We start from the raw sequence: 84681 nt of genomic DNA, 5'->3' as shown, positions 1-84681 counted from the left end.
TCGACATCGGCGCCAAGTCGGAGATCTACCAGATCATCCATAACCTGGCGGCCAGCGGCATTGCGGTGATTGTGGTGTCCAGCGACCTGATGGAGGTGATGGGCATCTCTGACCGCATCCTGGTGATGAGTGAAGGCGCCTTGACCGGTGAGTTACCCCGCGCCCAAGCGGATGAAGCGCGCCTGCTGCAACTGGCGCTGCCACAGTCGCGGGCTTGAACAAGAATAAGAGGGTTTGGCTATGTCTGAGGTAAAAACAGCAAAGGGCTTCTGGCCAGGTTTCAATCAGCGCAAATTTCTCGATGATTGGGGGATGCTGTTGGCGGCGCTGGGCATTTTTGTGCTCAGCGCGGTGTTCATCGATAACTTCCTGTCTCCGTTGAACATGCGCGGCCTCGGTCTGGCGATTTCCACCGTGGGCATCGCCGCCTGCACCATGCTGTTCTGCCTGGCGTCGGGGCACTTCGACTTGTCGGTGGGTTCGGTGATCGCCTGTGCCGGGGTGGTGGCGGGCATCGTGATGCGCGACACCGACAGCGTGGCACTCGGCGTGTCGGCAGCCTTGGCCATGGGCCTGGTGGTAGGGCTGATCAACGGCATTGTGATCGCCAAGCTGCGCATCAACGCGTTGATTGCCACCTTGGCGACCATGCAGATCGTGCGCGGACTGGCCTACATCTTCTCCAACGGCAAGGCGGTGGGGGTGATGAATGAAGGGTTCTTCGTGTTCGGCAACGGCCAGCTGCTGGGCGTGCCGGTGCCGATCATCATCACCGTGCTGTGCTTTGTGTTCTTTGGCTGGTTGCTCAATTACACCACTTACGGGCGCAACACTATGGCCATTGGCGGCAACCAGGAAGCCGCGTTACTCGCGGGGGTGAATGTCGATCGCACCAAGATCATCATCTTTGCCGTGCACGGTTTGATCGGCGCCTTGGCCGGGGTGATCCTCGCGTCACGCATGACCTCGGGCCAGCCGATGATTGGCCAGGGGTTCGAGCTGACCGTGATTTCGGCCTGTGTGCTGGGCGGTGTGTCGTTGAGCGGCGGCATTGGCATGATCCGCCATGTGATTGCCGGGGTGTTGATTCTGGCGATCATCGAGAATGCGATGAACCTGAAGAACATCGATACCTTTTACCAATATGTGATTCGTGGCTCGATCCTCTTGCTGGCCGTCATCATCGACCGCATGAAGCAACGCTGATGTTCGCCCTGTGAAGATCAAACTGTGGGAGCTGGCTTGCTGTGGCGAGCAAGCTTGCTTGCGCTGGGGTGCGAAGCGCCCCCAAAAGCCGGCTCCAGCTGCGCTGTCGAACGGGAGCAAGCTCCCTCGCCACAGCAAGCCAGCTCCCACCTTGGATCTTCTGTGTTCAGGAGGGCGGTATTTGCCATAATGCCCCCGCTTTCATACTTATAGGCCCGATATGCAGGAAAACGCCCACACCCCCGTCAAAGACGCCACCCCCACCGGCACCCAGACCCTGTTGCGCGGCCTGGGCGTGGTGCAAGCGGTGGCGGCTGGTGCGCGGGATCTCAAGGAGATCGCCCGGCGCATCGGCACCACGCGCAGCACGACGCACCGCCTGGCCAGTTGCCTGGTGGACGAGCGTTACCTGCGTGTGGTGCCCCAGGTCGGTTATCTGCTGGGGCCCAAGCTGATCGAGTTGGGGTTCCAGGCCCGTGAAGAGTTGCCCTTGGTGAACCTGGCGGTGCCCTACCTGGATGAATTGTCGGCGCTGACCGGCGATACCATTCACCTGGCGATTCGTGAGTACGACGAGGTGCTTTACCTGCACAAGAACCCCGGCCGCAATGGGCCGGAAATGCGCTCGCGGGTCGGCCATCGCATGCCGTTGGCGCGCACCGGTATCGGCAAGGCGTTGATGCTGGATGACTCGCCGCAGGAGTGGCAGCGCTTGTACGAGGCGAGCTTGCCGACGGCGGGCAAAAGCCTGCAATGGCCGCAGCACCCGGAGCAATCCTGGGCGCAGTTCGAACAGCGCATGCATGAGTATGTCGAGGGTGGCTACGCGTTTGACCTCGAAGACAACGAGCCTTCGATCCGCTGCGTGGCCGCACCGGTGCGCGATGCCAGCGGGCGCATCGTCGCCGGCATCAGCATCGCCAGTACGGTGCCCTATATGCCGCTGGAGAAAATGGCCGAGCTGATTCCTGTGATCAAACAGGTCGCAGCCCGGCTGTCAGCGGAGTTGGGCGCCAAGGCCTGATCAGGCTTTGAGGCTTGCCATGTCGATGACAAAGCGGTACTTCACATCACCGGCAATCATGCGTGCGTAAGCTTCGTTGATCTGCCGGATGTCGAGCATCTCGATGTCGCAGGTGATGTTGTGCTCGGCGCAGAAATCCAGGACTTCCTGGGTTTCGGCAATGCCGCCGATCAGCGAGCCGGCCAAGACTTTACGGCCCAGCACCAGCTTGGCGGCGTTGACGGGCGGGTCCACCGGCTCGATCAGGCCGACCAGGATATGCACGCCGTCAAAGCGCAGCACATCGAGGTAGGGGTTCAGGTCGTGCTGCACCGGGATGGTGTCGAGCAGGAAATCGAAGTGCCCGGCAGCAGCTTTCATCTGCTCGGCATCAGTGGACACGATCACATGGTCGGCGCCCTGGCGACGGCCTTCCTCGGCCTTGCTCGCCGAACGCGTGAACAGCGTCACTTCGGCACCCATGGCCTTGGCGAACTTGATGCCCATGTGGCCCAGACCGCCCATGCCGAGAATCCCGACTTTATCGCCGGCTTTCACGCCGTAGTGCTTGAGCGGCGAGTAAGTGGTGATACCTGCACACAGGATCGGCGCAGCGCTGGCCAGGTCGAGCTTGGCCGGGATCTTCACCACGAAATGTTCGCTGACCACGATGCTGTCGGAGTAACCGCCCATGGTGTTGCTGCCATCCACGCGGTCCGGCGTGGCATAGGTCATGGTCGGGCCCTCGAGGCAGTATTGCTCAAGGTCCGATTGGCAGGCTTCGCAGTGACGGCACGAGTCCACCATGCAGCCTACGCCCACCAGGTCGCCGACTTTATGGGCAGTCACATTGGCGCCGACGGCGGTGACCTTGCCGACAATTTCGTGGCCCGGCATCAACGGGTACACGGCGATGCCCCACTCGTTGCGAGCCTGGTGGATATCGGAGTGGCACACGCCGCAGTAGAGAATCTCGATGGCCACGTCATCGACGCGCGGGCTGCGGCGTTCAAATGACATCGGGGCGAGGGGCGTGGTGGCCGACTGGGCGGCGTAACCGATGGCGGTGTACATAGTAAACCTCACAAAAGCTTGGACTGCAGAGGTGGCGAATTCTGCGCGTCGGCCTGGGGGCGCGAACATGGCAAATGCTCCGAGTCTCATGCCTATTCGTCCGGCAGTGCCTGAGGTTTGGATATATTGGCCGCCAGACCTGCGATGATGCTGTCATCCCTTATTCGCGAAGTTTTTTGCCATGCTGTTGACCCGCCATTTGGACGCCAATGCCACGCTGGTTGCCTTGATCGAAGGGCTCACGCCCCGCGACGGTTTTTCCCCGACTCACTTGCCCGGTGTGCAGGTGCTGCGCGCCAGTTGCGATGTGGCGCGTGGGCCGCAGATCTATGAGCCAAGCCTGATGTTCGTGGCCCAGGGCAGCAAAGTCGCCTACCTTGGCCCCCGCACGCTGGAGTATGGCGCCGGGCATTACCTGATCCAGGCGATGCCGGTGCCGTTCGAATGCGAGACCTTTGCCATGGCCCCCGAGGCGCCGCTGTATGGCGTGACGGTAGGCATCGACCGCGTGGTGTTGGGCGAGTTGGTGATTGCCATGGGTATGCAGGCCGGGCCGCCGCCGACCGCGCAGACTTTGGAGTCGATGAGTTCGGTGGTGCTGGACGATGCGATGCGCGGCTGCGTCGAGCGGTTGTTGCAGTGCCTGCACGATCCGCTGGAAAGCCGGATCATGGGCCCGGCGCGGGTGCGCGAATTGTTGTTCACCGCCTTGCGTGGGCCTCAGGCGGATGTGTTGCGTGCACTGGTGGAACAACAGGGGCAGTTTTCGCGCATCGCCACCTCATTGAATCACCTGCATGCCCATTACGCCGAGCCGCTGAATATCGAGACGTTGGCCGGATTTGCGCACATGAGTGCCTCGACCTTTCATGAGCATTTCAAACGCTGCACCTTGTTGTCACCGGTGCAGTACCTCAAGCGCTTGCGGTTATTGAAGGCCCAGCAGTTGCTGCTGGTGGAAGGCATGAGTGTGGCGCAGGCGGCGCACAAAGTGGGGTACCAGAGTACGTCGCAGTTCAGCCGGGAGTACAAACGCTATTTCCTGCGCAACCCAGGTGAAGAGCGTGCCGCCTGACACCACGAGGTCATTGTGGGAGCTGGCTTGCCTGCGATAACGGAGGGTCAGCCATACATTTGGCACCTGAAGGCCGCCATCGCAGGCAAGCCAGCTCCCACATTTTTATCGATGTCGCCCACAAAAAAGGCTCCCATCTCGGGAGCCTTTTTGGGTTAAGCGAACGACTTACATATTCGGGTAAGTCGGCCCACCCGCACCTTCCGGTGTCACCCAGGTGATGTTCTGCGAAGGGTCCTTGATGTCACAGGTCTTGCAGTGCACGCAGTTCTGGGCGTTGATCTGGAAGCGCTTCTCGCCGTCTTCCTTGGTCACCACTTCATACACGCCAGCCGGGCAGTAGCGCTGCGCCGGTTCATCGTAGAGCGGCAGGTTGGTGCCGATCGGGATGCTTGGGTCTTTGAGCTTCAAGTGGCACGGCTGCTCTTCTTCATGGTTGGTGCCAGAGATGAACACCGAGCTCAGCTTGTCGAAGCTCAACTTGCCGTCGGGTTTGGGGTAGTCGATCTTCTGGCTGTCTTTGGCCAGCTTCAGGCAGGCGTAGTCCGGCTTGGTGTCGTGCAGGGTGAAAGGGATCTTGCCGCCGAAAATGTTCTGGTCGAGCCAGTTGAAACCGCCGCCAATGATCGCGCCGAACTTGTGCACGGCCGGGCCGAAATTGCGGCTGGCGAACAGTTCCTCATACAGCCAGCTGGCTTTGAAGCTGTCGACATACGCGGTCAGTTCGTCGCCGCCCTCGGATTCGGCAAACAGGCGGTCGGCCACGGCGTCGGCGGCGAGCATGCCGGACTTCATCGCGGTATGGCTGCCTTTGATCTTGGCGAAGTTCAGGGTGCCCAGATCGCAACCGATCAGCGCGCCACCCTTGAAGACCATCTTCGGCAGCGAATTCAGGCCGCCTTTGCAGATCGCGCGGGCGCCGTAGCTGACCCGCTTGCCGCCTTCCAGGTACTGGGCCAGCACCGGGTGGTGCTTGAGGCGCTGGAACTCATCGAACGGCGACAGGAAGGTGTTGCTGTAGGACAGGTCGACGATCAGGCCGACCACCACCTGGTTGTTTTCCAGGTGATAGAGGAACGAGCCACCGGTGTTCTCGTTACCCATGATGTCCAGCGGCCAACCGGCGGTGTGCACCACCAGGCCCGGCTGGTGCTTGGCTGGGTCGATTTCCCAGATTTCCTTCAGACCGATGCCGTAGTGCTGGGCGTCGGCGTCGCTGTCCAGGTTGAAGCGCTGGATCAGTTGCTTACCGATGTGGCCACGGCAGCCTTCGGCGAACAGCGTGTACTTGCCACGCAGTTCCATGCCCGGGGTGTACAGGCCGTCTTTTGGCTTGCCTTCACGGTCAACGCCAAGGTCGCCGGTGATGATGCCGCGTACCACGCCGTTCTCGTCGAACAGCGCTTCCTGGGCGGCGAAGCCTGGGTAGATTTCCACGCCCAGGTTCTCGGCCTGCTGGGCCAGCCAGCGGCACAGGTTGCCCAGGGAAATGATGTAGTTGCCTTCGTTGTGCATGGTCTTGGGCACAAAGAAGTCGGGCACCTTGGTGGAGGCTTCCGGGCTGCGCAGTACATAGATGTCATCGCGCACCACCGGGGTGTTGAGCGGGGCGCCGAGTGCTTTCCAGTCCGGGAACAATTCATTCAGGGCACGGGGTTCAAACACGGCACCGGAGAGGATGTGGGCGCCGACTTCGGAGCCTTTCTCGACCACGCAGACGCTGATTTCCTTACCGGCTTCGGCGGCCTTCTGCTTCAGTCGGCAGGCGGCAGACAGGCCAGCCGGGCCAGCGCCGACGATGACCACGTCGAATTCCATGTATTCGCGTTCCACAGGCTATCTCCTACTCAAGGCTCAACAGGCTTTTTTTTCTAATGGGTGGAGGTTCGGTGTGGTTCTGCGCGAAGGCAGCACCCACCTGTCTCTCTAGGTGGCGCATTATATATAGACCACTGACAGCGTCCAATACAAACGTTTGTTTGAATTGCCTGCAGCCTAGATAAATCAAAGCAACGGGGCTTATGACTGACCATTTTGCCGTATTGACCAGAATAGGCGTTCCGGTCAAGATACGGTCGGTTTTGCGCTTCCCGTAGGCAGACTGCAGGTTTCAAGAGCACGTCCAAAGACAGGCTGAAGGCAATAAAGGTGATGCGCACCCAAACGTTGGGGCGCAGTTTACACGCCGCGATAAAGAATGACCTCTCAGTCACCACTGACGAACGGTCGTCATTTCCCGTGTGCAAGGCCACTGCCGAGGTCTTTGGAGGTGCCCTTGTGTGCCGATGAGCATCAACCGCCAGGTTCGCCTAGGCGACTTTCTTTTCACCGGAGAGTAACGAGGAATCCATGAAGGTTCTTGTAGCTGTCAAACGCGTTGTCGATTACAACGTGAAAGTTCGCGTCAAGGCGGACAATTCCGGCGTCGACCTTGCTAACGTCAAGATGTCGATGAACCCTTTCTGCGAAATCGCTGTGGAAGAAGCCGTACGCCTGAAAGAGAAAGGCGTGGCGACGGAAATCGTCGTGGTGTCCATCGGGCCGACCACTGCCCAAGAGCAGTTGCGTACCGCTTTGGCCCTGGGCGCCGACCGCGCCATTCTGGTGGAGTCTGCTGAAGAGCTGACCTCCCTGGCCGTTGCCAAACTGCTCAAGGCCGTTGTCGACAAGGAACAGCCTCAGCTGGTGATCCTGGGCAAACAAGCCATCGACAGCGACAACAATCAGACTGGCCAGATGCTGGCTGCACTGACCGGTTACGGCCAGGGCACCTTCGCTTCGAAAGTCGAAGTGAGCGGCGACAGCGTTGCGGTTACCCGTGAAATCGACGGCGGCGCGCAGACGGTTTCCCTGAAACTGCCGGCCATCGTCACCACCGACCTGCGTTTGAACGAGCCGCGTTATGCGTCCCTGCCAAACATCATGAAAGCCAAGAAGAAGCCTCTGGAGACGCTGACTCCGGACGCTTTGGGCGTTTCCACCGCCTCTACCAACAAGACCGTCAAAGTCGAAGCGCCGGCTGCACGCAGCGCGGGCATCAAGGTCAAGTCGGTGGCTGAACTGGTCGAGAAACTGAAAAACGAAGCGAAGGTAATCTAATCATGACTATCTTGGTAATCGCTGAACACGACAACAAGGTACTGGCCCCGGCCACCCTGAACACCGTGGCCGCTGCCGCTAAAATCGGTGGGGACATCCACGTCCTGGTAGCAGGGCAGGGCGCTGGCGCCGTGGTTGAAGCCGCTGCGAAAATCGCAGGCGTGAGCAAAGTCCTGAACGCTGACAATGCCGCTTATGCGCATCAGCTGCCGGAAAACGTTGCACCGCTGGTCGCCGAGCTTGGCGCTGGCTACAGCCACATCCTGGCCGCCGCTACCTCCAACGGCAAAAACATCCTGCCACGCGTTGCCGCGCAGCTGGACGTTGACCAGATCTCCGAGATCATCTCGGTAGAAAGCGCCGACACCTTCAAGCGCCCGATCTACGCCGGTAACGCCATCGCTACCGTGCAGTCCAACGCCTCGGTCAAGGTCATCACCGTGCGCGCCACCGGTTTCGACCCGGTTGCTGCCGAAGGTGGCTCGGCTGCCGTTGAAGCCGTCTCCGCTGCCCACGACGCTGGCACTTCCAGCTTTGTCGGCGAAGAGCTGGCCAAGTCGGACCGTCCTGAACTGACCGCTGCCAAGATCGTCGTTTCCGGCGGTCGTGGCATGCAGAACGGTGACAACTTCAAACACCTGTACGCCCTGGCCGACAAGCTGGGTGCTGCGGTCGGCGCTTCCCGCGCTGCTGTCGACGCAGGCTTTGTACCCAACGACATGCAGGTCGGCCAGACCGGCAAGATCGTTGCGCCACAGCTGTACATCGCCGTCGGTATCTCCGGCGCTATCCAGCACTTGGCCGGTATGAAAGATTCGAAGGTGATCGTTGCGATCAACAAGGACGAAGAAGCGCCGATCTTCCAGGTAGCCGATTATGGCCTGGTGGCGGACTTGTTCGAAGCCGTACCTGAATTGGAGAAGCTGGTCTAATCCAGCCGCTTCACTTATAAAGAGCCCGGTCTTATGACCGGGTTTTTTTTACTGATCGGGAGAGTCTTGCCATGGAACTGCGCCCCTGGGCCTTACTGCTGGGCCTTACGCTGCTGCCGAGCCTGACGCTCGCCGCCGGCAAGTGCGAGCGCCTGGTGATCACCGGCAGCCCGGACGCACCGCCTTTGCTCTGGCGCGACCCTCAGGACCCTACGCACCTGATCGGCGCGACCGCTGACGTGCTGCAACAAGTGGGCAAGGACCTCGGGCTGAAAATCGACCTGCTCTATGGCGGCAAACGCTCCTTGGCCCTGGATGAAGCGCGTAGCGGGCGCATGGACATTCTCGCCGACGCACCGCTGAATCTGGGTGAGCTGGACCACTTCGACTACATCCATCCGGCGCTGATGCAGACCGACTACCTGGTATGGACGCGCAAGGATTCAGCCGTGGTCTATTCCACCGCCGCCGATTTGCACGGCCACAAAGGCGCAGTTTCGGAACGTGCGCGTTTGAGCGCGGAGTTCGAAACCTTCGCCAGCCAGCAACTCAACCTGCAACGCCTGCCCAATTTGACGCCGGCTTTCCAGAAACTGTTGCTCGGTGAAGTGGACTACGTGCTGGCTGGGCGCTATTCCGGCATGGCCATGGCCCAGACCCTGGGCATGAGTAATGACCTGGTGGCCCATGAGGTGCCTGTCGACCAGCCTGGCCTGTACCTGGCGGTTTCCCACAACTCGGCCTGCAATGATCCTTGGCTTCGCGGACAGCTGACGAAAAAGATGACAGAATTGCCCGCCTCCGGTGCCGCTCAAGCCGCGCTGCAGCGCAATCTGGAGCGTTGGAAAGCGCAACTGCAACAACCTGTCGGCACCCCAACAAAGTAGGGATTTACAGTGATTTTTCGAGCTCTTTTCGCGGCCCTTGCCGTTGTCGCGCTGGCGGGATGCGCAACCGATCCTGCGCCGATCGAACAAATGCGCCTGACCCAGCAAGCCTTGGAACAAGCCACCGCGGTCGGGGCCAACACCGATGAATCCCCCGAACTGAAGCTGGCCGAAGAAAAATTCGCCCGGGCCAAGGGCAACATGGCCGACCAATCCTACAAGCGAGCGCGGATGCGCGCCGAGCAGGCTGAGCTGGACGCACGCCTGGCCGAAGCCAAAGTGCTGACCGGCAAGAGCCAGGAACAATTGAACGTGCTCAATACCCGTATCACTCGCCTGCGTAAGCAACTGCAGTTGGGAGACGCACAATGAGCCCGATGATCCGTAGTTTGAGCTGTGTACTGCTGCTGGGCGGCGCGGCCTTGGGCGGCTGTGCCAGCCAACCCACGAGCGAGCAGGCGTTGCAGCAGGCCGGCGATGACTTTCAAAAGGTCAAGGAAGACGCCAACGTACTGCGCTTCGCCCCCAAGGACGTGATCCGCGCCGGCGAGTCCCTGGCCCGCGCCGATCGCCTGTCCAGCTACTGGGGCAGCGGCGCGGATGTGGTGCATTACGCTTACCTGAGCCAGCGTTACAGCGCCATCGCCCGAGAGCACACCCAGCAGGGCCTGAATGCCGAGCGCGGCACCCAACTGGAGTTGGAACGTCAGCGCCTGCAACTGGCCTTGCGCGAAAACAAGCTGGCCAGCGTGCAACAGCAGGGCAAGTGGGTTGAAGCGCAAATCGCCAGCCTCACCACCCAGACCGATCGTGGCCTGGTGATGACCCTGGGGGACGTACTGTTCGACACTGGCGAAGCTGAACTGCAGAACTCCGCCAACCGCACGGTGCTCAAGATCGTGCAATTTCTGCAACTGAACCCCAAGCGTCGGGTGCGCATCGAGGGCTACACCGACAACACCGGTGGCGAGCAGGAAAACCTGAAACTGTCCCGCGACCGTGCTCAATCGGTGGCCGATCTGTTGATGGACCTGGGTATTGATGACAAGCGCATCGAGGTCGAGGGTTATGGCGACCAATACCCGGTGGAAGCCAATGCCTCCGAGCGTGGTCGTGCACAGAATCGCCGAGTGGAAATTGTGTTCTCTGACGAGAAGGGCCAATTGGGCGCAGCACGCTAAAGTCTGACGCAGATCCAAATTGTGGGAGCGGGCTTGCCCGCGAATGCGGTGGCTCAGTACCGAATGTACTGATTGACACACCGCTTTCGCGGGCAAGCCCGCTCCCACATTTCGTTTCGGCGATGCCCACCCCAGCTCCCCCGCAGTTTTTACTGTCACTCCCGCCCGCGCTCGACTATTGTGGCAACTGTCCCCGTACACTTCTAAACTGTGCCGGTATGTTTCACACAAAAATAAAATACCCGTGAAATCGAGTGCTGCGTCATGACCAATCTGTTGCTTTACCAACGTATTGCCCAGCAACTGGCTGAGGACATCCGGCGCGGTGTCTACCAACCGGGGGAGCGCGTGCCGTCGGTGCGCAAGATGAGTTCCCAGCTCAATGTGAGCCATGCCACGGTGCTGCAGGCCTACGCCAACCTGGAAGACCAGGGGCTGATCCGGGCGCGGCCGCAGTCGGGCTATTACGTGCACCAGACGCCAGCACTCACGGCGCCTACGCCTGATATCGCACGGGTCGAGCGCCCAGGGTTGGTCACCCGTAGCAGTATCATCCAGCAGGTGCTGGTCGAGTCGCGCCGCGAAGGGGTGTTTCCCTTGGGCGCGGCGGTGCCGAGTGTCGACTACCTGCCGGTGCGGGCACTGCATCAGCAGTTGGCCAAGGTCACGCGTTTCCAGAGCCCACGGGCCTTCAGCTACATGTTCAGCCCTGGCTTTGAACCATTGCGGCGCCAGGTGGCGATCCGTATGCGCGATGCGGGCGTGGTGGTGGACCCTTCCGAAGTGGTGATCACCCACGGCTGTGTCGATGCATTGCAAATGTCGTTGCGCGTGCTGACGCGCCCTGGCGACCTGATCGCGGCTGAATCACCCACCTATTACGGCCTGCTGCAATTGGCTGATCTGCTGGGCCTCAAGGTTATCGAGATCCCCAGCGACCCCGCCACAGGCATGAGCCTGGAAGCCCTGCAACTGGCCGCCAACCAATGGTCGATCAAGGCGCTGGTGTTGACCACGCGCCTGAGTAATCCGCTGGGCGGCACCATGCCGGAGGAGCGGCAGAAACAGTTGCTGCGCCTGGCCTCGGACTTCGATATCCAGATCGTCGAAGATGACATTTACGGCGAGTTGATGTTCGAACTCGGCCGCACCAAAGCCCTCAAGGCCTACGACCGCCTCGACCGCGTAATCTATTGCTCAAGCTTTTCCAAGACCTTGTCGCCGGGCGTGCGCATTGGTTGGATGATTGCCGGCAAGTACCAGCAGGAAATCCAGCGCCTGCAGATGTTCAGCACGCATTCTGCTTGCAGCGTCACGCAGATGGGCGTCGCGGCCTATCTGGAAAACGGTGGCTACGACCGTCATTTGCGCTACATCCGCCAGGAATACCGCAAGAACCTCAGTGCCTTCCAATTGGCGGTGCAGCAGTATTTCCCCGAAGGCACCCAGATGACCCGCCCGACCGGCGGCTTTATCTTGTGGGTCAGTTTGCCGGGGCGGGTCAATACTCAGGAACTGCATGTGCGTGCCCTGCAACAAGGCATCAGCATTGCGCCAGGGCTGATTTTCAGTAATACCGAACAGTTCAACCACTGTATTCGCCTCAATTGCGGCACGCCGTGGAATCGCGAGGCGGAGAGGGCGTTGATGACCCTGGGAATGCTTGCCAGCCAGCTGTGCCAGGAGGCCGCAGCGGGTTATTGAGGCGAGCAAAAGGGCACAAGACTGATCTGTGCCCTTGTCATGCCGCGCACAACAAGCGAGCATATGGCCTTCTGCCGTTAATGCTGTTGGCGATATGACTTCTATTTTTCGCGTTACGTTGATGCTTGGTCTGCTGAGCCTGTGCAATGCCGGCAGCGTGCTGGCTGCAGCGCCGGTGGCTGAAGGCAAGCCTGCTGTCGGTGCCGAGCAAAAGACCTCAGCCAAGCAGCCAGCGCCTGCGAAAAAAGCCCCCGCCGCACAAAAGAAAGCCGCCTCGACCAAAAAGCGTGCACCCGTGGCGAGCAAGTCCAAGTCGGCCCATGAAGTCGCCCAGACCAAACTGCCACCGGCACAGTTGGACCTGTCCCTGCCTTCGGACATGGTCAGGCACTTGCAACCCATCGGTACCATGCCCAAGCCCAAGAGTGTGCCCTTGCTGCCGCCAATGTTTGGCGAAAAGCCCACCGACAACAGCGCGTTTCAGATCAACGGCCGCTTGCTCAGCAATGAGATGAAGCTGCAACTGCGTAACGAAGAGCGCCGTGATGTTGAAGGCGCTGCGCTGGATTTCGAATTCAAGCAATAAACTTTCGCACCACAGGTGACCCAGGTCGCCGACCATCTGTCGCAGACTGGTCGGTCACTTTTGTTTTGTGCGAAAAACCCCTGTTGGGCCATTTTAAAACGTCTGTTTAAGGGCGTACTCTAGCCCGGCCATCCCTATTGAGTCGTCGAGGACCTGCTGGTCATGAAATGCCGTGAAGGCTGTGGCGCATGCTGCATTGCCCCCTCCATCAGTTCACCGTTGCCGGGAATGCCCCATGGCAAGCCCGCTGGCGTTCGCTGCGTGCACTTGTCGGTGGAACAACTGTGCCAGTTGTTCGGTCAACCGCAGCGGCCAGCCGTATGCAGTGATTTCAAGCCCGATATTGAGGTGTGCGGCAATGACCAGGCCGATGCCATTCGCCTGATCGGTTGGTGGGAACAGATGACGGCGGCTTGATGGGCTTTACTATCGGAACTTCAACAATAAGGAATACAACGATGGGTTCGCTGAAACGAGTGGCTGTACTGTGCGGTTTTACGCTGTTGTTGGCGGCTACTGCCCAGGCTGAGGATTGGCAAGTCGCCAAGGACGAAGACGGTATCAAGGTCTCCCTGAGCGAGGTTGCCGGTTCCAAGTACAAGGCGTATCGCGGTGTGACGGTGATCAAGGCGCCTTTGGCCAAGGTCCAGGCGCTGCAGGAAGATGTGGTCGGTGCTTGCGCATGGATCCATGAATGCAAATCCCAGCAACTCGTCGACAAGAAAGGCGACGAGGCCTGGACCTACACCCAGTTCAAGGCCCCGTTCCCCGTGACGGACCGCGACTCGTACATCCACGTCACCACCACCAAAGCCGCTGACGGCACCGTCACGCGCAAACTGGAAGGTGTGCCGACCTACAAGCCAGAAGCAAAAGGCTACGTGCGGGTTGCCCAGGTGGACGGTTTCTGGAAACTGGTGCCAAAGGGCGATAACCAGACCGAAGTCACCTACCAGGTACACACCGAGCCAGGTGGCAGCGTACCTTCGTGGCTGGCCAACAAGTTCGTGGTGGAAGCGCCGTTCAATACCTTGAAAGCCTTGAAAGAACACGCTGAAAAATAAGTGCAGTTGATCCGGTGCCTCCGGGCTTGAGCGGAACGTTTTGCGCGCCGCCAAGGTCCAGATACTTGTAAGCCCACCTATGGGTTTTATCGAGGAGGCACCGATGCAAACGTGGCAAATTACCTTCGTTGATGATCACGGTGAAAAGTCCGTGCAGCAGTTCACCTGCGAACAAAAGCCCAGCCTCGAAGACGCTGCGCATATGATTCGTGCGAAGCTGGTGCCGATTGCTGCCGAACTCGATCTCAATGACCTGGAAGGCCGGAAACCCGAGCCTACGGTCAAGATTCTCAAAGACCAGAACAGTATCCAGATTCTCGATATTTCTCCCTCCGTCTAAACATTTTTCACACGCCACACGAGCACCTCTGGTGGAGGTGATAGCTTCGCGCTACTCTGCAATCGAGATCAGCGAATGAATCGCTAAGGTCTGGTCTTGTCAGCTACATGCTTGTTTTCCTGCGGCGTTGTTATGCCGTGGTGCCCACGCCAGCAGGGCGCGGGGCTTCAGGAAGCACGGAAAGTCTATCCATCGGTTTGAGGAGGACGTTTCATGAGCACAGCCTATCAAGAAGACATCAGCACCAACGTACTGCGCCGCATGAAAGAAGGCGGCTTTGATTTCTCGCGTTTTCACCCCATCGAGTTCTACGCCATTTTCCCGGATGAGGAACGGGCGCGCAGGGCGGCGGGTCGATTTCGTGGGGAGTCCCTCAACGCTCAGGTCAGTGCGCGCGACGATGGCGCCTGGTACCTGGAACTGAGCAAAATCATGTTCGCAACCTACGACGGCATAGGAGATTTCGAGCAAGACTTTGAAGCAGTGGTCGAGCCCCTGGGAGGGATCATTGAAGGATGGGGCGTCAAGCAGGAGGTGCGTGGGTTACCCATGTAGTTGGTATTTATGAGCACCACAGCGTATCGGCTGACCTTTGGGTCGGCCGATTTTGTTTGGACGGCGTTTTACGTGCAAAAAAAGCCACCCGGATAGGGTGGCGGAAAGGGAAGCTCAAGAGAGTAGATCAGTACACGAAGTAACACGATATCGCTTGCACAAAAGGTTTCGCTGTAGGACATCTCCTGTTCAGCCGATGGAGGTGATTATCCGCAGCGCCAGCCGGGCAGTGAAATCAACTCTGGCTATGCTGTTGATAGTCAAAGACCGCATTGCAATGAGGCGCGCGACGTGACCCAAGCCATTGTGCGCACCAGGACGGTGCGAGGAATGCGCTTGGATTATTCAACTGGTTGATTATTAAGTGTTTATGCCGCTGGCACGGGCCTTGCGAAGGTTCTTGCGTCCGGGTGACAAGGAGTACGGCATGATCCGCACTTATTACGATGAAATGTACGATGGGGCAGGGCAGGTTCGCCCCCATTATCGCGAGTTCGCCCGTTGGCTGGCCGACACCCCTGCCGAACTGCTGGCCCAGCGCCGGCGTGAAGCCGATTTGCTGTTTCACCGCGCCGGTATCACCTTCACCCTCTACGGGGACGAACAAGGCACCGAGCGCCTGATCCCCTTCGACACCATCCCCCGCAGCATTCCAGCGAGTGAATGGCGGATTGTCGAGCGCGGCTGCATCCAGCGGGTCAAGGCGCTGAACCTGTTCCTCGCCGACCTGTACCACGATCAACGCATCATCAAGGCCGGCATCATCCCCGCCGAACAGGTACTGGCCAACGAGCAATACCAGTTGGCAATGCAGGGCCTGGATTTGCACCGCGATATCTATTCGCACATCTCCGGGGTCGACCTCGTACGCGATGGCGACGGCACGTACTACGTGCTCGAGGACAACCTGCGCACGCCCAGCGGTGTCAGCTACATGCTTGAAGACCGCAAAATGATGATGCGTCTGTTCCCCGAGCTGTTCGCGGCCCAGCGCATCGCGCCCATCGACCATTACCCCAACCTGCTGCTCGACACCCTCAAAAGCGCCAGCCCCCTGGATAACCCCAGTGTGGTGGTACTGACGCCCGGGCGTTTCAACAGCGCGTTCTTCGAACATGCCTTCCTGGCTCGGGAAATGGGTGTGGAATTGGTGGAAGGTGCGGATTTGTTCGTGCGCGATGACCGTGTGTTCATGCGCACCACCGACGGGCCCAAGGCTGTCGATGTGATCTACCGTCGCCTTGATGATGCGTTCCTTGACCCGCTGGCCTTCAACCCGGACTCCATGCTCGGTGTGCCCGGCCTGCTCGCAGCCTACCGTTGCGGCAATGTGGTGCTGGCCAACGCCATTGGCACCGGGGTTGCGGACGACAAATCTGTGTATCCGTTCGTCACCGAGATGATTCGCTTCTACCTCGACGAAGAGCCGATCCTGCAGAACGTTCCGACCTTCCAATGCCGTAAGCCTGACGAATTGTCCCACGTACTGGCCAACCTGCCCGAGCTGGTGGTCAAGGAAACCCAGGGTTCCGGTGGTTACGGCATGTTGGTTGGACCGGCGTCTACCACGGCAGAAATCGAAGCGTTCCGGGCACGTATCAAGGCCAAGCCACACGCTTATATCGCGCAGCCGACCCTGTGCTTGTCTACCTGCCCGACTTTTGTCGAGAACGGCATCGCCCCGCGCCACATAGACCTGCGCCCTTTCGTGTTGTCCGGCAAGGAGACCCGCGTGGTACCGGGTGGCCTGACCCGCGTGGCGCTGCGCGAAGGCTCGCTGGTGGTCAACTCGTCCCAGGGCGGCGGAACCAAAGACACCTGGGTGGTCGAGGGCTGATGCCATGTTGAGTAGAACTGCCTCGGATTTGTACTGGATGTCGCGCTACCTGGAGCGTGCCGAAAACCTCGCGCGCATGCTCGATGTCAGCTATTCGCTGTCGCTGATGCCCCAGGACGGGCGCGGCGATGGCCTGCACGAGTTGGCCATGCCGCTGTTGATCACCAGCACCCTGGACGATTACCACGCGCGCCATGGCCCCTTGCACGCTGAACGCTTGCTGCACTTTTTTGCCCTGGACGCGGCCAACCCGGCGAGCATCTACAGCTGTCTGGGTGCGGCGCGGGCCAGCGCTCACGCTGTACGTGGGCGAATCACCGCCGACATGTGGGAAAACATCAATGCCACTTGGCTGGACATACGCGATATCGCCCAGCAGGGCCTGAGCCATTACGGCATGAGCCGGTTTTGTGAGTGGGTCAAGGAGCGCTCCCATCTGTTTCGGGGCGCCACTTACGGCACTATCATGCGCAACGATGCCTTCCGCTTTATTCGCCTGGGCACCTTTATCGAGCGCGCCGATAACACCCTGCGCTTGCTCGATGCCCGCTACGAAATGGCCGGCGAACACGCGGCGGTCGTCAGCGATGGCACGGCTCACGCGTATTACCAATGGAGTGCGTTGCTGCGCGCACTGTCGTCATTCGAGGCGTACACCGAGATTTATCGCGATGCCCCGGGGGCTCGGCAAGTGGCTGAGCTGCTGCTGTTACGCGCGGATGTGCCGCGTTCGCTGCGCGCGTGCAGCGAAGAGATCGACCAGATCCTCGCCAGCCTGCCCGGCATCAACGGCCGCCCGGCCCAGCGCCTGGCCGCCGAGATGGATGCGCGCCTGCGCTTTACGGCCATCGACGAAATCCTCGAGGAAGGCCTGCATGCCTGGCTGACCGACTTTATCCCCTTGGTCCGCCAGTTGGGCGACGCCATCTACAGTTCCTACCTGGAGGCGGCATGAGACTCTCCATCAGCCACGACACTACCTACCACTACGAAGACCAGGTGCGCGCCAGCATCCAGTACCTGCGCCTGACGCCCCATGACAGCGAGCGCCAACACGTGCTGAGCTGGCAACTCGACCTGCCGCGCCCGGTGCGGGCACAGGTGGACCCCTTCGGCAATATCTTGCATGTGCTCACGCTGGACGAACCCCACGACGCCATCATCATCGGCGCCCGGGGCGTGGTGGAGATCGATGAATTGCGCGAGGCCGAACACGAAAGTCAGTCTGCCTTTCCGTTCCTGCGCTCCACGCGCCTCACCGAGCCCGACGACGCCCTGCGCGGGTTTGCCGAGCAACACTGCCATCAGCGTCGTGATCGCACGGCGCTTATCGACTTGATGCACGCGCTTAACCACACCATGGTCTACACCCCCGGTGCGACCGACGTCGATACCTGCGCCGCCCAGGCCTTTGCAGGTGCAGCAGGGGTGTGCCAGGACCACACCCATGCGTTCCTGGCCTGCGCACGCAGCCTGGGGATCCCTGCGCGGTATGTGTCGGGGTATCTGTATACCGAAGACAGCACGCACCTGGCCAGCCATGCCTGGGCCGAAGCCTGGCTGGATGACGCCTGGTACAGCTTTGACGTGACCAACCAACTGGCGCGGCCGGAGCGGCACTTGAAGCTGGCCGTGGGCCTGGACTACCTCGACGCCTGCCCGGTCCGGGGCATGCGCCGTGGCGGTGGGCATGAGCAGATGCATGCCAAGGTATTCGTGGCGCCGCAGCAATGACCGATAACGGTAGGGGCGAGCTTTGATCGTTCCCACGCTCTGCGTGGGAATGCAGCCGAGGACGCTCCGCGTCCCAAAGCGTGACGCAGAGCATCACAAGAGGCGTTCCCACGCGGAGCGTGGGAACGATCGATACAGCGCAGGCTCAAGGTTGCTGTTTGCGGCCCGCCATATGCCGCAGATACCCCACCAGCAAATCCAACTCATTGTCTGGCAATACACTCGCTGTAAACGCCGGCATCTTCGCCTGTGGCCACTGCCTCAGGCTTTGCGGGTCGCGGATGTAACGCTTGAGGAAATCCCCGCTGAAATACTCGGTGGGGTTGTAGGGCACATTCAGGTCCGGCCCCATCTGGGCATCACCGCCGCCATTGAGGCGATGGCACGCCAGGCAGTTCTTCTGGAACAACGCAAAGCCCTGGTTGATCGGGTCGTTCGCCGCCAGCTTCGGGTCGGGCAATAACGCCGGGAAACGCTCGCCAACCGTCTGCAACTGCTTGAGTTTCGATACCTGGAACGGCCACTGTTCGGGGCTGATATGCCCGGCTTGAGGGTTGGTCCAGACCAGATAGAACGGCCCGGCGCTGGGCTTGCCCTGTGCCAGCGGTGGCCATGGATGGGCCGGGTCTTCCACGGCCAGCCAGGCGCGGGCGCCGTTTTTTTCCAGTAACGGCGCGGCGGCAAGTTCGGCGGCAAAACCATCAAGGGCAACGGCTTGCAGGTGGTTCGCAGATTTAAGGCCCGGTAAGAGCACCGCCAGGGGCACCGCACGATAGGTCATAGTGCGCTTGTAGGACACATCATCGACGATCTGCACCGTCTGAGCGTCGGGGTGCTTGAGCAACTCGGCGGTCTGCCAGGTCTTTTGGCTGTGGTCCAACTCGATGGTCAACTGTGCCGCCGCCGCGGGCAGGCTCAGCAGCAGGGCAAAAAGGGCGAGGATCGGTTTCAAGGCACAGGCCCGTTGCGAGAGAGTGAGGGCGCACACGATAACGGAAAACGGCAGGTAAAAAGACAGCCCCTGCAAAACAGGAGCGCTAAGCGCAATGTCCTGGCAGGTGCTGCCAAAAACTGCAGGCCTGGTGCGGTGTGTGCACGCAAGCGGGGAGTGTCACCCAATAACCTTGGTTAAATTGGGCAAGATCAGAATCAAGGTGGTGGCGAACAGAATAAGTCCCGCCTGACGTACTTTCGATTGTTTGAACATGGCTGACTGCCTTTTCTTTTGTTGTTATTCCTGAGCGTCAAATGCGTGCTGGTTTATTTCAGTATCGCGAGGTGACGTTGCACTTTTCTTACAACTGTTCCAGCAAAACCCGGCAACAGCGTCTTACAGATTCAACCTTAGAGCGCCCGTTCTTTCTGGCTTAGACTCATTTCATATCAGCTAAGAAGTATTTGCGCTAAAAACGGCATGAGGCTTATTGCCATCTTGGCGCCAGCCCTAGGGCTAGACAGCTAAAACGATTAATCAGGGATTTCCCGTAGGAACCTACCGTTCGTCCGAGCGAGGGGGTCAAAAGCAATGAGCGCATCCGTCATTGAAACCGTGTCAATCGGGCCTAAGGTAGGAGCACACACCCACAGCGGTTCGAGGATGTCATGACCCAAGCTTTGATTTTTGATGCGATACGCACGCCCCGGGGTAAGGGCAAGGCCGACGGTGCCCTGCACAGCGTCAAGCCGGTAAACCTGGTGGCTGGCTTGCTCACGGCGCTGGCGCAGCGCAGCGACCTCGACACCCGCCAAGTGGATGACATCGTCCTGGGCTGCGTCACGCCCGTTGGCGACCAGGGCGCCGATATCGCCAAGACCGCCGCGCTGGTGGCCGACTGGGATGTCAGTGTGGCCGGTGTGCAGGTCAATCGCTTCTGCGCGTCGGGCCTGGAAGCGGTGAACCTGGGGGCGATGAAGGTGCGTTCCGGCTTCGAAGACCTGGTGGTTGTTGGCGGCGTCGAGTCCATGTCCCGCGTGCCCATGGGCAGCGATGGCGGCGCCTGGGTACTCGACCCGCAAACCAATATGCACAGCCACTTCACGCCCCAAGGCATTGGCGCCGACCTGATTGCCACCCTGGAAGGCTTCACGCGCCAGGATGTCGACGTCTTTGCCCTACAGTCCCAGCAGAAAGCAGCCAGGGCGCGGGCAGACGGTTCCTTCAATAAGTCGCTAATCGCGGTGCACGACCAGAACGGCATCGTGCTGCTGGACCATGACGAATTTATCCGCGGCGACTCAACCCTCGAGGGCTTGGGCAAGCTCAAGCCGAGCTTCGAAATGATGGGCCAGATGGGCTTCGACGCCACCGCGTTGCGGGTCTATAGCCACGTGGAGCGCATCCACCATGTGCACACGCCGGGCAACAGTTCCGGCATTGTGGATGGCGCCGCGTTGATGCTGATCGGTTCCGAGGCCAAAGGCCGCGAGCTGGGCCTGCAACCGCGGGCGCGTATTGTCGCCACGGCGGTGACCAGTACCGACCCGACGATCATGCTCACCGGCCCCGCGCCGGCCACTCGCAAGGCGCTGGCCAAGGCCGGCCTGCGGGTCGAGGACATCGACCTGTTCGAAGTCAACGAAGCCTTCGCTTCGGTCGTGCTCAAGTTCATCAAGGACATGGGCATCGACGCCGCACGGGTCAATGTCAACGGCGGCTCCATCGCCATGGGCCACCCCTTGGGCGCCACCGGCTGCGCGATTCTCGGCACCTTGCTCGACGAGCTGGAGGCGCGCCAGCAACGCTACGGCCTGGCCACTTTATGCGTCGGCGGTGGCATGGGTATCGCCACCATCATCGAACGTCTCTGAGCCTAAGGAATTTGTCATGACCGATGCCATTCGTTACGAAAAAGGCCAGGACCAGATCGTGGTGCTGACCCTCGACATGCCCGGCCAGAGCGCCAACACCATGAACGCCGCCTACCGTGAAGCCATGGCGGCCACCCTCACGCGCCTGGAAGCTGAAAAGGACGAGATCGCCGGGGTGGTGATCACCTCGGCCAAGAAGACCTTTTTTGCCGGGGGCGACCTCAATGAGCTGATCAACGTCGATAAAGCCCACGCCAAGGCGTTCTACGACAGTGTCTTGGTATTGAAAGCGCAATTACGCCGCCTGGAAACCCTCGGCAAACCGGTGGTGGCCGCGATCAATGGCGCGGCCCTGGGCGGCGGTTGGGAAATTTGCCTGGCCTGCCATCACCGGGTCGCGCTGGACGACAAGTCCGTGCAACTGGGCTTGCCGGAAGTCACCCTTGGCCTGTTGCCAGGGGGCGGCGGCGTGGTGCGCATGGTGCGCATGCTCGGCCTGGAAAAAGCCTTGCCGTATTTGCTCGAAGGCAAAAAGGTGCGGCCCGCCCAGGCCCTGCAAGCGGGCCTGATTGATGAGTTGGCGGCAGATCGCGAGGCATTGTTGGCTCAGTCCCGTGCCTGGGTTCTGGCTAATCCCGACGTTAGGCAACCCTGGGACAACAAGGGCTACGCGATTCCCGGCGGCACGCCGTCCCACCCTAAAGTCGCGCAAATGCTCGCCATTGCCCCATCGATTTTGCGTAGCAAGACCCAAGGCTGCTTCCCTGCGCCGGAGAAAATCCTCTGTGCGGCGGTCGAGGGCGCCCAGGTGGACTTCGACACCGCGCACCTGATCGAAACCCGCTACTTCACCGAACTGGTGACCGGGCAAGTGGCAAAAAACATGATCGGCACCTTCTGGTTCCAGCTCAACCAAATCAACGCCGGCAGCTCGCGCCCGCAGGGCTTCGCGCCTTATGTAACGCGCAAAGTCGGTGTGCTCGGCGCCGGGATGATGGGCGCGGGCATCGCCTATGTCAGTGCCTGTGCGGGTATCGAGGTGGTGCTCAAAGACATCACCCTGGCCGCCGCTGAAAAAGGCAAAGCCCATTCGGCCGCATTGCTGGACAAGAAAGTCAGCCGTGGGCAATTGACCGCCGAACAGCGCGAAACCACCCTGGCGCGCATTCATCCTACTCAGGATGACGCCGGCCTGGCCGGCTGCGACCTGATCATCGAGGCCGTATTCGAAGACCGCGCACTCAAGGCCAAGGTCTCGGCCGCGGCGCAAAGTGTGGTGGGGGCCGACGCGGTGATCGCCTCCAACACCTCCACCTTGCCCATCAGCGGCTTGGCCACGGCGGTGCCCGATCAAGCCAAGTTCATCGGCCTGCACTTCTTCAGCCCCGTGGACAAGATGCCCCTGGTGGAAATCATCAAAGGGGCGCGCACCAGCGACGAAACCCTGGCCCGAGGGTTTGACTTCGTACTGCAAATCAAGAAAACCCCGATTGTGGTCAACGACAGTCGCGGCTTTTTCACCTCGCGGGTATTCGGCACCTTTACCAACGAAGGCATCGCCATGCTCGGCGAAGGCGTGGCCGCGCCGATGATCGAGACCGAAGCGCGCAAGGCCGGCATGCCGGTGGGGCCGTTGGCGGTGTCCGATGAAGTGTCCCTCAGCCTGATGAGCCATATCCGACAGCAAACGGCCAAGGACCTGCAGGCCGAAGGCAAGGCCATGCCGAACCATCCGGCGACGGCGGTGATTGATCTGTTGGTGAACGAATACAAGCGCACGGGCAAGGCGGCCGGCGGTGGTTTTTACGACTATCCCGCTGGAGGCCAGAAGCACCTGTGGCCTGAGCTGAAAACCCGGTTTGAACAGCCCGACGAGCAAATCTCACCCCAGGACGTGCGCGACCGCTTGTTGTTTATCCAAGCCATCGAAACCGTGCGCTGTGTGGAGGAGGGCGTGTTGATGTCCACGGCGGATGCCAACGTTGGTTCAATCTTCGGCATCGGCTTTGCCGCGTGGAGTGGCGGCGCGTTGCAGTTTATCAACCAGTACGGGCTGAACGAGTTCATCGCCCGCGCCCGCTACCTGGCAGAGCAGTATGGGGAGCGCTTCTCGCCGCCGGCGTTGTTGTTGGAGAAAGCCGCGCAGGGTGAAGTGTTCCGGTAATCAAAATGTAGGAGGGGAGAGCTTGCTTTGAAGGTGTATTTCAAGGCAGGCTCTGGGGTGTGCAATATTCCCATCGCCGTGTCAGGTATTTTTTATGTCGCTACGCGTCTGCATCCTGGAAACCGATATTCTGCGCCCCGCTTTGATCGATGAGTACCAAGGCTATGGGCAGATGTTCAAGCGCCTGTTCGCCAAGCAACCGATTGCCGCCGAGTTTGTGGTCTACAACGTGGTGCAGGGCGAGTACCCACCGGATGACGAAGTGTTTGACGCGTACCTGATCACCGGCAGCAAGGCCGATTCCTTCGGTACCGACCCTTGGATCCAGACGCTCAAGACCTACCTGCTCACGCGTTATGAGCGCGGCGACAAGCTGCTGGGCGTGTGCTTCGGCCATCAGTTGCTCGCGCTGCTCTTGGGCGGCAAGGCCGAACGTGCCAGCCAGGGCTGGGGCATGGGCACCCACGCTTACAAGCTGGATGCCAAGACGCCATGGATGAGCCCCGAGGTGCCGCAGCTGACGCTATTGATCAGCCACCAGGACCAGGTCACCACCTTGCCAGAAAACGCCACCGTGATCGCCTCGAGCGAATTCTGCCCGTTTGCCGCGTATCACATTGGCGACCAAGTGCTGTGCTTCCAGGGCCATCCGGAGTTTGTTCACGACTATTCCCGTGAGTTGCTGGAAATACTTCAGACAACCCTGGGTGAAAAGGTCTACAGCAACGGCGTGGCCAGCCTGGAGCGCGGCCACCACGGCGTGACCGTGGCGGAGTGGATGATGCGCTTTGTGGCGCACCAGCCTGAAGCCAAGGCTTAAAGCCAGCCCGAACGCTTGAAGCTGGCCCATAAACCGGTACAGCCCAAGGTAATAAAACCGAGCACCGCAAAATAGCCGTAGTGCCATTGCAGCTCGGGCATGTTCTGGAAGTTCATCCCGTAAATCCCCGCCACCGCCGTGGGGAACGCCAGGATCGCCGCCCACGCGGCGAACTTGCGCTGCACCACGCTCTGGCGCGACGCCTCCAGCAACACACCGATCTCGATGGTCTGGCTGGCAATGTCGCGCAGGGTGGTGAGGTCTTCCATTTGCCGCGTCACGTGGATTTGCACATCACGGAAATACGGGCGCATGTTCTTGTCGATAAACGGGAAGCTCAGCTTCTGCAACTCCTGGCTGATCTCCACCATTGGCGCCACGTGCCGCTTGAGCCGTAACACATCGCGGCGCAGGCCGTGGAGGTGCTGGATATCGCGCTCGTTGAGCGAACTGCACAGCACGTTACGCTCCAACTCATCAATCTCGGCGTGGATCGCCTCGCTCACCGGCTGGTAGTTTTCAGTGACAAAATCCAGCAACGCATAGAGTACGAAATCTTCCCCATGCTCCAGCAACAACGGGCGCGCCTCACAACGCTGGCGCACAAAACCGTAGGATGCCGAGTGACCGTTGCGGGCGGTGATGATGTAGCCGTTGCCGGCAAAAATATGGGTTTCGATAAACTCCAGCTTGCCGTTCTCGCGCACCGGTGAGTAGGTGACGATAAACAGCGCGTCGCCGAAGGTTTCCAGCTTTGGGCGGCTGTGTTTTTCCATCGCGTCTTCAATCGCCAGCTCGTGCAGGTTGAACTGGCGTTGCAGGTTGTTCAGTTCCTGGGCGCTGGGTTCTTCCAGGCCGATCCACACAAAGTGCCCAGGTTTGGCGGCCCAGGCCGCGCCTTCATCGAGAGTGATATCCGAGACTTTCTTACCGGCGCTATAGACGGCAGCCGCAACAACTCTACCCATGGTGCTGATCACTTCTTATCAAGAGGACAGATGTTGGGCAGCTTAGCCTGAATGGCGTTCCGTTGTTGCTGGCTGATATCACTGATCGTTCCCACGCTCTGCGTGGGAATGCCGCCCGTGACGCTCCGCGTCACCCTAAGCGTGCGCCTACGCGCGTTGCAGTTCGCGGTCCATCTGTGCGATGCACTCATCCATCTGCGTCTGACACGTCAGCAGCAACTGAGGGATGTCATCCACCGTCAAGCCACAGGTAGGAATCGGCGGCAACGAGCGTATCAGCACACTGCCACTGTCCCAACGATTGAGCTTCATCTGCGTCACGTAATTGCTGACGCACACCTGCACGATAGGTACACCGGCCGCAATCGCCATATGGAACGCGCCTTTCTTGAACGGCAACAACCCTTTGCCCAGGTTGCGCGTACCTTCCGGGAACACCCAGATCGACGTGTCTTCATGCTGCAAGGTATGCGTGGTGGTCAGCATCGCCCGCCGCGCCTTGTGTGCATTGCCACGATCAATCAGCACATTGCCCGCCAGCCAGAACAGCTGGCCGAACAGCGGTACCCATTTCAGGCTTTTCTTGGCGATGCAGACCGTGCGATGCGGCACTACATTGCCGAACACAAACAAATCGTAATTGGACTGATGGTTGGCGATCACCACGCAGGTACCGGGCTTGTCGCGCAGCGAGTCGACGTCGGTCTTCACGTTCAAGCCCAGGATCCGCATGGCCGGCAACGCATAGAGGCGAGCGCAGAGACGGCTGTTGTCCGGGTTGAACGGCCGGCACACACCGACCAGCACACCCAGCACGCCAGCGATCATAAAATGCAGGCTCATCAACAACATACGCAACAGAAAAAGCATCGACACGGCCCATCGGGATAAAAGGTGGCGCAGTGTACGGATGTGCACTGTATTCGGCAATTGCCCCTACAGACGTAGGAGATAGCCGATGTTTAAGCGCATGTTTCCACATGGGCCGATAACGGCTAGCTAGAGCGGCTACAGACGTTTCACACTTACTAGGTAAGAAAAAGCCCGACTCAAGGTCGGGCTCAGGCACAGCAGGGGTAGGGCTTAGCTCAGGCTATGGCCCTGATCCTGGATGATTGCATCGTCCAGGGCTTCGAGCAGTGCACGGCGCACTTTCAACTTGGTGTGCTTGTGCGCGTTCATATTGATCTTCTTCAGCTGCCGCGCCGCTTCCAGTGCAGCCGCTTGCAGTTCTTCCGGTGCAACCACCTTGTCGAGGAAACCTGCGTGCAGGGCGCCTTGCGGATCAAACATCTCGGCATTGATCACCGAACGCTGAAACGCCGACTTACGCAGGCGATCCCGCGCCAGCTCGATACCGGCGTGGTGCATGGTCATGCCAATCGCCACTTCATTCAGACCAATGCTGAACGGGCCTTCGACGCCAATCCGATAATCGGCCGACAACAACAGGAACGCGCCTTTGGCCACCGCATGGCCAGGGCAGGCCACGATCACCGGGAACGGATGCGCCAACATCCGCCGCGCCAGGGTCGAACCCGAGGTCACCAGGCTGATTGCCTCTTTAGGGCCGGCGGTCATCACCTTCAAATCATAACCACCCGACAAAATCCCCGGCGTGCCCGTGATGATCACCACCGCCCGATCCTTCTCGGCCTGATCCAGCGCCGCATTAAACTCACTGACCACCGCCGGAGAAATGGCATTCACCTTGCCGTTGCTCAGGGTCAGGGTCGCGATACCGTCTTCGAAGTGGTAGGCAATCAACTCACTCATGACGCGGTTCCTTGTAGGGCTTGTTATAGAGGTAGATGCGCAGACGTTACTCACCACGCCCGCGCGGGTAAAGCGCCGTGACTGACTACCCAGTCAGGCTTTTCCTGTATCCCCAAGGGTAGACACCGCGGAGCAGGGCGCAGCAAGCGCTCCAGACGCGTGCCGCCGCTGCCTGAGAATGGCACAATCACCACCCCTTGCCGGACGGTGAATGGCATAACGGTCTAACCGCATGAAAATTCTGAAAAAAACCTTTGCCATCGGAAAGGCTTTCGACTACATTAGCGCGCCTCGACAGACTGAACTGGTTTGACGAGATACGGTGAAGTGTCCGAGTGGCTTAAGGAGCACGCCTGGAAAGTGTGTATACAAGAAATTGTATCGAGAGTTCGAATCTCTCCTTCACCGCCAAATTTGAAACGACTAAACCCCTGAAAACGTTGAAGTTTTCAGGGGTTTTGTGTTTTCAGAGGGTCAAAAAAGGTCCACATGGGAACATCCGTGGGAACGCAGGGCGCTTTTCGAAGAGAGTCTTAAGCAGGAGTCGGCGTAAGCAGATCTGTGCTTAGCTTGCCTATCGAAAGGTTTTGGTTTTGTGTGACCCGATGTATGACCCAATGTTTGACTTGACACACGTGGCATCTTTGAGAGAATGGGGATGAGGACTGCAACTGCGCATTCGTCGGGCATGGGTACCAGTGTTAGCCCCCCCGCATTTTTGGCAGCAGAGGAACTGGTTCCTCTGAAGTAGTGACGATCAGCATGTCGTGGACAGGAAGTCCTAAAGTACGAAGAAGCTTCGTAGTAAAGGATGTAATGACAGCTGGCTCGGATTCTGACACCAAGGCCGTAAGGCCGGGAGCTAAGGAATTGCTGCGACTACTCCTCAATAAATTTTAAAGGCGTCCATTGGACGCCTTTTTTATTTCTGTTATGGCGTAATTGACCTTCCAATCACTTGCCCCACCAGCGTCCCGCTGGCCCTTCGCTTCGGATACCAGGTCACAACATAGTATCCAAACCCGCTTCGGTCATCGCGGGGTTCTAGCACCAAAGATCCTGCTGGCGTCTTCATAACCGTCAGCCGATGATTGCCACGTACTTGATTGAATTCGCAATATATAGGCGCTTTGTGCACGACCATATTTGCTATGTGTTGTGCGATCTGATCTATGCTCGTGCACCCGAATTTGGCTAGGTCTGATTGATGGGCTTCCCAAATATGTCGGATACCAAACCCGTTGTTTGGGCCGATGTGAATACCGACGCGCAGGAATATTTCACCACCCCTCAAGCCAAAATTTGGCATGGATGGAATGGTTCCATAGCTATCTGAACCTGAGGGGTGCGGGATCAGTACGTTTTTTTTCAGAGTGAGCAGTTCTGACAAAACACATTCCTAGTCAAAATAGGAGGTGGGTGAGACAAGGCATTGTGCCATGTAAACCACATGCGTGATTCAAATCTCTTTTTCACCGCCAAATTAGAAACGACCATCCTTCTGGTAATGCTAAAGCTTTCAGTTTTTTTGTTTTCGGGAGGATATTGAGGCTCTCATGAGATCGCTGGCTGCCGCATTGATAGCGTTCTGACCGAAGTTTATGAAGATTCCTCGCACGAAGGTGGCCACATGCCAAGGGCGTGCTGAAGCATGCCAATGACGTCCGGTCCGTCCTCGTTGATCCACATTCCATAGTGCTGCCGAATCATGTTCGCGCTGGTGTGCCCCATCTGCTCCGCGATCCAGTCAACTGAGGCCACGCCGGTGGTGAGTAACTGGCTGGCGTAGGTGTGTCGGCACTGGCCAGGACCACGATAACGAACACCGGCCGCTTTCAAGTGCGCTTTGAAGAACCTGTCCCTCACGACAAAGTCGCTGACGTGCGGCAAGCCGCTCTTGGTGTTCAGGAATACGAAGTGCAGCTTGTGCTTGCGGATGGTCTTGTTATCCCGCTCGACGACTTCCACTATGTCCACAGTCTTAAGTTGATTGATAGCGTCCAGCTTACGCAGGGCATCCCACGCCGGTTCCAGAAGACGGACCTTGCGCGTGGAACGGCGGGTTTTCGTCACACGATTGGAAAAAGGGGACAGATTTATTTAATTTTCATTTCACCACATTCGAAGCAAACGAAACCCCAGGTTTCGAAAGAAACCTGGGGTTTCGTAATTTTTAAGTTGAAAACATACTGCTCTTAACTCATGCGCAGGACACGTCTATCCGTCGCCCCATGACATCAAGTAAATCGCATCCGTCCCGCAGCGGAATGGAGCAGAGCAATGCCAAGTCACTCAGCACCACCGCATCACTGCTGATCTCACTACGTAGCGCAAGATTCTCAAGGACTTGAGTAACAGCACGAAGCCGATAGGTCGCAGCATCGAGGAGTATTCCCAGCGGCACGGTGGTGTCGACAAATAGGGCAGGGGTGGCGCTGTCGTTGCTGGTAAGGGCGATGTATTGGTTCATATGTTGAACTCCGGTTGTCAAAGGAGAGCAACCACACATTTGTCGCCAAACAAAAGGGTGGCAGCTGTACGCAGGTTGGCGAACCGGGACAATCGGAAAAACCGGCAGACCCGAAGGTCTCCCGCGCACAGCTACCGTCGAGCAGCTTATTGCGCGCAGAAGCATCCCGCAAATCCCGAGAGGCATCTATCGATTTATCATCGGGTCGCCAAACCCGTTCGCTATGTGAGCGACCGTCAGACTATAGGTGTGGCGATTTTAAAACGGCAGCCCATCGCTTCTGAGTGACGTGTAGGACGTTGCCGAAAGCCACCCACACCCTATGCCTAAGCCCGCCCTCAATGCCTATGCCGATGATGCACATCCGGAAAGTGCGCGTGGCTATGCCTCATCACTCCATGTGCATGCACGTGGCTATGAGGCACCTTCGAGTCCCACTCGAACCCATGCTCATGTTGATGATGCTCATCATGCACATGCCAATGCCCATGTTCCGTTGCCTCATGCAGATGCTCATGGGCATGCCGCTCCGTCAGGTGCAGCCACACGCCTACGGCCATCAGTGCCGAGGCAATCCAGAACGCCACGGTCACCGACTCGCCAAATACCAGCAACGCCACTGCGGCACCGAGAAAGGGTGCCGTGGAGAAGTAAGCGCCGGTGCGCGCGCTGCCCAGTCCGCGGAGGGCCAGCACGAACATCACCAGGCTGATGCCATAGCCGAGGAAACCTACCAGTAGAATCGGCGCCAATTGCGCCACGCCCGGAATCTGCGCCCCCAGGTAAAGCCCCAGGCTGCAATTCACCAACCCCGCAATCAAACCCTTGGCGCCAGCGATAAAGAGCGCGTCAGACGCCGACACCTTGCGCGTCAGGTTGTTATCAATGCCCCAGCACAAACACGCCAGCGCGACGGCGAGCGGTCCGGTCCAGTCCTGGTGGCTGCTGTCAGCACCGGACCACGACAACACCACGCCGCCCAGCACAATGGCAAGCATGCCGAGGACGATGCGTCGGTCGGCGTTTTCGCGGAACACGACCCAGGCGATCACGGCGGTCAGTACCGATTCAAGGTTGAGCATCAGGGAGGCGCTGGCGCTGGTGGTGCGGGTCAGGCCGAACATCAGTGCAACGGGGCCGAGGAGGCCGCCGAAGGCGATGGCGCCAAGTAGCCAGGGCCATTCCGATGGGGTTAGCCCGGTAGGTTTCCAGCCGCGATCACGGATCAAGCGCACACCGGCAAGGCCAATGCCGCTGCCGAGGTAGAGCAGGCCGGCGAGCAGGATGGGCGAGAGGCCCAGGCCAAGACTTTTGGCGAGCGGGGTACTGGCGCCGAACAGGGCGGCGGCCGCGAGGGCGTAAATGATGCTGAGGTTCATGGGCCATCCTCGAAAGTCAGGCCCATGATACGTCGCTTGCCGGGGTCAGCGCCCTGGCAATTTCGTACTTTATTGCGCGGTTTTCAGCTTGATCACATCACCGGAGATTTTGGTGGTGTAGCCGTTCAATACCCAAGCCCAGAACCACTTTTCCTGCACTTGTGTGTTGATCAACGCGTCGCCGCCCTTGGCCTTGATGGCTGCATCCTGGGCGCGTACGAAGCGGTTGTTCTGGCCGATGGGGATGACGCCCAGCAGCATGATGCCGGTGGCGCTGGCTTCGCTGTGGCCGAGGACGGTGTATTGGCTGGCGTCGTATTGCTGGGTTTTCATGGCGGTGCCGGTGCAACCTGCCAGGGTGAAACCAAGTACGGCTGCTGCAACGACTTTACTGACGTATTTCACTCATAACTCCATAGGTTCAATCTCGAGATTCAATTCTCGGGGGGGCGACACTCTAAGCGCTCAGTTGGCAGATTGAAATCAATCAGCGAGGCTGGGTCGCAGTCTGGCGGGTACTGCGCGGTGATCCCATTGCAGCCTGGTTGGGGCTCGACAGCGCCCACATTTATTCTTCGGCGTGTCAGAGATGCAGCCACGCCAGGCCACCCAACATCACCGCCACCCCGCCGGCGGTGTACGACATGCGTTTGAGCCATTCCTTGCGCGTGAGCAGGGTAATCGCCGCCAATGAAATCGCGATCTGAATCGCCGTCATCGCCTGGGCCCAGCGATGGTGCTGGTGCAGCGCTTCCTCGGATTTGTGGTCCCAGTCCCGTGAAGTGGCCTCAAGCGTTTCGGCCTGTTTACGCACTTCTTCCTTCTGGCGCTTGTAGCGCTCGATCTCCGCCTGGTAATGCGCCGCATCCACGCCGGGAATATGGCTGGCCAGTTCTGCCAGGTTCTGGCGGCTGGATTTGGCCTGGTAGTAGTTCCACTGGTTAGCGGCTTCGGTCTTGATGATGGCGGCGTTGTTCTTGTCCATCGCAGCTTCACTTTCGCTGGAGCCGGCCTGATAGCTGAGCATGGCACCGACGGTCGCCATGATCGCGGTCATCACGGCGATACGACTGGCAAAGCTATCGCCGCTGCCGTGAGCATGCTCGGTGGTGTGTTCAAGGTGTTTTTCGTGGGGGCTGGGAACTTCGAAGGCTTCGGACATGGGGCGACCGCGAACGGATTGAGGTGCGCTGATTGTTCACCAGCGCAGCTGTCTCAAGCCTGTACGTAACGCTGCAAACCTGCCACCAGTGCATCGAATGTCACCCGGCAGCGTGGGCTGTTGCGCAGGTCTTCGTGCATGCTGACCCAAGTGTCCATTTTAAACGCGAAGCCGTCAGGCAGCACTCGGCGCAGACGTGGGTCGCGCTGGGCCAGTTGTACCTGGCACCCACCGATGCCGGCACCGGCGCGGATCATTGCCAGTTGCGCCAGGTCGCTGTCGCTACTGATGGCGAAGGCGTTGCGCTCAAAACCCTTGATTGCCAGGCTGCGGATAAATGCATTGGCTTGATCAAAGCCGATGACGGAGTGGCCGGCCAGGTCGTGCATGTGTTGGGGGATGCCGTGTTGCTGCAGGTAATCGTCACGGGCATGCAGGCCGACTTCGATCAGGCCGATACGCCGCGCCAGCAGCTGCTCCTGGCTGGGGCGCACCATGCGCACGGCAATGTCGGCTTCCAGCTGCAGCAGGTCGCTCAAGCGGTTGGTCAGCACCAGTTCCACCTTCAGGTGCGGGTGTTCCCGGCGCAATTGCGTGATGATCGGCGGCAGTACCTCCACAGCCACCACTTCACTGGCCGATACTCGTACCACGCCGCGCACCTCATCGCCTTGGGACGAGGCGGCGCGTTCAAGGGCGGCGGCGGTACGCGCCATGGTTTCTGCATGCGCCCGCAGTGTGTGGGCGACCGTAGTGGGTAATAAGCCTGAGGGCGAGCGGGTGAACAACACGACGCCCAGCGCCGTTTCCAGCGCGGCGATGTGCCGCCCTACCGTGGGTTGGGTGATGCCGAGCTGCCGTGCGGCCCCCGACAGCGATCCTTCCTTGAGTACACCGAGAAATGACCGGTAAAGCTCCCAACCGATATTCGTAGCCATACATAAATGTATAGCGGCTCGATACTCTTGGGCAATTCCTCTATAGCTGTTCCGCATCCAACATACCCTCATCAACCAACAGTGGGAGAGGGTGATGAGCAAGGTTCTGGTTTTGGGTGCAACCGGTGGCATTGGTGGCGAAGTGGCGCGGCAGTTGAGCGCGGCGGGCTGGGAGGTGCGGGCGTTGACTCGGGATCTGATCAAGGCTCGCAGCCAAAATCCTGTTTTTACGTGGCTAAAAGGCGATGCCCTGAATCGCGACGACGTGATCGCGGCCGCCCGGGGCTGCGCGGTAATCGTGCACGGCGTCAATCCGCCGGGTTATCGCAAATGGGCCGAGTGGGTGTTGCCGATGATCGACAACTCCATTGCGGCGGCCATCTGCGAAGGCGCGACAGTCGTGCTGCCCGGCACGGTCTACAACTTCGGGCCGGATGCATTCCCTGTGCTGCACGAAGACTCACCCCAGCACCCGCTGACTCGCAAGGGCGCGATCCGTGTGCAGATGGAGCAGCGCTTGCGAGCCGCTTCCACTCAGGGCGCCCGGGTGGTGATTGTGCGCGCTGGGGATTTTTTCGGCGCCAGGGTGGCCAATAACTGGTTTGCCCAAGGCTTGGTCAAACCCGGCAAACCGGTGCACACCATCCGCTACCCAGGCGATTACGGCGTGGCCCATCAATGGGCTTATCTGCCGGACGTAGCGCGTACAATGCTTGAGTTGATTGAGCGTCGTGCCAGTCTTGGCGCCTTCGCCTGCTTTCATATGGCTGGGTACATGGATGCGGACGGTACGCAGATGGCTAAGACGATCCAGCGTGTGGTGCTGCGCAGGACGGGCCAGCAACCCAGGGTCGGCGCGTTTCCCTGGTGGTTGTTGAACTGGGCGGCGCCTTTTGTCGTCACCGTGCGTGAGATGCAGGAGATGCGCTACCTGTGGCAAACACCGTTGCGCCTGGATAACCAGCGCCTGCTCGCGACGCTCGGCCATGAGCCCCACACACCGCTGGAACAGGCGGTGGAGGCCACCCTGGTTGGCCTGGGTTGCCTGCCTACTTGCGTTTGATCAGGCGTGCATACACGGCGAGGTTGACCACCACCACCACGGCCCCCAGCACTAATTGAGTATTCGCAGTCAGCCCGGCTGGGTAGATCATCGTCAGAATGTAATGCTCGATAAACCCACCGCCATAACCATCCTGCCCGGCCAAGTGGCGAAACAGGTTTTCCCAACGTGTAAGGGGGCAGGGCAGGTGCAGCACCTCTACCGCGATGCCCCAGGCAACGGCGGGCAGGTGCAGCCACATTACCCGGGGCCACTTCAGGGTGAGCAGGCCGCCGAACAGCACGAACAGGATAAAGGCCAGGTGGAACAGCACAAGGCCGTCGGCGGCTAGGCGGTAGAGCATGTTTGAGCTCGATGTGAGGTGAAGGGGGACGTGAATTTTTGCAGCGCGCCGTTATAGCTCCAGTTGACTGGCATTGATACCGAACGCTTTGGCTATTTTTTCCCGCGTGGTGCGGCGGGGTTTGCTGACCGCTTCCTGCTGGGCAAATGCCGATTGTGAAATACCCAGGCGTTTGGCGACTTCTTCCTGGGTCAGGCTCAGGTGCTCGCGCCACGCGCGAATAGGTGTTGCGCCATCCACCAGGCGGCTGACTACCGCATGGGGGATCAGGTTTGGATCGTTTTGCTGCGCCACATAGTGTTCATAGGGAATCACCACATAGGCTGGCTCGCCCTGCGTATTGTGGATGATCTGTACGGCAGTAGGTTCGCTCGTCACGTTTTTTAACCTCTTGGATGCTGACGACCTGGATGCTGCCGTCCCAGTCGAAAAGGACCCGGTAATGACCTACCCGCAAGCGATAGCTGTGAGGATGGTTAACCAGTGCCTTGACGTTGATTGCATCGGGCATGTGTTCAAGAGCGGACACGGCATCGCGTACCTGTTGCTGATGATACGAATGCAACCGAAGCAATTGTTTGACGGCTTTTCGCGTCCATTGGATTGAATTCATGGGAGGTTAATAAGTCTTTTATAAGGTTTGCAATCGGTATTTTCAGATCCGCGTCAACGGGTCATGACGTTTTCCTCTCAAACCCTAGACGGCCGCCGTCAGCGCCGACGGGTAAAACTGTTGCGTGGTATGAATCAACGGAAGGCCCACGAAGGTTGCTTGCAGGCAACGAGGGCCGTTATTGTGCTGAATCCTTTTAGTCCTCGCCCCAAGGTTGTGTTGTGATGAATGCACCGCGTACCGCTGTCCCGATCAAAGCCGTGATTTTCGATATGGACGGGTTGTTGCTGGATACCGAAGGCATCTACACCGAAGTCACGCAGATCATTGCCGAACGCTATGGTCGTACCTACGACTGGGGCATCAAGCAGCACATCATCGGGCGGGGTGCCCAGGATTTGGCCGATTACGTGGTCAAGGCCCTGGACCTGCCGATCACGCCCGCCGAGTTTCTGGAAATACGCGAACCGCTGATGAGCGAGCGCTTTCCCAAGGCCTTGGGTATGCCCGGTGCCGAGGCGTTGGTGCGGCACTTGAAGGCGCACAATATTCCGATTGCGGTGGGCACCAGTTCATCGCGTAACTCGTTTGGCCACAAGACCACCCTGCACCGTGAATGGTTTGGCCTGTTCGACACCATCGTCACCGCTGACGACCCGGAAGTAGGCGCTGCCAAGCCCGCGCCGGATATCTTCCTCACCGCCGCGCGCCGGTTGGGTGTAGCGCCTGAGGATTGCCTGGTGTTCGAAGACTCGCCGTTCGGCGTGACGGCGGCGAAGGCTGCGCACATGACCGCTATTGCGGTGCCCGATGAGGCGATGGCTGACAGCAAGTACCAGCATGCTGACCAGATTATTCGCAAGCTCGCCGACTTTGATTTGGCCGCCTACGGCTTGCCTCCCATGGCCTGACCCCGCGCGGTCAAAAATGTGGGCGCTGGCTTGCCTGCGAAAGCGGTAGTGCAGTGACAGATGTCGCACTGACACACCGCCTTCGCGGGCAAGCCCGCTCCCACATTTGGTGTGCGGTTTTGCAAAATCAGGCGCTGAAACCACCGTCGATGGTCAGGCTGGCGCCCGTGATATAGCCGGCCTCCGGCCCGGCCAGATAGGCCACAAAACTGGCAATCTCCTCCACATGCCCATACCGTCCTACCGCCATCAACCCGATCAGGCTGTCGGCAAAATCACTGTTCGCCGGGTTCATATCGGTGTCCACCGGCCCAGGCTGCACGTTGTTGATGGTGATGCCCCGTGGCCCCAGGTCCCGCGCCAATCCCTTGGTCAACCCCACCAGCGCCGCCTTGCTCATGGCGTAGGGCCCGCCACCGCCAAAGGGCATGCGTTCGGCGTTGGTGCTGCCGATATTGATCACGCGGCCACCTTCGCCCATGTGCTTGGCGGCTTCCTGGGTGGCGATAAACACGCTGCGCACATTGATCGCCAAGGTCTGGTCGAAGTCTTCCAGCTTGAATTCGTCCAGCGGCGCGATGGCCAGCACGCCAGCGTTATTCACCAGGATATCCAGGCGTCCAAACGCCTCGACCGTGGCGTTGACCGCCGCGCGAATCGCCGTGGCATCGGCGCTGTCGGCGTGAATCGCCAGAGCCTGACCCCCTGCGCCGATCACCTCGTTCTGCAGTGTTTCAGCCTTGGCGGCCGAGCTGACGTAGGTAAAGGCAACCGCTGCCCCTTGGGCGGCGAGGCGCTTGACGATGGCGGCGCCAATGCCGCGGGAACCGCCTTGAATCAAGGCGACTTTGCCGGTGAGGTTGTGTGTGGTCATGTCGATCTCCGAGGTAGTTGATGGAGCGAGTATCGACCTCGCCCGCGCTGCTCGGTAGCCCGTGGTTGCTATAGTCTGTGTAAACCAAAAGTTTAGAGTGGAGCGATATGGAAAGCTTTGGCAGTATCGAATGCTTTGTGCGCAGCGCCGAGGGTGGCAGCTTTGCCGAGGCTGCACGGCACCTGAGCCTCACTCCCGCAGCGGTGGGTAAAAGCGTCGCCAAGTTGGAGGCGCGCCTCGGTGTGCGGCTGTTCCAGCGCAGCACTCGGCGTCTGGCGCTGACCGAAGCCGGCAAGGTGTTCCTGGCGGAAGTCAGCGGCAGCCTCACCACCATCCAGAATGCGGTCGCCAACCTGGCCAGTGCCGAAGGGCGGCCGGTGGGCACGCTCAAGGTCAGCATGGGGCCAGTGTTCGGCAATCGGTATGTGGTGCCGTTGTTGGGCGAATTCATGCAGCGCTGTCCGGATATCAGCCCGGACTGGCATTTCGATAACCGCCAGGTCGACCTGATCGGGCAAGGCTTCGATGCGGCCATTGGCGGCGGGTTTGAGCTGCCCCAAGGCGTGGTGGCGCGCAAGTTGACCCCGGCGCACCGGGTGCTGGTGGCGTCGCCGGATTACCTGGCGCGACGCTTGCCGGTGCGGGCGCCCGACGACCTGTCGCACTGCCTCGGCATCTTGATTCGCTCGCCGCAGACTGGCCGGGTGCGTTCATGGCAACTGACCCACCGTGAGCGCGAGCACAGCCCACTGGTACTGAAGCCAGCCATGACCATGAGCGACTCCGAAGCCGCCTGCTGCGCCAGTGCCCAGGGCCTTGGCATCGCGCTGGTGAGCATGCCAATGGCCGTGCCGTTCCTGGTCAGCGGTGCGTTGGTGCGAGTGTTACCCGATTGGTATGTGGACGACGGCAATATTTCCATCTACTACGCCGAGCATAAATTGTTGCCGGGCAAGACGCGGGCGTTTGTGGATTTCATCATTGAGCAGTTCGCCGAGCAGAAACTGGCTCAACGGTTCAGTGCTATCTGAGCAGGGCCTTACCTCGAGTCGTGGCCATCGCGGGCAAGCCCGGCTCCCACATTGGATTGCGATCACTGTGGGAGCCGGGCTTGCCCGCGATGCAGGCGCATCGGTCTACCGCCCGAACTTGCCCGGCCATCCAATGACTTTCTTCGGCCGCGGCGCGGCATACGTCCTGACCTTCGAGGTCGACAACCCCAACCGCACCAACGACTCGGCCACCATCACCGCCGCCGTCACTCCGTCCACCACTGGCACCCCGGTGCGCTGGCGGATCTGCTCATCCAGCCCGGCCATGCCGCCGCAGCCCAGGCAGATCACCTCGGCCTTGTCGTCGCGGATGGCCAGTTCGGCCTGGCGCACGATGGCCTCCGTGGCGCCCAGCGGGTCTTCTTCCAGTTCCAGCACCGCCATGCCGCTGGCGCGCACCGAAGCACAGCGCTGGTAGAGGCCGGCGAGTTTCAGCCGGTCTTCAATCAGCGGCACAGTGCGGTCCAGGGTGGTCACCACCGAGTAGGCGTGCCCCAGGAACATCGCGGTGCTGGCCGCCGCTTCGGTGATATCCACCACCGGCACATTGAGCAGTTCCTGCAGGCCTTCACGGCCATGTTCGCCATAGCCGGCCTGGATCACCGCATCAAAGGGCTGGTCGTAGGCCATTACCCGATCCATCACGGCGATGGCTGCCAGATAGCTTTCAAAATTGCCTTCCACCGATTCTGCGCCGAAGTACGGGGTGAGCCCGACAATCTCGGTGCCCGGTGAAGCCACGGCCCGTGCTTGCTGGGCAATGGTGTCGGTGATGGATTCGGTGGTGTTGACGTTGACCACGAGGATACGCATGGAAAGTCCTTGTTTAATGACTGACGTTATCGACGGCAATGCTTTCGCCGCTGACATCGGCGTAGTGCGGTTGACGCTTGGCAATCAGCAGGTACAGCAACCCTGCAATGCCGGCGCCAAACAACCAGGAAAACGGCGAGACGCTGGCAAACCCCGGCAACAGCGCCAGCAGGATGGCGATCACCGCCGCCGGAATGAACGCCGCCACCGCACGCATATTCACCCCCCGGCTGTAGTAATAAATGCCTTGGGGGTCTTCGCTGTACAGCTGCGGCACATCCACCTGGCTTTTACGGATCAGCCAGTAATCGACCATGATCACCCCGTACAACGGCCCCAGCAGCGCGCCGAGGCCAGAGAGGAAATACACGATCACCAGTGGGCTGTTATAGAGGTTCCACGGCAGGATCAGCACGGCAACGAAGGCGCTGATCAGTCCGGCGCGGCGAAAGTTCAGGTACTTGGGCGCCAGGTTGCTTAATACAAAGGCCGGGGCGACGAAGTTGGCCATGATGTTCACCGCCACGGTGACGATCAGGAAGGCCAGGCAGCCGAGCACGAGAAAGAAGGTGTTGGGGATCGCCGCGATGATTTCGGTCGGGCTTTCGATCACGCGGCCATTGAGCTGGAACTGCCCGCCGCACAGCAGCACGGTGATGGCGGCGAACACCAGGATATTCACCGGCAGGCCCCAGAAGTTGCCGACCTGGATAGTCCTGCGGCAGGGTGAGGAACGGGCGAAGTCGCAGAAGTTGAGGATCAAGGTGCCGTAGATGGCCAGCCACAGCGCGCCGCCGGCAAAGATATTGCGCCACATCTCGCCGCCACTCAGGGGCTCGCGGATCGACCAGGCAATTTGCCCGTTCGCCTGGAAGTACATCCAGCCGGCCAGTGCGGCCACGGTCAGCAGAATCACCGGCCCGGCGAAGCCTTCATAGCGACGTACCATTTCCATGCCATAGGCGAGGATCACCAACTGCACCAGCCAGATCGCCACAAAGCACGCCCAACCCAGGGTCGACAGCCCCAGAATCGAGTCGTGGTCATAATCGGCAAAGCCTGGATGAATGGCGGTCAGCAGCACGCGAAAAACTACCGAGGCCAGGTAGGTCTGGATCCCAAACCAGGCAATCGCAATTACCGCCCGAATCAACGCCGGAATCTGCGCCCCATGAATGCCGAAGCTGATACGGCTGATAACCGGAAACGGCACACCGGTCTTCTGCCCCATGTAGCCCGACAAGTTCATAAAGAAGTACACCAGCGCCGCGCCGATCCCCAGGGACAGCAATATTTGCCAGCCGCCCAGGCCTAATGCATAGAGGCCGATGGCGAATGAGTAGTTGGCGATGTTGTGCACGTCATTGGTCCACAACGCGAAGATGCTATAGCGCCCCCAGCGTCGGCCTTCGACCTTGGTGGGCGCCAGGTCCTTGTTGTGCAGGCGCGGGCTGAGTACCAGCGGACCGGGGCCGGCGGCCGCAGGGTTTAACGGGGAGGAGGGCAGATCCAGTGCGAGGGTGTTCGAGAGACTTGTACGCATTCCGGCAGGCTCCAGCGCATCTGCAGCAAAGCGGCGGATGGCAAAGTGTATGTAGGTTTTGTATTGATTGTATACAAAGCGCACTTCTGCCTAAGCCATATGCGTGCCAATTCTCGATATATGAAAATCTTGGCTAATTTCGTTTTTATATAGGTTGAGAATAACTCACTGAATTACGGACACTATAAGTTGACCGTTTGAACAGGTATTTATTTTTTTGTTAATTGGAGGGCTATTTATAGACGGCGCCATTGGCGCAGAGAGATGTTACGTTTTGGTGCGTTGTATATTAAGTTGCACACAAAAATGGCACTTATGGTTACAAGGTTGTGTACAAGATTTACCCGGCCGAAAGGAAATCTCGCTTTCTGTAGGAGCGAGCAAGTTCGCTCCTACAGAGGCGGTGGCATGAGAGGCTCAAGCCTTGCTGATGATATTCCCCGCATGCAGCCCGCATTCCTTCTGCGTGGCTTCTTCCCACCACCAGCGGCCTTCGCGCTCATGCTGGCGGGGCAGTACCGGCCGGGTGCAGGGCTCGCAGCCGATGCTGATGAAGCCGCGCTCATGCAGGCTGTTGTACGGCAGCTCCAGCATGCGGATGTAGCCCCACACCTCTTCGCTGGTCATCTGCGCCAGCGGGTTGAACTTGTACAGGGTGCGTTCCGGCGTGGAGAACGCCGTGTCGATTTCCAGCGCCGCCACCTGGCTGCGAGTGCCGGGGCTCTGGTCGCGGCGCTGGCCGGTGGCCCAGGCGCTGACACCTGCGAGTTTGCGGCGCAGCGGTTCGATCTTGCGGATGCCGCAGCATTCGCCATGGCCGTCCTTATAGAAGCTGAACAGGCCTTTCTCTTTGACGAAGGGCTCCAGCTTGCTCGGGTCTGGCGAGATCAGCTCGATGTCGATCTTGTAGAACTCACGCACCTGCTCGATAAACCGGTAGGTCTCCGGATGCAGGCGGCCGGTGTCGAGGCTGAACACCTTGACGTTCTTGTTCAGCTTCCAGGCCATGTCCACCAGCACCACATCCTCGGCACCGCTGAAGGAAATCCACAGGTCATCGCCGAACTGGCTGAACGCCAGCTTGAGAATGTCCTGGGCAGACTTGTTGGCATAAGTCGTGGCGAGTTCAACGACGTCGAAGGCTTGGTTCATCAGGACGGTTCCTACAGGTCAGTGGCGCTGAGCGCTCTCTAGGAGGGCGATGGTATCAAAAACTGTCCCGCGTTGCGGCGGCTGGCTTGAGTCGCTAGAGTTCGGCAGTCCTTTTGCTCGCTCAACTAACAACATCTAATAGGAGTGTCGTGTGGAAATTGCCTGCCTTGACCTGGAAGGGGTACTGGTTCCGGAAATCTGGATCGCCTTTGCCGAGAAAACCGGCATTGAGTCCCTGCGGGCCACCACCCGTGACATCCCCGACTACGACGTGCTGATGCAACAGCGCCTGCGTATCCTCGACGAGCATGGGCTCAAGTTGGCCGATATCCAGGCCGTGATCGCCACACTCAAGCCGCTGGACGGCGCGATCGAGTTCGTCAACTGGCTGCGCGAGCGCTTTCAGGTGGTGATCCTGTCCGACACCTTCTACGAGTTCTCCCAGCCGCTGATGCGTCAGCTGGGGTTCCCGACCTTGCTTTGCCACCGCTTGATCACCGATGAAAACGACCGGGTGGTCAGCTACCAACTGCGCCAGAAAGACCCCAAGCGCCAATCAGTGCTGGCATTCAAGACCCTCTACTACCGCGTGATCGCTGCCGGTGATTCCTACAATGACACCAGCATGCTGGGTGAAGCTGACCGTGGGATTCTGTTCCATGCGCCGGACAATGTGATTCGCGAATTCCCGCAGTTCCCGGCGGTGCATACGTTTGAAGACTTGAAAAAAGAGTTTATCAAGGCGTCGAATCGGCAGTTGAGCCTGTAAGTTATGCGGCGCGGCTGATTGCCCCATCGCAGGCAAGCCAGCTCCCACCTTCGACCCTGTAACGTCAAACGACGCGGTCAACTGAGGGAGCCGGGGTTGCCCGCGACGGCATCGGCTCCGTCACCGCCTAACCCTCGGCCAGCAAGCGCTCATAAGGAATACGCAAGCCTTCATGCAGGCGTTTGATCATCGCCAGGCTCAGCTTGCGCTTGTGGTTCAGCACCTCTGACACCCGCCCACTGGTGCCGATAAACGGCTCCAGATCGCGGGCGGTCATGCCCAATTGCTCCATGCGAAACTTGATAGCTTCTACCGGATCCGAAGGGGGCATGGGGTAATGCTCGGCTTCGTACTTCTCGATGAGGATTGCCAGGATTTCCAGCTCATCACCTTCAGGCGAGCCGGGTAGTGCTCCCCATATCTGCTCGACTCGTACGAGTGCCGCAGTCAGGTCTTCCTGGGAGTGAATAGGTTTGATGTTCATCACGCAGTCTCCGCGTTGATCTGGTCGTACTGAGCGTGGGTCCCCACGAACCGTATAAACCCTAGTTGTCGCTGGTAGTCGATGGCCATGATCACTCGATACTTGTTGCCGCCGACGTTGAACACGACCCTGCCGCCCTTAAGAATGCTCGCTGTTCTGAGCTCGGCCTTGAGTGCTTGCGGTGTTGGATAATTGGCCTTTTCCATGTGCCGATACCACTCGACCAGCGGTGTTCTGGCGTCGCTATAAGCTGAATGGCTTTCCCAGAATATTCGTAGGGTAGAGAGAGCGATTATCCGCATCGCTTCAACCTCCCGTTTTGGGAGATCATAGGTGCGATTGCGCGGTTAGGCAATCTCGGAAATATTTCCAGACGAGGAGGCAGTCGCTTCATGTGATCCTTCACAGGTGGCGGTGGACGGTCGATCCGGACGCTATCTGCAAGCGTCTATTCCGTCCACAGCGGTTCTGATTCAGGCTTTTTCTATCGCATGGCGTTCTACTCGAACGCTAGGCAGGGGCTGTGCCCTACAGGTTTTCCAACGTTTGTAACAACACCCGCACCTTCGTCAGCGACTCCTGATACTCCGCCTGCCACTGCGAATCCGCCACAATCCCGCCGCCACCCCAGCAACACACCTGCCCATCCTTGACCAGCAAGCTGCGAATCGCGATGGAACTGTCCATCTCGCCGCGCACGTCCAGGTACATCAGCGAGCCGCAATAGAACCCGCGACGGTTGGGTTCAAGCTCGTCGATGATCTGCATGGCGCGAATCTTCGGCGCGCCGGTGATGGAGCCGCCGGGGAAGCTGCCGGCGATCAGGTCGAGGGCGTCTTTGTCGTCGGCCAATATGCCAGTGACGCTGCTTACCAGGTGGTGCACGTTGGGGTAGCTTTCCAGGCTGAACAATTCCGGCACGTTCACCGAGCCGATGCGGCAGCTGCGGCCAAGGTCGTTGCGCAGCAGGTCGACGATCATCAGGTTTTCTGCGCGGTCCTTGGGGCTGGCCAGCAGTTCGGCGGCGTTGGCGGCATCCTCTTCTGGCGTCAGGCCGCGAGGGCGGGTGCCCTTGATCGGGCGAGTCTCGACCTGGCGTTCGCTGATGCGCACAAAGCGTTCCGGCGACAGGCTCAGCACCGCGCCGTCATCCGGCAGGCTCTGGAACCCGGAAAACGGTGTCGGGCAGGCCTCGCGCAGGGCGCAGTAGGCCGCCCACGGGTCGCCGCTACAAGGTGCGCGAAAGCGTTGGGTAAAGTTGACCTGGTAGCAGTCGCCGGCCTGAATGTAATCCTGAATACGCAGGATGGCCTGCTGATATGCCTCCAGGCTGAGGTCCGGCGCCATGGGGCCCTGAAGCTTGAAGGCGGTGGGCGCGCTGCCCGTTGCATGACTGAACAGAGCGATCAGCCGTTGCCGCTCGCTATCGGCCAGCACCGGGTGAAACACCAGCTGGCTGGTGCGCGCCTGGTGATCGCTGACCAGCGCCCAGGCATACAACCCCAGGCGCGCATCCGGCAGGTGCAGGTCGTCCACGGCCAGGCGTGCAACCTGTTCCAGGTGCCGGCCGAAGTCATAGCTCAAGTAACCGATCAAACCGCCGGCAAAGGGCAATTCAACCCCAGCAGGCAGGGCGGCCTCACCCAACTGCGCCAGGTTCTCTCGCAAGCGTTGCAGGAAATCGCCGCCGCTTTCATCCGGCCCAACCGTCAAGGTTGCTTCAGGCCAGGCGCTGAGCAGGTCATAGCGCCCCCGCTCGGCAGCCGGGCGGCCGCTGTCGAGCAGCACCGCGCCAGGCGCATGGCGAATAGCCGCAAAGTACTCGGCGGGGTTGGCCCGGTAGGGTAAGGGGTAAACGGAACAGGTCGACATGCGAGGGTGAATCAGCCAGTGGCGTGGGGGAGGGGATTGTAGTCCTCTGTAGGACTTGCTCCTAGGGGGGGATGTCGGTGATAGCTCGATAGAGGGCATAGCCTGGGGGATGGATGGCTTGTCAGAAAGCTATCGCAGGCAAGCCAGCTCCCACCTAGCGAGCCCGGGCTTGCCTGCGATGCGCTGCTTAACCTTCAACCGGCGGAATATGCCCGAACATCTCCTGCACGAACTTCACCCGTTCTTCTGGGGTTTCTGTCACCCCGGCCGCCTTGAGTTCTTCCAGCCGCGCCTCCACCGCATGGGTGCGCAAGGTCAAGCCGCAGTCGTTGGCAATCTGGATGTTCAGCCCTGGCCGTGCGTTCAGCTCAAGGATCAGCGGGCCTTTTTCCTGGTCCAGCACCATGTCCACGCCGATATAACCCAGCCCGCACAGCTCATAGCAGCCGGCTGCGAGTTTCATGAAACCGTCCCAGTTGGGCAGTTGCACGCCATCCACCGCGTTGGTGGTGTCGGGGTGCTTGGTGATGATGTTGTTCAGCCAGGTGCCGCGCAGGGTCAGGCCGGTGGCCAGGTCTACACCCACGCCGATCGCGCCCTGGTGCAGGTTGGCCTTGCCGCCGGACTGGCGGGTGGGCAAGCGCAGCATCGCCATCACCGGGTAGCCCATCAGCACGATGATGCGGATGTCCGGCACGCCTTCATAGCTGATGCTCTTGAAGATCTGGTCGGGCACCACGCGGTACTCGATCAACGCGCGGTCGCGGTGGCCGCCGAGGGAGTACAGGCCGGTGAGGATGCTGGAAATCTGGTGCTCGATCTCTTCATGGCTGATGATCTTGCCGGACACCGTGCGATAGCGCCCTTCAAAACGGTCTGCAACCACCAGGATGCCGTCGCCACCGGCGCCCTGGGCGGGCTTGATCACGAAGTCGCTGCGCCCACCGATGATCTCGTCGAGCTTGTCGATTTCCTTTTCGGTGGAGATCACCCCGTACATTTCCGGTACATGGATACCGGCGGCCAGCGCCCGTTCCTTGGTAATGATCTTGTCATCCACTATCGGGTACAGGCTGCGCTTGTTGTACTTGAGCACGTAGTCGGCATTACGCCGGTTAATGCCCATGATCCCCCGCGCTTCCAGGGCCTTCCAGGTCTTCCAGAAGCCGAACATCAAGAGTCAGCCTTCAGGAACGCCTTGAAACGCACCAGCTCGGTGAGGCGATAGCCGCGGTAGCGACCCATGGCCAGCATGAAGCCCACCAGGATCAACAGGATCGCCGGGAAGGTGAACACGAAGTAGACCAACTCCGGCACGCTCATGATCAGGTGCGCCAGGGACGCAGCGAACAGCGTGCCAATCGCCACTTTCAGCGCATGGTTGGCGCCACGCTCCTCCCAGGTAATCGACAGGCGTTCGATGGTCATGGTCAGGATCACCATCGGGAACAGCGCCACCGACAAGCCGCGTTCCAGCCCCAGCTTGTGGCTGAACAGGCTGATGGCGGCAATCAGCACCACCACAAAGGTCAGCACCACCGACAGCCTCGGCAACATCTGCAGTTTCAAGTGTTCCAGGTAGGACCTGAGTGATAACCCCAGTGCTGTGATAATTGTGAACAGCACAATCCCGAAGCCCAGTTGCGTCTCGCGGAACGCCAGGGCGATCAGCACCGGTGTGAAGGTACCCAGGGTTTGCAGGCCGATCAGGTTGCGCAGGATCAGAATCACCAGCACGCCAATCGGGATCATCACCATGATCATGAAGGTCTGCTGGGTTTGCAGCGGCAGGCCGTACAGTGAGTATTCGAGGAAGTTGGCGTCGGTGTTTTCGTCCGTCAGCTTGGCCAGGCGGATGGCATTCATCTCGCTGTTGTTCAGGCTGAAGGTCACCATGGCTTTCTTGCCGCCATCGACGGTGATCAGGTTTTCATCGCCGGTCCACCATAGCAGGCGGTCGGCGGGCAGGCCCTGTTCGCCAGTTTCCGGGTTGAAGTACAGCCAGTCGTTGCCGTTGAAACTGCGCAGCCACAGTTCCGGGGTTTGCGGCTGGTCGGCCACCAGGCGGATGGTGTGGACTTTCTCTACCGGCACGTGGGCGATGGACAGCAGCAGTTCGACGATCTTGGCTTTGTGCGGCGTCGAGGGGTCGCCGGCCAGCAGCAACTTCACATTGTCGTCGTTGAGGTTGTTGGTGCGCTTGATGGCTTCACTGATAAAGGTTTCGACGTCGGCCGAGTGCTGGCGAATCGGCGCCAGCAAGGCTTCGGCGGCGATCTTTTCCGGGCCTTCCACGGCGATGCTGTCGCGGAAGGTCGGGCCTTTGATCTTGATCTTTTCGCCGCTGTAGCGCTTGGTCAGCACCAGGCGGTAATAGAGGGTCTGGTTGCCCTTGGCCCGGCGCGCCGACCAGGTGACCTTGCGGTTGCCGTCGATGCGGTTGACGCTCACCCCGTAGTTGTTCGAGATAAAGCTCTCATTGAGGCTGACGAAGTCGCGGCTCAAGGGCGGCACGAACATCTGGATCTTGACCGGGTCTTTCGGGTTGGCGACGAACTCGACCTTGGCGTCGATGTTCCACAAGTCGTCGGTGGCATCTTCGGTGACGGGAATTCCCAGCACGAAGATCTGATAGGCGGTGACCGAAATGCCCAGCACCACCAGCAAGGTGATCAGGATTTTCAGGTGCAGGGTCAGAGAGCGCATTCGGTTTACTCGGCGGTATTAAGCGTCGGCGGCGCAGGCGGGTTTGCCTGCTGCATATTTAAGACTGGGGTCGACCAGCGCATCAAAGCGTTTCAAGGCTTCGGAGCCAATCAGCAGCGGGTATTGGAATGCGCTGCGGTCAGTCAAGTTCACTTCGATGCTGCGTAAAGCACTGCCCATGCAAATATCCAGCGCAATCACTGGGCGGGCGGTGTAGTTCTTGTCCTCATCGGGGTCGTAGTCGCCGGCGCGGCGCTTGATTTTGCTGACACGCGCCAGGGGCAGTTCGATGGGGTGGGAATGGGCGGTGTCGATGGCCAGGTAGAAGCGTACCCAGGATTCGCCATTACGCTTGAAGCGCTTGATATCGCGGGCACTCAACGAGGCGGTCTTGGCGCCGGTGTCGAGTTTGGCCGCCACTTCCAGGTCGATACCCGCAAGCTTGGCGTATTCATTCAGGCCGTACACGGTCTTCTCGGCGCCAGCGCCAAGGCTCGGTATGCACAGCAGGCACATCACTAGTAGGTAAGGCTTGAGTCTCATAAATCCTGAGGCAGGGCAGTGCACTGTTCATTTCATGGGGACTGGCATTGCTGCGCAATCTCGGGTGCGCCCTTTCATCATCTGATGTCAGGCAAAAGCGGCGGGCATTCTAACATGATGCTTTTTTGGCGCCAGCGCTGGCAGGCGGCCATGCCTGGGCGGGCGATTGATGGGGTTATTAGACGATTGTCGACAATGTGTATTTATTCTTTGACTATGAGAGGCTTATTGGCTAGTTTTTACGGCATTGATTTTAAAGGTGTCGACAATATGCTGGAGCAACTGGAAAAACCATCGGTGGCACCAGACGATTCCCAGACCATGTCAGAGAACGTCTTCCGGCGTATCCAGGCCGCCATCGTCAAAGGCGAAATCGCCCCCGGTAGCAAGATTTCCGAGCCGGAGCTGGCGCGCACCTACGGCATCAGTCGCGGCCCGCTGCGCGAAGCGATCCATCGCCTGGAAGGCCAGCGCCTGCTGGTGCGGGTGCCTCATGTCGGCGCACGCGTGGTGTCTTTGAGTCACGCCGAGCTGGTCGAACTGTATGAGATTCGCGAGTCCTTAGAGGGCATGGCCTGTCGCCTGGCCGCCGAGCGTATGACTGACGCAGAGATCGAGGAGCTGCGCCAGGTGTTGCACACCCACGAACGGGATGCGGCGTTCCAGGCCGGTGTCGGCTATTACCAGCAGGAAGGCGACTTCGATTTTCACTACCGCATCATTCAAGGTGCCGGTAACCGCACCCTCACCCAAATGCTCTGCGGCGAGCTGTATCAACTGGTGCGCATGTACCGCATCCAGTTCTCCGCCACCCCCAATCGTCCACGCCAGGCCTTTGCCGAGCATCACCGCATTCTCGACGCGATTGCCGATCGCGACGGTGAACTGGCCGAACTGTTGATGCGCCGGCATATCGGCGCCTCCAAACGCAACATTGCCCGTCACTTCCCGGACGGTGCGCCTTCATCACGAGGTGAGTCATGAGTTCCAACAACAACAGCACTCCCGGCCAGCGTTTCCGTGACGCCGTCGCCAGCGAACAGCCCTTGCAAGTGGTGGGCGCCATCAATGCCAACCATGCGCTCTTGGCCAAGCGCGCCGGCTTCAAGGCGATTTACCTGTCAGGTGGCGGTGTAGCCGCCGGCTCCCTGGGCGTGCCGGACTTGGGCATCACCGGCCTGGATGACGTGCTCACCGACGTGCGCCGCATTACCGACGTGTGCGACCTGCCGCTGCTGGTGGACGTGGACACCGGTTTCGGCTCCTCGGCGTTCAACGTGGCACGTACCGTCAAGTCGATGATCAAGTTCGGCGCCGCCGCCATCCATATCGAAGACCAGGTGGGCGCCAAGCGCTGCGGTCATCGCCCCAACAAAGAAATCGTGTCCCAGCAGGAAATGGTCGACCGCATCAAGGCCGCCGTGGATGCGCGCACCGATGACAGCTTCGTGATCATGGCGCGCACCGACGCCCTGGCGGTCGAGGGCCTGGAGTCCGCGCTGGAGCGTGCCGCCGCGTGCATCGAGGCCGGTGCCGACATGGTGTTCCCGGAAGCCATCACTGAACTGGAGATGTACAAGCTGTTCGCCTCCCGCGTGAAGGCGCCGATCCTGGCGAACATCACCGAGTTCGGCGCCACACCGCTGTACACCACCGAACAGTTGAAATCTGCGGATGTTTCCATTGTGCTGTACCCGCTCTCGGCTTTTCGTGCCATGAACAAGGCCGCCGAGAATGTCTACACCGCGATTCGTCGCGACGGTACCCAGCAGAATGTGATCGACACCATGCAAACGCGCATGGAGCTTTACGATCGCATCGACTACCACACCTTCGAGCAGAAGCTCGACGCGCTGTTCGCCGCGAAAAAATAAACCCTGTGGTTCCCTGAACAACTACAAAATTGGAGAACGAACATGGCTGAAGCAAAAGTATTGAGTGGTGCTGGCCTGCGTGGCCAGGTCGCCGGGCAGACGGCACTGTCCACCGTGGGCCAGGCCGGCGCCGGCCTGACCTACCGTGGCTACGACGTACGCGAACTGGCCGCCGACGCCCAGTTTGAAGAAGTCGCCTACCTGCTGCTGTACGGTGAATTGCCAACCCAGGCCGAACTGGCCGCTTACAGCAACAAGCTGAGCAAACTGCGTGACTTGCCCCAGGCCCTGAAAGAAGTGCTCGAACGCATCCCCGCCGACGCCCATCCGATGGACGTGATGCGCACCGGGTGCTCGTTCCTGGGCAATATCGAGCCGGAGAAAGATTTCAGCGTGCAGCGCGATGTCACCGACCGCCTGCTCGCCGCGTTCCCGGCGATCATGTGCTACTGGTATCGCTTCAGCCACGACGGCCAGCGCATCGACTGCGTGACCGACGAGCCGAGCATCGGTGGCCACTTCCTGCACCTGCTGCATGGCAAGAAACCGAGCGAGCTGCACGTCAAAGTGATGAACGTGTCGCTGATCCTCTACGCTGAACACGAATTCAACGCTTCGACCTTCACCGCACGGGTGTGTGCATCGACATTGTCCGACCTGTATTCCTGCGTCACCGCTGCCATCGGCTCCCTGCGCGGCCCGCTGCACGGCGGTGCCAACGAAGCGGCGATGGAAATGATCGAACGTTTCTCCTCGGCCCAGGAAGCGGTTGAAGGCACCCTTGGCATGTTGGCGCGCAAAGACAAGATCATGGGCTTTGGCCACGCGATCTATAAAGACAGCGATCCGCGCAATGAAGTGATCAAGGGCTGGTCGAAAAAGCTCGCTGACGAAGTGGGCGACACCGTGTTGTTCCCGGTCTCCGAAGCCATCGACAAGACCATGTGGGAACAGAAGAAGCTGTTTCCTAACGCCGATTTCTACCATGCCTCGGCGTACCACTTCATGGGCATCCCGACCAAGCTGTTCACGCCGATTTTCGTATGCTCGCGCCTGACTGGCTGGGCTGCGCACGTGTTCGAGCAGCGCGCCAACAACCGCATCATCCGTCCAAGCGCCGAGTACACCGGCGTTGAGCAGCGCAAGTTCGTGCCAATCGAACGTCGCTGAATGGGATGGGCTGTGCCCGCTGGCTCATATGCTTTTTTGTGGGAGCTGGCTTGCCTGCGATGGCATCACCTCGGTGTACCTGTCACACCACAGTGATGCCATCGCAGGCAAGCCAGCGCCCACAGGAAACAAAGCCAGTGTCGACAGTTCACCTTTCGAACTTACCGTGACCGAGTCCTGACGATGAACACTGAATTTCGCAAACCGCTCCCCGGCAGCCGCCTGGATTTCTTCGACGCCCGTGCGGCTGTTGAGGCAATCACCCCCGGCGCCTACGCCACGCTGCCCTACACCTCGCGCGTGCTCGCCGAGAACCTGGTGCGCCGTTGCGACCCGGCCACCCTCGACGCGTCCCTGAGCCAACTGATCGAGCGCAAGCGCGACCTCGACTTCCCGTGGTTCCCGGCCCGCGTGGTGTGCCATGACATCCTCGGCCAGACCGCTCTTGTCGACCTCGCCGGCCTGCGCGATGCCATCGCCCAGCAAGGCGGCGACCCGGCGCAGGTCAACCCGGTGGTGCCCACCCAACTGATCGTCGACCACTCCCTGGCCGTCGAGGCCGGTGGCTTTGACCCGCAAGCCTTCGAAAAAAACCGCGCCATTGAAGACCGTCGCAACGAAGACCGCTTCCACTTTATCGAGTGGACCAAAAAGGCCTTCAAGAACGTCGATGTGATCCCGCCGGGCAACGGCATCATGCACCAGATCAATCTGGAGAAAATGTCCCCGGTGATTCAAGTGCGTGACGGTGTGGCCTTCCCGGATACCTGTGTCGGCACCGACAGCCATACGCCTCACGTAGACGCCCTGGGTGTGATCGCCATCGGCGTCGGTGGTCTGGAAGCCGAGAGCGTGATGCTCGGCCGCGCGTCGTGGATGCGCCTGCCGGAAAGCGTTGGCGTGGAATTGACCGGCAAGCTGCAACCGGGCATCACCGCCACCGATATGGTGCTGGCACTCACCGAATTCCTGCGCCAGCAAAAGGTGGTCGGCGCCTGGCTGGAGTTCTTCGGCGAAGGGGCGTCGGCACTCACTTTGGGTGACCGTGCCACCATCTCCAACATGGCCCCGGAGTACGGCGCCACCGCCGCGATGTTCTACATCGACGCGCAAACCATTGCCTACCTCAAACTCACCGGTCGCGAAGACGAACAAGTCGCCCTGGTCGAGCAATATGCACGCCACACTGGCCTGTGGGCGGACGACCTGAAAGGCGCGCAGTACGAGCGCAGCCTGAGCTTCGACCTCTCCAGCGTCGTGCGCAACATGGCCGGCCCGAGCAACCCTCATGCCCGCCTGGCCACCCGCGACCTGGCGTCAAAAGGCATTGCCGGCCAATGGGATGACGTGCCGGGGCAAATGCCCGACGGCGCAGTGATCATCGCCGCCATCACCAGTTGCACCAACACCAGCAACCCGCGCAACGTGATCGCCGCCGGCCTGTTGGCACGCAACGCCAACAAGCTTGGGCTGACCCGCAAGCCGTGGGTCAAGTCGTCCCTGGCGCCGGGCTCGAAAACCGTGGCCATGTACCTGGAAGAAGCCGGACTGGGCCATGAACTGGAAAAACTCGGCTTTGGCGTGGTGGCCTTTGCCTGCACCACCTGCAACGGCATGTCCGGCGCGCTCGACCCGGTGATCCAGCAAGAGATCATCGACCGCGACCTGTACGCCACCGCAGTGTTGTCGGGTAACCGCAACTTTGACGGGCGCATTCACCCTTACGCCAAGCAAGCGTTCCTGGCGTCGCCGCCGCTGGTGGTGGCCTATGCGATTGCCGGTACCATCCGTTTCGACATCGAAAAGGACGTGCTCGGCCTGGATGCCGACGGCAAGGAAATCCGCCTGCAAGACATCTGGCCGAGCGATGAAGAGATCGACGCGGTGGTCAAGGCTTCGGTGAAACCCGAGCAATTCCGTGCGGTGTATATCCCGATGTTCGCCATCCACGAAGACACCGGGCCCAAGGTCACGCCGCTGTACGACTGGCGCCCACAAAGCACCTATATCCGCCGCCCGCCATATTGGGAAGGCGCGCTGGCCGGCGCACGGCCGCTCAAAGGCATGCGCCCGCTGGCGGTGCTGCCGGACAACATCACCACCGACCACCTGTCGCCGTCCAACGCGATCATGCCGGACAGCGCCGCCGGTGAATACCTGGCGAAAATGGGCTTGCCGGAAGTCGACTTCAACTCCTACGCGACACACAGGGGTGACCATTTGACGGCGCAGCGCGCCACCTTCGCCAACCCGAAACTGTTCAACGAAATGGTGCAGGAAAACGGCAAGGTCAAGCAGGGCTCTCTTGCGCGTATCGAGCCGGAAGGCAAGATCACGCGGATGTGGGAAGCGATTGAAACCTACATGGAACGCAAACAGCCGCTGATCATCATCGCGGGCGCCGACTATGGCCAGGGCTCGTCCCGCGACTGGGCGGCCAAGGGCGTACGCCTGGCCGGTGTGGAAGCGATTGCCGCCGAAGGCTTCGAGCGCATCCACCGCACCAACCTGGTGGGCATGGGCGTGTTGCCCCTGGAGTTCCTGCCAGGCACCGACCGCCACACCCTGCAAATCGACGGCAGTGAAACCTATGACGTGGTCGGCGAGCGCACCCCGCGTGCGCAACTGACCCTGGTGATCAACCGCAAGAATGGCGAACGTGTCGAGGTGCCAGTGACCTGCCGCCTGGACACCGCCGAAGAAGTGTCGATCTACGAAGCCGGTGGCGTGTTGCAACGTTTCGCCCAGGACTTCCTGGAATCAAAGGCGACCGCCTGAAGAGGATAACCATGGCACACGTAGCGCAAATCAAAATCCCCGCCACCTACATGCGTGGCGGCACCAGCAAGGGCGTGTTCTTCAGCCTCCAGGACCTGCCCGCCGCGGCGCAGGTGCCGGGCCCTGCACGCGACGCCTTGTTGCTGCGGGTGATTGGCAGCCCCGACCCCTATGACAAGCAGATCGACGGCATGGGGGGGGCCACCTCGAGCACCAGCAAGACCGTGATCCTGGCCAAAAGCAGCCGCGCCGATCACGACGTGGATTACCTGTTCGGCCAGGTCTCCATCGACAAGCCATTTGTCGATTGGAGCGGCAACTGCGGCAACCTGTCGGCGGCGGTGGGTTCGTTCGCCATCAGTGCCGGCCTGGTCGATGCGGCCCGCGTACCCCATAACGGCGTGGCCGTGGTGCGGGTGTGGCAGGCCAATATCGGCAAGACCATCATCGCCCACGTGCCAATCACTGACGGCGCGGTGCAGGAAACCGGCGACTTTGAACTGGACGGCGTGACCTTCCCGGCTGCCGAAGTGCAGTTGGAATTCATGGACCCCGCGGCGGAAGAAGAGGGCGGTGGTGGCTCGATGTTCCCCACTGGCAACCTCGTCGACGACCTGGAGGTACCCGGCGTCGGTACCTTCAAGGCCACGTTGATCAACGCCGGTATCCCGACGATTTTCATCAATGCCCAGGACTTGGGCTACACCGGAACCGAGCTGCAAGGCGCGATCAACAGCGACCCCAAGGCCCTGGCGATGTTCGAGACCGTGCGGGCGTATGGCGCGTTGCGCATGGGCCTGATCAAACACCTGGACGAAGCCGCCCAGCGCCAGCACACGCCCAAGGTGGCGTTCGTCGCCAAACCTGCCGATTACGTGGCCTCCAGCGGCAAGGCGATCAAGGCCGGCGATGTGGACCTGCTGGTGCGCGCCTTGTCGATGGGCAAACTGCACCACGCGATGATGGGCACCGCGGCGGTGGCGATTGGCACCGCCGCGGCGATTTCCGGCACCTTGGTCAACCTGGCGGCGGGCGGCGTAGAGCGCAATGCCGTGCGCTTCGGGCATCCGTCCGGCACCTTGCGCGTGGGGGCCGAGGCCAGCCAGGTGAACGGTGAATGGGTGGTGAAAAAAGCCATCATGAGCCGCAGTGCGCGGGTGTTAATGGAAGGCTATGTGCGCATCCCCGGCGACGCTTTCTAGCTTGATCGTTCCCACGCTCCGCGTGGGAACGCCGCCTGGGACGCAGAGCGTCCTGCTGTGACGCAGAGCGTCACGGGATGCATTCCCACGCGGAGCGTGGGAACGATCAACATCAACCTTGACCTCGAGGAACAACCCCAACTTTTAGGAGAACCGCCATGAGCGCCAACGTCGACCAGAACAACCGTCCCGACTACGACCCGGTGTTGCAGGACATCGCCGACTACGTCCTCAACTACCGCATCGACTCCCAGGACGCCCTGGATACCGCCCGCAACTGCCTGATGGACACCCTCGGCTGTGGCCTGCTGGCCCTGCGCTTCCCCGAGTGCACCAAGCACCTGGGGCCGATGGTAGAGGGTACCGTGGTGCCGTTTGGCGCACGGGTGCCGGGCACTTCGTTCCGCCTGGACCCGGTCAAGGCCGCCTGGGATATCGGTTGCATCGTGCGCTGGCTCGACTACAACGACACCTGGCTCGCTGCTGAATGGGGCCACCCTTCGGACAACCTGGGCGGCATCCTCGCCGTGGCCGATCACCTGTCGCAAAAGCGCCTGGCCAATGGCGACGCGCCGTTGACCATGCGTGCAGTGCTGGAAGCGATGATCATGGCCCACGAAATCCAAGGTGTGATTGCCTTGGAAAACTCCTTCAACCGGGTAGGCCTCGACCATGTGTTGCTGGTGAAAGTCGCTACCACGGCGGTCACCGCCAAGCTGATGGGCGCCAACCGCGAGCAACTGCTATCGGCGTTGTCACACGCTTTTGTCGATGGCCAGGCGCTGCGCACCTATCGCCATGCACCGAATGCCGGCTCGCGCAAATCCTGGGCCGCAGGCGATGCATCGAGCCGCGGCGTACGCCTGGCAGACATCGCCTCGCGTGGCGAAATGGGCATCCCCGGTGTATTGAGTGCGCCGCAGTGGGGCTTCTACGACGTGCTGTTCAGCCACACCAACAAGGACTTGGCGCTCAAGCCCGAGGATAAGCGCGCGTTCAGCCTGCCCCAACCCTACGGCACCTACGTGATGGAGAACGTGCTGTTCAAGATCAGCTTCCCGGCCGAGTTTCACGCGCAAACTGCCTGTGAAGCGGCAGTCGCCCTGCACCCGCTGGTCAAGCATCGCCTGCATGAAATCGACCGCATCGTGATCACGACTCACGAGTCGGCGATTCGCATTATTTCCAAGGTCGGCCCATTGGCCAACGCCGCTGATCGCGACCACTGCCTGCAATACATGACCGCCGTGCCGTTGGCGTTCGGCAACCTGGTGGCCGAGCAGTATGAAGATGATTTCCACGCGGCCCACCCGATCATTGATCAGCTGCGCGACAAGATGGTCATCGTCGAAGACCCGCGCTACAGCCGCGAATACCTGGAGGCCGACAAGCGCTCCATTGCCAACGCGGTGCAGGTGTTTTTCACGGATGGCACCTGCACCGAGCAGGTGGTGGTGGAGTACCCGATTGGCCATCGCCGCCGTCGGGTGGACGGCATTCCACTGCTGGAAGACAAGTTCAAGGCCAACCTGGCCACGCGGTTCACTGCGCAACGCAGCGCCGAAATCTTTGCGTTGTGCAAGGATCAGGCACGGCTTGAGGCGACGCCAGTCAACCGTTTCATGGACCTGCTCACGATCTGAAAAACAACGCGGTTAATGTGGGAGCTGGCTTGCCTGCGATAGCGGTGTGTCAGCCCCACATGAATTGACTGGATGTCAGCTATCGCAGGCAAGCCAGCTCCCACAGTTGATTGAAGTTCTGCTTCAGAATCTATTCAAACCGCAGTATCACCCGGCGGTTGTGCTTGCTCTTCTTCTCGATCTTTTCGCAGAACACCCGGCCGATTTCCTCGGTATTGAGTACATGGGTACCGCCGCAGGGCTGGATATCGATGCCGGGGATTTCAATCACCCGGACCGAACCGGAGACCACCGGCGGCGCAACCGCCTGGGTGCGGGTGATCTGCAGCAGGGTCGCGTACTCGGTGGCGGGCATCGACAGAGTTTTGACCGCGTGGGCTTGTTCGATAAGGGCGTTGAGGTCTTGGGTGAGGCGGTCTTTGTCCAAGGTCATTTCTGGCAGGTCGAAATCCAGGCGGCCTTTATCTGCGCTGATGCTGCAACCGGTCACGGGCGCGTCGATGAGCGAACACAGCAAGTGCAGGCAAGTGTGCATCTTCATGTGCTGGTAGCGCCGCTCCCAATCCAGCCCAGCGTCGACCTGGACGCCAGCGGCCAACTGTTCGGGGTAGTGGTCCACCTGGTGCCAGATGATCGAGCGCAACACCGGATCGCGCACGGTGCCGGTCACTTCCACCCGTGTGCCATCGGCCAGAGTGAGGTGACCGGTATCGCCTGGTTGCCCGCCGCCGGTGGGGTAGAACAGGGTGTGCTCCAGGGCGATACCCTGTTCGCTGACGGCAATCACCCGGGCGCTGAAGGCGTTCTGGTAGGGCGCGCTGTCGAACAGCGCCAGGGTTTCCATGGTATGCACGGACATGTTCAACCTCCGACGATCAATGGGGTGGCTTGCAAGAGGTGGCGCACCAGTGCGCTCAAGCCAGGGGGAGAGAGCAGGGTGATTTCAAATTCCGGCCCGCACACCTTCAGGTTCAGCGGCAGGCGTGGCAGTTGTTCGTCGTTGTCGAGGCGACGCAGACGAAACTGCAGGTGATGCCGCTCTTTCACCGTGGGTTCAAGCATCAGCCCTTGCAGTGGATGAAAGTCGGCGTCCAGCACGGTGACCTTGTGGCCGGCACTCACTTCGCCCACCACGTGCAAGCGCTCATCCAGGGCAAAGGCGCCGAGGTAGTTGCTGTGGTCCGATTCATCGTTTTTTTGCAGTTGGATCTGGTTGACCACCTTGACCTTGGTGCCTGCCGGCACGTCTTGGGTAATCACGCAGGAGGGGCTGATAAACACGTTATCGCCGATCGAAACATAGCCCAGCACCCGGGCGCCGGCGCCGACTTCGACGTTGTTGCCCAGGCGCGGGTGGCGTTTGCCGTCCGGGTTGTTGGCAATACCGCGCGCACCCAGGGTCACGCCGCAGAGGATGTAGCAGTCGTTGCCGATCACGCAGGTTTCGCCGATGACGGTGCCGTAGCCATGGTCCAGCACAAATCGGCGGCCGATGCGCGCTGCCGGGTGAATCTCGGCACCGGAGAGGATCTTGCCCTGGTTACTCAGCTTGAGGGCCATGCGCGAAAAATCGCCGTTGTCTGGGCCCTGGAAATGCCACACCAGGTGCGCAAGGCGGTAGAACAGCACGGCCTTGAACGAGGCGTAGGATTCCAGGATCAACTCACCGCGCCCACGGGACGCGGGGTCGCGATAGGCATAGGCAATCAGGTCCTCGGCCACCGCCTGCGCGGCGTTCTGAATCAACGGCGCCAGGTGCGGCTCCAGTTGCTTCATCTGTCTGGGCGTGAGGGTGGTGATGAGATGGGTGAGCAACTCATCGTGCAGCTGTTGCATGTCGATAAAGCCCCCCATGGAGACACCCCCGTATGTTGGATGGTTAAAAACCCGGTTACTCGAAACTGGGCAGGTAGCTGTCGGCATTGTCGTAGACCATGGTCAACACCACCGTTTCAGGCGGCAGTTCGGGGGCGAGTTGGGCGATGGCGACCATGTTGGCGGCCGAAGACAGCCCCAGGCTGATGGCATCGGTGCGCATGATGCGTTTGATCATGTCCAGGCAATCGGCGTGCGACACCTTGAGCATGCCGTCGATCACGTCCAGGTTGAGGATGCTAGGGATCAGGCCGATCGACAGGCCCTGGATCCCGTGCGCCGCGTGCCGGTCTTTGAGCAGGTCGCATTCTTCCGGTTCTACGCCCATCACTCGCAGCGCGGGCCAGGCGGCCTTGAGGGTTTCGCCGATACCGGTGATATGGCCCCCGGTGCCAATGCCGCTGACGAAGTAATCCACGCGCTGTTCACCGAAGGCGCGAAGGATTTCCGGGGCGGTGGTGTCACGGTGGGTTTGGGGGTTGGCGCCATTGCGTTGCTGGTTGAGCATCACGTAGTTGGGGTTTTCCAACTGCAGCTCCATGCACTTTTCGCCGTGGGAGTTATTGCCCAGGCGGCTATCGGACAGCACTACCCTCGCACCGTACAGACGCAGCAGCTTCTGTTTTTCCGGGCTGTAGTTGTCAGGGATCACCAGCACCACTTTGTAGCCCAGCACATTGCCGGCCATCACCAGGCCAATGCCGGTGTTGCCGCCACTGGGTTCGATGATGGTCTGCCCGGAATCACGGATCAGCACACCGCGGCGCTCGGCATCCAGGATCATGCCCAGGGCGATGCGCGCCTTGTGGCTGCCACCGGGGTTGAGCGACTCCAGCTTGGCGTAGACCTCGATGCCGAGGTCTTCGGAAAACTGGGCCAGACGCACGATCGGCGTCTGGCCGATCACGTCGAGAATGGAGTTATGCAGCATCAGCACGTCCCCACTCTCAGTAAAGCGGCATGTCAGGTTCGACGTCGCGAACCCAATGTTTCATGCCGCCCTGCAGGACTTTGGTGTTGGCAAAGCCAGCGGCCAACAGGGTGCTGGCGGCTTGCTCGGCGCGGGTGCCTGCGTAGCAGATCAGGTAGTGGGTGTTGTCGCGGCTCAGACTGGCGAGCTGCCCATCCAGTTCTGCCAGCGGGATATGCACCACGCCCGGTAATTTGCACACTTCCAGTTCGCTGGCGTCACGCACGTCCAGCAATACATCGGCGCTGCTAGGGTGTTCGAGCACTTGCTTGAGTACCTGGGGCTTGATGTAGCGTTCCGCGGCCAGGGAGGGCTGGCTCGGTAAGGCATCGGCGCAGGTGGCCGGCGCGACGGTTTCGCTGTGGCGCAGGTCCGAGCAGCAGGGGCAGTCAGCGCGGCGCTTGAAGCGGATCTCGCTGAACTTCATCGCCAGCGCGTCGAAGCGCATCAAGCGGCCGGACAAGGGTTCGCCAATGCCGATCAGTAATTTGATCGCCTCGGTGGCCTGGATCATACCGACCACGCCCGGCAACACGCCGATCACACCGCCCGCGCTGCAATTGGGCGCCAGCTCTGCGGGTGGGGCCTTGGGGAACAGGCAGCGATAGCACGGCCCACCTTTATAGTTGAGCACGCTGATCTGCCCGTCGAAACGGTAGATGGCGCCGTACACCAAGGGTTTACCCAGCTGCACACAGGCGTCGTTGACCAGGTAGCGGGTGTCGAAATTGTCGGTGCCGTCGATCACCAGGTCATAGGCGCCCACCAGTGCCAGGGCGTTGTCGCTGTTGAGCGCGGTGTTGTACGCGTTGATCTGGATATGCGGATTGAGGTCCAGCAGGCGCTGCTTGGCGGACTCGACCTTGGGCATGCCCAGGGTGCTGTTGCCATGCACGATCTGGCGTTGCAGGTTGCTGCTTTCCACCACATCAAAGTCCACCAGCCCCAGGGTGCCGATGCCGGCCGCCGCCAGGTACAGGCTGATGGGCGAGCCCAGGCCGCCGGTACCGATGACCAGCACCTTGGCTTTCTTCAGGTTCAATTGGCCTTCGCGGCCGACGCCTGGCAGGGTGATGTGGCGCACATAGCGCTGCACTTCTTCGTTGCTCAGGGCATCGATGTCCATGCCACCTGAAGTGGCGAGCAACACTTCGATCCGGGCTTTTGCTGGCAGGGGTTCATCGGCGTCGATCAACGCCTCCTCGGCGGTAAACAGGAAGTGTTCCTTGAGCTGGTCGTTCTTTTCATGGAACAGGTGCTGACGCAATTGGGGGTGATGGGTGCAGAGATTTTCAATGACTTCGCGCAATGTCGATCCGGCGCCCTCAAGGGTCGATTCCGGCAGCTTGGCCACGCGAACCAGAATGTCGGGGAAAGAGACAGCGTTCATGGACAACTCCGTGTGCAGGTCGTTGAAAGGTTGAAGGGAGAAATGCTTGCCATCCCAGGCAAACAGCTTGGAGCCCAGGGCCTGGCCCTGGCGGACATCCACCACCAAGTAGCTGACGGGGAAGATCGGCTCGCCCAGGAACAGTGCCTTGTCCTGGTCTTCGTCACTGAAATAGGCGCCCACATCCGGGTGTGAGTGGTAAATCACTACCACCGGGTTGTCACTGCGAAACGCCTTGTTCATCAGCAGGGTGTCGGCCACCGAAAAGGTGTAGCCATTGGCCGCGCTGCGTGGGTACATCTCGGGGTTCTTGCGGTGCAGTTCATTCTGGATATTGCTGCCCAGGTACACGCTGCCGTCGGCGAAGACGAAACCACAGCACTCCTCGGGGTAGCTGCGGCTGGCGTGGGCGTAGATCTGTTCCAGGGCGGTGGGGCGGAGGACGTCCATGTTTCTCTCGCGTTGATTGAGGGTCACTTTTTCTTGGCCATGAGTTTTTCGATCGGCAACTTGGTGATCGCAAAGCCGGCCAGCAGGATCGCCGAGTACAGCATCAGGTCGCGGGAAATTTCCACGCCTTCGTACCAGGCACCGATGATGACCGCGAACACCGGGAAGATGATGAACACGAACGACAGGATGATCGGGCTCAGGCGCTTGAGCAGCATGAAATACACAATGAACCCGCCCACCGAGGCCACCAGCCCCAGGTAGAACAGCGCGCTCCAGGAGCGCAGGGTAATGGCGTCGAACGTTGGTGTTTCAAACCACAGGCCGGCCAGGAACAGCATCAGCCCGGCAATGCCGATGGGCAGGGTGTTGTAGGTGATGACGCTGATGGCGCTGCCTTTTTGCTTGGTAATGACATAGCACAAGGCGTGCATGATCGCGGCGCTCAGAATGGCCAGTACCCCGAAGAACTCGGCGTGGTCCAGGTGCAGGCCCTGGCTCTTGATGATCATGTAAAGGCTGCCGAAACCGATGCCGATGCCGACCACCTGGGAAAAATAGATGCGCTCGCGCAGGAACAGCGCCGAGAAGATCAGGATGAATACCGGCATGCAACTGAACAGCAGGGCGGTGAGGCCCGACGACACATGCATTTCGCCGTAGTTGAGCAAATAGTAGGGAACGCTGAAGTAAGACAGGGTCACAAACACGAAGAACCAGCGGCTTTCCCGGGGAAACAGGATCGGCTCACGGCGCACCATGGCAAAACACAGGAACAGCGGAAACGCGATGAGAAAGCGCAGGCCGGCGGATGTCAGCGGCGGCACGCTCTCGACGGCGATCTTGATGCCCAGCCACGTGGTGCCCCAACTCAGGCACACGATCAGGAACATCACGCTGGTCACCAGCCCGGCGAGCCACTGTTTTTGCGTTTTTGTTTTTGCAGTGTTTTCGAGAACGGCGGACATTGGCATCGTTTATTGCTTCCCTGAGCCGGAATTGAACTCTATATTGAACTTGTAATGAGTTATGTTTATCGGCGATTGAACCCGTAAAAGCACACTATTAGGGCGAAAGATGGCTGTCAAAACAAATATTGACATGGTGTCAATTATGCGTGAGGGCTTGTCCAACGGGCAGGGCGTGAAGTACAAGCGCCTGTCCGATGTGATGGAACGGGGCATCCTCGAAGGCTTGATTGAACCGGGACGAAAACTGCCGCCCCATCGGGTGCTTTCCGACAATTTAGGCGTGACCATCGGCACCATCAGCCGGGCTTACGGTGAATTGGAGCGCCTGGGCCTGGTGGTTGCACGGGTGGGTGACGGCACCTTCGTGCGCAAGCGTGGGATGGAGCGCCAGCGTGATGAGGGCTTTCGTAATTTCAGCGAGGAGCCGCGCCAGTACTTCGACATGAGCCGCAACATGCACATTCCCGGGCAAGAGACGGTGTTTCTCGCCCAGAGCTTTCAAACCCTGTCGAATAATGCCAAGTTCCTCCAGGACATCAGCGCCTACACCCCCGACGCCGGCCTGCCGCGTTACCGTGAAGCGGGCGCGCAGTGGCTGGTGCAGCGCGAGTTTCATCCGATTCCCGAGCAGGTCATCTGCGTCAACGGCGGTCAGCATGGCTTGCTGTGCGCGATGATGGCGCTGCTGCGTGCTGGCGATACGGTGGTCACCGAGCAGTTGACTTATCCCGGGCTGATTACCGCTGCGCGTATGCTGGGGGTGCGGCTGATCGGCCTGGAGATGGACGAGGAAGGTGTGCTGCCCACGGCGCTGGATGAGGTCTGTCGCAATCACCGGATTTCGGCGTTGTATTGCACGCCGACTATCCAGAATCCGACCACCGCCGTGTTGTCGGTGGCGCGCCGCGAAGCCTTGGCCAGGGTGTGTCGCGAACATAACCTGCTGATTCTGGAGGACGAAGCCCACGGTGTGCTGGTGGAGGACCGTCCGCCGCCCCTCAGCTATTTCGCGCCTGAGCGTACGATCTTGATCAGCAGCCTGAGCAAGGCGGTGTCGGCTGGTTTGCGGGTGGGCTACGTGCATGCGCCGCCGGCGCTGGTCAGTCGCATTTCTGCGGCGCTGCGTTCGACCTGCTGGATGGCCACACCTGTGACTCTGGAGCTGGCGACCCAGTGGATTGAAAACGGCACGGCGGAATATTTGTTGCGTCAGCAGATCAACGAGATCAGCCGCCGCAAGACGTTAGTCGAAGATTTATTGAACGGCTTGGCCTATCGCACCCACCTCAACAGCCCGCACTTCTGGATCGAAGTACCGGAGCCCTGGCGGGCCTCGGAAATCGAGGCGGAGCTCAAGCAGAACAATTACCTGATCGCCACCGCCGAGGCTTTTGCCGTGGGGCAGACGGCGGTGCCGCAGTTTATTCGGGCGAGTATCTGCAACACGTCGGGCGATGATCAGTTATTGCGCGAGGGGTTTGACGCGCTGGCGACGGCGCTGGGGCAGGGGGGCGGGCGGTTTCATCTGTAAATCCGCGTTACCGTTGCTCGTTCCCACGCTCTGCGTGGGGATGCATCTTGCGACGCTCCGCGTCGCTATTGCGGGACGCGGAGCGTCCCAGGCGGCGTTCCCACGCAGAGCGTGGGAACGATCAGATCAGGCGACAGAGATCACTTGAAGCGCCGCTCCACACCCTTCTCCACCAGAATCTTCGCCGAAATCTCTTCCACCGAAAAATGCGTGGAATTGATGTGCGCAATATTTTCGCGACGGAACAGATTTTCTACTTCCCGCACTTCAAATTCGCACTGGGCATAGCTGGAGTAGCGGCTGTTGGGCTTGCGTTCGTTGCGGATGGCGGTCAGCCGGTCCGGGTCGATGGTCAGGCCGAACAGTTTGTGTGAGTGCGCGCGCAAGGCGGCGGGCAGGGTCAGGTGTTCCATGTCATCTTCGGTCAGCGGATAGTTGGCCGCACGAATACCGAATTGCATGGCCATGTACAGGCAGGTGGGGGTCTTGCCGCAACGCGACACGCCCACCAGGATCAGGTCGGCCTTGTCGTAGTAGTGGGTGCGGGCGCCGTCGTCGTTGTCGAGGGCGAAGTTCACCGCCTCGATACGCTCCATATAGTTGGAGTTATGCCCGATGGAATGGGACTTTCCGACGGAATAGGAGGAGTGTTCACTCAACTCCTGTTCCAACGGCGCCAGGAAGGTAGAGAAAATGTCGATCATGAAACCATTCGACGTTGCGAGAATCTCACGAATGTCTTGATTGACGATGGTGTCGAAAATGATCGGGCGAAAACCGTCTTTTTCAGCCGCCAGATTGATTTGTTGTACCATGGCCCGCGCTTTATCCACGCTGTCTATATAAGGCCGGGTGAATTTGGCGAAGGTAATGTTTTCGAACTGCGCGAGCAGGCTCTGGCCCAATGTTTCGGCTGTGATGCCGGTGCCGTCGGAAATAAAGAAAGCAGATCGTTTCATTTGAGCCCTGGGCCTTAAGCTGATGGCGAATCTTGGATATGATAGGCGCGATTTTGCCGTCCCGCAGTGGGCCGCATTCTCACTTATTTTCCAGGTCCAGGCCACAAGCGCTGGCGTTAGCTCCTACTGAGCAACCCGCCTCCTGAGCTTTTCCAACACAGAAAGTGGAGAGATCACCTTGGTAGAGTACGTAGTTTCCCTCGATAAGCTCGGCGTCCATGATGTAGAGCATGTGGGGGGCAAGAACGCATCCCTCGGCGAGATGATCAGTAATCTTGCAGGCGCTGGTGTCTCGGTGCCCGGTGGTTTCGCCACCACGGCCCAGGCTTACCGCGACTTCCTAGAGCTGAGCGGCCTCAACGCCCAGATCCACGCCGCGCTGGACGCCCTGGACGTCGATGACGTCAACGCCCTGGCCAAGACCGGCGCCCAGATCCGCCAGTGGATCATGGAAGCCGAGTTCCCCGAGAAGCTCAACGAAGAAATTCGCACCGCCTTCGCCACCCTGTCGGCCGGTAACCCGGACATGGCCGTCGCCGTGCGTTCCTCGGCCACCGCCGAAGACTTGCCGGACGCCTCCTTTGCCGGCCAGCAGGAAACCTTCCTCAACATTCGCGGCGTCGAAAACGTGATCCGCGCGGCCAAGGAAGTGTTTGCCTCCCTCTTTAACGACCGTGCGATCTCCTACCGCGTACACCAGGGTTTCGACCACAAGCTGGTGGCCCTGTCTGCCGGCGTGCAGCGCATGGTGCGTTCGGAAACCGGCACTGCCGGTGTGATGTTCACCCTGGATACCGAATCCGGTTTCCGTGACGTGGTGTTTATCACCGGCGCCTACGGCCTGGGCGAAACCGTCGTACAAGGCGCGGTCAACCCGGACGAATTCTACGTACACAAGGGCACCCTCGAAGCGGGCCGCCCGGCCATCCTGCGCCGTAACCTGGGCAGCAAGGCCATCAAGATGATCTACGGCGACGAGGCCAAGGCCGGTCGCTCGGTCAAAACCGTTGAAGTCGACAAGGCCGAGCGTGCGCGTTTCTGCCTGACCGACGCTGAAGTCAGCGAGTTGGCCAAACAAGCGATGATCATCGAAAAGCACTACAAGTGCCCGATGGACATCGAGTGGGCCAAGGACGGTGACGACGGCAAGCTTTACATCGTGCAGGCTCGCCCGGAAACCGTGAAGAGCCGCACTTCGGCCAACGTCATGGAGCGCTACCTGCTCAAGGAAACGGGCACCGTGCTGGTGGAAGGCCGTGCCATTGGCCAGCGCATTGGCGCAGGCAAGGTGCGGATCATCAAGGACGTGTCCGAGATGGACAAGGTCCAGCCGGGTGACGTACTGGTTTCCGACATGACCGACCCAGACTGGGAACCGGTGATGAAGCGCGCCAGTGCCATTGTTACCAACCGTGGCGGGCGTACCTGCCACGCGGCGATCATTGCCCGTGAGCTGGGGATTCCGGCAGTCGTGGGTTGCGGCAACGCCACCCAACTGCTCAAGGATGGCCAGGGTGTGACCGTGTCCTGCGCCGAAGGCGATACCGGCTTTATCTTCGAAGGTGAGCTGGGCTTCGATATCAAGCAAAACTCCATCGACGCCATGCCCGACCTGCCGTTCAAGATCATGATGAACGTCGGCAACCCGGACCGCGCCTTTGATTTCGCCCAGTTGCCGAACGCCGGCGTGGGCCTGGCCCGCCTGGAATTCATCATCAACCGCATGATCGGCGTGCACCCCAAGGCACTGCTGAACTATGACGGCCTGCCGCTGGACATCAAGGAAAGCGTCGACAAGCGCATCGCCGGCTACAACGACCCGGTAGGTTTCTACGTCGAGAAACTGGTCGAAGGCATCAGCACCCTGGCTGCGGCGTTCTACCCGAAAAAGGTGATCGTGCGCCTGTCGGACTTCAAGTCCAATGAATACGCGAACCTGATCGGCGGCAAGCTCTACGAGCCGGAAGAAGAAAACCCGATGCTGGGTTTCCGCGGCGCCTCGCGTTACATCAGCGAAGCCTTCCGTGACTGCTTCGAGCTTGAATGCCGTGCGCTCAAGCGCGTGCGCAACGAGATGGGCCTGACCAACGTCGAGATCATGGTGCCCTTCGTGCGCACCCTGGGCGAAGCGAGCCAGGTCGTGGACCTGCTGGCAGAAAACGGCCTGACCCGTGGCGAGAACGGCCTGCGCGTGATCATGATGTGCGAATTGCCGTCCAACGCCATCCTGGCTGAAGAGTTCCTGGAGTTCTTCGACGGTTTCTCCATCGGTTCCAACGACCTGACCCAGTTGACCTTGGGCCTGGACCGCGACTCTGGGATCATCGCCCACCTGTTCGACGAGCGTAACCCAGCGGTCAAGAAGCTGCTGGCCAACGCCATCCAGGCCTGTAACAAGGCTGGCAAGTACATCGGTATCTGCGGCCAAGGCCCTTCGGACCACCCGGACCTGGCTAAATGGCTGATGGAGCAGGGGATCGAGAGCGTCTCGCTGAACCCCGATTCCGTGCTGGAAACCTGGTTCTTCCTGGCTGAAGGCCAAGCGTCCGCCTAAGATCGCGTGGTCAAAAGTGCCGGTCACTCGTTGCGGGTGACCGGCATTCTTATCTGTACAGGGCGGGAATCCTTGCGGACGCCGCCCTTTTTTGTGCAAGAGCATTATGCAAAGCAGCAGCCATCTGTTTCCTGTCGCCCTGATCAGCGCTGAACGTCGCGGCGACCTGAGTGAAGACGTATACCGGCTCAAACCCGGTAACAGCCCGGACGGCACCGTCGAGTTGGCGGTTACCCGTTTGGGCCTGGCCGATGTCCCTGAAAACCGGGGCACGCCGATTATTTTGTTGCATGGCAGTTTTTCCAATCGGCGTTTCTGGTATTCGCCCAAAGGTATCGGCCTGGGGGCTTACCTGGCGCGTCGCGGATTTGATGTGTGGATCCCGGAAATGCGCGGCCATGGTTTGTCCAAGCGCAATCACGACTACGCCAGAAACCGTGTCGCCGATTACGCGCGCTACGATTTGCCGGCCGTGGGGGCGTTTGTGTGTGAGCAAAGTGGGCAGATTCCGCACTGGATCGGGCATTCCCTCGGTGCCACTACCCTGGCTGCGGCCTTGGGTGGGCAGCACTTGGATGCATCAGCGGTGGCCTCGGTGGCGTTGTTCGGCTGCCAGGTCAGTCGCACCCACTGGCCGTTGAAAATTCCACCGGTGGAGTGGAGCGGTCGCTTTATCCTCAAGCGCCTTGCCCATCTGTCCGGCCCGCGCTTCAAGCGTGGGCCCGAGGACGAGCCGGCCGGCGTGATGATCGAAGCGATGCGTTGGAACGGCCTGTTCGGCCGGTTTGGCGATGCCGAGCATGACTGGTGGAAAGGCTTGGCGCAGGTCGATGTGCCGCTGTTGGCGGTGAGCGCAGCGGGCGACCGGCAAGACCCGGACTGGGCCTGCCGCAAGCTCTTCGAGCAAGTGGGCAGCGAGCATCGCCAGTACCTGTGCCTGGGGCGTCAGCAGGGTTTCAGCGAGGATTTCGGGCATGTGCAGATGCTGGTCAGCAAAGCCGCACAGGCCCAAGTGTGGCCTTTGGTCGAGCGCTGGGTGAACGACCCGCTGACACCCTTGCTGGGTACGCAGCCCGAAGTGTCCGCAGTGGTTTGACGAAACGCTCTACCAAGGGCGTTTCACTCTTGAATGGTTGCGGCTAAGATATGACGCGCCACGCGCTTCTGGTCATATTCAGTCGCGCAACGTGTATTGCGTTACGCTGAACCGGGTTTGATCATGGCCGCCGCCAACGCCCAGGCATTTAAAGAATGCCTGTCGCGGGGCGTTTTCTTGATGTACACCGTGGATGTTCGACCTCTTCTTTGATGACAGGAGTTTCTCGATGAACCATTACGTGACCCCCGACCTGTGTGACGCCTACCCGGAGCTGGTGCAGGTAGTGGAGCCGATGTTCAGCAACTTCGGTGGCCGAGACTCCTTTGGTGGCGAGATTGTCACCCTCAAATGCTTCGAGGATAACTCCCTGGTCAAGGCGCAGGCTGACCTGCCGGGCGCTGGCAAAGTGCTGGTGGTCGACGGTGGTGGTTCCCTGCGCTGCGCGTTGCTGGGTGACATGATTGCCGAGAAAGCCGCGAAAAATGGTTGGGAAGGGCTGGTGATCTACGGGTGCATCCGTGACGTCGACGTCATCGCTCAGACCGACCTGGGTGTGCAGGCCCTGGCCTCTCATCCGAAAAAAACCGACAAGCGCGGCCTTGGCGACCTGAACGTCCCGGTGACATTCGCAGGCGTGACGTTCCGCCCCGGTGAGTACATTTATGCCGATAACAACGGGGTGATCGTGTCACCCAGCCCGCTGAAAATGCCTGAATAAACTGCCGCAACCGATCGGGGTGAGGATGTTCGAAGAAGAAAACGCGCAATGGGGACTGGTGCATGCCCTGGTGCTGGACGGTAAAGGCGGTGCGCGTTCGATTGCCCGGACTGAGCTCGACGATTTGCAGCTGCAGCCCCAGGAAAGCCTGTGGCTGCACTGGGATCGCAGCCATCCTCAAACCCAGACCTGGCTGCGCAAATCCAGCGGCCTGAGCGAGTTTGCCTGTGACCTGCTGCTGGAGGAAAACACCCGTCCACGGCTGTTGCCGCTGCCGGACGCCGAATTGCTGCTGTTTCTGCGCGGGATCAATCTCAACCCAGGCGCGGAGCCGGAAGACATGGTGTCGGTGCGCATTTTCGCCGCCGCCAACCGAGTGATTTCCCTGCGTTTGCGCCCCTTGCGCGCTACCGATGAGTTGCTGGTGCAACTGGCAGACGGCAAAGGCCCCAAGACGGCGTCTGAACTCATCCTTTATATGGCTCAGTACCTGACCAACAAAGTGCAGGATCTGGTCGCCGGCTTGTCTGAAATCGTCGATTCCGAGGAAGAAAAACTCGATGCCGACGAACGGTATACTCCGGAGCACGGCAGCGTTCTGCAGATCCGTCGAAGAGCCGCCGGACTCAAGCGCTTCCTGGCCCCCCAGCGGGATATTTTCGCCCAGCTGACACGAATCAAATTGGCGTGGTTCTGCGACGACGATGCCGACTATTGGAACGAACTGCACAACAGCCTGACCCGTTACCTGGAAGAGCTGGAATTGGCCAGAGAGCGCGTGGGGCTTGTGCTGGAGGCTGAAGACCGGCGCTTGAGCCTGCGCATGAACCGCACCATGTACCGCTTCGGGATCATCACCGGGATCTTCTTGCCGATGAGTTTTCTTACCGGTTTGCTCGGTATCAATGTGGGCGGCATTCCGTTCTCTGCCAGCCCTTATGGATTCATGATCGCGTGCCTGTTGATGGTGTCTGTGGCACTGGGGCAATGGTGGTTATTTCGACGATTGCGCTGGGTTTGACCTGAATATGACCTGAACGTAAGAAAGGGCCGATGTGACCCGATGAATTTTACCCTCGTCTTTTAAATCACTTGCGAGAGGTCTCTATGCACGATCCGTTCGAACAGTCTTTGCGTGACATGCTCAATGCTTCGCCATCCAACCGTGATGACGATGCCTGCCTGGGCCGCGTACTGAAAACCGCCAACCGTCAGGTAGGGGCGGGTGACCTGTTCGGTCTGCTCGGGCGTTGGTTGCCGGCGTTGATGATGGCCCTGAACAACGGTTCGGCCCATGTGTCACCGGTTTCCCGTCGTAAACCTCTTGCTAGCACTGCTGATAAGGCTGATTGAATATGGAACTTGATCTCTGGACCCAGAGCCTGGTCACCGCGATGACCGCATTGTGGACCAAGGTGGCGAATTTCATTCCCAACCTGTTTGGTGCCCTGGTCCTGGTATTGCTGGGTTTTGTCGTGGCCAAGCTGCTCGATACCCTGCTGTCCAAATTGCTCGCCAAACTGGGGCTCGATCGCCTGATGGCTGGCACTGGCCTGACCAAATTGCTCGGCCGCGCGGGGTTGCAAGTACCGATTTCGACTCTGATCGGCAAGATCGTCTATTGGTTCGTTCTACTTATTTTTCTGGTTTCTGCAGCGCAGTCCCTTGGACTTGAGCGAGTTTCAGCTACGCTCGACATGCTGGCACTGTATTTGCCGAAAGTTTTCGGCGGCGCGCTGGTGCTGCTGGTGGGGGTTCTACTCGCGCAACTGGCCAACGGGCTGGTGCGCGGGGCCGCCGAAGGCGTGGGGTTGGACTACGCAGCGGGCCTGGGACGAATTGCCCAGGGGCTGGTGATCATCATCAGTATTTCCGTCGCGATCAGCCAGCTGGAGGTCAAAACTGACCTGCTCAACCACGTGATTGTGATTGTTTTGATTACCGTTGGTCTGGCAGTTGCGCTGGCCATGGGGTTGGGAAGCCGGGAAATTGCCGGTCAGATTCTTGCGGGAATCTATGTGCGTGAGCTGTATCAAGTTGGGCAACAGGTGCGTGTGGGCGAGGTCGAAGGGCAAATCGAGGAGATCGGCACAGTCAAGACGACCGTGCTGACCGATGACGGGGAACTGGTGTCGCTGTCCAACCGGATTCTCCTGGAGCAGCAGGTCAGTAGCCGCTAATCCGGCAAATCCTGCTAATGTACGCCGCCGCAAACCCGGGTGACCGGGTTGCAGCGGACATTGACCTGACTGTCGGCACGACTTGTTTTGAATAAAGCCCAAACGCTGTCCACGCGCTATGACCCCCGTGAGCTCTCTGATGAGGAGTTGGTCGCGCGCTCGCACACGGAGCTGTTTCACGTAACACGCGCGTACGAAGAATTGATGCGCAGGTATCAACGCACTCTGTTCAACGTTTGTTCAAGGTATTTGGGGAACGATAGAGACGCGGATGATGTCTGTCAGGAAGTGATGCTCAAGGTGCTATACGGCCTGAAGAACTTCGAGGGCAAATCGAAGTTCAAGACCTGGCTGTACAGCATCACCTACAACGAGTGCATCACGCAGTATCGGAAGGAACGGCGAAAGCGTCGCTTGATGGACGCTTTGAGTCTGGACCCCCTTGAGGAGGCGTCTGAAGAGAAGGCGCCGGCACCCGAGGAAAAGGGCGGACTTGATCGCTGGTTGGTGCATGTGAACCCGATTGACCGCGAAATTCTGGTGCTTCGATTTGTCGCAGAGCTGGAATTTCAGGAAATCGCTGACATCATGCATATGGGTTTGAGTGCTACAAAAATGCGGTACAAGCGTGCTCTTGATAAATTACGTGAGAAATTTGCGGGCGAGACTGAAACTTAGTGCGTAGCAAATATCTCTTACGTGTAGGCAAGTTCTGTTAGACTTGTCGCCGAGTTGTCCCCCGGTTTGTGGGACTGCTTTACAATCACCAGATGGGGATTTAACGGATGAAACTGAAAAACACCTTGGGCTTGGCCATTGGTTCTCTTATTGCCGCTACTTCTTTCGGCGTTCTGGCACAAGGCCAAGGCGCAGTTGAAGGCGAGCTGTTCTACAAGAAGCAGTACAACGATAGCGTTAAGCACATCGAAGACGGCTTCAACCCAGGCGCTCGCATTGGTTACTTCCTGACCGACGATCTGTCGTTGAATCTGTCGTACGACAAGACCAACCACACCCGTTCGAACGACGGCACTGGCAACCAGAAGATCAAAGGTGACACTGGCAGCCTCGTTGCTCAGTACCACTTCGGTCAGGCTGGCGTTGATAGCCTGCGTCCATACGTTGAAGGCGGTTTCGGCCACCAGAGCCGTACCAACGTTCAGGCTGACGGCCACAGCGGTCGCGACCAGACCACTTTCGCTACCATCGGTACCGGCGTGAAGTACTACTTCACCAACAACCTGTACGCTCGTGCTGGTGTTGAAGCTGACTACGGTCTGGACAACGGCAAGTGGGACTACTCCGCACTGGTTGGCTTGGGCGTGAACTTCGGCGGTAACGCTGGCGCAGCTGCTCCAGCTCCTACCCCAGCACCAGCTCCAGAGCCAGTTCCAGAGCCAGAAGCTCCGGTTGCTCAGGTTGTTCGTGTTGAGCTGGACGTTAAGTTCGACTTCGACAAGGCCGTTGTTAAGCCTAACAGCTACGGCGACGTTAAAAACCTGGCCGACTTCATGGCTCAGTACCCAGCTACCAACGTAGAAGTTGCTGGTCACACTGACTCCGTAGGTCCAGACGCTTACAACCAGAAGCTGTCCCAGCGTCGTGCTGACGCTGTTAAGCAAGTCCTGGTTAAAGACGGCGTTGCTCCTAGCCGTGTAACTGCTGTTGGTTACGGCGAATCCCGCCCAGTTGCTGACAACGCAACTGAAGCTGGTCGCGCTGTTAACCGTCGCGTAGAAGCGTCGGTTGAAGCTACCGCTCAGTAATTACTGAGTAGTAAAGAAAAGCCCGGCTCAGGCCGGGCTTTTTTTCGCCTGCGATTTGCCTCAGGCGCTTGCCGCAGCGGCGATGCTAGCCATCTGTGCGGCGCCGGCAACCTGGCCAATCACCAGGATGGCCGGGCTCTTCAGCGCAAAGGTTTTTGCCGCTTCATGCATGGCCGCCAAGGAGCTGCGGCATTCGCGTTGCTGGGGCAATGAAGCGTTTTCGATCATTGCCACCGGCATATCCGCAGCCATGCCGCCGTTGAGCAGCTGTTCGCGGATTTCTTCCAGCTTCGCCACACCCATATACACCACCAGCGTGGTTCCACCCTCCGCCAGCGCACGCCAGTTCAAGCTACTGTCATCCTGGGTATGCGCGGTGACCAAGGTCACTCCACGGCTCACCCCGCGCAAGGTCAACGGGATATCGCACTGGGTTGCTCCGGCCAGCCCTGAGGTGATGCCATTGACCAATTCCACCTCGACACCACGCTCGCGCAGCCAGGTTGCCTCCTCGCCACCGCGGCCAAAAATACACGGGTCACCGCCTTTAAGGCGTACTACGCACTTGCCCTGGCGTGCATAACGCAACATCAGGCGGTGAATGAAATCCTGCGGGGTAGAACGACATCCCCCGCGCTTGCCGACGGTAATCACCCGAGCGCTGGTGCAGTGTTCCAGTACTGCCGGGTTGACCAGATCATCAATCAGCACGACGTCCGCTGCCTGCAGGGCCCGGACCGCTTTCAGGGTCAGCAACTCCGGGTCACCCGGACCTGCGCCTACCAGCCACACTTTTGCGCTCATGTTGTTCCCCTTACACACTGATGGCGATTGGCTGCGAGTTGCTGGCCAAAAGACGTTTGATTTCCGGCACGCAGGAGCCACATTGGGTGCCGCAGCCCAGGGCCTGTTTGAGGCCATCCAGGTCCAGGCCGCTGCCGATACCGGCACATACGGCGTTTTCGCTGACGTTCTTGCAGTTGCACACAATCTTGTTGCTGGCCGTGGTACCGCCCGGTGGCGCGCTCAAGGGCGCCAGCAACCAGCGCCGCAGTTGCTCGTCGGCCCGGCCTTCCAGCCACAGGCTTTGCAGCCAGTGACGGGCCAGGGTTTCGCCGGCCAGGCGCAGGGCGGTGATGCGGCCTTTCTCGATCTTCACGCGCTTGCCGATTGAGCGGCGCGGGTCGTCATAGGCCATTACCGGGCCGTCGTTGAGGCCCAGCAGGTGGTCGATACGGGTCAAGAGTTGCAGGTCGGGCGCCTCGGTATGCGCGGCGCGCACCAGCAGCGCGGGGCGTTCACGGCCAGCCAGGCTCAGGCTGACGTAGGCAAAGGTTTCACACAGTGGGCGCAAGGCTTCGAAGTGCTGCTGTACATCGCCTTCGATCAGCGCAAACAGCTGCCACGGCAGTTGCACGGCTTCCAGGCGCACGCCGCTGTGCTTGAGCTCCGGCTGCTTGGACAAAGGGTCGAACGCCGGTTGAGTGAGGGTATTGACGCCGCCCTTGAGAAAGCGGTCGCCCCAGTGCATGGGCAGGAACGCTTGGCCGGGACGCACACTGTCATCGCTGCCGACGGCGACGATCACGCTGCCGCGACGGCTTTTCAGGCTGACCAGGTCACCCTCTTTGAAGCGGTGGCGGCGTAGCTCATCCGGATGCAGGCTCAACAATGCTTCACTGACGTGCCCGAACAACTGCGCTGCCGTGCCGGTGCGGCTCATCCCATGCCATTGATCACGCAGGCGACCGGTGATCAGGGTCAGGGGAAATCGCGCATCGCGCTGTTCCTTGGCGGCGCGATAAGGCTCGGCGACAAACTGCGCCCGCCCAGTGTCAGTGGGGAAAATACCGTCGGTGTACAAGCGCGACGTACCCGCTTGCGCACCCTCGGGAAACGGCCATTGCTGCGGGCCGAGCTGGTCGAGCAGGGCGTGGCTGATGCCGGACATATCCAGGTCACGGCCTTGAGTCAGTGGCTTGAATTCATCAAACAGCTGCGCCGCGTGCTCAAAGGCGAACAGGCTCGGCAACCCCGGCCGTAGACGGCGCTCCAGGCGTTGTGCGAAATCCACGGTGATCGCCCAATCCGCGCGTGCTTCACCCGGTGGGTTGATGGCGCGGCGCACGTGGGAAATACGTCGCTCGGAGTTGGTCACCGTGCCGTCTTTTTCACCCCAACTGGCGGCGGGCAGTAGCAGGTCGGCATAGGCGGCGGTTTCGGTGGTACGAAAGGCTTCCTGCAACACCACGAACGGGCACGCTGCCAAAGCGGCGCGCACCGCGTTCTGGTCGGGCAGCGATTGGGCCGGGTTGGTACAGGCGATCCACAACGCCTTGATCTTCCCCGCCTGCACCTGTTCAAACAGTTCGATGGCGGTAAGGCCGGTGGTCGCGGGCAGTTGTTCCACGCCCCAATAGGCCGCCACTTCAGCGCGGTGTTCAGGGTTGGCCGCTTCGCGGTGGCCCGGCAGCAAATTGGACAGGCTGCCGGTTTCGCGCCCACCCATGGCGTTCGGTTGGCCGGTCAGGGAAAACGGCCCGCAGCCCGGCCGGCCAATGGTCCCCGTGGCTAAATGCAGGTTGATCAGTGCACTGTTTTTGGCGCTGCCGGCGGTGGATTGGTTAAGCCCCATGCACCACAGCGACAGAAAGCTGCTGGAGGTGCCCACCCACTGCGCGCACAGGCGCAACTGTTCGACGCTGATGCCGCATAGCTGCGTGACCATCTGCGGCGTGTAGTCATGCACCAGGCGCTTGAGTTCGGCCAAGCCGCCGGTGTGGGCCTGGATAAACGCGCGGTCGACCCAGTCTTCCCACAGCAACAGATGCAGAATCCCGTGGAACAACGCCACATCCGTTCCTGGCAAGATGGCCAAGTGCAGGTCGGCCAAGTCGCAGGTGTCGGTACGCCGAGGGTCAATCACCAGCACTTTCATCTGCGGGCGTTGCGCCTTGGCTTGCTCCAGGCGCCGGAACAATACCGGATGGGCGTAGGCCATATTGCTGCCGACGATCATCACGCAGTCGCTGTTTTCCAGGTCTTCATAGCTGCACGGCGGCGCATCGGCGCCCAGGCTGCGCTTGTAGCCGACCACTGCCGAAGACATGCACAGCCGGGAGTTACTGTCGATATTATTAGTGCCCACCAACGCCCGCGCCAACTTGTTGAAGCTGTAGTAGTCCTCGGTCAACAGTTGCCCGGAGATATAGAACGCCACGCTGTCGGGCCCGTGTTCGGCAATCGTCTCGGCAAACACGTTGGCCGCGTGTTCCAGGGCGGTGTCCCAGTCGGTGCGAGTGCGTGCCAGTGCTTTGCCCAAGCGTAATTGCGGGTACAGGGCGCGGGCGCTCACGTCGCCGGTCAAGTGCAGGCTGGCACCTTTGCTGCACAACTTGCCGAAGTTGGCCGGATGGCTGGGGTCGCCTTGCACCCCCAAGATCTGTTCGCCGTCATGCTCGATCAGCACGCCGCAGCCCACCCCGCAATAACAGCAGGTGGACGCGGTGGTCTGGCGGTTCATCAACCCGCGTCCCGCAGGGCCAGCATCACCCGGCCGTTTTCGACCCGGGCCTGATGATGGTGAGCGCAGCCGATATCCGGGGCCTGGGCTTGGCCAGTCGCCAGGTCAATCTGCCAGTTGTGCAGCGGGCAGGCCACGCGCTTGCCGTAGATCAAGCCTTGGGACAGCGGCCCGCCCTTGTGCGGGCAGCGGTCGTCGAGGGCAAAGACTTCATCGTCACTGGTGCGAAAAATCGCGATGTCACCTTTGGGCCCGCTGATGATGCGCGAGCCCAGGGCGTTGATTTCATCGAGGGCGCAGATATCCAGCCAGTTCATAGCGAGACCTCCAGTTGTTTGACGGGGATCACGTCGAATTCCTTTTTCAGCAGCGGCTGCTCCAGGCGTTCCTTCCACGGGTCCTGCTCGAATGACAACGAGAACTGCAAACGCTCATTGAGGGCTTGGCGGCGCGCCGGGTCTTCCAATACGGCCTTCTTGATATGCTCCATGCCCACTCGCTGCAGGTAGTGCACGGTGCGCTCCAGGTAGAAGGCTTCTTCGCGGTACAACTGCAGGAACGCGCCGTTGTATTCACGCACTTCCTCGGCGGTTTTCACCTTGACGAAGAACTCCGCGACTTCGGTCTTGATCCCGCCGTTGCCGCCGATGTACATCTCCCAGCCCGAGTCGACACCGATAATGCCTACGTCCTTGATGCCCGCTTCCGAGCAATTGCGTGGGCAACCGGACACCGCCAACTTGACCTTGTGGGGCGACCACATGTTGAACAGGTCATGCTCCAGCTCGATGCCCAGTTGTGTGGAGTTCTGCGTACCAAACCGGCAGAACTCGCTGCCCACACAGGTTTTGACGGTACGGATGGATTTGCCATAGGCATGCCCGGACGGCATATCCAGGTCCTTCCATACCCCAGGCAAGTCCTGCTTCTTGATACCGAGCAAGTCGATACGCTGGCCGCCGGTGACCTTGACCATCGGCACGTTGTACTTGTCGGCCACATCGGCGATGCGGCGCAGCTCCGAAGGGTTGGTCACGCCGCCCCACATCCGTGGCACCACAGAATAGGTGCCGTCTTTTTGAATATTGGCGTGGGCCCGTTCGTTGATCAGCCGCGATTGCGGGTCGTCCTTGGCTTCGCCGGGCCAGGTGGAGATCAGGTAATAGTTGAGCGCCGGGCGGCAGGTGGCGCAGCCATTGGGGGTGCGCCAGTTCAGGTAACGCATGGTGCTGTCGATGGTCAGCAGGTGCTGCTCGCGGATGGCCTGGCGGATCTGCCCGTGGTTGAGGTCGCTGCAGCCACAGATGGCTTTTTCACTTTTGGGTTTGACGTCGGCGGCGCCGCCCACGGTGTTGATCAGGATCTGCTCGACCAGCCCGGCACAGGAGCCGCAGGAACTGGCGGCCTTGGTGTGTTTTTTCACCTCATCGACACTGAACAGCCCTTGTTCCTGGATCGCCTTGACGATGGTGCCCTTACACACGCCGTTGCAGCCGCAGACTTCGGCGCTGTCGGCCATGCTCATGGCTTTGTCCTGGCCTTGGTGGCCGACATCGCCGAGTGCATTTTCACCGAACATCAGGTGATCGCGGATTTCACCGATGGCGTGGTTCTCACGGATCTGGCGGAAATACCAGCCGCCATCGGCGGTATCGCCGTACAGGCAGGCGCCGACCAGGATGTCGTCCTTGATCACCAGCTTCTTGTACACGCCGCCAATCGGGTCGGAGAGCGTGATGGTTTCGGTGCCTTCGCCGCCCATGAAGTCGCCGGCGGAGAACAGGTCGATGCCGGTGACTTTCAGCTTGGTGGAGGTCACCGAGCCCTTGTAAGTGGCAAAGCCCAATTGGGCCAGGTGGTTGGCGCAGACCTTGGCCTGTTCGAACAAGGGTGCCACCAGGCCATAGGCGATGCCGCGATGGCTGGCGCATTCACCGATCGCATAGATACGCGGGTCGTAGGTTTGCATCGTGTCGTTGACCAGGATCCCACGGTTGCAAGGGATGCCGGACTTTTCCGCGAGTTCGGTATTGGGGCGGATGCCGGCAGCCATCACCACCAGGTCGGCCGGGATGATGTCGCCATTTTTGAACTGCACCGAGCCGACGCGGCCATTGCCGGCATCGTGCAGGGCCTGGGTCTGCTCGCACAGGCGAAACACCAGGCCGCGACTTTCCAGTTCGGTTTGCAGTAGCTGGCCGCTGGTCTTGTCCAGTTGCCGCTCCAGCAGCCATTCACCGATGTGCACCACCGTCACGTGCATGCCGCGCAGCATCAAGCCGTTGGCCGCTTCCAGGCCGAGCAGGCCGCCGCCGATCACCACCGCATGCTTGTGGGTCTTGGCGGTGTCGATCATCGCCTGTGTATCGGCAATGTCACGGTAGCCAATCACACCCTGCAACGTGTTGCCGGGAATCGGCAGGATAAACGGCGTGGACCCGGTGGCGATCAGCAGGCGGTCATATTCGGCCTCGGTGCCGTCTTCGGCGATGACTTTGCGCTTGACCCGGTCGATCTGCACCACTTTGCGGTTGAGCAGCAGTTTGACGTTATTGTTCAGGTACCAATCCAGGTCGTTGAGCACGATCTCTTCGAAGGTTTGCTCACCGGCCAGTACCGGCGACAGCAGGATGCGGTTGTAGTTGGTGTGAGGCTCGGCGCCGAACACGGTGATGTCGTACAGCTCGTTGCTCAGCTTGAGCAGTTCTTCCAGGGTGCGAACCCCGGCCATACCGTTGCCGATCATCACCAGTTTGAGTTTTTTCATGTCGTTCTCCGCAATGGCTCGACAAATCGTGCGCAAACAAAAAAGGCATCCCCGCTAGTCAGCTAGCGAGGACGCCTTTGTCCTGGTCCCGTTCTCTCGGGAAGCTCGGCCCTTCGTCGTTGAAGGAGCGGCTATATGTGGGGTGTTGGCAAAGCTAATGCAGCAGCTGTGCCAAGTCCCTATAGCCCCAGCTTTACTGGGCGTTTACACAGAGAGTCGGCGGATTCTGCCCGTTAGTGGTGCATCAACCAGTACAACAGCACCAGATTGAGCAAAAGCGAGGCCATCGCCAGGGTCTGCCAGACTTTCAAGGGTTCGCGTTCGAGCAAAGGCCGTGGGCGTAGGCTCAATTCGCGGCGGTCGGCCTGCTCCAGCACCAACAGCCATTCTTCGGCGGTTTCATAGCGTTGGCCCGGGACAGCGAACAGCGCTCGTTCCAGACTGTGCGGCAACCACTCCGGCAAGTCGGGGCGATAACGGCTGGCGCTGACGGGTTGGGAAAACCTGGGCCGTTGGAAGGCCTCGATTTCACCGTAGGGGTAATGCCCGGTCAGCAGGTAATACAAGGTCACGCCGACGCTATATAAGTCCTGTTGTACCGTAGGCTGCTCGCCAGCGAACGCCTCGGGTGCGATAAAACTTGGGGTACCAGGCAGCAGGTGGGCACGGTCCTCGGAGAGCCCGGGGCAATAGGCCAGGCCGAAGTCCAGCACTCGCAGTTCGCCATCTTCTCCCAGCAGCAGGTTTTCCGGCTTGATGTCGCGGTGCAGGATCTGCCGGCGATGCAGCAGGCCCACGGCGCGCAGCAAGCGTTCTGCAATCGACTGCCATTGTGCCAACGGAAGAGGGCCCTGTTGTTGGAACAGTTGGGCCAGGGTTTGCCCGGCGTATTCGCGCATCACGTAGTACAAATGCTGACGGCCACTGGCGGCATGCACTTCGGGAAAGGCACGGCCGGCGACCCGGCGCAGAAACCATTCCTCCGATAACAAGGCCTGGGCCGCATCGGTATCGTCGCAACGCAACGGCAAGGTCTTGAGCAGCCAGGGGTGCCCCTGGGCGTCGTGCACGCGGTACAGCAACGACTGCCGACTCTGCGCCAGCACGCTTTGCACCTGCCAGCCTTCAAAGGTTTGCCCGACTTTCAGCGGTGGCGGCAGTGGCCATTGCTGCAACTGCACCAGGGCGTCGCCGAGGGTGGCCGCGCCGAGTTGATCGATGCGCACCAGCAAGGCGCTGGCATTGTCTTGGCTACCCGCCAGGTGGGCGGCGCTGACCAGCGTGTTGACGGCCAGGTCGAGGTCGCTTTGCTCGCGCAGGATCGCGCCGATGCTGTGATCGCCCAGCGTGGCCCACACCCCGTCGCTGAGCAGCAGGAAACACTCGCCCTCGCGCAATGGACCATCGAGGAAGTCCAGCACCAGGTGCTGATCCAGGCCGAGGGCGCGCTTGAGTACATGCTGCATGCCCGGCTGTTCCCACACATGGTCTTCGCTGATGCGTTGCAACTCGCCGTCAAGCCAACGATACGCCCGGCAATCACCGACATGGGCCAGGGTGAAGCGTTGGCCGCGAAACACCAGGGCGCTGAGGGTGGTGAGCAACGGTTGGCCGCCGCCGTTGGCTTGCAACCAGCGATTCTGCGCGACCAACAGACGTTCGAGCGACTGGGCCACGCCCCAAGTCTGCGGCGTGGCGTAGTAGTCCACGGCCAGCGCCTGCAAGGTCGAGCGTGCGGCCAGGCCGCCGTCGGCGCACTGGCTGACGCCGTCGGCCAGCGCGCACAGGTAGCCTTTGCTCGCGGCCAGTTCCGCCATGGGCGTGACCACCCGCAGCGCATCCTGGTTCTCGCTGCGCGGGCCGATGGCACTGGCCTGGGCGACGCTCAGTTGTAGGCTCATCAGACGCGGGCGGCGGTCACGGCGGCCGAACCCCAGGTGGTTCTCCAGCGCCGTTTCACCCCATGCAGGCCGAACCAGGCCAGCACACCGAGGCTGGCGAACAACCACAGGGCCAGTTGATAGCTGCCAGTACTCTGCTTGATGGCGCCCATGCCCGCCGCAAGGGCGAAGCCACCGATGCCGCCGGCCATGCCGATCAGGCCGGTCATGACGCCGATCTCACTGCGAAAACGCTGCGGCACCAGTTGGAATACCGCCCCATTGCCAGCGCCCAGACCGAGCATGGTGCAGACGAAAAGCGCCAGCGCGGCGTAGGAACTGGGCAAGTTGAACCCCACTGCCGCAATGCAGATCACCGCCACGCTGTACATGCCGAGCAGGGTCTTGATCCCGCCGAACCGGTCTGCCAGGGCGCCACCCAATGGGCGCATCAGGCTGCCACCGAACACACAGGCGGCGGTGTAATAGCCGGCGGTCACCGGGCTCAGGCCGTACTGGTCGTTGAAGTAGCCGGGCAGGGCGCTGGCCAGGCCGATAAACCCGCCGAAGGTCACGCTGTAGAAGAACATGAACCACCAACTGTCGCGGTCGCCCAAGGCCTTGAAGTAGTCGGCCATGGCTTTGGCTTTCGGCCGTTCAGGCGCATTGCGCGCAAGCCAGGCGAATACGATCAGGGTCAGCACCAGTGGGATCAGCGCAAAGCCGAATACATTGCTCCAACCAAAGGCGGCCGCCAGCACGGGCGCCAGCAACGCCGCAAACACGGTGCCGGAGTTACCGGCGCCGGCGATGCCCATGGCCTTGCCCTGGTGCTCCGCCGGATACCACTGTGATGCCAAGGGCAGGGCGACGGCGAAGGACGCACCGGCCATGCCCAGGAACATGCCCAGCAGCAGCGCTTGTTCGTAGCTGTGGATCCCCAGTTTCCAGGCGCAGAACAGCGCCACGATCACAATCACTTGGCCAATCAGCCCGGCGGTCTTGGGCGACAGCTTGTCGGCCAGCATTCCCATCAAAAAGCGCAGCACCGCGCCCGCCAGGATCGGGGTGGCCACCACCAGGCCGCGCTGTTGGGTGGTCAGGTGCAAGTCAGCGGCAATCTGCACCGCCAGGGGGCCCAGCAGGTACCAGACCATGAAGCTCAGGTCGAAATACAGGAACGCGGCAAACAGGGTCGGGGTGTGCCCGGATTTCCAGAAGCTTGATTTCATCACGCACCTCAACGGTTGGGGGTCTAGAAACGAAAAAACGCCGCCACCGGGTTCGCAAGCGCAAACCGGGTGGGCGACGTCTTTGTCGTGAGGGGGCAACCGCCGTTGGCTACCTGTGGTGAATGCTTAGCAAATCCTGCGCCAACCCGAATTATTCACACCTGTCGCTTGGACCTCTGGCGCTTTGCGTCATCAGCGGCGCATGGCGGGACGCGGAGCGTCCCTGGCGGCGTTCCCACGCAGGAGCGTGGGAACCATCAAGCTGAGCCAGATCAGCCGAGCAACTCGCTCATGGCAATAATCTGCTCCGCCACCTGGATCAGTTTCTGTTGACGGCTCATGGCCTGGCGGCGCATCAGGGTGTAGGCCTCTTCCTCGTTACAGCTTTTCATTTTCATCAGCAGGCCCTTGGCCAACTCGATGCGCTTGCGTTCGGCCAGTTGCTGGTCGCGGGCATGCAGCTGGGCGCGCAGGGCCTGGTCACTCTCGAAGCGCGCCATGGCCACATCGAGGATCGGTTGCAGGCGCTGGGCCTGGATGCCTTCGACGATATAGGCACTGACGCCGGACTTGATGGCCTGGCGCATCACATTCGGGTCGTGCTCGTCGGTGAACATCACGATGGGCCGGGGCTGATCGCGGCTGACCAGCACCACTTGCTCCATCACATCGCGCCCGGGTGACTCGGTATCGATCAGGATCACATCAGGACGCACTGTTTCGACGCGTGCGGGCAGGTCGATGGTCAAGCCGGACTCATCGATCACCTCGAAGCCGGCCTCGGTCAATGCGGCCTTGAGGCGCCCTACCTTGCGCGGGGTGTCGTTGATCAACAGGATTCGCAGCATCGTCCGGCTCCTGTCAGCGCAGCGCTTGGCGATTGGCGTCATCGGCCAAGGCGTGAAGGTGGAAGCTGCGGGCATAGCCGGCGGGATCGCTGCCGTCCCAGGTCTTGCCGTCGAGCAACTGGCTGCGGCGCATGTCCGAGTTGCCCGGGGTAATGCCCAGCGTCTCGGCCGCCTGGCGGTACAGCGCCAGTTGCTGCACCTGCCGGGCGACGCCCAGGTAGTCCGGGTCTTCACGCAGCAAGCCCCAGCGCCGAAACTGGGTCATGAACCACATGCCATCGCTGAGGTAGGGCAGGTTCACCTCGCCGTCGGCGAAAAAGCGCAGTGCATGGGGATCTTGCCACTGGTTGCCCAGGCCATCGTCATAGTCCCCCAGCAAGCGTGGTTCGATGCAAGCCACAGGCGCATCGAGGTATTCAGGGGCACTGAGCAACTGGGCGGTAGAGCGGCGGTTTTCACGGCTCTGCTCGATAAACCGGCTGGCCTCCAGGATCGCCATGACCAGCACGCGTGCGGTATTGGGGTAGGCGTCAACGAAGGCTTGGGTGCAGCCCAGGACTTTTTCCGGGTGGTCCGGCCAGATCGCCTGGCTGGTCGCCAGGGTAAAGCCCTGGTTCTGTTGCACTGCGCTGGCGCACCAAGGTTCACCCACGCAAAGGCCGTCGATGCGGCCGGCTTGCAGGTGCGCCACCATTTGTGGCGGCGGCACTACTACGCTGTTCACATCCTGCAAGGGATGAATGCCTTGGCTCGCCAGCCAGTAATACAACCACATGGCGTGGGTGCCGGTGGGAAACGTCTGGGCGAAGGTGAGTTTTGTCCGGCTTTGGTGCACATGGCGCTTCAACGCCTCAGGAGTGATCATCCCTTGCTGTTGCAGGCCATGGGACAGGTTGATGCCCTGACCATTCTGGTTCAGCCCCATCAGCACCGCCATGGGGCTGGGGGCGACGCCGCCGATGCCCAGGTGTACGGCATAGATCAGCCCGTAGAGACTGTGGGCGGCGTCCAATTCACCGCTGACCAGCTTGTCGCGCAGGTTGGCCCAGGACGCCTGGCGCTTGAGGTTGAGTGTGAGGCCGTAGGGTTGGGCGAAGCCCTGGGTGGCGGCGACCACCAGCGAGGCGCAATCGGTCAGGGCCATGAACCCCAGGTCCAGGCTGCTCTTTTCCGGGGCATCGCTGCCGTTTACCCAAGCCAGCGGATCGTTCATCAATACCTGCCTTTTTCTAAAAAAAAGCGCCGTTTCCCTGGTTGGCGTATAGGCCATTGCAGGGGAACGACGCCTTTGTCCGTAGGCCCGTGCCGCCTTTGGTGCGAGCCTGATACAGAGTGCAAAGCAAGGCACATGCCATGGGTGGGGCGGTTGCAACAGGCCGTCAGCTTTCGATCATGATTGAACCTCGTGCGCCTCGCAGTATGGCCGCTTCTTCAGGCCAGACCGCCAGGCATACCCACGGTGCACGCTGATTACCTCGCAACCCTCAATTGCCGCTGGCTGTACAGCGCGCTGCTGTGCGCCGTGCTGGTACTGGGCAGTGCCACGGCCCGTGGCGAGGAGTTGCCGCTCTACGGCGCCGAAGACGAGAGAAGCTCGGCGGTGGTGCTGCGGCATATTTCCGTCAATAGGCTGCGCGGCATCATGCGGCGTGCGGGGCTGGATGAGCCGCGCTACCCCCTGCGTGAAAACGGCGCGCGTACGTTCTATGTAACCGGGCCTTCCCGTTATGTCGACCAGGTATTGCGCCTCGCTCAACTGATGGACCGCCCCCCACGCAAGGTGCCAGAGCATGCGTCGTTA

The 84681-nt window shown here is 60.2% G+C and carries 77 protein-coding genes, 1 tRNA gene and 3 pseudogenes (1 of these 81 only partly in view); 42 read left to right on the top strand and 39 right to left on the bottom strand.

All coding sequences use genetic code 11. The features are described 5' to 3' along the window. From AC4PS6_RS22370 to AC4PS6_RS22360, 3 genes and pseudogenes are all read left to right on the top strand, one after another. Positions 1–218, top strand: a pseudogene (locus tag AC4PS6_RS22370) (hypothetical protein); the annotation flags it as partial. A 22-nt stretch (positions 219–240) separates the two neighbouring features. Next, positions 241–1206, top strand: a complete 966-nt coding sequence (gene araH / locus AC4PS6_RS22365; protein ID WP_336826897.1) for an L-arabinose ABC transporter permease AraH — start codon at positions 241–243, stop codon at positions 1204–1206. A gap of 220 nt (positions 1207–1426) precedes the next feature. Next, positions 1427–2230, top strand: coding sequence for an IclR family transcriptional regulator (locus AC4PS6_RS22360; protein ID WP_336826898.1), 804 nt, complete (start codon positions 1427–1429; stop codon positions 2228–2230). Here the strand turns inward: AC4PS6_RS22360 and AC4PS6_RS22355 are convergent, their stop codons facing one another. Then, a complete protein-coding gene (locus AC4PS6_RS22355) occupies positions 2231–3283 on the bottom strand; it encodes an NAD(P)-dependent alcohol dehydrogenase (protein ID WP_014719540.1) in 1053 nt (350 codons plus the stop codon). Between the two features lie 181 nt (positions 3284–3464). Between AC4PS6_RS22355 and AC4PS6_RS22350 the strand changes: the two genes are divergently transcribed. Further along, a complete protein-coding gene (locus AC4PS6_RS22350) occupies positions 3465–4358 on the top strand; it encodes an AraC family transcriptional regulator (RefSeq protein WP_003193483.1) in 894 nt (297 codons plus the stop codon). 168 nt (positions 4359–4526) lie between these two features. On the opposite strand, the gene AC4PS6_RS22345 is transcribed toward AC4PS6_RS22350, so the two are convergent. Continuing rightward, complete coding sequence (locus AC4PS6_RS22345; protein WP_020301874.1) at positions 4527–6191, bottom strand: electron transfer flavoprotein-ubiquinone oxidoreductase; 1665 nt, start codon at positions 6189–6191, stop codon at positions 4527–4529. Between the two features lie 516 nt (positions 6192–6707). Between AC4PS6_RS22345 and AC4PS6_RS22340 the strand changes: the two genes are divergently transcribed. From AC4PS6_RS22340 to AC4PS6_RS22275, 14 genes are all read left to right on the top strand, one after another. Beyond that, positions 6708–7457, top strand: coding sequence for an electron transfer flavoprotein subunit beta/FixA family protein (locus AC4PS6_RS22340; RefSeq protein ID WP_014719538.1), 750 nt, complete (start codon positions 6708–6710; stop codon positions 7455–7457). A gap of 2 nt (positions 7458–7459) precedes the next feature. After that, positions 7460–8389: an electron transfer flavoprotein subunit alpha/FixB family protein gene (locus tag AC4PS6_RS22335; protein WP_014719537.1), complete on the top strand. Its 930-nt coding sequence runs from the start codon at positions 7460–7462 to the stop codon at positions 8387–8389. A gap of 71 nt (positions 8390–8460) precedes the next feature. Beyond that, the gene (locus AC4PS6_RS22330; RefSeq protein ID WP_020301875.1) at positions 8461–9276 is read left to right on the top strand and encodes a substrate-binding periplasmic protein; all 816 of its coding nucleotides are present in this window, start codon (positions 8461–8463) and stop codon (positions 9274–9276) included. Between the two features lie 9 nt (positions 9277–9285). Further along, a complete protein-coding gene (locus AC4PS6_RS22325; RefSeq protein WP_014719535.1) occupies positions 9286–9648 on the top strand; it encodes a DUF4398 domain-containing protein in 363 nt (120 codons plus the stop codon). Further along, positions 9645–10457, top strand: a complete 813-nt coding sequence (locus AC4PS6_RS22320; RefSeq protein ID WP_019820595.1) for an OmpA family protein — start codon at positions 9645–9647, stop codon at positions 10455–10457. The genes AC4PS6_RS22325 and AC4PS6_RS22320 overlap by 4 nt, the downstream gene beginning before the upstream one ends. 264 nt (positions 10458–10721) lie before the next feature. Beyond that, the gene (locus tag AC4PS6_RS22315) at positions 10722–12161 is read left to right on the top strand and encodes an aminotransferase-like domain-containing protein (protein WP_073454566.1); all 1440 of its coding nucleotides are present in this window, start codon (positions 10722–10724) and stop codon (positions 12159–12161) included. 94 nt (positions 12162–12255) lie between these two features. Further along, entirely contained in the window at positions 12256–12747 is a 492-nt protein-coding gene (locus AC4PS6_RS22310) for a hypothetical protein (protein ID WP_014719533.1), read from the top strand. Between the two features lie 162 nt (positions 12748–12909). Beyond that, positions 12910–13164 carry a YkgJ family cysteine cluster protein gene (locus AC4PS6_RS22305; RefSeq protein ID WP_014719532.1) on the top strand — a complete coding sequence of 85 codons (255 nt, stop codon included), beginning with the start codon at positions 12910–12912 and terminating at the stop codon, positions 13162–13164. A gap of 41 nt (positions 13165–13205) precedes the next feature. After that, a complete protein-coding gene (locus tag AC4PS6_RS22300; protein ID WP_058410707.1) occupies positions 13206–13811 on the top strand; it encodes an START domain-containing protein in 606 nt (201 codons plus the stop codon). 103 nt (positions 13812–13914) lie between these two features. Continuing rightward, on the top strand, positions 13915–14151 hold the full coding sequence (locus tag AC4PS6_RS22295) for a hypothetical protein (protein WP_014719530.1): 237 nt from the start codon (positions 13915–13917) through the stop codon (positions 14149–14151). A 213-nt stretch (positions 14152–14364) separates the two neighbouring features. Continuing rightward, positions 14365–14706 carry a ribonuclease E inhibitor RraB gene (locus tag AC4PS6_RS22290; RefSeq protein WP_003193463.1) on the top strand — a complete coding sequence of 114 codons (342 nt, stop codon included), beginning with the start codon at positions 14365–14367 and terminating at the stop codon, positions 14704–14706. Positions 14707–15133: 427 nt separating this feature from the next. Then, positions 15134–16543: a circularly permuted type 2 ATP-grasp protein gene (locus AC4PS6_RS22285; protein WP_019820591.1), complete on the top strand. Its 1410-nt coding sequence runs from the start codon at positions 15134–15136 to the stop codon at positions 16541–16543. Between the two features lie 4 nt (positions 16544–16547). After that, positions 16548–17498, top strand: coding sequence for an alpha-E domain-containing protein (locus AC4PS6_RS22280; protein WP_073454570.1), 951 nt, complete (start codon positions 16548–16550; stop codon positions 17496–17498). After that, positions 17495–18277: a transglutaminase family protein gene (locus AC4PS6_RS22275; protein WP_019820589.1), complete on the top strand. Its 783-nt coding sequence runs from the start codon at positions 17495–17497 to the stop codon at positions 18275–18277. The genes AC4PS6_RS22280 and AC4PS6_RS22275 overlap by 4 nt, the downstream gene beginning before the upstream one ends. A 145-nt stretch (positions 18278–18422) precedes the next feature. Here AC4PS6_RS22275 and AC4PS6_RS22270 read toward each other — a convergent pair whose 3' ends face one another. After that, positions 18423–19229, bottom strand: coding sequence for a c-type cytochrome (locus AC4PS6_RS22270; protein ID WP_032874164.1), 807 nt, complete (start codon positions 19227–19229; stop codon positions 18423–18425). A 650-nt stretch (positions 19230–19879) separates the two neighbouring features. Between AC4PS6_RS22270 and AC4PS6_RS22265 the strand changes: the two genes are divergently transcribed. From AC4PS6_RS22265 to AC4PS6_RS22255, 3 genes are all read left to right on the top strand, one after another. Continuing rightward, positions 19880–21085, top strand: a complete 1206-nt coding sequence (locus tag AC4PS6_RS22265) for an acetyl-CoA C-acetyltransferase (RefSeq protein ID WP_336826899.1) — start codon at positions 19880–19882, stop codon at positions 21083–21085. A 16-nt stretch (positions 21086–21101) separates the two neighbouring features. Then, positions 21102–23249 (top strand): 3-hydroxyacyl-CoA dehydrogenase NAD-binding domain-containing protein, encoded by a 2148-nt coding sequence (locus tag AC4PS6_RS22260; RefSeq protein WP_336826900.1) that lies wholly within the window; start codon positions 21102–21104, stop codon positions 23247–23249. A 94-nt stretch (positions 23250–23343) separates the two neighbouring features. Then, positions 23344–24069 carry an amidotransferase gene (locus AC4PS6_RS22255; protein ID WP_336826901.1) on the top strand — a complete coding sequence of 242 codons (726 nt, stop codon included), beginning with the start codon at positions 23344–23346 and terminating at the stop codon, positions 24067–24069. Here AC4PS6_RS22255 and AC4PS6_RS22250 read toward each other — a convergent pair. The 3 genes from AC4PS6_RS22250 to AC4PS6_RS22240 form a co-directional block, all read right to left on the bottom strand. Then, positions 24066–25037 (bottom strand): magnesium and cobalt transport protein CorA, encoded by a 972-nt coding sequence (locus AC4PS6_RS22250; protein ID WP_003193449.1) that lies wholly within the window; start codon positions 25035–25037, stop codon positions 24066–24068. The genes AC4PS6_RS22255 and AC4PS6_RS22250 overlap by 4 nt on opposite strands. Before the next feature lie 147 nt (positions 25038–25184). Further along, positions 25185–25907 carry a 1-acylglycerol-3-phosphate O-acyltransferase gene (locus tag AC4PS6_RS22245; RefSeq protein ID WP_096143565.1) on the bottom strand — a complete coding sequence of 241 codons (723 nt, stop codon included), beginning with the start codon at positions 25905–25907 and terminating at the stop codon, positions 25185–25187. A gap of 213 nt (positions 25908–26120) precedes the next feature. Next, positions 26121–26813: a crotonase/enoyl-CoA hydratase family protein gene (locus AC4PS6_RS22240; RefSeq protein WP_003193445.1), complete on the bottom strand. Its 693-nt coding sequence runs from the start codon at positions 26811–26813 to the stop codon at positions 26121–26123. Positions 26814–27134: 321 nt separating this feature from the next. Between AC4PS6_RS22240 and AC4PS6_RS22235 the strand changes: the two genes are divergently transcribed. Further along, positions 27135–27224, top strand: a tRNA-Ser gene (locus tag AC4PS6_RS22235). A 1188-nt stretch (positions 27225–28412) separates the two neighbouring features. On the opposite strand, the pseudogene AC4PS6_RS22230 reads toward AC4PS6_RS22235, so the two are convergent. The 6 genes and pseudogenes from AC4PS6_RS22230 to AC4PS6_RS22205 form a co-directional block, all read right to left on the bottom strand. Next, positions 28413–28889: pseudogene (locus AC4PS6_RS22230) on the bottom strand (site-specific integrase); the annotation flags it as partial. Positions 28890–29013: 124 nt separating this feature from the next. Continuing rightward, positions 29014–29283, bottom strand: a complete 270-nt coding sequence (locus tag AC4PS6_RS22225; RefSeq protein WP_019820582.1) for a hypothetical protein — start codon at positions 29281–29283, stop codon at positions 29014–29016. Between the two features lie 338 nt (positions 29284–29621). Next, positions 29622–30662: a DMT family transporter gene (locus AC4PS6_RS22220; protein WP_103451592.1), complete on the bottom strand. Its 1041-nt coding sequence runs from the start codon at positions 30660–30662 to the stop codon at positions 29622–29624. A 69-nt stretch (positions 30663–30731) separates the two neighbouring features. Beyond that, complete coding sequence (locus AC4PS6_RS22215) at positions 30732–31067, bottom strand: hypothetical protein (protein ID WP_003193349.1); 336 nt, start codon at positions 31065–31067, stop codon at positions 30732–30734. Between the two features lie 178 nt (positions 31068–31245). Further along, a complete protein-coding gene (locus AC4PS6_RS22210; protein WP_058410711.1) occupies positions 31246–31824 on the bottom strand; it encodes a DUF4337 domain-containing protein in 579 nt (192 codons plus the stop codon). A gap of 53 nt (positions 31825–31877) precedes the next feature. Beyond that, positions 31878–32762, bottom strand: coding sequence for a LysR family transcriptional regulator (locus tag AC4PS6_RS22205; protein WP_492180997.1), 885 nt, complete (start codon positions 32760–32762; stop codon positions 31878–31880). A 94-nt stretch (positions 32763–32856) separates the two neighbouring features. Here AC4PS6_RS22205 and AC4PS6_RS22200 point away from each other — a divergent pair, with 94 nt between their 5' ends. Continuing rightward, positions 32857–33825 carry an NAD-dependent epimerase/dehydratase family protein gene (locus tag AC4PS6_RS22200; RefSeq protein ID WP_014719514.1) on the top strand — a complete coding sequence of 323 codons (969 nt, stop codon included), beginning with the start codon at positions 32857–32859 and terminating at the stop codon, positions 33823–33825. On the opposite strand, the gene AC4PS6_RS22195 is transcribed toward AC4PS6_RS22200, so the two are convergent. The 3 genes and pseudogenes from AC4PS6_RS22195 to AC4PS6_RS22185 form a co-directional block, all read right to left on the bottom strand. Further along, entirely contained in the window at positions 33812–34168 is a 357-nt protein-coding gene (locus tag AC4PS6_RS22195; RefSeq protein WP_014719513.1) for a DUF2784 domain-containing protein, read from the bottom strand. The two genes, AC4PS6_RS22200 and AC4PS6_RS22195, sit on opposite strands and share 14 nt — an antisense overlap. A gap of 51 nt (positions 34169–34219) precedes the next feature. Continuing rightward, complete coding sequence (locus AC4PS6_RS22190; RefSeq protein ID WP_014719512.1) at positions 34220–34546, bottom strand: helix-turn-helix domain-containing protein; 327 nt, start codon at positions 34544–34546, stop codon at positions 34220–34222. Then, positions 34530–34781 (bottom strand): annotated as a pseudogene (locus AC4PS6_RS22185) (type II toxin-antitoxin system RelE family toxin); the annotation flags it as partial. The gene AC4PS6_RS22190 and the pseudogene AC4PS6_RS22185, both read right to left, overlap by 17 nt. A 224-nt stretch (positions 34782–35005) precedes the next feature. On the opposite strand from AC4PS6_RS22185, the gene AC4PS6_RS22180 reads away from it, so the two are divergent. After that, positions 35006–35692: an HAD-IA family hydrolase gene (locus tag AC4PS6_RS22180; RefSeq protein WP_019820575.1), complete on the top strand. Its 687-nt coding sequence runs from the start codon at positions 35006–35008 to the stop codon at positions 35690–35692. Between the two features lie 127 nt (positions 35693–35819). Here AC4PS6_RS22180 and AC4PS6_RS22175 read toward each other — a convergent pair whose 3' ends face one another. Then, entirely contained in the window at positions 35820–36566 is a 747-nt protein-coding gene (locus AC4PS6_RS22175) for a 3-oxoacyl-ACP reductase family protein (RefSeq protein WP_019820573.1), read from the bottom strand. Positions 36567–36673: 107 nt separating this feature from the next. Here AC4PS6_RS22175 and AC4PS6_RS22170 point away from each other — a divergent pair, with 107 nt between their 5' ends. After that, a complete protein-coding gene (locus AC4PS6_RS22170; RefSeq protein ID WP_336826927.1) occupies positions 36674–37597 on the top strand; it encodes a LysR family transcriptional regulator in 924 nt (307 codons plus the stop codon). A gap of 105 nt (positions 37598–37702) precedes the next feature. Here the strand turns inward: AC4PS6_RS22170 and AC4PS6_RS22165 are convergent, their stop codons facing one another. From AC4PS6_RS22165 to AC4PS6_RS22155, 3 genes are all read right to left on the bottom strand, one after another. Continuing rightward, positions 37703–38431, bottom strand: coding sequence for an aspartate/glutamate racemase family protein (locus AC4PS6_RS22165; protein WP_019820570.1), 729 nt, complete (start codon positions 38429–38431; stop codon positions 37703–37705). 13 nt (positions 38432–38444) lie between these two features. Then, the gene (locus AC4PS6_RS22160; protein WP_019820568.1) at positions 38445–39974 is read right to left on the bottom strand and encodes an NCS1 family nucleobase:cation symporter-1; all 1530 of its coding nucleotides are present in this window, start codon (positions 39972–39974) and stop codon (positions 38445–38447) included. Positions 39975–40391: 417 nt separating this feature from the next. Next, positions 40392–41126 carry a phosphoadenylyl-sulfate reductase gene (locus AC4PS6_RS22155; RefSeq protein ID WP_014719506.1) on the bottom strand — a complete coding sequence of 245 codons (735 nt, stop codon included), beginning with the start codon at positions 41124–41126 and terminating at the stop codon, positions 40392–40394. A gap of 151 nt (positions 41127–41277) precedes the next feature. On the opposite strand from AC4PS6_RS22155, the gene thrH reads away from it, so the two are divergent. After that, positions 41278–41895, top strand: a complete 618-nt coding sequence (thrH, locus tag AC4PS6_RS22150) for a bifunctional phosphoserine phosphatase/homoserine phosphotransferase ThrH (RefSeq protein ID WP_014719505.1) — start codon at positions 41278–41280, stop codon at positions 41893–41895. A 127-nt stretch (positions 41896–42022) separates the two neighbouring features. Here thrH and AC4PS6_RS22145 read toward each other — a convergent pair whose 3' ends face one another. From AC4PS6_RS22145 to rloA, 6 genes are all read right to left on the bottom strand, one after another. Then, entirely contained in the window at positions 42023–42379 is a 357-nt protein-coding gene (locus AC4PS6_RS22145; protein ID WP_014719504.1) for a helix-turn-helix domain-containing protein, read from the bottom strand. Then, positions 42379–42681, bottom strand: a complete 303-nt coding sequence (locus AC4PS6_RS22140; RefSeq protein WP_032903090.1) for a type II toxin-antitoxin system HigB family toxin — start codon at positions 42679–42681, stop codon at positions 42379–42381. Before AC4PS6_RS22140 ends, AC4PS6_RS22145 begins: the two co-directional genes overlap by 1 nt. Before the next feature lie 226 nt (positions 42682–42907). Continuing rightward, on the bottom strand, positions 42908–44251 hold the full coding sequence (pabB, locus tag AC4PS6_RS22135) for an aminodeoxychorismate synthase component I (protein WP_020302620.1): 1344 nt from the start codon (positions 44249–44251) through the stop codon (positions 42908–42910). 187 nt (positions 44252–44438) lie between these two features. Beyond that, a complete protein-coding gene (locus AC4PS6_RS22130) occupies positions 44439–45425 on the bottom strand; it encodes an alpha-L-glutamate ligase-like protein (RefSeq protein ID WP_003193326.1) in 987 nt (328 codons plus the stop codon). Next, on the bottom strand, positions 45425–46957 hold the full coding sequence (rloB, locus tag AC4PS6_RS22125) for an osmotic stress tolerance membrane protein RloB (protein ID WP_014719502.1): 1533 nt from the start codon (positions 46955–46957) through the stop codon (positions 45425–45427). Before rloB ends, AC4PS6_RS22130 begins: the two co-directional genes overlap by 1 nt. Before the next feature lie 18 nt (positions 46958–46975). Then, on the bottom strand, positions 46976–47500 hold the full coding sequence (rloA, locus tag AC4PS6_RS22120) for a retropepsin-like aspartic peptidase RloA (RefSeq protein WP_014719501.1): 525 nt from the start codon (positions 47498–47500) through the stop codon (positions 46976–46978). A 270-nt stretch (positions 47501–47770) separates the two neighbouring features. On the opposite strand from rloA, the gene AC4PS6_RS22115 reads away from it, so the two are divergent. The 6 genes from AC4PS6_RS22115 to prpD all read left to right on the top strand — a co-directional run bounded on the left by AC4PS6_RS22115 (position 47771) and on the right by prpD (position 56167). Beyond that, complete coding sequence (locus AC4PS6_RS22115; RefSeq protein ID WP_014719500.1) at positions 47771–48484, top strand: GntR family transcriptional regulator; 714 nt, start codon at positions 47771–47773, stop codon at positions 48482–48484. Continuing rightward, positions 48481–49374: a methylisocitrate lyase gene (prpB, locus tag AC4PS6_RS22110; RefSeq protein ID WP_003193320.1), complete on the top strand. Its 894-nt coding sequence runs from the start codon at positions 48481–48483 to the stop codon at positions 49372–49374. The genes AC4PS6_RS22115 and prpB overlap by 4 nt, the downstream gene beginning before the upstream one ends. Positions 49375–49416: 42 nt before the next feature. Next, positions 49417–50544 carry a bifunctional 2-methylcitrate synthase/citrate synthase gene (prpC, locus tag AC4PS6_RS22105; protein WP_014719499.1) on the top strand — a complete coding sequence of 376 codons (1128 nt, stop codon included), beginning with the start codon at positions 49417–49419 and terminating at the stop codon, positions 50542–50544. Positions 50545–50727: 183 nt separating this feature from the next. Beyond that, positions 50728–53322 (top strand): Fe/S-dependent 2-methylisocitrate dehydratase AcnD, encoded by a 2595-nt coding sequence (gene acnD, locus AC4PS6_RS22100; RefSeq protein ID WP_336826928.1) that lies wholly within the window; start codon positions 50728–50730, stop codon positions 53320–53322. 11 nt (positions 53323–53333) lie between these two features. Continuing rightward, on the top strand, positions 53334–54524 hold the full coding sequence (gene prpF, locus AC4PS6_RS22095) for a 2-methylaconitate cis-trans isomerase PrpF (RefSeq protein ID WP_019820556.1): 1191 nt from the start codon (positions 53334–53336) through the stop codon (positions 54522–54524). A gap of 158 nt (positions 54525–54682) precedes the next feature. After that, a complete protein-coding gene (gene prpD / locus AC4PS6_RS22090) occupies positions 54683–56167 on the top strand; it encodes a 2-methylcitrate dehydratase (RefSeq protein ID WP_336826929.1) in 1485 nt (494 codons plus the stop codon). A gap of 130 nt (positions 56168–56297) precedes the next feature. Here prpD and AC4PS6_RS22085 read toward each other — a convergent pair whose 3' ends face one another. From AC4PS6_RS22085 to AC4PS6_RS22065, 5 genes are read right to left on the bottom strand one after another with little or no spacing between them, the layout of a single operon-like run. Then, positions 56298–57026: an alanyl-tRNA editing protein gene (locus AC4PS6_RS22085; protein ID WP_336826930.1), complete on the bottom strand. Its 729-nt coding sequence runs from the start codon at positions 57024–57026 to the stop codon at positions 56298–56300. Positions 57027–57028: 2 nt separating this feature from the next. Beyond that, positions 57029–58021 (bottom strand): serine O-acetyltransferase, encoded by a 993-nt coding sequence (locus AC4PS6_RS22080; RefSeq protein ID WP_019820551.1) that lies wholly within the window; start codon positions 58019–58021, stop codon positions 57029–57031. Positions 58022–58058: 37 nt separating this feature from the next. Further along, on the bottom strand, positions 58059–58973 hold the full coding sequence (locus AC4PS6_RS22075) for a PLP-dependent cysteine synthase family protein (protein WP_003193306.1): 915 nt from the start codon (positions 58971–58973) through the stop codon (positions 58059–58061). Positions 58974–58989: 16 nt separating this feature from the next. After that, positions 58990–60852: a molybdopterin-synthase adenylyltransferase MoeB gene (gene moeB, locus AC4PS6_RS22070; protein ID WP_060767352.1), complete on the bottom strand. Its 1863-nt coding sequence runs from the start codon at positions 60850–60852 to the stop codon at positions 58990–58992. 23 nt (positions 60853–60875) lie between these two features. Continuing rightward, positions 60876–61820 (bottom strand): DMT family transporter, encoded by a 945-nt coding sequence (locus AC4PS6_RS22065; protein ID WP_019820549.1) that lies wholly within the window; start codon positions 61818–61820, stop codon positions 60876–60878. A gap of 109 nt (positions 61821–61929) precedes the next feature. On the opposite strand from AC4PS6_RS22065, the gene AC4PS6_RS22060 reads away from it, so the two are divergent. Further along, positions 61930–63354, top strand: coding sequence for an aminotransferase-like domain-containing protein (locus AC4PS6_RS22060; protein ID WP_014719490.1), 1425 nt, complete (start codon positions 61930–61932; stop codon positions 63352–63354). Positions 63355–63494: 140 nt separating this feature from the next. Here AC4PS6_RS22060 and ppsR read toward each other — a convergent pair whose 3' ends face one another. Then, positions 63495–64313: a posphoenolpyruvate synthetase regulatory kinase/phosphorylase PpsR gene (gene ppsR, locus AC4PS6_RS22055; RefSeq protein WP_003193298.1), complete on the bottom strand. Its 819-nt coding sequence runs from the start codon at positions 64311–64313 to the stop codon at positions 63495–63497. A gap of 178 nt (positions 64314–64491) precedes the next feature. On the opposite strand from ppsR, the gene ppsA reads away from it, so the two are divergent. From ppsA to AC4PS6_RS22015, 8 genes are all read left to right on the top strand, one after another. Then, the gene (gene ppsA / locus AC4PS6_RS22050; protein WP_003193296.1) at positions 64492–66867 is read left to right on the top strand and encodes a phosphoenolpyruvate synthase; all 2376 of its coding nucleotides are present in this window, start codon (positions 64492–64494) and stop codon (positions 66865–66867) included. Positions 66868–66973: 106 nt separating this feature from the next. After that, positions 66974–67963: an alpha/beta fold hydrolase gene (locus AC4PS6_RS22045; RefSeq protein ID WP_336826931.1), complete on the top strand. Its 990-nt coding sequence runs from the start codon at positions 66974–66976 to the stop codon at positions 67961–67963. Positions 67964–68192: 229 nt separating this feature from the next. Beyond that, positions 68193–68684 carry a ribonuclease E activity regulator RraA gene (gene rraA / locus AC4PS6_RS22040; protein ID WP_014719488.1) on the top strand — a complete coding sequence of 164 codons (492 nt, stop codon included), beginning with the start codon at positions 68193–68195 and terminating at the stop codon, positions 68682–68684. Positions 68685–68709: 25 nt separating this feature from the next. Then, positions 68710–69705 (top strand): zinc transporter ZntB, encoded by a 996-nt coding sequence (locus AC4PS6_RS22035; protein ID WP_014719487.1) that lies wholly within the window; start codon positions 68710–68712, stop codon positions 69703–69705. 86 nt (positions 69706–69791) lie between these two features. Then, positions 69792–70037, top strand: coding sequence for a hypothetical protein (locus AC4PS6_RS22030; RefSeq protein ID WP_014719486.1), 246 nt, complete (start codon positions 69792–69794; stop codon positions 70035–70037). 2 nt (positions 70038–70039) lie between these two features. After that, entirely contained in the window at positions 70040–70864 is an 825-nt protein-coding gene (locus AC4PS6_RS22025; protein ID WP_003193288.1) for a mechanosensitive ion channel family protein, read from the top strand. A gap of 87 nt (positions 70865–70951) precedes the next feature. Beyond that, a complete protein-coding gene (sigX, locus tag AC4PS6_RS22020; protein WP_003193286.1) occupies positions 70952–71542 on the top strand; it encodes an RNA polymerase sigma factor SigX in 591 nt (196 codons plus the stop codon). A gap of 107 nt (positions 71543–71649) precedes the next feature. Further along, positions 71650–72630 (top strand): OmpA family protein, encoded by a 981-nt coding sequence (locus AC4PS6_RS22015; RefSeq protein WP_019820540.1) that lies wholly within the window; start codon positions 71650–71652, stop codon positions 72628–72630. Between the two features lie 60 nt (positions 72631–72690). Here AC4PS6_RS22015 and cobA read toward each other — a convergent pair whose 3' ends face one another. The 8 genes from cobA to AC4PS6_RS21975 all read right to left on the bottom strand — a co-directional run bounded on the left by cobA (position 72691) and on the right by AC4PS6_RS21975 (position 84093). After that, complete coding sequence (gene cobA / locus AC4PS6_RS22010; RefSeq protein WP_019820539.1) at positions 72691–73434, bottom strand: uroporphyrinogen-III C-methyltransferase; 744 nt, start codon at positions 73432–73434, stop codon at positions 72691–72693. A 10-nt stretch (positions 73435–73444) separates the two neighbouring features. Next, positions 73445–76153, bottom strand: coding sequence for a nitrate reductase (locus tag AC4PS6_RS22005; protein WP_336826932.1), 2709 nt, complete (start codon positions 76151–76153; stop codon positions 73445–73447). Continuing rightward, positions 76153–76470, bottom strand: coding sequence for a nitrite reductase small subunit NirD (gene nirD, locus AC4PS6_RS22000; RefSeq protein WP_014719483.1), 318 nt, complete (start codon positions 76468–76470; stop codon positions 76153–76155). The genes AC4PS6_RS22005 and nirD overlap by 1 nt, the downstream gene beginning before the upstream one ends. After that, positions 76467–78920, bottom strand: a complete 2454-nt coding sequence (nirB, locus tag AC4PS6_RS21995; protein ID WP_020302634.1) for a nitrite reductase large subunit NirB — start codon at positions 78918–78920, stop codon at positions 76467–76469. The genes nirD and nirB overlap by 4 nt, the downstream gene beginning before the upstream one ends. A gap of 233 nt (positions 78921–79153) precedes the next feature. After that, complete coding sequence (locus tag AC4PS6_RS21990) at positions 79154–80821, bottom strand: bifunctional protein-serine/threonine kinase/phosphatase (protein WP_282374401.1); 1668 nt, start codon at positions 80819–80821, stop codon at positions 79154–79156. Further along, positions 80821–82032: a nitrate/nitrite transporter gene (locus AC4PS6_RS21985; RefSeq protein ID WP_014719480.1), complete on the bottom strand. Its 1212-nt coding sequence runs from the start codon at positions 82030–82032 to the stop codon at positions 80821–80823. Before AC4PS6_RS21985 ends, AC4PS6_RS21990 begins: the two co-directional genes overlap by 1 nt. Before the next feature lie 272 nt (positions 82033–82304). Further along, positions 82305–82880, bottom strand: a complete 576-nt coding sequence (locus AC4PS6_RS21980) for an ANTAR domain-containing response regulator (protein WP_003193274.1) — start codon at positions 82878–82880, stop codon at positions 82305–82307. A 13-nt stretch (positions 82881–82893) separates the two neighbouring features. After that, positions 82894–84093: a CmpA/NrtA family ABC transporter substrate-binding protein gene (locus AC4PS6_RS21975; protein WP_014719479.1), complete on the bottom strand. Its 1200-nt coding sequence runs from the start codon at positions 84091–84093 to the stop codon at positions 82894–82896. Positions 84094–84339: 246 nt separating this feature from the next. Between AC4PS6_RS21975 and AC4PS6_RS21970 the strand changes: the two genes are divergently transcribed. Continuing rightward, positions 84340–84681 carry the 5' end (the start) of a secretin N-terminal domain-containing protein gene (locus tag AC4PS6_RS21970; protein ID WP_032903098.1) on the top strand. Its footprint extends 390 nt past the window's final position, so 342 of the gene's 732 nt are visible here — the first part of the coding sequence; it begins with the start codon at positions 84340–84342; its stop codon lies beyond the right edge, outside the window.

This window comes from Pseudomonas sp. DW-iso17 (genome assembly GCF_058725345.1).
This window is presented reverse-complemented; position numbering and strand designations above follow the sequence as displayed.

Excerpts from the sequence above, each read along its gene's own strand:
- AC4PS6_RS22130 (WP_003193326.1), bottom strand. The coding sequence starts at position 45,425 with ATGTTCGGCTTCTGGAAGACCTGGAAGGCCCTGGAAGCGCGGGGGATC.
- AC4PS6_RS22065 (WP_019820549.1), bottom strand. The coding sequence starts at position 61,820 with ATGTCCGCCGTTCTCGAAAACACTGCAAAAACAAAAACGCAAAAACAG.
- AC4PS6_RS22245 (WP_096143565.1), bottom strand. The coding sequence starts at position 25,907 with ATGCTTTTTCTGTTGCGTATGTTGTTGATGAGCCTGCATTTTATGATC.
- acnD (WP_336826928.1), top strand. The coding sequence starts at position 50,728 with ATGAACACTGAATTTCGCAAACCGCTCCCCGGCAGCCGCCTGGATTTC.
- AC4PS6_RS22265 (WP_336826899.1), top strand. The coding sequence starts at position 19,880 with ATGACCCAAGCTTTGATTTTTGATGCGATACGCACGCCCCGGGGTAAG.
- prpD (WP_336826929.1), top strand. The coding sequence starts at position 54,683 with ATGAGCGCCAACGTCGACCAGAACAACCGTCCCGACTACGACCCGGTG.
- AC4PS6_RS22300 (WP_058410707.1), top strand. The coding sequence starts at position 13,206 with ATGGGTTCGCTGAAACGAGTGGCTGTACTGTGCGGTTTTACGCTGTTG.
- AC4PS6_RS22195 (WP_014719513.1), bottom strand. The coding sequence starts at position 34,168 with ATGCTCTACCGCCTAGCCGCCGACGGCCTTGTGCTGTTCCACCTGGCC.
- AC4PS6_RS22340 (WP_014719538.1), top strand. The coding sequence starts at position 6,708 with ATGAAGGTTCTTGTAGCTGTCAAACGCGTTGTCGATTACAACGTGAAA.
- AC4PS6_RS22350 (WP_003193483.1), top strand. The coding sequence starts at position 3,465 with ATGCTGTTGACCCGCCATTTGGACGCCAATGCCACGCTGGTTGCCTTG.
- rloB (WP_014719502.1), bottom strand. The coding sequence starts at position 46,957 with ATGCGCTCTCTGACCCTGCACCTGAAAATCCTGATCACCTTGCTGGTG.
- prpC (WP_014719499.1), top strand. The coding sequence starts at position 49,417 with ATGGCTGAAGCAAAAGTATTGAGTGGTGCTGGCCTGCGTGGCCAGGTC.
- AC4PS6_RS22210 (WP_058410711.1), bottom strand. The coding sequence starts at position 31,824 with ATGTCCGAAGCCTTCGAAGTTCCCAGCCCCCACGAAAAACACCTTGAA.
- AC4PS6_RS22030 (WP_014719486.1), top strand. The coding sequence starts at position 69,792 with ATGCACGATCCGTTCGAACAGTCTTTGCGTGACATGCTCAATGCTTCG.
- AC4PS6_RS22025 (WP_003193288.1), top strand. The coding sequence starts at position 70,040 with ATGGAACTTGATCTCTGGACCCAGAGCCTGGTCACCGCGATGACCGCA.
- ppsR (WP_003193298.1), bottom strand. The coding sequence starts at position 64,313 with ATGAAACGATCTGCTTTCTTTATTTCCGACGGCACCGGCATCACAGCC.
- nirB (WP_020302634.1), bottom strand. The coding sequence starts at position 78,920 with ATGAAAAAACTCAAACTGGTGATGATCGGCAACGGTATGGCCGGGGTT.
- AC4PS6_RS22180 (WP_019820575.1), top strand. The coding sequence starts at position 35,006 with ATGAATGCACCGCGTACCGCTGTCCCGATCAAAGCCGTGATTTTCGAT.
- AC4PS6_RS22160 (WP_019820568.1), bottom strand. The coding sequence starts at position 39,974 with ATGCGTACAAGTCTCTCGAACACCCTCGCACTGGATCTGCCCTCCTCC.
- AC4PS6_RS22315 (WP_073454566.1), top strand. The coding sequence starts at position 10,722 with ATGACCAATCTGTTGCTTTACCAACGTATTGCCCAGCAACTGGCTGAG.
- AC4PS6_RS22175 (WP_019820573.1), bottom strand. The coding sequence starts at position 36,566 with ATGACCACACACAACCTCACCGGCAAAGTCGCCTTGATTCAAGGCGGT.
- AC4PS6_RS22250 (WP_003193449.1), bottom strand. The coding sequence starts at position 25,037 with ATGGGTAGAGTTGTTGCGGCTGCCGTCTATAGCGCCGGTAAGAAAGTC.
- cobA (WP_019820539.1), bottom strand. The coding sequence starts at position 73,434 with ATGAGCGCAAAAGTGTGGCTGGTAGGCGCAGGTCCGGGTGACCCGGAG.
- AC4PS6_RS22045 (WP_336826931.1), top strand. The coding sequence starts at position 66,974 with ATGCAAAGCAGCAGCCATCTGTTTCCTGTCGCCCTGATCAGCGCTGAA.
- rloA (WP_014719501.1), bottom strand. The coding sequence starts at position 47,500 with ATGAGACTCAAGCCTTACCTACTAGTGATGTGCCTGCTGTGCATACCG.
- AC4PS6_RS22075 (WP_003193306.1), bottom strand. The coding sequence starts at position 58,973 with ATGCTGCATAACTCCATTCTCGACGTGATCGGCCAGACGCCGATCGTG.
- nirD (WP_014719483.1), bottom strand. The coding sequence starts at position 76,470 with ATGAACTGGCTGGATATCTGCGCCCTCGATGAAATCAACGCCCTGGGC.
- AC4PS6_RS22360 (WP_336826898.1), top strand. The coding sequence starts at position 1,427 with ATGCAGGAAAACGCCCACACCCCCGTCAAAGACGCCACCCCCACCGGC.
- AC4PS6_RS22205 (WP_492180997.1), bottom strand. The coding sequence starts at position 32,762 with ATGGCTACGAATATCGGTTGGGAGCTTTACCGGTCATTTCTCGGTGTA.
- AC4PS6_RS22140 (WP_032903090.1), bottom strand. The coding sequence starts at position 42,681 with ATGCGGATAATCGCTCTCTCTACCCTACGAATATTCTGGGAAAGCCAT.
- AC4PS6_RS21985 (WP_014719480.1), bottom strand. The coding sequence starts at position 82,032 with ATGAAATCAAGCTTCTGGAAATCCGGGCACACCCCGACCCTGTTTGCC.
- AC4PS6_RS22255 (WP_336826901.1), top strand. The coding sequence starts at position 23,344 with ATGTCGCTACGCGTCTGCATCCTGGAAACCGATATTCTGCGCCCCGCT.
- AC4PS6_RS22320 (WP_019820595.1), top strand. The coding sequence starts at position 9,645 with ATGAGCCCGATGATCCGTAGTTTGAGCTGTGTACTGCTGCTGGGCGGC.
- AC4PS6_RS22310 (WP_014719533.1), top strand. The coding sequence starts at position 12,256 with ATGACTTCTATTTTTCGCGTTACGTTGATGCTTGGTCTGCTGAGCCTG.
- AC4PS6_RS22295 (WP_014719530.1), top strand. The coding sequence starts at position 13,915 with ATGCAAACGTGGCAAATTACCTTCGTTGATGATCACGGTGAAAAGTCC.
- AC4PS6_RS22080 (WP_019820551.1), bottom strand. The coding sequence starts at position 58,021 with ATGGGGGGCTTTATCGACATGCAACAGCTGCACGATGAGTTGCTCACC.
- AC4PS6_RS22145 (WP_014719504.1), bottom strand. The coding sequence starts at position 42,379 with ATGAACATCAAACCTATTCACTCCCAGGAAGACCTGACTGCGGCACTC.
- AC4PS6_RS22005 (WP_336826932.1), bottom strand. The coding sequence starts at position 76,153 with ATGAACCGCCAGACCACCGCGTCCACCTGCTGTTATTGCGGGGTGGGC.
- prpB (WP_003193320.1), top strand. The coding sequence starts at position 48,481 with ATGAGTTCCAACAACAACAGCACTCCCGGCCAGCGTTTCCGTGACGCC.
- moeB (WP_060767352.1), bottom strand. The coding sequence starts at position 60,852 with ATGGACGTCCTCCGCCCCACCGCCCTGGAACAGATCTACGCCCACGCC.
- AC4PS6_RS22115 (WP_014719500.1), top strand. The coding sequence starts at position 47,771 with ATGCTGGAGCAACTGGAAAAACCATCGGTGGCACCAGACGATTCCCAG.
- AC4PS6_RS22280 (WP_073454570.1), top strand. The coding sequence starts at position 16,548 with ATGTTGAGTAGAACTGCCTCGGATTTGTACTGGATGTCGCGCTACCTG.
- AC4PS6_RS22200 (WP_014719514.1), top strand. The coding sequence starts at position 32,857 with ATGAGCAAGGTTCTGGTTTTGGGTGCAACCGGTGGCATTGGTGGCGAA.
- AC4PS6_RS22060 (WP_014719490.1), top strand. The coding sequence starts at position 61,930 with ATGGCTGTCAAAACAAATATTGACATGGTGTCAATTATGCGTGAGGGC.
- AC4PS6_RS22275 (WP_019820589.1), top strand. The coding sequence starts at position 17,495 with ATGAGACTCTCCATCAGCCACGACACTACCTACCACTACGAAGACCAG.
- AC4PS6_RS22165 (WP_019820570.1), bottom strand. The coding sequence starts at position 38,431 with ATGCGTATCCTCGTGGTCAACGTCAACACCACCGAATCCATCACCGAC.
- AC4PS6_RS22240 (WP_003193445.1), bottom strand. The coding sequence starts at position 26,813 with ATGAGTGAGTTGATTGCCTACCACTTCGAAGACGGTATCGCGACCCTG.
- prpF (WP_019820556.1), top strand. The coding sequence starts at position 53,334 with ATGGCACACGTAGCGCAAATCAAAATCCCCGCCACCTACATGCGTGGC.
- AC4PS6_RS22335 (WP_014719537.1), top strand. The coding sequence starts at position 7,460 with ATGACTATCTTGGTAATCGCTGAACACGACAACAAGGTACTGGCCCCG.
- AC4PS6_RS22225 (WP_019820582.1), bottom strand. The coding sequence starts at position 29,283 with ATGAACCAATACATCGCCCTTACCAGCAACGACAGCGCCACCCCTGCC.
- rraA (WP_014719488.1), top strand. The coding sequence starts at position 68,193 with ATGAACCATTACGTGACCCCCGACCTGTGTGACGCCTACCCGGAGCTG.
- AC4PS6_RS21990 (WP_282374401.1), bottom strand. The coding sequence starts at position 80,821 with ATGAGCCTACAACTGAGCGTCGCCCAGGCCAGTGCCATCGGCCCGCGC.
- AC4PS6_RS21980 (WP_003193274.1), bottom strand. The coding sequence starts at position 82,880 with ATGCTGCGAATCCTGTTGATCAACGACACCCCGCGCAAGGTAGGGCGC.
- AC4PS6_RS22355 (WP_014719540.1), bottom strand. The coding sequence starts at position 3,283 with ATGTACACCGCCATCGGTTACGCCGCCCAGTCGGCCACCACGCCCCTC.
- AC4PS6_RS22220 (WP_103451592.1), bottom strand. The coding sequence starts at position 30,662 with ATGAACCTCAGCATCATTTACGCCCTCGCGGCCGCCGCCCTGTTCGGC.
- AC4PS6_RS21975 (WP_014719479.1), bottom strand. The coding sequence starts at position 84,093 with ATGAACGATCCGCTGGCTTGGGTAAACGGCAGCGATGCCCCGGAAAAG.
- araH (WP_336826897.1), top strand. The coding sequence starts at position 241 with ATGTCTGAGGTAAAAACAGCAAAGGGCTTCTGGCCAGGTTTCAATCAG.
- AC4PS6_RS22015 (WP_019820540.1), top strand. The coding sequence starts at position 71,650 with ATGAAACTGAAAAACACCTTGGGCTTGGCCATTGGTTCTCTTATTGCC.
- pabB (WP_020302620.1), bottom strand. The coding sequence starts at position 44,251 with ATGTCGACCTGTTCCGTTTACCCCTTACCCTACCGGGCCAACCCCGCC.
- AC4PS6_RS22285 (WP_019820591.1), top strand. The coding sequence starts at position 15,134 with ATGATCCGCACTTATTACGATGAAATGTACGATGGGGCAGGGCAGGTT.
- AC4PS6_RS22035 (WP_014719487.1), top strand. The coding sequence starts at position 68,710 with ATGTTCGAAGAAGAAAACGCGCAATGGGGACTGGTGCATGCCCTGGTG.
- AC4PS6_RS22085 (WP_336826930.1), bottom strand. The coding sequence starts at position 57,026 with ATGTCCGTGCATACCATGGAAACCCTGGCGCTGTTCGACAGCGCGCCC.
- AC4PS6_RS22170 (WP_336826927.1), top strand. The coding sequence starts at position 36,674 with ATGGAAAGCTTTGGCAGTATCGAATGCTTTGTGCGCAGCGCCGAGGGT.
- AC4PS6_RS22260 (WP_336826900.1), top strand. The coding sequence starts at position 21,102 with ATGACCGATGCCATTCGTTACGAAAAAGGCCAGGACCAGATCGTGGTG.
- AC4PS6_RS22330 (WP_020301875.1), top strand. The coding sequence starts at position 8,461 with ATGGAACTGCGCCCCTGGGCCTTACTGCTGGGCCTTACGCTGCTGCCG.
- AC4PS6_RS22290 (WP_003193463.1), top strand. The coding sequence starts at position 14,365 with ATGAGCACAGCCTATCAAGAAGACATCAGCACCAACGTACTGCGCCGC.
- AC4PS6_RS22305 (WP_014719532.1), top strand. The coding sequence starts at position 12,910 with ATGAAATGCCGTGAAGGCTGTGGCGCATGCTGCATTGCCCCCTCCATC.
- AC4PS6_RS22155 (WP_014719506.1), bottom strand. The coding sequence starts at position 41,126 with ATGAACCAAGCCTTCGACGTCGTTGAACTCGCCACGACTTATGCCAAC.